A 115,343-nucleotide genomic window follows, 5' to 3' on the forward strand; every position below is an offset into this window, starting at 1 on the left:
CGAATATACGCCGGAACAAATCCTGGGAAATCAAAGGCATTATTCACACCTTCATCTTTGGCCATTTGGCGAATGTTGTTGCCGTAGTCAAACGCTGCTGAGCCACGTTTTTGCATTTGCAGCATGGCATCCACCTGCACTGCCATACTTTTCTTCGCGGCTTTGGTCACTTCGGCTGGCGCGCTTTGTTGCTTGTCACGCCACTGGGCTAATGTCCAACCTTGTGGCAGATAACCGTGTACTGGGTCATGGGCACTGGTTTGGTCGGTGACTGAATCTGGCGTGATATTGCGTTTGACTAACTCGCTATACACGTCAGCCGCATTACCCAATAAGCCCACGGAGACTGGCTTACCGCTCTCTTTGGCTTCTTCGATATAGCCCAACGCTTCATCGAGCGAAGTGGCTTTTTTATCCACATAACGGGTTCTTAAACGGAAATCGATACGGCTTTCATCGCACTCAACCGCAATCATGCTAAAGCCAGCCATGGTGGCCGCTAAAGGCTGCGCCCCTCCCATACCGCCTAAGCCGCCCGTCAGAATCCAACGTCCTGCTGGGTTGCCGTTAAAATGCTGTTTTGCCAATGAAACGAAGGTTTCATAGGTACCTTGCACAATCCCTTGTGAACCGATGTAAATCCATGAGCCAGCTGTCATTTGCCCGTACATCATCAGACCTTTGCGATCTAATTCGTTGAAATGATCCCAATTCGCCCAATGAGGAACAATGTTTGAGTTAGCAATTAAAACGCGAGGCGCATCTACGTGAGTTGGGAAAACGCCGACCGGTTTACCTGATTGCACCAGCAATGTTTGGTCGTCTTCGAGGGTTTTTAAGACCTCTAAAATTTTGTCATAGCATTCCCAGTCACGGGCTGCACGCCCAATTCCACCGTACACCACCAAGCTTTGCGGATGCTCAGCGACATCTGGGTCTAAGTTATTTTGGATCATGCGGTAGACGGCTTCAGTCAGCCAGCTTTTGCAGCTCTTTTCGCTACCGTGCGGGGCACGGATCACGCGCGTTGAATCTGTACGGTTTAACATTCTTTTATCCCCTATCCATCCAATTGGTTTAACTCAAAATTAACAATTTTGGTTATTTATCATTGTTGAGATTGTGGCTGATAGATCATTTCAATACCGTAAAAAATTTTAATTTAAGATTAAAATCAATTCGTTAAATGGAAAATAAAAACGGTTGAAAGCGATCTTTCTGCTGTGTTTGCTTAGTTGATAATTAAATATATATACATTTAGTTCACAAAGTATATACATTAAAATTTTAATTTTTGTCTCTACAGTGGAGAAGGGAGATGGAGAAAAGTTAGACAACAAGAACTAGGGTGCTGTTTCTACACAAAAACTTGTATATACATTTGATTTTCTATGTAGAAACAAGCAAATAACAGAAATGGGATAAGCCTCACATTAAGTTAACAAGCGTTGCAAGCGATACATACCCTCTATGCTTATCACTGTCTATTCATGGCGAAAAAATTTTACTTTTATATAATCACCAAATAAAACACCCCATAAATATCCGATATATTTTATGGGGTGTTTTTGCACGATGCTTGTTAACTTACAACCATATTAACTGACGGTACGGTTAAGTTATTCGCCTAGCTAAGTTATCCGCCTAAATAGGCGCTGCGTACCGCTTCGTTCGCCAGTAAGGCTTTTCCACTATCTTCCAAAACAATATGTCCATTTTCTAACACATACCCGCGATCAGCGAGCTTCAATGCTTGGTTGGCATTTTGCTCCACCAAAAAGATGGTCATCCCCTCTTCCCGTAGCTGCAAAATGGTGTCAAAAATTTGCATAATGATAATTGGCGCTAATCCCAATGAAGGTTCATCCAATAACAGTAATTCAGGTTGGCTCATCAGCGCCCGTCCAATGGCAAGCATCTGCTGCTCACCACCTGACATGGTTCCTGAACGCTGGCTACGCCGTTCATGCAACCTTGGAAATAACGAATAAACCCGTTCAATGCGTTCATGATATTGGTGGCGATCCGCAAAAAAACCGCCCATCGCCAGGTTTTCTTCAACGGTCATACGAGAGAATACCCGTCGACCTTCCGGCACTAGCGCAATGTCTTTACGCATAATTTGCGGTGTTGGTAGCTGCGTGATATCCGCTCCCCGATAAAGCACCTGGCCCGAGGATGCGCGAGGGTCACCACATAACGTACTGAGCAACGTGGTTTTTCCTGCACCATTAGCACCAATCAGCGTGACAATCTCACCTTTTTGAATATTTAAGCTGACATCATGCAGCGCCTGAATTTTCCCATAATGGGTGGAAACTTGTTTAAATTCCAGCATCAGTAAGCTTCTCCCAAGTAGGCTTTTATCACATCAGGATGCTGGCGAATTTCGTTCGGTGTCCCGTTCGCCAGAGGCGTTCCTTGGTTCACCACATAAATTCGGTCAGAAATTCCCATCACTAATTTCATATCATGTTCTATCAATAAGATAGAGACATTATGATGAGTTCTCAGCTCCGCAATTAGCTCATCCAGATCGTTAGTTTCCTTCGGGTTTAACCCTGCCGCTGGCTCATCCAGCATCAAAACTTCAGGCCGCGTGACCATGCAGCGTGCAATTTCTAGACGACGCTGTTGACCATACGCCAGATTTCCGGCTTGACGGTTAGCAAATTCAGAAAGATTAACCCGCTCTAGCCATTTCACGGCGTTATCCACTGCTTCGGCTTCTGCCCGGCGAAATGCAGGGGTTTTCAGTAAGCCAGAGAAAATACTGCTTTTAAGATGTTGATGCTGAGCCACTAATAAATTTTCAATCACCGTCATCTCTTTGAATAAGCGTACATGCTGAAACGTGCGGATTACCCCAAGGCGAGCAATGGCTTGACCCGGAAGCCCTTCAAGATGCTTGTCTCGATAGAGAATCGACCCGCTAGTTGGCTTATAAAAACCAGTTAAACAGTTAAATATAGTGGTCTTGCCTGCACCATTAGGGCCGATCAATGAAACAATTTCCCCTTGGTTCAACGTCAGTTCCACATTGTTGACGGCTAACAAACCACCAAAGCGCATGGTTAATCCACTGACTTGCAGTAAAGGTGTTGTCGTCATTGTGATCCCCCTCCCTGCGCACTTTTCAGTTTCATTTGACGACGCTGCATCGGCAATAACCCTTGTGGGCGCCAGATCATCATCAGCACCATCAATGCACCCAGTAGCAACATGCTGTATTCATTCAGATCTCGCATCATCTCCCTTGATACCACCAAGATGATCGCGGCTAAAATCACCGATATTTGCGATCCCATTCCACCAAGCACCACGATCGCCAGTACAAAGGCAGATTCGGCAAAAGTGAAGGATTCAGGGCTGATAAACCCTTGTCGTGCGGCAAATAGCGCTCCAGCAAACCCTGCGAATGTTGCACTGATCGTAAAGGCGGTTAATTTAATACGCGTCGGGCTTAAGCCTAATGATCGACACGCAATTTCATCTTCACGTAGCGCTTCCCACGCACGCCCTAATGGCATTCGTAACAAGCGGCTGATGACGATCAAGGTGATCACCACCAGCAACAGCGCCACAAAATAGAGGAATATGATCCGGTCGCCGGGGTTGTAATCTAAGCCGAAGAAGTTATGGAATGTGTCCCAACCCTCTTTAGCAGTACGGCTAAATTCTAAGCCAAAGAAGGTCGGTTTTGGCAGTTGACTGATCCCATTCGGACCACCAGTGATCTCCGTATTATTTAATAATAAAATACGCACGATCTCCCCAAAACCAAGGGTGACAATCGCCAAATAGTCGCCCCGCAGCCTCAGTACAGGAAAGCCCAATAAGAAACCCGCTAATGCTGCCGTTAAACCTGCAATGGGTAAACTTTCCCAGAAACCGAAATCATAATAGTGGTTGAGTAAGCCGAAAGTATAGGCGCCGATAGCGTAAAAACCCGCGTAGCCAAGTACCAGTAAACCTGATAACCCAACGACGACGTTTAAACCCAGCCCCAGCATCACGTAAATTAAAGTTAATGTCGCAATATCGACGCTGCCGCGAGACACCAAAAATGGCCAGATGATCGCCCCAATAATGATAGCGATCCCGATAATTTTTTGTCTGAGCGAACCACCGTCAAAATCCGGTAACGCCCAAGATTTTTTGGGCACGCCTTGCCACACTTTGCTTAATGCAGGGCGAATCAATTGATACACAAAGATAATGGCGATGCCGACGAAGATCCAATTCCAACGAACGTCTCCCCCCGATTCCACCACCAACTTAGTACCATCGAGGCCTAATTTTAGCCCCATCATAAACACGGCTAAAATAAAGAAGGTGACGGAGGCAATAATGGCACTGATCCAATTTTCTTTTCTCATACTTTTTCGACCTCCGGGCGACCCAGAATGCCAGTTGGCATGATCAACAGAACACCAATCAATAAACCAAATGAAACCACATCTTTATATTCAGTACTTAAATACGCTGAAGTCATGGCCTCTGATACGCCGAGGATCAAGCCCCCCAACATAGCGCCAGGAATGCTACCAATTCCCCCTAATACTGCTGCGGTGAAAGCCTTCATACCCGCCATAAAGCCAATATACGGGTTGATTACACCGTAAAATTGCCCTAATAATACCCCCGCAACGGCTGCCATCGTCGCGCCGATCACAAATGTCAAAGAGATCACGCGGTCAGTATTGATACCCAGTAGGCTTGCCATTTTTAAATCTTCCGCGCATGCACGACAAGCACGCCCCATACGGGAATAACGGATAAACAGCGTGAGTGCCAGCATCGCAAGGAAGGTCACAATCCAGATAGTCAGCTGCATTTTGGTGACAATAGCAGAGAAGCCATCACTTTCACCTAATACCCACTGCCCAGTAATCAGGCTTGGCAATGCCAGATCGCGGGATCCTTGAGATAAACTGACGTAGTTTTGTAAGAAGATGGACATCCCGATCGCCGAGATCAGTGCAATCAAGCGCTTAGAGTGACGAACGGGACGGTAAGCGACGCGCTCGATACTCCAACCATAGGAGCTTGATACCACAATTGCCGCCACAAACGCCGCCGCAATAAGGATCCAGCCCACATCGATACCGAGCATCATTAAGCCCGCAATGACAATGAACGAAACGTAGCTACCAATCATGTACACTTCACCGTGGGCGAAGTTGATCATCCCGATGATGCCATACACCATGGTATAGCCGATAGCGATCAGCGCGTAAGTGCTTCCTAACGTTAAGCCATTGAGGAATTGCTGAATAAAATACAGAATTTGGTCTGACATAAGATTATCCTTTCAAACTACTGTCCCTCTATGGAGAGCAGAAGCTGGAAGCCCGTTACCAAGCTCCCAGCTCATCACTGAATATCATTTCTCAATGATCAATTATCAATACAAGTGAGAATTACTCTTGTGCAGTAGAGGTTCCATCTTTGTGCCATTCAAACACACCGAATTCGAAACCTTTCAGGTCACCATTTGGCTTCCAGCTTAATTGCCCCATAACGGTATCCACTGGATTGGCTTTCAGATCTTTCGCCAGTACATCAGGTTCCGTGCTGCCTGTACGCTGCATCGCCGTGGTTAAGCCTTGGATTGCTGCGTAAGTTGTCCATACAAATGGTCCTGTTGGATCTTCTTTTTTCTTTTTAATCGCATCGACGATGGATTGGTTAGCTGGAAGTTGGTCATAACGTTTCGGTAATGTCACCAACATACCTTCAGAGGCGTCGCCTGCAATATTTGACAGTGAGGAGTTACCCACACCTTCAGGTCCCATAAAGCGAATGTTCAGGCCTGATTGTTTCGCTTGGCGTAAAATTTGCCCCATTTCTGGATAGTAGCCACCGAAATAGACAAAATCGACGTTCTCTTTTTTCAGCTTAGCAACCAGTGCAGAGAAGTCTTTATCACCCGCAGTGACCCCTTCAAACATCACTTCCTTCACACCCGCTTTGTTCAAACTTTCACGTACTGAGCGAGCCAAACCTTCGCCGTATTGCTGCTTATCATGTACCACCGCAATACGCGTAGGTTTAATTTTTTCCATGATGTATTTTGCTGCGGTTGGACCTTGGTCAGAATCCAGCCCTGTTGTACGCATGATAAACTGATAGCCACGTGTGGTTAAATCCGCATTGGTCGCCGCAGGGGTGATCATCAGAACCCCTTCATCTTCATAAATATCGGAAGCTGGCTGAGTGGAGGAGGAGCAGAGGTGACCAATAACATGTTTGATGCCATCGTTAATCACTTTGTTGGCAACCGCAACCGCTTGTTTTGGGTCACAGGCATCATCGTATTCAACGGCAACCAATGTATCACCGTTAATTCCACCCTTCGCATTAATATCCGCAATGGCTTGGCGAGCCCCCGTAAATTCCATATCACCATACTGAGCAACAGGGCCTGACATAGCCCCAACGACGGCGATTTTAATCTCTTTCGCCCACCCTGCTGGGCTTAATGCCATTGCGATACAACCCGCTAATAATGCTTTATTAATATTCTTCATTCGTGCGTCCCCGCCATCAATATTGTGTATGATTGTGAGTGTTTGTGATTGATTTATAATCAATTATTATAAGTGACAGGTTCAATGCCTGATATTTCAAAACATAGCCAATAAGGCTATATATTTCAGACCATTAAACAAGAGAATTATGCTAAATAGCAAATGAATGAGGCAGCCATTTACATCAATTGCAGAATAAAAAGCTAATGATAAAACGTGTATTTTTTGTAAATGCTAGTGTTATATTCCGGTTAAATTTGGCTTAATCCGAGGGAAACTCGGAAAATTCATCAATACCAAATTTTTCTCTTTGAAATTAAAAAATCGGTTACAGATCACTCTGCTGTTAGAATAGCGTGCAACATGCACCATGAAATGGATCAAAACAACATGAGACTTACCATCATCCCTCTGGTCAATCCTACTGAGCAACAATACATCGACTTATCGAAGATCTGGCTAGACCAGAATCGAATACAACTCGAACAAAGCATTGAGTCTGGTGTGCTTTTTTATGGGGCGTGTTTTAATGAGCGATTATTAGCTGCGGCTAAAGTAGTTATTAATCAACAACAAGGTACGGTCCGTGATTTTAATGTCCGTGAAATCACACGCCGTCGTGGCGTTGGGTTATATCTTTTACAGGACATTTGCCGTCAACAACCTGAAATTCGCCATTGGATCTTTGACTTGCAGGGCGTGGAACCGCAAAATAAAATCGCTTTGGAGAAATTTCTTATCGCTTGTGGTTTTCAACCCACGGAAGAAACCCATCATTGGCAGCTAAACATCGAGCCATTAGTATGAAACTTAATAAAATTCATCACGTTGCTATTATTTGCTCCGATTTTTCTAAGAGTAAACATTTTTACTGCCAAATCCTTGGATTACAGCTTCTCTCAGAATATTACCGTCCAGAGAATGACTCATGGAAAGCAGATTTAGCTTTTGGAGAGCATTATCAGATTGAGCTGTTTAGTTTTGCAAATCCGCCCAAAAGACTCAGTTATCCGGAAGCCACTGGATTACGTCATTTAGCGTTTGAAGTCGATAATATTGAAGGATGGATTGCCTATTTGGCACAAAATCAGGTGGTGTGTGAGGAGATAAGAATCGATCCGTACACTCAGAAGCGTTTTACCTTCTTTACAGATCCGGATGGGCTACCTTTAGAGCTCTATTCTCGCTAACGAAAATTATCAAAAATAATTAGTAAGTCAGTTATCTGCATTTATATTCCGTGCTAATAAAGCGGAAATAAATGCAGATAACGTTGATGAACAAGAGAGATTACATCTCGTCGTCTTCATCTTCCATAGCAAGACGCAGCTTTTTCATAGCGTTCTTTTCAAGCTGACGAACCCGCTCGGCAGAAACGCCGTATTTATCGGCCAGCTCTTGCAGCGTCGTTTTATTGTCATCATCCAACCAACGAGCGCGAATGATATCTTGGCTGCGCTCATCTAATGAGGCTAACGCATCGGCTAAACGGTCCGTTGCGTGACTTTCCCAGTTATCATCTTCAATGGTATTGGCAAAATCAGAAGACTTATCTTGGAGAAAAAGCACAGGTGCAACTGGACCACCGAAATCACCGCTATCATCGTCGTCAGACATATCAAATGCCATGTCTTGCGCCGCCATACGGGATTCCATTTCCAGCACATCTTTGGTGCTCACCCCTAACTCTTGTGCAACCATATCCACCTCTTCTTGGTTAAACCAACCAAGGCGTTTTTTATTCTTTCTTAAATTAAAGAATAATTTACGCTGGGATTTTGTTGTTGCGACTTTGACGATACGCCAGTTACGTAAAACGTATTCATGAATTTCTGCTTTGATCCAATGCACTGCGAAAGACACCAGACGCACACCCACTTCAGGATTAAAGCGACGCACAGCCTTCATCAGGCCGATGTTGCCTTCCTGAATTAAGTCAGCTTGTGGTAAACCATAGCCTGCATAGCTACGCGCAATGTGAATAACAAAGCGCAAATGGGATAAAATCAGTTGCTTAGCAGCTTCGAGGTCACCATCGTAATGCAGCCTTTCTGCCAGTTCCTTTTCTTCCTCTGCGGTCAGCATTGGGTAAGCATTGGCAGCTCGCATATAAGCTTCAATACTTCCTTGTGGAACAAGCGCTAATGATTGCATATCTTTGGTCATTAAGATCCTCTATGAATTGTACTGAAATGGGAGAGATTCGATACAGACAAACCGTAGTCTATCAGCTTAGCCGCGTTAAATAAATTATATACAAGAATAGTTAATCGCAGGTCAATATCTGACACATAATTAGAAAAGAAGTTCGCATAAATTCATTTTTCCATCGGTGCCAATAAGTTAGCACCGATAAGATCAATTACATTATTCTGGTCTGAAATGGCGTAAATGTTGTAATGTTGCCAGCCATGCCGCTACCCAGCCCACAATTGCAGACATAAGAATGATCAACAGAGCCTCTTCCCACAATAACCCTTCAATGTGGAATTGCGTACCAAATACGCTTGCGACTTGCGCCACTAAATCAGACAACTGCCACACAAGTAAGAATGTCATAATGAGGGCGATCACCGCACCCAGGGCGCCTAACACAACCCCACCATTTAAGAACGGACGCATGATAAAGCCATCAGTGGCCCCAATCAGTTTCATCACATTGATGGTATCGCGACGAGCAAAGATATTTAACCGCACACTATTACCAATCACTAAGAACAATGAAACAATCATCAAAATGCCAATCACCGATGCCACTTGTCCTACCAACCGTGTTAATGCGGCTAGGCGAGAGAACCAGCTATCATCCATTCGTACTTCTTCTATGCCGTTAACTTGGCTGACACGGTCGCGCAGTGTTGCTAAGGCATTCGAACCTTCAAAATCCAGTTTCGGGGTAATAATTGCCACCGCTGGTAGTGGATTCTCTTCTAGCATATCTAATGCAGTACTAAAGCCAGACCAGCTACGAAATTCAGATATCGCTTGGTCGCGAGATAAGTAATTCACATGGGCGACACCGTCAAGGGCTTCAAGTTGAGTCACCACATTTTGTCCCCCTTGCTCATCGAGAGACTTATCCAGATAAACTGTCAGCTGAGGCGTCGGGTACCATTGTTCAGCCGCTTGGGAAACGTTCTTCCAAACGATATAACACAAACTTGGCAGCGCTAATGAAATCGCTATGACCATCACAGTTAAAAAGGTTGCCAACGGTTGACGTAGCATGTCAGCCAGTGCATTTAACCAAGAGTAGCGCCACTGCTCACGCCAACCACCTTTGAGTGCTTTGCTTTTTGATTGCATGGCACGTTCTGGCTTCGCTTTGCGGACATTCTTAGCCATGTTGACCTCCAAGCATCCGACCTTCGCTTAAGGTCAATACACGCAAATTACGGCGTTCAATCAACGCAATATCGTGGGTTGCCATTAATACCGTCACACCCACACGGTTAAACTCTTCAAATAAACGCATAATGCCTTCAGATAACTCGTTATCAAGGTTACCTGTCGGCTCATCCGCGAGAAGCATCGTTGGCTTATTCACCACTGCACGTGCAATGCCTACTCGCTGCTGTTCACCACCAGACAGTTGGATTGGGAAGTTTTTCGCTTTATCCAACAAACCGACTTTATCCAATGCAGCGCTCACGCGTCGGCGAATATCTTCGCTACTTGCACCAGAAATAATCAGCGGCATCGCCACGTTATCATAGACTGTGCGATCAAATAACAGATGGTGATCTTGGAAAATCATGCCGATCTGTCTGCGCAGAAAAGGGATCTCTCTGTCTTTGAGTCGGCTGATATCGTGACCATTAAACAGAATATGACCTGCACTTGGGCGCTCAATACCACAAATCAGTTTAAGCAATGTACTTTTACCTGCGCCTGAGTGACCCGTTAAAAATGCCATTTCCCCAGGGCGTAGATGGAAATCTACCCCTTGGAGTGCTTGGCGGCCACCGCGATAAGCTTTACTCACATGTTCAAAGCGAATCATCGAAAATTATTCCTCTCGGGCAAATAGAGCCTCGATAAAGTCATCGGCTTTAAATGGGCGTAAATCTTCAATACCTTCACCAATCCCGATATAACGGATTGGAATACCGAACTGATCGGCGATTGAGAAGATTACGCCACCTTTTGCTGTACCATCGAGTTTTGTCAGTGTAATACCGGTTAAACCTACGGCGTCATTGAAAATTTTAGCCTGACTAACCGCATTTTGTCCCGTGCTCGCATCGAGGGTCAGCATAATTTCATGAGGGGCTGACTCATCAAGTTTCTTCATCACACGGACGATTTTTTTCAATTCTTCCATTAAGTGCGCTTTATTTTGTAAGCGCCCTGCGGTATCTGCTATCAAAACATCCACGCCTTTTGCTTGAGCAGATTGAATCGCATCAAAAATTACGGAAGCAGGATCCGCGCCAGTATGCTGAGCGACAACTGAAATATTGTTACGATCGCCCCACACTTGCAGTTGTTCAACCGCCGCGGCACGGAATGTATCACCCGCCGCCAACATGACGGACTTACCTTCTGATTGATACTGACGCGCTAATTTACCAATCGTTGTTGTTTTACCCACACCGTTAACACCAACCATCAGAATAACATAAGGTTTTTTACCTTCGATCTCTAATGGTTTATCTACAGTGGCTAAGATATCAGACATTTCTTCACGCAGCTTGCCGTACAACGCTTCGGCATCTTTTAGTTCTTTACGGGAAGCGTGCTGCGTTAAGTTATCAATGATTTTACGGGTAGTTTCAACACCGACATCCGCAATTAATAATTGCTCTTCTAGCTCTTCAAAAAGGTCGTCATCGATTTTTTTGCCCTTGAATAGACCAAGGAAACCAGAACCTAAATTTTGACGAGTTTTTAATAACCCTTTCTTTAAACGGCTAAAAAAACCTTCTTTTTTCGGTTTTTCCTGCTCAACTGGCTGAGCTTTAGCTGCTTCTTCCTCTGCTAAACGTGCCGCCTCGGCCTCTTCTTCTGCTATACGAGCAGCTTCTTCTTCCGCTAAGCGAGCTGCTTCTTCTTCCGCTAAGCGAGCTGCTTCCGCCTCTTGGCGTTCGCGTTCGGCTTTTTCTTCCGCTTCTTTGATAGCCGCGAGTTCAGCTTGGCGCTGGCGCTCTGCTTCTTCTTCCGCTAAGCGAGCTGCTTCCGCCTCTTGGCGTTCACGTTCGGCTTTTGCTTCCGCTTCTTTGATAGCCGCGAGTTCAGCTTGGCGCTGGCGCTCTGCTTCTTCTTCCGCTAAGCGAGCTGCTTCCGCCTCTTGGCGCTCGCGTTCGGCTTTTGCTTCCGCTTCTTTGATAGCGGCGAGTTCCGCTTGGCGTTGACGCTCTGCTTCTTCTTCCGCTAAACGAGCCGCTTCCGCCTCTTGGCGTTCGCGTTCGGCTTTTGCTTCCGCTTCTTTGATAGCAGCGAGTTCCGCTTGACGTTGGCGCTCCGCTTCTTCTTCCGCTAAACGAGCCGCTTCCGCCTCTTGACGCTCGCGTTCAGCTTGCTCTTGCGCTAAACGAGCGGCTTCCGCTGCTTGGTATTCACGTTCCGCTTTTTCTTCTGCGGCTTTGATAACGGCTAACTCAGCTTGATGCTGGCGCTCAGCTTCTTCTTCGGCAGCTTTAATCGCAGCTTGCTCAATTTGGCGTTGGCGTTCCGCGGCTTCTTCAGCTTGGCGTACAGCCTGCGCTTCTAATGCTTCTCTCGCCGCTTTTTCTTCTGCTATACGATTTTCTTCTGCCGCTTGGCGCTCTTGCTCTGCGTTTTCTGCCGCAATGCGCATCGCCTCTAATTGCGCTTTATGCTGGCGTTCAGCTTCTTCAGCGGCAGCCGTAATCGCATCTTGTTCAGCTTGATATTGGCGCTCAGCTTCATCTTCTGCCGCTTTAATTGCATCAAGCTCTGCCTGATGTTGACGCTCAGCTTCTGCTGTGGCGGCATCGCGTTGCTCAGTATCATGAACAACATCATTTTTCAGTTCGCCATCCGGTTGCTGGGTTTCTTCTTCATTCTTACGACCAAATCCCAACCATGAGAAAAAGCCTTTTTTCTTATCTTTAGCCATCAGCCACTACACTCCTCGCGGTAAAAACATGGCGTTTTAAAATTAAATCGCAATAAAATTACATGCAGTCTATCATTTCATCGCGCAGCAACACATATCTGAAAGAAAAATCCTGACAATTTATTCTTATTTTTCTGTTAAAACCGTGAAACTGAAGCGCTACAATAGTCCCCAATAATTTATACATTCCTCAATGAACTAAGCAACTATACATATTATGGCAAAAAAACCACAAACAGCCTCCTTGGGGCAAATTCGTGTCATTGGTGGTAAGTGGCGTGGGCGAAAACTGCCTGTACGCGATAGTGAGGGCTTACGTCCCACCACTGATCGCATCAAAGAAACGCTCTTTAACTGGTTAATGCCAGTGATCCGTGATGCTCGCTGTCTTGATTGCTTCGCAGGTAGTGGCGCTTTAGGTTTTGAAGCCTTATCTCGCTTTGCCGAGCACGTCACGTTTATTGAACTTGATAAACAAAACGCCAAGCTTCTTAGCGAGAACAAAATTCGCTTAGCAGCAGATAATGCAACCGTTATTAATAACAGCAGCCTCACCGTTCTTAGCCAAGTGGGAACGCCTTGTGATGTGGTGTTTATCGACCCACCTTTTCGTAAAGGGCTACTTGGAGAAACCATCACGCTGTTAGAAAAAAATCAGTGGTTAGCTGATGAAAGTTGGATTTATGTAGAGTCAGAAGCGGAGTTACCACTTACTGATATTCCCGCAAACTGGCAGCTACACCGTGAAAAGGTAGCAGGTCAAGTTGCGTATCGTCTGTTTATTCGTCAATCTGTTCATTCATCAAGTATGCAGGGAGAAAAAGATGCTGATTAATATCGGACGTCTGCTTATGATTTGTGTTTGGGGCTTTATGATCTTTAATATTGTGCATCCATTCCCTAAACCATTGAAATACTTCATGGATGTCGCAATGGTATTTATGATTTTCATGCATGCATTGCAGACTATCTTCCTAAAAGCCAGCTTACCTAAAGATCAAAAGCTAACAGGGCTCCAGCAGACAAAAATTTTCTTTTTTGGTGTATTTGAAATGCTCGCCATGCATAAAAAAACAAAAGCGGCTATTGAAGCCGCTAAAAAGAAATAACCGTTTATTCAGAAGGTTCGAAGCGAATAAATCGCGTACCTTGTAGAGTTAGCTTACCTTTAGCCCCCAACTCAACACCTTGGTACTGCTCTTCGCTGACGATCACCTTAATCGTTTCTCCTGAAGCTTGAGTCTGGAAATAAATTTCATAGCGAAAAGTTTCAGGGGATACCACATCGCGCTCCCGGGAACGCATATTTGGATAAGGGTAATCCTTTTTCTCTTTAACGAGCACTAACTGACTGACAGGCAATGAATTATCATTAATTTCATTCTGTTTCTTTTGGTCAAAAAAACGCTTTGTGGCTAACACGGCGATAATCGCGAGAACAATAATTAAGAGAATTGGCTTATTCATAATTTATATATTTAGCTTAGAATTATCATAAGTATATACCCTCTATCGCTCAAATTGCAGATAAACGCCATACTATTTCAATAAGACGCGGTATAGTTTCAATAAAACTTGGTATAGTTTATTTATCCATCTTAAATCGCTATCAGTGATTTTTCTTTTCCAGAAGCTTTTAAGGATATGTGTATGATTAGTTGGCCATTCCTCGCTGTTTTATTTTCTGGCTGGCTGTATGTTGATGCAGCCTATCGTGGTCCTGAGTGGCAACGTTGGTTATTCCTCCCTATCACTTTGCTTCTTCTATTATTCTGGGGATGGAGTTCTGACGACTTAAATGTGCAAACCTACCTAATTTTAGGCGGTTTAGTGCTTTCCTTAGTTGCCGACCTCTCTAGAATATTTTCTAGTGAGCACTTGCTTACCTCTTTAGGACTTATGTTCTTAAGTTATTTGGTTTACACCATTAGCTTTGGAATGCAATTCAACTTTGGCCTGTATCTACCTTGGCTTATCGCCCCAATCGCTATCGCAGCCATCACCTTTGTGCTAATTTGGGGAAAACTGGAAAGCCAGCAACCTGTTGTTTTCGCTTCTATTATTATGAGCATGATTATGATGTGGGTAGCTGGAGACCAATACTTTGGGCTAGGTCGAGAGTTTAACTTCTCGATTATGGTGGGCGCTTCTCTGCTATTTTTATCTCACTGTATCTGGTTAATTGCCCATTTCCGTTTCCCATTCAAAGCCTCTAAAGCCGTCGTGGCAGCATTCTACTTCCTCGGTCAGTTCTTTATTGTTCGCGCCATTTACTTGTAATTCCCCGCCAATTGATAAAACGTGCTGTTTGAGAATTTTATCAATTGGCCTCCCCTTTTTCGTTTGACTCTAGAGTCTACTCCAAAGTGTAGACTTAACCTTAATTAGAGAACATGGTTAAAAACGCATCTAGAAAAAGGGGGCGCTTATGCACTCACACTCTCATAAAGATACCCATGCACACAGCACGTCTTGCTGCTCAGGAAACACTTGCTCATCAGCATCTGTAGAGAATAGCAAAGCGGTGAGCCATGACGCATCATCCCATGAACATCATCATGGCGATGACAAAAATCATGCTCATGATGATGATGAAAAATCCCATCAACATGGTAGCTGCTGTAGCTCAACATCTGCTGCAAATGATGATGTAGAGCCTACCCAAACCGCTAAACAGCGTTTTAGCTGGATTGTACGCGGGATGGATTGCCCAAGCTGCGCGAGTAAAATCGAAAATGCGATTTCCCAAATTCACGAAGTCGCTCAAGCCAAAGTCATCTTTGCTACTGAAAAACTCGTCGTCGATGCTGACAAAGACGTCACCGCCGTCGTTCGTTCAACTGTCGAAGCCGCAGGTTACGAACTACATGATGTGGGTAGCGCGAGTGCAGCGTCAGCACCGCCACCAAGCTTACTGAGTGAAGCGAAGCCCGTCATCATTTTAGCTATCCTGATGGCTATCAGCTGGGGACTTGAGTTTGTTAACCCGCAGCTGGGCAACGTTGCGTTTATCCTAACCACGTTATTTGGGTTATACCCTATCGCGCGTAAATCGTTACGTTTGATCCGTACTGGTACACCATTTGCGATTGAAACCTTGATGACCGTTGCCGCTGTAGGGGCGATTTTCATCCAAGCAACTGAAGAAGCCGCCATGGTTATCTTGCTGTTTATGCTGGGTGAAATGCTTGAATCCTACTCTGCTGGGCGTGCTCGCCGAGGTGTTAGCGCACTCATGGCTTTGGTCCCTGAAGATGCCGTGCTTATCAAGGATGGACAAAAAACGTCGGTTCCTGTCGCACAGTTACGCCCTGGTGACATCATTGAAATTGCACCTGGCGGCCGATTACCAACCGATGCAATGCTTGTTACTGGGTTCGCGAGTTTTGATGAAAGCGCATTAACGGGTGAATCCGTCCCTGTAGAACGCAGTGCCGGAGAAAAAGTGGCTGCGGGCTGCTTATCCGTCGACAAAGCAGTACAAATGGAAGTGGTGTCAGAGCAAGGCCAAAATGCTATCGACCGTATCTTACAACTGATTGAAGAAGCGGAAGAGCGCCGCGCGCCTATTGAGCGATTTATCGACCGCTTCAGCCGTATCTATACCCCAATTATCATGCTGATTTCGGCCTTGGTGATAGTGATTCCACCAATGTTCTTCGGCGCAGCATGGGACACTTGGATTTACCGTGGTCTGACTCTGTTGTTAATTGGTTGCCCTTGTGCACTGGTTATCTCAACCCCTGCGGCAATCACCTCAGCACTGGCAACGGCTACTCGCCGTGGAGCTTTAATTAAAGGTGGCGCTGCATTAGAGCTATTGGGAACAGTCACCACCATTGCACTGGATAAAACAGGCACACTGACGGAAGGCAAACCACACGTCACCGATGTCGTCCCAGTTGAAGGTCTGAGTGAAAGCGAGTTGATTCGTGTCACGGCATCGGTTGAAGTCGGCTCTCATCACCCGCTGGCTAAAGCTATCGTCAACAAAGCTGAAGAGTTATCTATCATTGTTGAAGAAGCGTTAGAGCGTAAAGCGCTAGCGGGTAAAGGGGTTGAAGGTTCCTTTAATGGTAAGCAAGTGTTAGTCAGCGCACCATCAAGGGTAGAGCCGCCATTAAACAGTCAATGGCAAGCAAAAGTGGAAGCGTTAGAGGCACAAGGTAAAACAGTTGTCGTCACGTTAGAAGATAACCACGTTATTGGCTTAACCGCCCTGCAAGATACCTTACGTGGCGATGCTGCTGATGCGATAGCTATGTTGAAATCCCTGAATGTCAATGCAGTGATGCTAACAGGTGATAACCCGCGAGCCGCCAGCGCCATCGCAAATCAACTCGGCATGGAGTTCCGTGCAGGATTATTACCAGAAGATAAAGTCACCGCGGTGATGGAGCTTAATCGCGATCACAACACCATGATGGTAGGTGACGGTATCAACGATGCCCCAGCCATGAAAGCGTCAAGCATTGGTGTTGCCATGGGTGGCGGTACTGACGTTGCTTTAGAAACTGCGGATGCCGCTTTAACTCATAACCGTTTGACTGGATTACCTGAAATCGTCGCATTATCCAGAGCCACACGGAAGATCATCCGCGAGAACATCACTATCGCCTTGGGCTTAAAAGCCGTTTTCTTGGTGACCAGCTTGTTAGGTATCACTGGATTATGGGTTGCCGTGTTAGCGGATTCTGGTGCCACCGCATTAGTCACCGCCAACGCGGTTCGCTTACTGCGCGTTAAGCTGCCCGAAATCAAAAAATAGCCTTTCTTTAGTTTGATATCTCAACGCCGTAATGGTCATCATTACGGCGTTTTTTTATGTATGGGAAATTTAAAATCATCAATTACAGCAAAGAGTTACATGAACCATTCACCGTCTGAATTTAGGACTAACTTTTCTCCCGCACACAGAAATATTGGGTAATATCTCGCTCATCGACAACATTTGCTGAGCGTGGATATGGCGAATAATGCAAGTTCAATACCTCATGATGCCGCCTTTAAAGGCTTTATGACAAAGCAGGGTAATGCCCGAGATTTCTTTGAGCTTCATTTACCTGAGCAAATTAAACGCTTGTGCGATTTCGATACGCTTACCCTCATTAATTCAGCTTTTATTGATAGCAAACTGAGAACTCGGTTTTCCGATGTTCTCTATTCTGTACAAACAAAAATGGGAGATAGCTATATCTATTTGTTAGTCGAGCATCAGTCGACACCTGACAAGTTGATGGGTTGGCGTTTAATGCACTACGCATTTATGGCGATGAATCAACATCTACAGCAAGGGCATAAAACCTTACCGCTCGTTGTCCCCATTCTGTTTTATCACGGGGAAACATCCCCCTATCCTTATGACGGTACATGGACACAATGCTTGCCCCACTCAGAAATAGCTCATGACCTGTATAGCAGCCCATTCCCGTTGGTGGATATCACCATAGTCGAGGATACCGAAATAGTTAGTCACCGCAAAATTGCTGTGATGGAACTCGCAATGAAACACAAAAAACTACGAAATGACCACCAGAGAGTCACTGAACACTTCGTTCAAATATTAAACAGCCACTATAATGACAAAGATGATGTGATCACTATCTTGAATTACTTATTTATCATCCTGGATTCACCTTATTACACTCATATCGTTAAGACGTTAGTCGATCAAGCCGAAAACCATCGAGGAGCTATTATGAATATTGCACAGCGGTTAAAAAATGAAGGAATAGAGGAAGGAATAGAGAAAGGAGAAAAAAAGAATCAACTCAAAGTGGCATTGATGAGCTTACAACTTGGTTTAAGCATCGACGTTATCAGCAAACTCACTGGGTTATCAGCCAGTGAAATTCAAGCGCTCAATTAAACAACAAATTATGTAAGCATCGAGGATAAATAGTTATGAATATTGCCACACGTTTAAGATATGAAGGATATAAGAAAGGATTTGCACAAGGATTTGTAGAAGGATTTGAGGAAGAATTCACTGTGGGATTAGAAACAGCACTCAAAGTAGGTAAAGCCATCTGCCAACAAGAGGTAACTTTAAATGCACTACAACTTGGCTTAAACATAGAAACTATCAGTAAAATCACTGAATTATCAATCAGTGAAATTCAAGCACTTACTGACCGCCCATCAACAATAGCCTCCTGCGAAGCAAAAAGGCTATCTCTCATCAATGCCACTGGCTAGGTATTACAAGCCGCTGGATTTTTTGCGCAATAAATAACGATACGGCGCATTCTCCGCTTCAACCGCCAGCAGCTCGTGCTCCATAAAACGGCAAAAACCGGGGATATCGCGGGTGGTGGCAGGGTCATCTGCAATAATTAACAGAGTATCACCGTCCGCCATATTGCGCACAGTTTTACGCACTAGCATCACAGGTTCAGGGCAGCGTAGCCCTAGCGTATCAAGGGTTTTCGTTGGATTAGAAAATAAATCAGACATAACACCACATTCTCTTGGTCATCAATGGGCTTATTGTAAAGCCACGCGCAGTGGATGAACAGTTTTGATTTTGTTGCGCAACGAGAGTATGATGCGCTCTTCCCAATTTAGGGATGTTATTCATGGGTTCCCTCACCCCATTGCGACTAAAAAGGTACAATATGTTTACGTTTACTCCGCAGCAAAAAGCCACTGCGTTAATTTGGCTATCGTTATTTCATATTTTAATTATTACATCCAGCAACTACTTGGTGCAGTTACCCATTAATATTTTTGGGTTTCATACTACCTGGGGTGCGTTTACCTTTCCCTTTATTTTCCTTGCTACGGATTTAACCGTTCGTATCTATGGTGCACCATTAGCGCGTCGAATTATCACCGCGGTCATGCTACCAGCATTATTAATTTCGTATGTGATTTCAGCTCTGTTTTTCCAAGGAGAATGGCAAGGTTTCGCAGCTATCATGACATTTAACCTGTTTGTTGCGCGTATCGCGGCGGCAAGTTTTATGGCATATGTCCTCGGCCAAATCTTGGATGTCAGCGTATTTAACCGCCTGCGCCAAAACAAACGCTGGTTTGTGGCTCCCGCCTGCGCCATGTTTTTTGGTAACTTGATTGATACTATCGCGTTCTTCTTTATCGCGTTTTATCACAGCAGCGATCCGTTTATGGCAGCAAACTGGATGGAAATCGCTCTCGTTGATTACGTCTTCAAGTTATTAATTTGTATGCTGTTCTTCTTGCCTGCTTATGGTTTATTACTGAACTTTATTTTAAAAGCGTTCTTCGCTACCGCCAGCAAGAAGCAATTATCCCCGCAGCACTGAGATAAAAAAGGGAGATAAGCCATCACTTATCTCCCAAAGGGTTAACTTAACAAAACCTAACTATCTTTCACATAACTCAACACAACAATTAATTATTCGAGCGCGCGAGCCAGTAGTGAAATTGGGTGATCACATTTCTTACTGGTGGACATTTCAATTTGCCATTTACAGGTTTCACAGTCGGTGATCACCATATCCGCGCCGCTCTCTTCAATTTGGCGGAACAGCCCCGCACCAATACCTTGGGAAACTTCGTAGTTCTCTTTTTTGAACCCGTAAGTTCCTGCGATACCACAACATTGTGAATCTAAAACAATTAGTTCTACACCCGGTACACGCTTAATCAGCTCAAGGGTGTAGGATGTCCAACCCATTTTTTCCATATGGCACGGTGTGTGGTACGCCACTTTTAACGGTGTGTGTTTCAGTTTCAGCTCGCGCCCTTCTTCCAGAAGACGATAAATATAGCGGGTCGCTAATTCAATGTTATCGCGCATCTCAGAAGTATCGACATCCAGCACATGGGTATACTCATCACGAATGGTAAATGTACAGGTCGATGAAGTCGCCACGACGGGAATATGTTTCTCCAAAATCGTCTCTTGGAGTGATTCCAAATTCACATTCGCTTGGCGTTTCGCTTGCTTCATAAATCCGTTTGCGATCAGTGCCACACCACAACATTTTTCACGTTTTAACAGCTGAACACCGATGTTCATTCCATTGAAAACTTTGATTAAATCTTTACCGAGTTGCGGATGGTTATAATTCACATAGCAGCCATGGAAGAATGCTACCTGCTCCTCAAATTTTGCCTGCTCTGCGGCGTGTTTACCGTACCAACGACGGAAAGTACCGAATGAGTATTTCGGCAGCTCACGGCGATGGTCAATTTTCAGGGCTTTATCCAGAATTTGGCGAACGGGTTTTAAGCCAGTAATGGTATTGACTACAGGTGCAAATGGGGTCGATAAGGAGCCCATAATGTCCGTATGGCTTAAAATCGCATCACGCAGTTTCGGTTTCTGCTGGCTATAGGTATTACGAGCACGTGCGATAATGTCGCCAATCTTCACATCAGACGGACACGCCACTTCACAACGCTTACAGTTGGTACAGAATTTCAATGCATCATCGTACATCATCGGATCTTTTAAGCGTAAACGCTCACCATCAGGACCCGCTTGTTTTGGTCCCGGATACAGTGGGTTCGCCTTTGCCACTGGGCAATAGGTGGTACAAACGGTGCATTTTATACAGCTTTCAAAGCTTGCATCTTGAATACTCATTGCGCCACCTCCGCCTGCATGGCTTTATCTTTAGCAAATTCATTCACGATTTCATTCGCGGCATATAAGCCACTAACCAGCGAAACCCCGGCACCACAACCTTGAGTGAGCGGATCAAACCCGCTTAATACTGCACCCGCAACATACAGGTTTTCGATGGTTTCACCGTGTTTTTTACCGCGTAAATTCCCGTCTGTTTGTACACCGAACGCCATATACGGTTGGGAAGCAAAGAACTCTTTATTCGTCCATTTGGCGCGATCGCCGATTTCGCCTAAATCCAAATTCATCAAGGGTTCATACACTTGGTCAAATTTCGCCACCAAGCCGTTATTAAAGAAACTCCCCGTCGCCAACACAAAGTGTTTAGCTTTCAATGAAATATTGCCGTGATTACGGGTTTGCACAGATTCAATACGTGACCCCACGAAATTGACTGAAGTGACTTTATCCCCTGGCATCATGATCCCGCCCTGATGGCGGAATTGGCGTAATAGCATTTCATGAAGGCGAATACCTAATAAAGATGGTGGCAATGTTGGCAGTAAAAATAACGGCTTACCTAAGCGTTTTTGTAACTCTAACATTGGCTCTTCACTGTCTAGACCAATACACGCAGGCATAAACACTGCATCCGCATTGGCGACTAACGGTGCAATTTCTTCCACGATTTGCGCCATATTTTCAGGTCTATCTAACCAGCGCGCCACGTTAATCGCCCGGAACTCGCTTGGGTTTTCTCTTAAACGATCAAGCAGTGGTAAGTGAACATAGCACGCTTCTGCTTCTAACCCTTGACGGTCTAACTCATCCGCCACCATTTGCGGTTGAAAATCGAGAAAACCTTCAATGCCCACAACCGCAATTTTGCCTAATTCCATCGGTTGATGGAGCGCGGTTGTTGGCACCGATTCAGGGCTAAGCCATGTCATTCGCTTATGGCCTAACGGCGTAATACGGTAATGGTTTTCTTCGCACGAACCTTTCAAATGCAGCCCGGCTTGCTGTAGTGTAGTCTGTGCCAATTTAGCCAGCTCAGTGACTTTTTCTGCCCCAATCAAACTGTATGGATGACTCGGTGCTTGTTGTTTTAGTGCTTCCAGCATGGATAGCGGTTGCTCGACTTGGGTACCATCAGGAAGATGCGTTAATAAATCCAATGACCCTGACGAGAAATGCAGTGCGTTCTGCCCTGCACTCACAATGGCACAAGAGAGCCCTGACTGAGTCAGGCGAATTCCACAGATAAGGCCGGCTAAGCCTCCGCCCATCACCACTGCATCATATTTCATTCTCTGCCTCCTTCTGAGCAGGCTGGCTCAATGTACTTTCACTCATGCCACATAATCCGTGATAGACCCAACTGGTAAACTCGCTTTCACGCAAAGCATCCCCCCAAGCAATCGGTCTCACCCCTTTCCAACGCTCATTTAAGAAATGCCCCAGCTGCTGCTCGGTTTCATGTGGTGTGGTGACGTTAAAGCGATTGAGTAATCCAGCAGCACGGCAAGCACAAAGTTCACCTTGGCATGTACCCATACCCACACGGGTACGACGGCGTAAGTCGAGCAAGTTGTTGACGGTTAAAGACTCCACTGCATAGCGAACTTCACCTGCCGTCACCGCTTCACACTCACACACTAAGCTTTTATCTAAACGGTTAGCACTGAGGATAGCAGACGCTCTATCACCATGGCGATAAACCGCAGAACCGCGAATAGGTGCAGGGATAGAAACCACATTGCGCAGCGCTTCTTCTGCACTGTGTTGAGAACCCGGTAATGGCGCTTGCGCCGTCGTGCATGGGGTTGTGACACCCAATTTTTCACAGACTTTGTTAGTCGCCCATTCCGCCATTAAGCGATAAGTCATTAACTTACCGCCCGTAATGGTAATGAAACCCTCTAAGCCATCGCGTTTTGCGTGGTCGAGTAACACGATACCGCGGCTTACGTTACGACCAGAAGGGTCATCATCACTCGCCACTAATGGGCGAACACCCGCATACGCGCGTAAAATTCGCGTTGTCGCTAACGCAGGGGATAACATAGAGCCTTCGCGGATCAAAATATCCACTTCTTCTGGTGTCACATACATATTATCGATTTGGTCATATTCGATATGCGTTGACGTAGTACCAATCAGAGAAATGGTATCCCCCGGAACCAAAATATCCGCATCCGCCGGTTTTCGGCAACGGTTGATTACCATGTTGTTAAGACGGTGACCTAAAATAAGTAATGCCCCTTTCGCTGGGAACATTTTGATTTTCAGATCGGCGTATTCGGCAATTTTTTGTCCCCAAATACCGCCAGCATTCACCACGATTTGTGCATGAATATCATATTGGCGTTTAGCTTGATGGTCATAAACCGTCACGCCGCGGACTTTATCCCCTTGGCGGATCAAGCCAATCACTTCATGGTAAGTCAGCACTTTAGCGCCATGTTCGCGCGCATCAAGCATATTGGCTGCAGTTAGACGGAATGGATCAACGGTACCATCAGGCACGCGCACCGCGCCAATCAAATGCGGGTTAACTGAAGGCTCTAAGCGAATGGCTTCTGCGGGATCAATCGCTTGAGCATCAATGCCAGCAGATTGACAAGCTGTGATAAATTGCTGCTGATATTCGAGACTATCTTCAGGTAAGGTAATAAAGAGCCCATCCGTTTTTTCAATACAATGATGGGCAATACGCTTAAGAATTTTGTTTTCTTCTATGCACTCTCTTGCCGATTCACTATCTGTCACGGCATAACGAGCACCACTGTGTAGCAAGCCATGGTTACGCCCTGTTGCACCTGTCGCAATATCATGCCGTTCTAGCAAAACTGCTTTTAATCCACGGCGAGCGCAGTCACGAGCGACACCTGCACCTGTTGCGCCACCACCGATAATGATGACATCCGTTTCAGTCACAGATGAGCCATTCATGTCGCATTCCTCACGTTAATCAATATTCACTATTCGATAAGTATAGTTTCTATTTTTATAGTCTATAGTTAATATAAGCGCAAAAATACGCTCAATGTTTGATAAGGAACAAAAACGAAAGTCAAAAGTACAAATTAGGTACATTAAAGCGTAGAAGCGTGATGATACTCACAAAATAATTCACAATTTCAGTTCCATTCCATTCACAAATCGCATTAACTATGCAGCCAGATAAACAAAATCAATAATTGTGCGTTAGATTACAGATAAAATGTTTTTTAACGATTAAGATTTAGCGCAATTGGAAAATAAAAGCGCTCAAAGAAACTCGATTGTTTTCGTTTTTGTTACTTACCCCATAATAAACGCTCAACAACTTCACAACATATGTGAAATGAAGAGCATATAACTACTGACATGCCATCGGAGGCTTTATGTTACGCATGTTTAAACCCGCCGCTCATATCGAGAGGCTGCCAGCGGATAAAATAGACCCCGTCTATCGTAAATTACGTTGGCAGATTTTCCTGGGGATTTTCTTCGGTTACGCAGCATACTATTTAGTTAGAAAGAACTTCGCCCTCGCAATGCCTTACCTCGTTGAACAAGGTTTCTCTAAAGGTGACCTTGGTTTCGCATTATCTGGGATTTCAATCGCCTATGGTTTCTCCAAATTTATCATGGGCTCATTTTCTGACCGTGCTAACCCTCGGTACTTCTTACCGGCAGGTTTGATCCTCGCTTCACTTGTCATGCTATTCATGGGCTTCGTACCATGGGCAACCTCTAGCATCATGGTTATGTTCGTGCTGCTGTTCTTATGTGGTTGGTTCCAAGGTATGGGTTGGCCTCCTTGTGGACGTACCATGGTTCACTGGTGGTCACAAAAAGAACGTGGCGGTATCGTCTCTGTTTGGAACTGTGCGCATAACGTCGGTGGTGGTCTGCCTCCATTACTGTTCCTGTTAGGTATGGCATGGTTTAACGACTGGAAAGCGGCGCTGTATATGCCTGCATTGGCGGCAATTTTAGTTGCACTGATTGCCTTCGCATTAATGCGTGATACTCCGCAATCTTGTGGCCTGCCACCAATTGAAGAGTACAAAAACGACTATCCAACAGACTATAAAGCCTCTGATGAAGAAGAATTAACAGCTAAAGCTATCTTCATGAAGTATGTATTCCCTAACAAACTTCTGTGGATGATTGCTATCGCTAACGTGTTCGTATACTTACTGCGTTACGGTGTTCTGGACTGGTCACCAACTTACCTGCGTGAAGTTAAACACTTCACCATGGACAAATCTTCATGGGCTTATTTCCTGTATGAATATGCGGGTATCCCAGGAACCCTGTTGTGCGGTTGGATGTCGGATAAAGTCTTCCGTGGTAACCGTGGTGCGACAGGTGTGTTCTTCATGACCTTAGTGACTATTGCAACTATCGTCTTCTGGATGAACCCTCCGGGTAACCCAGGCGTTGATATGGCATGTATGTTGATTATCGGTTTCTTAATCTATGGCCCAGTCATGCTAATTGGTCTGCACGCTCTTGAGCTTGCACCTAAGAAAGCAGCGGGTACCGCCGCAGGCTTCACCGGTTTATTCGGTTATCTTGGTGGTTCTGTTGCTGCAAGTGCTATCGTCGGTTATACCGTTGACTACTTCGGTTGGAACGGCGGTTTTGCTGTGATGATCGGTGGTTCTGCACTGTCTGTTGTTTTACTGTTCATCGTTATGCTGAGCGAAAGTAAACATAAACGTGAACTCGCTCAAAACCAATAAGCCACCACATATGTTGAGTTGATTCGCTAGATTGATGGGTTATATCAAGAAAAGGATATAGCCCATTTTTTTACCCAAAATTTGTTATCGGCACAATTTATTATCTGTAAAAGTATTTATTTATAAATTTATTTATCTAAAAAACTGTTTAGCTATAAAGCTCTTTACCTACAAATAATGAGTACCAAGGAGATTTACTGATGAATTTTCAATTAAAAACATTAGTCGCAAGTATGGTCTTAGTGATGTCCGTCTCTGCTGCTGCCGAAACGGCAGGTAAAGTGGTGATTGCACATCGTGGTGCAAGTGGTTATTTACCGGAACATACCCTTCCAGCGAAAGCGATGGCGTATGCGCAAGGTGCAGATTTCCTCGAACAAGATTTAGTGATGACCAAAGATAATGAGCTGGTTGTTCTTCATGACCATTATCTGGATCGCGTCACTGATGTGGCAGATAAATTTCCAAATCGCGCACGTAAAGATGGTCGCTATTACGCGATTGATTTTACGCTGCCAGAAATTAAATCCCTGAAATTCACGGAAGGTTTTGACATTGTTGATGGCAAAAAAGTCCAAAGCTATCCAAACCGTTTCCCAATGGGTAAATCCGATTTCCGTGTCCACACCTTCCAAGAAGAGATTGAATTTATTCAAGGTTTGAACAAATCTACGGGTAAAAATATCGGTATCTATCCTGAAATTAAAGCCCCTTGGTTCCATCAACAAGAAGGCAAGGATATCACCAAGAAAACCTTAGAAGTCCTGAAAGAATATGGCTATACCAACAAAGATTCTAACGTTTATCTGCAATCTTTCGACCCAATTGACCTAAAACGCATCAAAACGAAACTGATGCCAGAAATGGGAATGGATTTAAAACTAATCCAATTAATCGCTTATACCGATTGGGAAGAGACGCAAGAACAGAAGCCAGATGGCACTTGGGTAAACTATAACTATGATTGGATGATGAAGCCGGGTGCGATGAAAGAGATTGCGACCTACGCAGATGGGATTGGTCCTGATTACCATATGCTCATTAGCGAAGATTCTACGCCAACCAATATCAAAGTGAACGGTATGGTGAAGGAAGCCCACGCAAACCATATGGCGGTGCACCCATTTACTATCCGTGTGGACAAATTACCTAAATATGCGAAAGATGGTCAGCAGTTATATGACATTATTTATAACCAAGCTGATGTTGATGGTGTTTTCACAGACTTCCCTGATTTAGGGGTTAAGTTCTTAGAGCAGCAAAAGCAGAAGTAAAATAGAAGGTTAGACGATATAAAAAATCCCAGCCTTGCTGGGATTTTCTCTTTTTAACATACCCTATAGGAGTACTAAGCAATCGTCACAGGGAATGCAATCACATCACTGATTCGTTCGGCATTCAGTGCCAGCATGATTAAGCGATCAACACCAACAGCCACACCGGAACATGCCGGTAAACCGTGTTCAAGCGCTGCAAGCAAGTTTTCATCAATCGGTTGAACAGGTAAACCCATAGCAGCACGTTTACGATTATCTTGCTCGAAACGTTGGCGCTGTTCGCCCACATCCGTCAGCTCATGGAAGCCATTTGCCAGCTCCATGCCTTTAAAATAGACTTCAAAACGCTCTGCTACACGGTGATCTTCCGTGCTAATCACCGCTAATGACGCTTGCGTTGCCGGGAAGTGATAAACCACCGCAGGCTTCTCTTTACCAATATGTGGCTCCACGCCCATGGTAAACAGTAGCTGCAACAAAGTGTCGCGGTCTTCTTCATTGTCCGCCACATTGCTTAAATCTAAGCGGGCAGCCACTTCGCGTAGCTCGCTTTTTTCCGCAGAGAGCGGGTCAATATCTAGATGGCGTAAAAATGCTTGCTGATAAGAGAGTAGCTCAGCACTTTCGCATTCCAGCACTTGTTGCAGAAGGTCATCCACTTCATTGATTAAGCGATACATATCAAAGTGTGGTCGGTACCACTCGAGCATCGTAAATTCAGGGTTATGGTGTCTTCCCGCTTCTTCATTACGAAAGCTTCGGCACATTTGATAGATAGGCCCACTTCCCGCCGCCAATAAGCGCTTCATATGGTATTCAGGGCTAGTCATCAAATATAAATTAATGCCCTGAGCAGCACCGGGTCCCACAAAGCGTGTCTCAAATGGAACAAGATGAATGTCAGTCACTGTCGCCTGACTCATTGCGGGTGTGTCTACCTCAAGTACACAGCGATCAGCGAAAAAACGTCTGATTTCCGCAACAATTTTTGCGCGCTGTAACAGGTTAGCGATGGGGGCTGTAGGCAGCCAATTCGCTACTTCACTCATTAAAATAACTCCAAAATAAACTTAGTCGTGCAGTGTACTCACCTCCCCCTTAACACACAATGGAATATTGTGGATATTATGCGCTATCTGAGTATCGATAGGGGATATGATTCAAGGCGAGAAAAGATGACGTGATTATCTCCTGCTTTATACGATTAGGCAAAAAAGCTTTATTATTCACTTTTAACATTGAGTTAAAAAAACAAAAACATGATTTTTTCTTATAACTTGTGATGCAAATGTTAAAACCGAACTTTACCACTCACCTTATTGATACAATTTAAATCTATTTTTTAGTATTAAAAATTAAACGACCTACTAAACAGTGAGCTCTTTCGCAATTTTATCTTCGATATGATTCTAGAGCTTCCTCGAGGAATACCAGATTATCCACTGTTAGAAAGAATAATTTGACGATTTTAGTTGGTTTTAAATGCTAGGAATTCTGTTAAATTTAATGATAATTATTTGAAATTCCTTTTTATTATTTCCGGTTTCTCTACAATCCCTTCACACCTAAAAACAATTTACAAAAAGAAGATGCAGATCACATTTTAAGGGTAATATCACCCAAAACACCTTTCTATATCAAATTTATCCCTGCCACTATTCGTTATAATTCCCAACATAATAAGTCGTTATTAGCTATTATATATTTACGATTAAAAAAAGATTCTTTGCAGATTTGCCTAAATGCAAACTGAAACTGAAATAGCTAAGCACTAAAAGTATTTAAAAGAATTTATTAATTTAACACTTTACACTTGAACAATGGAGAAGCGCAGTGCAAACCTTCAATGCCGATTTAGCGATTATCGGGGCCGGGGGCGCAGGCTTACGTGCAGCAATTGCTGCTGCTGAAGCAAATCCCAATATCAAGATTGCTCTGGTCTCAAAAGTTTACCCAATGCGTAGCCACACCGTGGCCGCAGAGGGGGGATCAGCCGCAGTTACTCAAGCCCATGATTCCTATGACTATCATTTTAATGATACCGTTTCTGGTGGTGACTGGCTGTGTGAGCAAGATGTCGTCGATTATTTCGTCGAACACTGCCCAACAGAAATGACCCAACTAGAACAATGGGGATGCCCTTGGAGCCGTAAACCAGATGGTTCAGTTAACGTTCGCCGTTTCGGTGGGATGAAAATTGAACGTACTTGGTTCGCAGCCGATAAGACTGGCTTCCACATGCTGCATACCCTGTTCCAAACTTCATTAAAATATCCTCAAATCCAACGTTTCGACGAACACTTTGTTCTCGACATCATCGTGGACGAAGGTCAGGCGCGTGGTCTGGTTGCTCTGAACATGATGGAAGGTACGAAAGTTCAAATTCGTGCCAATGCTATCGTTATGGCCACGGGTGGTGCGGGTCGTGTTTACCGCTATAACACCAACGGCGGTATCGTAACCGGTGACGGTATGGGTATGGCGCTGCGTCATGGTGTGCCATTACGTGATATGGAATTCGTTCAGTATCACCCTACTGGTCTGCCAGGTTCCGGTATCCTGATGACTGAAGGTTGTCGTGGTGAAGGCGGTATCTTAGTCAACAAAGATGGCTATCGCTATCTGCAAGACTACGGTATGGGTCCTGAAACGCCACTGGGCAAACCAGAAAACAAATATATGGAACTGGGTCCTCGTGACAAAGTTTCACAAGCATTCTGGCACGAATGGCGTGCAGGTCGCACTATCAGCACTCACCGTGGTGATGTTGTGTATCTGGATTTACGTCACTTAGGTGCTGAAAAACTGCATGAACGTCTACCATTTATCTGTGAGCTGGCAAAAGCTTACGTGGGTGTTGACCCTGTAAATGAACCAATTCCTGTTCGTCCAACAGCTCACTACACCATGGGTGGTATTGAAACTGATCAACGCACAGAAACCCGCATTAAAGGTCTGTTCGCGGTAGGTGAGTGTTCATCTGTTGGCTTACACGGTGCAAACCGTTTAGGTTCTAACTCACTGGCAGAATTAGTGGTATTTGGTCGCTTAGCGGGTGAAGAAGCGGCACGTCATGCGGCTGAAGCAACGCCTGCAAATGCAAGCGCTATCGAAGCACGTACTCGTGACATCGAAAATGACCTGCAAAAACTTCTGAACCAAAAAGGTAAAGAGAGCTGGTCGAAAATCCGTGATGAAATGGGTATTTCGATGGAAGAAGGTTGCGGTATCTACCGTACCCCTGAATTAATGCAGAAAACCGTTGATAAACTGGCAGAGCTGAAAGAGCGCTTCAAGCATGTTGAAATCACTGACCATAGCAGCGTCTTCAACACTGACTTACTGTACACCATCGAGTTAGGCTTCGGCTTAGACGTAGCGGAATGTATGGCTCACTCTGCGATTAACCGTAAAGAGTCTCGCGGTGCGCACCAACGTCTTGACGAAGGTTGCACTGAGCGTGATGACGTCAACTTCCTGAAACATACTCTGGCGTTCTATAACCCAGAAGGTGCACCACGCCTTGAGTACTCTGATGTGAAAATCACTAAATCACAACCAGCGAAACGTGTGTATGGTGCTGAAGGGGCAGCTCAAGATAAGGCGAATAAGGAGCAAGCTAATGGATGATATGAAACACTTAAAAATGGAGATCATGCGTTTCAATCCAGAAACGGACAATGAACCCCATTTAGTGACTTATGATGTCCCTTATGACGAGCAAACCTCTTTGTTAGATGCTTTGGGCTACATCAAAGATAACCTCGCGCCAGACCTGTCTTACCGTTGGTCTTGCCGTATGGCTATCTGTGGCTCTTGCGGCATGATGGTAGACAATGTTCCTAAACTGGCTTGTAAAACATTCCTGCGTGACTATCCGCAAGGAGTCAAAATTGAGCCACTGGGTAACTTCCCTATCGAGCGTGACCTTGTTGTTGATATGACAAGCTTTATCGAACGTCTAGAAGCTATCAAGCCTTACATTATTGGTAATGATCGCAAACCATCTGACGGTCCGAACAAGCAAACTCCAGCTCAGATGGAGAAATACCATCAGTTCTCTGGCTGTATTAACTGCGGTCTGTGCTATGCAGCGTGCCCACAGTTTGGTCTGAACCCTGAGTTCTTAGGCCCTGCGGCAATCACCTTAGCAGAGCGCTACAACCTCGATAACCGTGACCACGGCGCGAAAGAGCGTATGCCATTATTAAATGGTGACAACGGTGTATGGAGCTGTACGTTTGTAGGTTACTGCTCTGAAGTCTGTCCTAAGCATGTCGACCCGGCGGCGGCTATCCAACAAGGTAAAGTTGCGAGTGCGCAAGACTTTGTTATCGCCATGCTGAAGCCACGATAAGGAGAATTGAAGTCATGACAACTAAACGTAAACCCTATGTCAGGGAAATGAAAGGCGACTGGTGGCAAAAGCTGGGTTTCTACCGCTTTTACATCATGCGTGAAAGCACTTCCGTGCTTCAGGTTTGGTTCAGTATTTTAGTCCTGTACGGCGTATTTGCGCTGAAAAATGGACCTGAATCATGGGCGGGCTTTGTTGGGTTCTTAAGTAACCCAATCATTCTGATCATTAACATCGTGACACTGGCTGCAACCCTGCTGCATACCACAACGTGGTTCAAGCTAGCACCAAAAGCCGTGGCTATCATAGTTAAAGATAAGAAACTGCCAGATGAGCCAATCGTAAAAGGCTTCTGGGCACTCACTATAGTCGTGACTGCGGCTATTTTAGCAATCGCATTACTATTTTAATCGAAGGAGAATCTGATGAATCTAACGCCTAAACGTTCCGATGAGCCGATTTTCTGGGGATTATTTGGTGCAGGTGGTATGTGGAGCGCCGTTATTGGTCCTGCAATCATCCTTTTACTGGGTATTTTAATCCCATTAGGTGTCGCACCAGAAATGCTGAGCTATGAGCGCATCATGGCATTTAGCCAAAGCTTTATTGGTCGTATTTTCTTATTACTGATGATTATTCTGCCAGTATGGTGTGGTATGCACCGTATTCACCACACTCTGCACGATTTTAAAGTGCATGTTCCAGCAACAAAATGGGTGTTCTACGGCAGCTCTGCAATCATTAGCGTAATCGCGATTATCGGTGTATTCACACTGTAATTATTGATTAGCAAAATATATTAATAACAAATACCCCATCAGCGCACTGCGTGGTGGGGTATTTTTTTGTCTATTGATAACGTTACTGGCTGCGTTATTAGTCACTGACACTCACTTTAATATTCAATCAAACATTCATTATTTGGGATGGTTGGGTCTGGATAATTGGCACGCAGAACCGCATGAGCTTATCTCCACGATGATTTATCATGCAATGCATGCAGCCGTGGATAACCTCGCCACAACCAGCGAATACAACCAAAGCAATTTGGGCGAATTGCTGTATAAGCGTTTTTCAAAATTACTCTGTCTAATAGAAAATAACCCCATAGATTTTATCTACGGGGCTAATCATTAAGTGCATCCCAATTCTTGCGATTTCGGTAGCCAACGTGTCAGGAAGAATAATGCTCCGCAAAATGCGATAAAACAGCCTGCATAACCTAAGTGAAAATCGCTCAAGTAGATAATGGCTAACGGTGTTATCCCCCCAATGCACACAGAAGCCCCGTTATAGCCAGCGCCTAGCATTGCGGTATTACCATGAACAGCACTTGCCAGTACGGCCGGTAAATTTGCAATAATCATTGCAGAACACCCCGCAATCACCAACTGCGCAACGCCAACTAACATGAGGCTATCGAGCTGAAGTGTAAAATAAACAGGGACGGATAAGAGCACTAACGCAGCGACTCCCATCCGATATATTTTCGATGGCGTACTGCATTTCGTTGTGAACCAGCAAGTTAAAACAATCAGTACTAGCAGAAGCCCAGAAGATATCAGAGGATAAATATCCTTTAATACCTCATGCTTCAAGTGGTTAACAATAATTGTTCCAGAAAGGTTTTGTGAATAAAAGGCCACTGAGGCAGGCGCGGTTAACAAAAATAAATAAACGATCCCCTGCCAATTAAACGCTCGCTTTTCTGCTTTATTTTCCGGTTTTTCTGGTAACCTCGCGCGAAACCAAAAACTGATTCCTATATTGAGTAAGCCTACCAATAATGGAATACGCCAACCAATACTGTGCATCGTTTCTTTATCAAGGATTTTCTGTAAAAACGTGATTAATCCTACGGAAAGAATAACCCCTACCACTACACTTCCAGAGATCAGTGCCGCAATTCTGGCTCGCTCGTTATTTTTCGCATCAGAAAATAAGTAAGTCACTACCGATGGGTACTCACCACCAAAACTAAAAGTAAGAGCCAACTGAAGTATTAAAATAGCGATTGGGGTATAAATGCCTAATAATTGGATCGGTAATAATGCCATGCATAATGTCGCAATACCGGTAATAAAACTCGTCAAGACTAACGCCGCTTTTTTCCCTGCAATATCTGCATAGCGCCCTATAACAACCCCACCAATAGGTCGAATTAAAAAACGTAGCGCAAAAATACCCCATACCATTATGGTGGATTGTGAATAACCTAATTTTTCCAACTCTGCACTCAAATAAACTGATATTGCAGCAAATACTGCAATACCATAATATTCCAACGCATTTCCTATGGCGATACCAAAGCGATATTTCCATTTCATCGCATCATCCTTGTTGTAAAATTTTCGTCCTAAATACACACGGTCGGAAAATTACGGATAGCTCACCAATGTTTCTAAACACGCTAATGTAATGCCATGTTCTTTCAAAACTGCAAATAACCCACTTGAAGAAACATAAGGACATCCTAGTTTTTCTTTAATACGTTGAATCCGTTTATGCTCATTGGCTTCTGCACAACCTTGGATATAACTAATTTCTTTTACTTTGCAGTGGGAAAGTAATAAACGAATAGTAATCATTTCTTTGCGAGTAAAACGAATATTACCAAAGCGCATATATTGGTGAGTATCTAATATTTCCCTTTTAGGATTTCTAGACTCACTCAATGCATTAAGCTCCGCTCGAAGTGGTAAAATTATTTCTTCATTATCCTTCCATAAATTATGGGCATAATCCGAAACAACGGCCCTTAATTTATACAATTCTAGTAAATTCTTACTCTCCAATTTTTTATTTGAATTTACAGAAATAATTTCATAAACACTGCCATATTTCGTGCAAAAATCCACTTTAATTTCACTCTTATGGCTTTTAGATAATGTTTTTTTGAACAAATCAGAATAATTATTCCAATATTGAACACCGTTCACCAGCCTTTCTTCCACCTTTTTATCTAAATCATCATCCCAAAAAATTAAAATCCATTCATATTGGTTTGAGAGAGTTCTAACAACATTATTACTTAAATCTATTCGACTATAAGTAACATCCACCTCATTCCAATCAAAATAATTAAGGAATTTACGATTAAAATCAGCACACGAAGATTCAAGATATTTATTTTCCACATCCATATTTCACCCCTTAATTCTGATTAAAGAATTTTTTCTTCTTAAAAATAATGAAAGAAACAATGACAATGAGCTCAACATAACAAAAACACCCACTAGAGAAACATGAAAACTCACCAAATTACTTATAATCATAGGCGTTACCCCTCCGATAATAACTGATGCAATGTTATATCCCATACTTAATGTGGTCACATGCCCATCAGCAGGTTTTGTCATTGCGTAATTCCAATTGCATAAAACCATTGCGGATATAATGAGCATTATTATTTGTGATACAACTGTTATAACCAAACCATAATTAGATATAAAAAAATAAATCGGAATAGAAAATACAAACGCAAGCTTAACACCATATTCAAATACTTTTCCAGGAGTACTGTATTTATCTGTCAACACACCAACTAAAATTATGAAAAACAATAAAAATATAGAAGATGCAATTGAATATACGCTTTTAAACTCATCTAAATTTAATTCTTTAATTATAAAAGATGATGAGAAATTTAATGTATAGAAAATAACTGAACCAGGAATAACGATAAGAAAAATATTCAATGATTTAAACCAGTCAATTTTATCTTTCACTTTCTCTATAGGCTGATTCGGTAGTCGGTACCTAAACCAAAAACAGATGAGTATATTCGCTAATCCTAATAGCAATGGAATGCGCCAGCCAAATTTTTGCATAGATTCAGCATCTAAAATACTTTCAAGTAATAAGACAATCGCTAGTGAACCAATCACGCCGACGACAGCACTCCCTGTCAGCAAACCCGATATGCGCCCCCGTTCATGAGGCTGAGAGTCTTTATATAAATAAGTCGATAATGATGGAGCCTCACCTGCATAGCTAAAAGATAATGCCATTTGAAGTATTAAAATTACTAATGGCGCATATGCTCCAAGCAAATGAATTGGAAGTAGCCCCATCATCAGTGTTGCACTACCTGTAATAATACTCACTAAAATTAACGCAGATTTTTTACCTACTTTATCTGCATATCGTCCTATAACATATCCGCCAATTGGACGCATAAGAAAACGTAACGCAAAGATTGCCCAAACCATTTCCGTTGCTTGTTGATAACCTAGCCGAGCCAATTCTGCACTTAAATACGATGAAATAGCTGCAAAAATAGCAAGATCATAAAACTCTAAAGCATTGCCTGTCACTGCGCCAAATCTTAACTTCCATTTCATAAGTTAATTCCTTTTCCTTATAGAAATTCGATGAAATCTATTTATTACAACTCAATCCCACCCAAACTGTTCAATGTAATACAGTGTTCCTCCATAACATTGAATAATTTATTATTAACTTCACCTTTATACTTTAATTTATCCTTAATATTTTCAACCCTTAAAGTTTCAATAGCTTCTGTACAGCCTTGAATTTGGCTAATCTCTTTTATACTCCGATGAGAAAGTAATAATTTAACCGTCAAAATTTCTCTATTTGAAAAGGAGATATTGCCGAATCGAATATAATCATGAACTTCCTTTATTCCTCTAAGTGAATTTTCATTTTGTATTACATTTATTTCCTGCCTAATTGGAATTGGAACATACCCATCTTCATTCCATTTTTCATAAGCGTAACTCGCCATTACTGTTCGCCACTTACATAGTGATAGTAAATCCAAAGATGGCACCGTTTCGAAAGAATTAACTGAGAGTATTTCGAAGACATTATTATATCGATTACAAAAATCTATTTTTTTATTTTTAAAGTCCAACTTTGATAATATTTCCCTGTAAGCATTCGAATAGTTTTTCCAATATTGAATTCCCACATGCAATCTTTCATCTAAATTCAAGTCCATATCTTCATGCCAATAAATCAATTGCCATTCATAATTACTTGACAGTGCATATATTTTTTTATTATCAACATCTACTACAGTATAATGAACATCAAAACTATCCCAATCAAAATAATTAAATAAATCCTTTCTCATATTTTTACTCAAAGCTTCCATTTCAATGCTTTCTACATTCATTTTATACCTCTACCAAGAATTAAATTAAAAATACACCAATGGAAAATTAACGACATATCTTTAACATAGAAATTTTTCATGTCAAAGATTAATTTAATTGACATTTAAAAAGATAATTTATTTTTTTAATTTAATATCCCAGAAAAACCCTACGGTGAATTTAATTAAAATATATTTAATTAAATTTAATAATTAATTATTTTAGAATTATTGGAGAATAATATGAAACAAGATTGGCATCCTGCGGACATTATTGCCGCCATTCGAAAGAAAGGAACCACATTATCCGCAATATCAAGATCTGTCGGCTTAAACCCTTCAACATTGAATAATGCATTGTCACGCCGTTGGCCTAAAGGAGAAAGAATTATTGCTGAGTTTTTAGAAATGGCACCCGATGAAATATGGCCATCTCGTTATTTGCACCATCAACCTAAAAGCAAAGAAGTCAGTTCTATTGATTGAGGAAACAAAACAAATATAACGACCATGTTATTTAAATTATATTATGCTGCAATGGCCCAAACGGGTGAACCATCGCTCACCCGTTCTTATTCTCATAGGCTTAACTAGAAAGTTTTAACCCAATTAGCCCCATCACAATCAAGCCAAGGCTCAATAAGCGGAACATATTGGCGGATTCGCCAAGGAAAATAATCCCGAAAATTGCGGTACCAACAGCACCGATACCCGTCCAAATCGCGTAAGCAGTTCCTGCAGGTAAGTCACGCATCGCATAAGCGAGTAAGCCCATGCTGGCGATAATGGCGGCGATAGTGATAACACTTGGGGTTAGGCGCGTAAAACCATGGGTATACTTTAAACCCACTGCCCAAACAACTTCTAATAAACCGGCAAATAATAAGATGATCCAAGCCATGGTGGATGTACTCCGTCAACTTCTCGGGGTCGTCCCCATTACTTAAACGTGATGGTTTCAGGTCGTCCTGAACACGCGAAATGAAACCGTATTATAAACGTTCAATTTCAGAGACTCAAGTCACTTAAAATAATAATTAACGCTAAATTAACACCCATATTTATCCTATTCATGCTGAATTTGAGTCCTGACATGCAATATCGTCGCACAAATCCCAAAGCACAGGTAAAGTAGAGGTCCACCGCCAATTCTGTACCGAGAAAACACCATGCGAATCAAAGATATATTACTTGCCCTGTGTGTCGTGATTATTTGGGGCGTCAACTTCGTGATCATCAAACTTGGCGTAACCGCCTTACCCCCACTACTCCTCGGTGCCTTACGTTTTGTGTTTGTGGCTTTCCCTGCTATTTTTCTATTCAAGCGCCCCAAAATTCCGCTGAAGCTATTACTGATTTATGGGCTAACCATTAGCTTTGGGCAGTTTGCATTTCTATTTTGTGCCTTGCGTGTGGGTATGCCAGCAGGGATTGCCTCAGTGATTTTACAATCACAAGCTTTCTTCACGATCTTGCTCGGTGCCGTGATCCTTAAAGAATCCCTACAGCCAACCCATTTTCTCGGTATGTTTATCGCTATCGCTGGGCTTGGGATTTTAGCCAATGGCGCAACCTCTGGCGGCATCGATGATATCCCCCTGTTAGGCTTGATCTTTATTTTGATCGCAGGGCTCTCTTGGGCGTTTGGTAATATCACCAACCGCATCATTATGCAGCACCAAGGCGAAGAAAAATGCAGCGCACTTTCCTTGGTCAGTTGGAGTGCCCTAATTCCGATTATTCCTTTCTTATTAAGCTCTTGGATTTTCGAAGGTGAAGATGCCATTGCACAAGGCTTAGCGGGGTTTGATTGGTCTGTGCTCGGCGTGATTTTGTATCTTGCCTACCTTTCCACTTTTGTGGGTTATGGATTGTGGGGCGTTCTGCTCGGACGTTATGAGGCTTGGCGCGTCGCACCATTCTCTTTATTGGTGCCCGTTTTTGGGTTAAGTAGCAGCGCGTTATTCCTTGGTGAGCATATTAACGGCATACAAATTGCTGGGTTAGTTTTGATTATGTTCGGACTAATCACGACACTATTTGGTAAAAAAATCATTCAGATGATCAGAAAATAACCGCTAACATATTAAAATACCGGAAATTTTCTTCCGGTATTTTTTGTCTTTTATATCATTTACAGCCTCCCACCCCAAAAAAATAAATTGGAATTATAATCTAAGAAACAATAATTAATCAGAATATAAATTCAATCAATGGATTAACGCTAGACCAAAACAAGATAAAATCCAATATTAATTTCAATTTTAGTGATGCCAATTGCAATATTGAAATTTATCTACAATTTCAATTAAGTGTCTCGATTTAGCTACTTTTTCTTTTCCGTAACTCTCGCTATATCTGTTTGGGTTTTTACTTATATAAATAACTAATAAAGCTCGTTAACGAAATGGATGGGGAAAGGCTATGGGTAAACAATTGATTTGGATTGTTCTCGCTCTGCTCGGCGCGTTTTCACTCGGTTATATTGCATTAAACCGAGGCGAACAAATTAACGCCCTGTGGATCGTGGTCGCCGCGGTCTGTATTTATTTGATCGCATATCGTTACTATGGACTGTTTATTGCAAAAAAAGTCCTGCAAGTGGACTCCACTCGTATGACGCCAGCCATTCGTCACAACGATGGTCTGGATTATGTACCAACCGACAAAAAAGTGTTATTTGGTCACCACTTCGCTGCCATTGCAGGCGCGGGTCCATTAGTGGGGCCTGTACTTGCTGCACAAATGGGGTATTTACCGGGTATGCTGTGGCTGCTCGCAGGGGTGGTACTGGCAGGGGCTGTACAAGATTTTATGGTGCTATTCGTTTCAACTCGCCGCGATGGCCGCTCTTTGGGTGAACTCGTTAAAGAGGAAATGGGTAATACCGCTGGCGTCATTGCATTAATTGCCTGCTTTATGATCATGGTGATTATCCTTGCCGTGCTCGCGATGATTGTCGTGAAAGCGTTAACACACAGTCCTTGGGGAACTTATACCGTTGCCTTTACCATCCCACTGGCTATTTTTATGGGGATTTATACCCGCTATATTCGCCCGGGTCGTATTGGTGAAGTTTCTATTATTGGTCTGATTTTCTTAGTTTTTGCGATTATTTCAGGTGGCTGGGTCGCAGAGAGTGAGACATGGGCGCCTTATTTTGACTACACTGGCGTACAGCTAACGTGGATGCTAGTTGGCTATGGTTTTGTGGCTGCAGTTCTGCCTGTTTGGCTGTTATTAGCCCCTCGTGATTATCTTTCTACTTTCTTGAAAATCGGGACAATTATTGGTCTGGCGATTGGTATTTTGATTTTAAATCCAAATCTGCAAATGCCGTCGTTAACTAAGTATATTGATGGAACTGGCCCTGTATGGGCAGGGGATTTATTCCCATTCTTATTTATTACTATCGCTTGTGGTGCCGTTTCTGGCTTCCACGCCTTAATCTCTTCCGGTACCACACCGAAAATGCTCGCTAATGAAAACCAAGCTTGTTTTATCGGTTATGGCGGGATGTTGATGGAGTCATTCGTGGCTATCATGGCGTTAGTCGCGGCTTGTGTGATTGACCCGGGCGTTTATTTCGCGATGAACAGCCCAATGGCGATGTTAGCGCCTGCGGGTACCACAGATGTAGTGGCTTCAGCGGCCCAAGTGGTTAGCAGTTGGGGCTTCCAGATTACCCCTGAACAGTTGACCCAAATTGCCAATGATGTCGGTGAAACCAGTATTATTTCCCGCGCAGGGGGCGCACCAACCCTCGCAGTAGGTATGGCGTATATTCTTCATGGCGCGCTAGGCGGGTTGATGAATGTGGCATTCTGGTACCACTTCGCCATTTTGTTTGAAGCGCTGTTTATCCTGACTGCAGTGGATGCCGGAACCCGCGCAGCACGCTTTATGCTGCAAGATTTGCTGGGTGTGATTTCGCCATCCTTGAAAAGGACGGATTCTCTGCCTGCTAACCTAATAGCCACTGCATTGTGTGTGCTGGCATGGGGATATTTCTTGCATCAGGGCGTCGTTGACCCACTCGGTGGTATTAACACCTTATGGCCGCTGTTTGGTATCGCCAACCAGATGCTAGCCGGTATGGCATTGATGCTATGCGCGGTCGTTCTGTTCAAGATGAAGCGCCAAGCCTATGCATGGGTCGCTCTATTACCAACTTCGTGGCTATTGGTGTGTACAATGACCGCTGGCTGGGAAAAGACCTTCAGTGAAGATGCCCGCGTTGGTTTCTTAGCGGTCGCGAATAAATTCCAAGCGATGTTAGATAGCGGCAACTTGCCACCGCAATATACGGAATCACAGTTAACTCAGTTGGTTTTCAATAACCGTTTAGATGCTGGCTTAACGATTTTCTTTATGATTGTGGTTGTGGTTCTCGCCCTGTTCTCTATCCGTACCGCGTTAAAAGCATTGAAATCTAAGGAACCAACTGCCAACGAAGTTCCTTACGAACCAATGCCAGCCAACTACGAAGAGATCGTGGCGAATACCCGCCATCATTAATACACCGGAGATTGAGAGCTGAGCAATTTTGTTTTAAATATTTTTCAAAACTCACTCTCTTTCTCCAAAATCGCTAGCTACAGTGCAATCCTCTAAATAGTTTGTATTGTAGCTAGGCAGCAAACGAGGATATCCCTAGGAGCATACACAAGTATGTGACTAGGGTAGCCAAGTGAAGCTAACAACGCGACAAAACAAAATATGACGAGGATTTATGTTTGGAAACTTAGGGAAAGCGGCCCGTTACTTAGGCCAAGCCGCCAAAATGATGGTCGGCGTCCCCGACTACGACAACTACGTCGCTCACATGCAACGCACCCATCCTGACCAAACGCCGATGACTTATGAAGAGTTTTTCAAAGAGCGGCAGGATGCTCGCTACGGTGGTAAGGGTAAAGGCGGGTTTAAATGTTGTTAATCATTGCTCTGTCCGAGCCCCACAAATAAAAAAGCCGAATACAGTGCGAAACTGCATTCGGCTCTTCTTGATCTCACTTCACCACTCACTATAATGGCGGGCTTGATCTGTCGGCGATTATTTTACGCGTGAAACGTATTCGCCTGAACGAGTGTCAACTTTGATCACTTCGCCAATCTGAACGAACAGAGGAACTTTAACCACTGCACCAGTGCTTAACGTTGCTGGTTTACCACCAGTACCTGCTGTATCGCCTTTCAGACCTGGATCTGTTTCAACAACTTCTAACTCAACGAAGTTAGGTGGTGTAACCGCGATTGGGCGACCATCCCACAGAGTTAAAATACACTCAGCTTGGTCGATCAGCCATTTGTCGTTATCACCGATAGCTTTAGCATCTGCTGCCAGCTGTTCGAAAGTTTCGTTGTTCATGAAGTGCCAGAACTCACCGTCGTTGTACAGGTAAGTTAAGTTCATATCCATGACATCTGCACCTTCGCAAGAGTCAGTAGATTTAAAGGTTTTTTCCAACAACTTGTTAGAAAGCAGTTTACGCAGACGAACGCGTGCGAACGCTTGACCTTTACCCGGTTTAACGAATTCACTTTCAAGAATTGCACACGGCTCACCATCTAACATGATTTTAAGACCTGAGCGGAATTCATTGGTACTATAAGTAGCCATGGAGATCCTCTATTTATAAACTAAAAATGGCATAGCCAAAAAATGGTCGATATTATAACTCAAAATACCTCATCCAGAGAAGTCTGGATACAACAACTTGCCGAAGCAGTCACTAATCCGGATGAATTGCTGCAATTACTAAACTTAGAAGACCATCAGCCATCGCGAGAAGGTCATGAAGCACGTAAGTTATTCCCCTTACGCGTTCCGCGTCCTTTTATTTCTCGAATGAAAAAAGGTGATCCACTAGACCCTCTGTTATTGCAAGTATTAACCGCAAAAGCAGAGTTCGATATACATCCAGGTTTTTCTACTGATCCACTAGAAGAGCAGGATAACGCGATCCCGAGTTTACTCCACAAGTACCGTAACCGCGCATTAATGCTGGTTAAAGGGGGTTGTGCAGTGAACTGTCGATACTGCTTTCGCCGGCATTTTCCTTATGAAGATAACAAAGGAAATAAAAATAACTGGTTGATGGCTGTGGATTATATAAAAAACCACAGTGAACTCAATGAAATCATCTTCTCTGGCGGTGATCCATTAATGGCAAAAGACCACGAACTTGACTGGTTAATTAGCCAACTTGAGGAAATTCCACATATTACGCGCTTGCGAATTCATTCTCGCTTACCGGTGGTGATCCCTGAAAGAATTACAGATACCCTATGCCAGCGCTTATCCCAGTCACGTTTGCAGGTCATTATGGTGACCCACGTTAACCACGCTAACGAGATTGATGATGAGTTTACGAAAGCGATGCAGAGATTAAAACGCGCGGGCGTCACGCTACTCAACCAAAGCGTATTACTCCGCCAAGTTAATGACAATGTCACTGCGTTGGCAAACCTGAGCAATGCCCTATTTGATGCGGGAATTTTACCGTATTACTTGCATGTGCTCGATAAAGTCCAAGGCGCAGCCCACTTCTTAGTGAGTGATATTGAAGCACGACAATTAATTCGTGAATTGTTAAGTCAGGTTTCAGGGTATTTAGTGCCGAAATTAGCGAGAGAAATTGGCGGAGAGCCAAGCAAAACCTTGCTCGATTTAAACTTACGTCAAAGCTAGCATAAGTTAATAGACATAGAAGTTTATAGGTATAAAAAAACCCGCTTAACTGATTAAGCGGGTCTTATTGATGCATTATTATTGACACTTATAAACTTGGCCAACCATTTTGCTATCAACAGGAACAAAGCTAGACAAGACAGTTTCGCTTGGGCTTGATGCACCAAAAATTACGTTACCACCCATTGCAGCAGCTTTGTTACGTAAATCATTTGCTGCGCCGCGCATAGAGCTAGAATCATTATTAACGCCGCTCAACCAGTTGCTTTGAGTTCCAGTGACTTGACCAAGAAGTTGGCATTCGCTTCCAGGTTGATTTTCAACAAAACGAACTTGTGAGCCTGCCGCAGTCAGATCATTGGTTGATGTACAACCTGCTAAAGTTAGTAATGCAGCAGCACCAAGCAAGACTTTAATTCGCATGTTTTCCCTCATTTTTCATTGTGTTTTTGCAGCTGGTTGTTGAACCTTCATAGCTCCAATCACTCAAAATTCTGATTTATGACAGTAAATTAGCGTACTAGATATCCCAGTAGGTTTGATAAAAACTGTCAATCGCTCAGAGTTTATCACAAAACCATCAAGACGCTCGTGATGTTCTTTACTTATTTAAACTATTTTTTACCTTGGATTAAATATAACCCGATGAGTCACCTTAACGCAAAAATAAGTCATGGACCCCATAAATACAAAAAATAAAATCATTTATTTTATTAGTGATAGGCCCCATTTCTTAGTCTTTCTACTACCTAAAATCAATCATCTGCATACTTTACCTTAGAGTCAGCAATGAGTACCGCCAGCATCGCCTTCTCATGCACTGCAATTTCAATCTCTGTCCACTTCTGTGCCCGGTCCATTAACTTAATCATTTCATACAGTTTAAGTGTATCAATGCGTTTAGCGTCAATAGCAGCCTGAAAATGGTCGCGTTTAGCTGTTGGCTGTAAATTGCTTAACTTTGAGTTTTTACTGTGACTAATTAAGCACAAATTACCAAAACGGTGTAATTCATGTTCAGCAAGATTACGATGTCCATCTATCGGGTGTTGGGGATAAAAGTGCTCAACTGAGCTTCTGAACGTAAACTCAAACTGAGTAATCACCTCTTTTTCTTTTTTCTGTACTCCATCACACCAAAGTAAATAATCTAGATAATTAAATACTAAATTATTCTTAATCATCCCATACTTAAGTAATTTCATGATGCTGGTGTCATTTGAATCCAACTCACTGTAATTAAAATTATTATAAATTAATTTATAATAATCAGTATCCTCAGTGCTTAAAATACCACCGTATACGAACTGGCGAGCTAAACGTTCTAATTTCTGTAAATATAAGCGAGCCGTAATTTTATCCATTTCGAATAAATGGAATAACGCACCATTTAACCAATGCTTGTACACTAATGTCGGTGTTGAAACATGCAGCGCACTTAATAACATTAAAATTTGGCGGTTAATTCCATCAAAACCATCTTCACAATCCTGATCTTGGCTATCATCAAACGTATTTATGTAACTTTGACTACTAGGATTATAAAAATGCAGCTTTTTCAAGCTCCATTTATCCTTACCATCACTATATTCACGCTTAATAACGTATTGGTCGAATAAGTATTTGCATTTCAATAATGCAAATACAAAATCATGTACAGCTTGAACCTTATTATTCGCGTTATCTTTTAAATAGCTGTCAAATTGCTCTAACAAACGCTTATCGTCTAAAGCAATATTTTTTTTTGTTAAAATCCGCAGAACATGCAGTAAAAAATTGGAGAAATTAATCACGCTATTAAAGCGCTCTGACCCAACACTCGTATCATTATTAGGTAATGATTGATGTGGTTTCACAAGTATCTCATTCAGCGTCAAAGCGATATTGTTATCGTCTTCAGTGCTTTTAATACCTAAACTCGAGGCTAACTCAGTGTAATTTTTGGGTATGAACTGCCCCCAATCATCCTTGCCAAATATACAGTGTCGTTCATCTGGGCTAAAACCATACTGAACATAACGCTCCATGTTTGCCGTTGAATCCCACACTTTACTCAGTATTTTCTTACTTTGCTCGCATTCCTTTGAGTCATTAATGTCATTTAAAATCGACATCAACCTTGCTTTAACAACTTCGTGTTTTTCAAGTTGTTCACCTCGATTATTCATTACTTCAAAATAATGATTTAAATCAGTATGTTTTGGTACTGAAACACGGGCAATTTCTACCTTATTAAAAAGGTAGTCACAGAAACTTTCTAACTTACCATCAAGGCTTTCAAGCCCCTTTTTAATTAACGTATAGCCATTAATCACATCTTGGTTGTACTCATCAGTTCTTAGGTGCTCTAAAGCCACGCCTTGTATTATGCTATCAAACGTATTTGACGACTTAGGCCGACTTTCAAAATTCAAGTTGAGCGCTTTATACCAGCTCATATCAACTGCGGATTCACTTGTAGAAAATAACCGTTTGAGTGCAAAAGTGAGCAATGTCAGGGTTGTGAATCGCTGTTGACCATCAATAACTTCAAAACGGCCATCGTCACGCTCAAATACCACTAATGTGCCAATATAGTATGTCTGCTCGGGTTTATGCTCTTGATAATCTAAAACATCTTGTATCAGCTGATTTATTTCCCCCTCGCCCCACGCATAATTGCGTTGATACATAGGGATCAAATAACAGCTTTCATCACTTAAAAGTGCTTTAACTTTATAGCTCTGTATTTGATTGTTTGCTCTCCCATTACGGCTATGGGATCCCGCTGTTATAACATTACTCATAGTATTTCATTTCCTTAAACAGCTCGGTAATTTTATTCAGCTTAGTTCCTTTACAATCAGATGCTTTGAGCGTTGCTAAAGGCCAATTTAAAACATCACTTGGCTGTACCGCCAATTTTATCCGCTCGAACACATTATGCGTAAGTGCATGCTTATCCATGCGTTCTATGACCATCACTTGCATTTGCAATCGGCAGCTATATGCCCAGATAAACAATTTCTCAATAGCTTGCGATAACATATGCTCACCAAATTTATCGAAGTAAAAGATCACGGCACAATCAAATAGAGTTCGAGCATAACCGTCACCAGTACGGGTGCGAGAGGGGTAAGTGTTGAGGGTATGTAAAATTTTACAAGCGAGCGGCTCTAAACAATGCCCCCCGATGCGAATAGAAAGCTTAGACTCTTTACTTTCATTACTATACTCACAGCTGACTATCTCTGTAATTTTATGTTGGTAATGGCTCGTCATTTCAAAAAAACGTCTGCCATTGATAATCATCTGGTCAAGATGAAAAGGGAAATGCATATGTTGATGGTCAATGTGGCGCTGATAATGCCCGTTATAATTGTCAACGAAATGATGGGCAATGCGAAGTGACTCAACATAAGGATAGAGCCCAACCTTATCAAGGTTTACACCTTTGAATAATCCAACTTGCGATTTACTAAAATACTGTGCTGATTTACCTTGTGCCCAATTACGAATACGGAATAAATAGTTAGCAAATAATTGTACTAGCTGCTTACTCTCTAAACTTTCCCAGTGACTCACTGAATCGGCTTTTAAATCAGATTCACGTTGAGAAAATTCCCGTAAATGAAACGCTTTGAGTAAATCATGAGGTTCGAGATCTCGGCCTCTTGCATTTTGAGAATCAAAAAACTGAAATGCTTCAGATACATCATCAAGCACAAAAGTCACAACTTCACAGCGTTCTAATAGAAATGCAATATCTGATTCAGTGAAATCACTTCGTGCAACTGCACGTTTTGCTGCCATAAAATTCTGATGCAAATTCCGCTTTGAAATATCACTATTAAATTTCTGGCGTTGTAAAAACTGATCAATAGGCTCTTCGAGAGCGCCCAGCATCTCTTTTACATCCACCCTTTTTAGGTCAGACAAGCGTTCTTCTAGCAGCGCTTTAACGAGTAATACCAGCGTTAATGTGCGCTGCTGACCATCAACAATATCGAGTATTTCTTGAGTATTTTTAACATGCTTATCTAAATTATCTTTTGGACGTGCATGAAACACGATAGAGCCAAGGCGGTAGGCTGGCTTATCTCGATAGACTTTCAAGTCATTGAGTAAATCAGCTAAGTTTGCTTGTGACCATTTATAAGGCCGTTGGTAATCAGGAATCGAGAGATTAGGCAAAGATAAAAGTGTCTTTACCTGTATAACTTGTTTATCAATACTATTCATAGCCGTTATTCTGTATCGTGAGCAACAAAAAAGCCTGTAAACTATAAGCTTACAGGCTTTTTTAGGAAGCAGTAGCGTTTAGACTACATGATACATTATGCCGCCCATAGAAACTTAATAAATTGATTTAAATGATATTTAAAATATTAAAAATTATTATACCCTTTTAAATACCCTATACATTCAAGGAGCATATCTAAAAAGCGGTCGTGTATTCAATATAGAGATCATCGCAATAATTGATGGGCTGTCGCTTCATCGGTCACGAGTCCGGTGACCCAGCTACCATTTAATACCGCTTGGATAGCTTGGGTTTTATGGGCGCCACCTGCAAAAGCAATTACTGGCTTGCTTGGTGAGGTGAACAGAGGAACGCTTGTGTGAGTTTCATCTAACGCTGTCGATAGCCGCTCGCCATTGGCTTGAATAAAATGGCCTAATAGTTCAGCCGCAACGCCTTTTTCCAGCAACATTTCCAGTTGCTCATCAGTGACAAAACCTTCTGAATTTAATGGGCAACCTTTGCCCACCTCACCAATACCAATAAATGTAATATCTGCGTTCAGGGCTTTTTCCGTAACTTCTTTATAGACGCGGTGCTGACACCACATAGCCTTATCTTCTGGGCTATCAGCGTACAGTGGTGCAGGTAAAATATAGTGGCGACATTGCAGTTTTTCTGCAAAGCGTAGGGGAATGTCATATCGAGTTGCCGAACTGTCACGGGCGATAGCACCAATTAATGACACACATTGATGCTGCGGGGTTTCTAAATAAGGTAGGGCATCAATAATACTACGCAATGTCCGGCCAGAGCCAATACCAATAACTTGGGGTTTATCCGGCTCGATTAACTGCGCCATTAATTCGGTACCTGCCACAGAAATCATATCCAGCGTTGAGTCGGTATCCAGCTGACCCGATGGGACAACAACACAATGGCTTAACTGATATTTTTGCTGGATTTCATTGGCTAACCGTAAACACTCGGTAATTGGGTGAGTGATTTGAACATGGACCATACCTTGTTCTTTTGCCAGTGAAATCAGGCGTTGTGCGACTTGCCGCGATAGGCCCAGTTCATGAGCGATTTCTTGTTGAGTTTTACCCGCCACAAAATATAACCACGCCGCACGTGCGGCTTGTTCCATTTTTTTTAATTCTTTCTGCATGGACGCTCTCCTGCTTTTTTACTTATTGTAATTCTGGGCAATTGCTTATTAAAAGGGAAAAAGTCAATATCGTGAGCAGTATCGCAGTAATTCCGCTCAAATTGAAACTAAAATATAACAAATGGGCATATGCCCAAAAAAATAGCTAATATTTAATTTTAGGTAAGGAGTCACAATGCTAAAGCAGAAATCAGTGTGGATGCACATCGGTGCTGGGTCATTTCATCGTGCTCACCAAGCGTGGTATTTACACCGCCTGTGTCAACAAGGGGATGACAGTTGGTCAATTGCATTAGGTAACATTCGTAATGATGCCAATGCATTGCTAGATAACTTAGCTAAACAAAATGGTGAATACACACTTGAAACCGTTTCGCCAGAAGGGGAGCGCCAGTACGAAAAAATCACATCGGTGCGTAAAGTATTACATTGGGATGAAAATTTAAGCCAATTAGTTGAACAGGGTTGTGAACCAGCCACTCGTGTGATTGCTTTTACTGTCACGGAAGCGGGGTATTATTTAACGCCTCAGCACCAATTAGATGCTGAGCAGCCGGATATTAAAGCTGATTTAGCCGGTGAAATGTGCACGATTTATGGTGCTTTAACGCAAATTTTACGTGCACGTTTAGCGGCTCATGGTGAACCGGTGACCTTGTTAAATTGTGATAATTTACGTCATAACGGTGAGCGCTTTAGACACGGCTTTTTATCTTTCTTAGAGTTAAAAGGTGAAAAAGAGTTATATCAGTGGGTGAAAGAACATACCCGCTCACCGAATACCATGGTGGATAGGATCACACCTCGGCCAACACCAGATGTGGCTGAACGTGTAAAACAGCATACAGGTTGGGATGATAAAGCACCGGTCATGGGGGAAGCATTCATTCAGTGGGTGATTGAAGATGACTTCATTAATGGGCGCCCTGCATTAGAAAATGTAGGTGTTGAGATGGTGGAGTCAGTTTTACCATGGGAAGAGGCTAAAATTCGTATTCTGAATGCGAGCCACAGCTGTATTGCTTGGGCTGGCACCTTGATTGGCTTGAATTTTATTGATGACAGCACCCGCGAGTCTGCAATCAAGCAGATGGCATGGAATTATGTCACACAAGATGTGATCCCTTCGTTATCACCAAGTCCGTTAGATTTAGCACAGTACCGTGATGTGGTCTTGGATCGCTTTAGTAACCCTTACATTAAAGACACCAACCAACGAGTTGCCGCTGATGGGTTATCTAAAATCCCCGGGTTTATCACACCGACCCTGCAAGAATGTTACCAACGCAATCAAATTCCAGCGGCCACTGCGGTGTTGCCAGCTTTATTCTTCGTGTTTTTACAGCGCTGGGCACAGGGCAAATTACCCTATGAGTACCAAGATGGGGTGTTGGATGTCGAATACTATCAGTCGCTAATGAACGCGAGTGATGCGTTGGCACAATTTGTGTCGAGTGAAATGTTATTTGGTTCACTGGCAAACTCAACGCAATTTCATGAACTTATGCAAAAAACAGTGGCAGATGTTGAACGTTGGCTACAATCACCACAACAGCCTCTGTAAGGAGAAAGGCCATGTATCTTGGAATTGACCTCGGCACGTCAGAACTCAAGGCGGTTCTCATTAATGCGCAGGGTGAGATAGTTGCCTCAAGCCATATGGCCTTGACTGTGCAAAGGCCACATCCTCAATGGGCAGAGCAATCACCAGATAGCTGGTGGGAGGCGACCAATGCGGTTGCAGCAACATTGCGTCAAAAAGCCCCTGAAGCATGGGCAGCGGTGAAAGGGATTGGTTTATCAGGGCAAATGCATGGTGCAGTACTGCTTGATGAGCAAAACCAAGTGCTGCGTGACTGCATTTTATGGAATGACACCCGTAGCGCCAAAGAATGCGAATGGCTGATGGAAAAACACCCTGAGTTTTTAACCATCGGAGCCAACCTTGTGATGCCAGGTTTTACTGCCCCGAAATTATTGTGGGTAGAGCGCCATGAGCCTGAAATTTTTGCAAAAGTGGCTAAGGTATTGCTGCCAAAAGACTATTTGCGCTGGAAAATGACAGAGTTATTTATCAGTGAAATGTCTGATGCTTCGGGCACATTATGGCTAGATGTCGCTAAACGCGATTGGTCAGATGAATTATTATCCGCGACAAATTTAACTCGTGAACAGATGCCTCGTTTAGTGGAAGGCGCAGAAAAAAGCGGGGTATTACGTGCCGATCTTGCATCCCAATGGGGGTTAAGTGCCGACGTAATTATTGCCGGTGGTGGGGGTGATAATGCGGCTTCTGCTGTCGGTGTTGGGGCGGTTAATGAAGGTGATGCCCTGATTTCCCTAGGAACATCCGGTGTTATTTTTGTGGTTAATAACCAACTACAAGCAGCACCTCACCAAGGTGTTCACGCCTTTGCTCATGCGTTGCCTAACCGTTGGCATCAAATGAGTGTGATGCTAAGTGCTGCGAACTGTCTGCGTTGGCTCTGCCAGTTACTGTCTACCACCGAAAACCAACTGATGGACGAAGTTGGCCAATTGACTGAACAGCAAAAAAAACAAGCACCTGTATTTCTACCCTATCTTTCGGGGGAACGGACACCACATAACGACCCTTATGCCATGGGATCATTTTTTGCATTAAAAAATGAAACAACCCGAGCACAGTTAGGTTATGCCGTCATTGAAGGTGTGACTTTTGCGCTGGCGGATGGCATGCATGTACTTAAACAAACGGGAACGCAGGTGAGTTGTTGTAGTTTAACAGGAGGCGGTGCGCGTAGTCCTGTTTGGGCACAACTTATCGCGGATGTGATTGATATACCGATAGTGACTCACCCAGCCAGTTCTTCTGGCGCACTCGGCGCAGCGCGTTTAGCGTGGCTGGCAAATGGTGGGGACATAGAAACGGTGTGCCAAAAACCAGATGTATTAGACACCTATTCACCACAAAAACAGCACCAAAATTGGTTGAATCAACGGCTTGATGTATTCCGTTTATTATATCAACAGCAAAAACAAGCAAGAGAATTACTGCCACAGTAAGTCAGTATGGCGGTGTTTCCCTACTCGCCGCCATCACTGTTATCTCGCGTAATTGATTAAAATAACAAAATAACAATGAGGAAACTGCAATGGAACAGAAGCAGTATTGGCTTGGTTTACCTAAGCATTTGTTCTGGGGGTTCATCGCCATCGCTATTTTTATGAGTGGCGACGGATTTGAAATGGCTTTTTTATCAAAACATATTACTGATTTAGGCTTTACACCTGCCCAATCCGCGATGGTATTTACGGTATACGGTTTAATGGCGGCTTTGGCGGCGTGGGCATCTGGCGTGGTGGCGGAAATTATTACACCATTAAAAGCCATGATGATTGGTTTTATCTTATGGATTATCATGCATGCCTTATTTATGGCGTTTGGTCTCGGCATGAAAAGCTACAGTATGATGCTGTTATTCTATGGTATCCGTGGGCTGGCTTATCCATTGTTTATTTATTCCTTCATGATGATGCTGGTACAGGTGATTCCTCGAGCTCATTTGGCCGCGGCAACAGGCTGGTTCTGGGCAATGTACTCGGTAGGTATTGGTGTCATCGGCAGCTATCTACCAAGCTTTTCTATCCCAATGATGGGAGAGACGGGCACATTATGGATGGCAATTGGTTGGGTTGCACTTGGCGGAGCCATTGCTTATTTTAGCCTACGTAACATCCCTGTTGATCGCTCTAAAGTCAATTTACCGATGAAAGATAAAATGGCCGAATTATCACGGGCTGCCACCATTTTATTTACTAACAAAGACATCTTTATGGCGAGTTTAATTCGCATTATCAACACTATTTCGTTGTTTGGTTTTGCGATTATCATGCCATTATTGTTTGTTGATCGATTAGGCTTTACGATTTCAGAATGGCTACAAATTTGGGCGGTGTTCTTCTTTGTGACTATCTTTACCAATATTTTTTGGGGCATTGTTGGCGAGCACATTGGCTGGGTTCGCCAAGTTCGCTGGTTTGGTTGCCTTGGTATGGCGATATCTAGCCTGATGTTCTATTACTTACCGGTTTACTTTGGCCATAACTTTGCGGTTGCCTTGATACCCGCGATTTTACTGGGGATCTTTGTGGCGGCTTTCGTACCGATGACCGCGGTTTTCCCAAGTATTGAACCTCACCATAAAGGTGCAGCGGTTTCAATTTATAATCTGTCTGCGGGATTAAGTAATTTCGCGGCTCCTGCTATCGCAAGTCTAGTTTTACCCTTCTTTGATATTGTGGGAGTTGTGTGGGCATACACGGGGTTATATATTTTTGCAGGTGTCCTGACCTTCTTTATTAAGGTGCCACAACCAGGTTTTGAAAATAATCGCAAAATCAAAACCGAGAAGGCAATAACGAAACCGCAAATTAGCAATTAAGTCATTTTACTTGTGCTGGTGATTTATCTGAACCCCGTCGATATTATTCTATCTACGGGGTTTTCTCATATTAAGTGTAAATAACTGCGTTGAGGTATTACCCAAACAAAAACACGTAACTAGTAAGTTTTATACACAACGAATAGAAAGAGAGAATTTAAACTTAAGAAATCGCTTAAAGCGTCTTAACCGTAAGACGTTAGGTTATTCGAAGTCACCTGAAATGCATGACAAAATCATCGGCACATTCATAGAGCATGAACACTACCTATTGTGATGATCTCTATATTGAATACACGACCCTAAAAACAAGTTACACTTAAAAAGATGCCCCTACCTATAACCTCTAAAATATAAGAAATTATGGAACAGTATTAGACATCACAGGACTATAAGTAAACAAAAAGCCTGTAAACTATAAGCTTACAGGCTTTTTTAGGAAGCAGTAGCGTTTAGACTACATGATTACATCATGCCGCCCATTCCGCCCATGCCACCCATACCAGCTGCGCCTAAATCAGGAGCATCCTGTTTTGGCATGTCAGTAATCATCGCTTCAGTCGTGATCATCAGACCCGCGATTGATGCTGCAAATTGCAGAGCAGAACGCGTTACTTTAGTTGGGTCCAGAATACCCATTTCGATCATATCGCCATAAGTATCTGTCGCTGCGTTGTAACCGTCGTTGCCAGTTGCTGCTTTAACGTTGTTAACAACAACAGAGGCTTCTTCACCTGCGTTAGTGACGATTTGACGCATTGGCGCTTCCATCGCACGCAGAGCAACACGGATACCTACGTTTTGTTCTTCGTTATCGCCTTTCAGTGTTTCCAGTTTAGCCGCAACGCGAACTAACGCAGTACCACCACCAGCAACAACACCTTCTTCAACCGCTGCACGAGTTGCGTGCAGAGCATCATCAACGCGAGCACGTTTTTCTTTCATTTCAACTTCAGTTGCTGCGCCCACTTTAATTACCGCAACACCGCCAGCTAATTTCGCTACGCGCTCTTGCAGTTTTTCACGGTCATAATCAGAAGAAGACTCTTCGATTTGCTGACGGATTTGAGTCACACGACCCGCGATTGCAGCTTCGTCACCGATACCATCGATGATGATAGTGGTGTCTTTGTTGATAACGATACGTTTAGCTTGACCTAAATCTTCTAACGTTGCTTTTTCCAGCTCCATACCGATCTCTTCAGAGATAACAGTACCATTAGTCAGGATAGCGATATCTTGCAGCATTGCTTTACGACGGTCACCGAAACCAGGTGCTTTAACCGCAGCCACTTTCACGATACCACGCATGGTGTTCACAACTAATGTTGCTAGTGCTTCGCCTTCAACATCTTCAGCGATGATAAGCAGAGGTTTGTTTGCTTTAGCAACGCCTTCTAATACTGGAAGTAATTCACGAATGTTAGACACTTTTTTGTCGACTAACAGGATGAATGGGTTTTCCAGTTCAACAACGCCAGTTTCTGGTTTGTTGATGAAGTAAGGAGATAAATAACCGCGGTCAAACTGCATACCTTCAACCACGTCTAATTCGTCTTCCAGACCAGTACCTTCTTCAACGGTGATAACGCCTTCTTTACCGACTTTCTCCATTGCTTCTGCAATTAATTTACCAACAGTTTCGTCGGAGTTTGCAGAAATAGTACCAACCTGTGCGATTGATTTAGTATCTGAACATGGAACGGACAGCGTTTTCAGTTCTTCAACTGCAGCAACGACTGCTTTATCGATACCACGTTTCAGATCCATTGGGTTCATGCCAGCAGCAACTGCTTTCAGACCTTCAGTGATAATTGCTTGAGCTAAAACGGTAGCGGTTGTTGTACCGTCACCCGCTGCATCGTTAGCTTTAGAAGCAACTTCTTTCACCATTTGTGCACCCATGTTTTCGAATTTGTCTTCTAATTCGATTTCACGAGCAACAGAAACACCATCTTTAGTGATAACTGGTGATCCAAAAGATTTGTCTAAAACAACGTTACGACCTTTAGGGCCTAAAGTTACTTTAACTGCATCAGCAAGAACATTGACACCACGAAGCATTTTTGTACGAGCGTCATTACCAAATCTAACGTCTTTAGCTGCCATTATCTCTTTCCTTTAAATTCTTTTCGTTTGATGAAAGTTTTAAGTGAAAATTCTTATTCAACGATTGCTAAGATGTCGCTCTCGGACATGATTAACACTTCTTCGTTGTCGATTTTTTCAGCTTTTACGCCATAACCGTCGTTAAAAATTACGATATCGCCAACTTTCACATCCAGCGCTTTAATGTCGCCATTTTCAAGGATGCGGCCTTGGCCCACAGCGATAACTTCACCACGAGTTGATTTGCCCGCAGCACTGCCAGTTAACACGATACCACCAGCAGATTTAGATTCGATTTCTTTACGTTTAACGATAACACGGTCATGCAATGGACGAATTTTCATTAATAGTTCTCCTACAAATAAAGTCCATACGGGTAAAAGGTCGATACCAAGGTGATCTTCACCAGTACCATGATTCAGGAGATTGGGATGAATAACTAAGACTTCAAGGGGTGGGAGATAAATTTTTTTATTATTTATCTCCCTACAGAACAAAGGAATTAAGGTTTAGGCGGGTTATCTTGGTTGGAATCTGAAGATTTATCGTCAGGAACACGATGGCTTTCACCATCAATAGTTCTTTCACGATCAATAGTATAAGAAGGGTCATCTTGCTTGCGTTGGTACTCACCTTCAAAGGTATTGCCATTTTGATAGCCACCACCTTGAAAACCACTTCCAGGTTGGTAAAACTTGATATGCGGGATTAAGCGCATCACAAATAATTTTTGTACTGGTGGTAGTAATAAAAGAAGTCCAATAAAATCAGTGAAGAATCCGGGAACAATAAGTAAAAATCCTGCTAACACTAACGCCACACTTTTAATCATTTCAGCGGCAGGACTTTCACCACTCATTAATTTTTGTTGTATTTGCATGACATTTTTCATCCCTTGGTTCTTCACAAGTGAAACCCCTAAACAGGATGTGAGCACCACTAAAATCAATGTCATCAATACACCAATTTCAGCCGCAACTCGGACAAAAATGACCGACTCTATATATACCAAAACACATATCAGAATTAGTGGTAACCAGCGCACAAGTACTCCTTTATATCAATAAGCTACTGCATTTTTCGGGGTTAAATGAAAACCTTTGTGAACTATCTCTAAGAGACTACTATTCATATTCGCTTTTTTCATTAGTATAGCCATAATAATTGGGTCTCTGATCGTGATTTTCAACTCATGGACTAAGATCATTAGCATGGCTTATCTGTGATTTAAATCACACAATATAAATTCTATTGCACTAATCAATCCATAAAATGATCTAGGTTCAAGGTATGGGGTGATAAAGGGCATATGATCACCCCATAAATCAGTAGAACATAGTACTGATAAAGGAGTAATAGGTGGTAATCACCTAGAAGTTTAGTTTTAGGATATATTTTTAAAAGCGCATAAACGGACAGTAACTGTAATCTAATTAAGAAGGTTCTCATGTCAAACAATACTCGTATCGAAGAAGACCTGTTAGGTAAAAAAGAAGTTCCAGCTGATGCCTATTATGGTGTTCATACCCTGCGTGCGATTGAAAACTTTTATATCAGCGACCGCACCATTAACGATGTCCCAGAATTTATTCGCGGCATGGTAATGGTAAAAAAAGCAGCCGCTCTAGCTAACAAAGAACTGCACACTATTCCTCGTAATATCGCAGATACCATCATCAAAGCGTGTGACGTTGTTTTGAATGAAGGCAAATGCATGGATCAGTTCCCAGTTGACGTATTCCAAGGTGGTGCGGGCACATCACTGAACATGAATACCAACGAAGTTCTGGCAAACATCGGTCTTGAACTGATGGGTCATAAAAAAGGTGAATATGAATTCTTAAACCCAAATGACCATCTGAACAAAAGCCAATCTACCAACGATGCATACCCTACCGGTTTCCGTATCGCGGTTTATAACTCTGTTCTGAAATTAATCGATTCTGTTACTTACCTGAAAAAAGGTTTTGAAAGCAAAGCAGAAGAGTACAAAGACATCCTGAAAATGGGTCGTACTCAATTACAAGACGCAGTACCAATGACTGTTGGTCAGGAATTCCATGCTTTCGCAACTCTTCTTAAAGAAGAAGAGAAAAATCTGAAACGTAGCATCGATTTACTGCTCGAAGTTAACCTAGGCGCAACTGCTATCGGTACTGGCCTGAACACAGCCCCTGGTTACCAAGAACTGGCGGTTAAAAAATTAGCTGAAGTCACAGGTTTAGCATGTGTACCATCAGAAGACTTAATCGAAGCAACGTCTGACTGTGGTGCTTACATCACTGTTCACGCTAGCCTGAAACGTTTAGCCGTTAAACTGTCTAAAATCTGTAACGACTTACGTTTACTTTCCTCTGGTCCTCGTGCGGCACTGAAAGAAATTAACCTGCCAGAATTACAAGCAGGTTCTTCTATCATGCCAGCAAAAGTTAACCCAGTAATCCCTGAAGTTGTTAACCAAGCATGCTTCAAAGTTATGGGTAACGACATCTGCGTAACGATGGCTGCTGAAGCAGGTCAATTACAATTAAACGTAATGGAACCAGCAATTGGTCAAGCGATGTTCGAATCCATTTCTCTGATGAGCAATGCATGCCGCAACTTAGTAGAAAAATGCGTTAACGGCATTACTGTTAACAAAGAAATCTGCGAAGCGTTTGTATTCAACTCTATCGGTATCGTAACTTACCTGAACCCATTCATCGGTCACCACAACGGTGATATCGTGGGTAAAATCTGTGCTGAAACAGGTAAGAGCGTACGTGAAGTTGTCCTAGAACGTGGACTACTGACCGAAGCGCAACTGGATGATATCTTCTCTGTTGAGAACCTAAAACATCCAGAATATAAAGCAAAAAGATTTGACGACTAATTATTTATGTTTAGCATAAATAATTCTTAAGAATAAGGGCACGACTTTCCACCGGATAGCGTGCCTTTTTTCATGAATACACACACAAATAATTAACATAACAGTTTCATAATTTTCATTTTTGTCGAGGAGTAAACATTATGTTAGCCGTAGAATTTATCATTGTTCTGCTGGCCATTTTTTTAGGGGCCCGTCTTGGAGGGATAGGTATCGGTTTTGCCGGTGGCCTTGGTGTTCTGGTACTCGCTGCAATTGGCGTGAAACCGGGAACCATTCCTTTTGACGTAATCTCTATTATCATGGCTGTTATTGCCGCCATCTCTGCAATGCAAATTGCCGGTGGTCTGGATTACTTGGTTGCTCAAACAGAAAAATTACTGCGTCGCAATCCCAAATACATCACTATCCTTGCCCCTATCGTGACCTATTTCCTGACTCTGTTCGCAGGTACAGGTAATATCTCATTAGCAACTCTGCCAGTTATCGCAGAAGTGGCGAAAGAACAAGGCGTGAAACCATGTCGCCCACTGTCTACGGCGGTTGTTGCAGCTCAGATTGGTATTACAGCATCGCCAATTTCTGCGGCGGTTGTTTACATGGCATCTGTCATGGAAAACCCAGCAATGGTTGGCGCAGGTAACACCGTTAGCTATATCACGCTGTTAGGTATTTTATTACCAGCAACTTTCTTAGCTATCATCCTGATGTCTTTCATTGTCTCTTGGACATTTAACTCTAAGCTGTCTGATGACCCAATCTACCAAAAACGTTTAGCTGAAGGCTTAGTTGAACTGCGCGGTAGCCAAGTTAAAGAGATCAAACCAGGTGCTAAAGCGTCTGTTCTGCTGTTCTTATTCGGCGTTGTTGGGGTAGTTTGCTACGCAATTATCAACAGCCCAAGTTTAGGCATTGTGGCAACCCCACTGATGAACACCACTAACGCTATCCTGATTATCATGCTGACTGTGGCAACGTTAATCACTGTACTGTGCCGTGTAAACACTGATGCAATCCTGAACTCAAGTACCTTCAAAGCAGGTATGAGCGCATGTATTTGTATCTTAGGTGTTGCATGGTTAGGTGATACTTTCGTACAGCACAACATTGATTGGATCAAAGAAACTGCGGGTGACTTAATCCACGAACACTCATGGATGTTAGCAGTTATCTTCTTCTTCTGTTCTGCGCTTCTGTACTCTCAAGCAGCAACAGCGAAAGCGTTGATGCCTATGGCACTGGCACTGAACGTTAGCCCATTAACCGCTATCGCTTCATTCTCAGCAGTATCTGGTCTGTTCATTCTGCCTACTTACCCAACTCTGGTTGCGGCGGTACAAATGGATGACACTGGTACAACTCGCATCGGTAAATTCGTCTTTAACCACCCATTCTTTATTCCGGGTACCATCGCTGTGGCATTGGCCGTTACCTTCGGCTTCCTATTCGGCGGTATGATCCTGTAGTCATCAATGCAATGACTTAGGAACAAAAGAACCGTGGCTTTCGAGTCACGGTTTTTTTATGTCTGTGCTCGCAATATCTATACTGACCAAATTACCTAACCCCTTCCCCTGTGCCCATTCGCTTTAAAAACCGCTGCTGATAACGCCACAAAGTTTTGGCATCAACACAGTGATAATCCATGCCAAATTGCGCGGCGGTTTGCTGAATAAGACGAGCAAGCGCCGGGTAATGCCGATGATGCCAATTGGGAAATAAATGATGGGTAAGATGCAGATTCAGCCCACCGAGCCAGTAAGTCAGGCACTTCGGCGTGGTTTGCCAATCATAGGTGGTTGAGAACGTATGAGTATAAAACCCTTGTTCCATACGCCCTGAATCCGGTGCGGTATAAAAGGTGGCTTTCGCCCAATGGGTACCCAAAATCAGCACCACAAAAATAAATGACGCGAACATTTGGCTAAGCAGATAAACACCCAGCAACGTGCCAATACCAATGCCATACGGGGATAGCACCCAATACGGTAATAATAATGCCAATGCAAGATGCAGCATTTTACTCAGCAAAAATACCCCAATACCTTTCGCACCTTGATGGCGCATTTTTGGGGCAACGCGCGTAAAATGAAAACGGTCAAACCAATCGTAACCCCAAATCAGCGCGGGAAATGTCATTGCTGCTATCAGCGGCCAATACAAATGCTGCCACCGCATAAACGGATACCAGCGTTGGTATGGGGTTTGGCGCAGTAAAAAATTCTCTTCAATATCCAGATCATAATGGCGAACATTGGTATGGGAATGGTGAAAAACAATGTGCCGTACGCGCCAACAATCGGGGTCTAACCCTAAAGGAATTGTCACCCAAAAGTTCACAATCCGGTTAAGTGCTCCTCGCTGAAAAACCGCGTTGTGCGAGGCATCGTGCACCATGTTAATCGCCAGCAATAAGGCAAAGAAAATAAACAGCGGATAACCCACAAAAAACAGGATTCCGCCTTGAGAGCTCAGCATCAGCCCGTAGCTGCCTAAGCACACCAAAATCAGCGTCAAACTTTTGAGATAGACCCAGCTATCAGCAAAGCGGTGATCGCCTTTTTCTTGCAGATACCCCTTCGCCGCTTGCTGCAATGCACGGTGAAAAGCCAGATCATCCCGCTGGCGAAAAGTGAGGGGCGGTAATGGCTTAGGCTTGTACATCACGGCTATCCACAGACGTTGTTCCTACGCCCATTAGCACAGCAAAGCTGTGCAACCATAATAGCGCACCCACCACCAGCCAGAATGGCGTCAACCAGCCTGCAATGATGATCAATAACAGTGTCAGGCTGGCAACGGCAAACCAACTCCATTTTCCCCAACCATAACCGCTTGATAAGCCAGATAATGCGACAGTCCCTGCCGCCAACAGCAGAAATAACCCAACTTGCTCAAGAGTCGTCCCATTAAAACCGTACCCATAGCGATACACGTAGCCAATCACCAACGTGAACAGCAGCAATGTCCCACCCACTAGCCCCATTTTTCCGATGTGATAACGAGGGGAATGGGTCGGTTTATTCGCTTTTTTCACACCTAAAATACGCAAAAATGGGCGATTACTGTCAATCAGCGGGTTTTCCGTCGCCGCCTCACCGCCGATACCGTATTGATGAGGCGTTTCTGGGGATTCAGAAAACGTTCCAAATAGCTTATCCCAAATAATAAAACTGCCACCAAAGTTACGATTGGCATATCCGCCCGTTTTAATATGGTGAACCCGATGATGATGCGGCGTCACCATCCACGCCTCCAACCATTTAAAACGGGGAATTAACCCACTGTGGTTAAAAAACTGAATAGTGTAATGAAGCACCGATACCGTCATAAAGACGGTGAGCGGCACGCCCATCAACGCCAATAACAGAAAGAAAGGAATAGAAGTGAGTGAGGAATACCACGAATTACGTACCCCTAACGAGAGATTAAAATGCTCCCCTTGATGGTGCACCACATGCACTGCCCACAAAAGACGGTACCGATGGTGTAAGCGATGAAGCCAATAAAACCCTAAATCCCAAGCGATTAACGTAAACAACCACACCAGCCACGTTGGCCAGCTATCGGTAATACCGAAAGAAAAATGCGTGACCACAAAACCGTAGCAAAATAGTTCTAACCCACGAAATAGCCACAGCATGATATGCCCAGAATTGAGGTTAAACACCACATCTTGCCAACTGAATGAAACGCGCTTTTGGCGGGCAATGATCAGCGCTTCCACCATCACAATCAACACCATAAAGATAATGGGAAATGTCAGTTCATTCATCGCACTCTCCGTGACGGATCAGACGTCAATAAGCGAAACGTCAGTAAACGAACAACTGTTATCGCTATCCACGCACAAGCCGCACCGCCAACCACATCAATAAACAGGTGCCGCTTTAGCATTAAGACAGAAAAAATAATCATCAACGCCCACAATAACCACAAGAGGTTTCTCAAAAATTGACCTTTTCGACACAAAGCCCACCATGCAATTAACGTCAACGACACGTGGAGCGAAGGCAGCATATTTTGTGAGGTATCCGCCTGTAATAACCCGGCAAGTGCCAGCTGAGTCAACCCACTCCCTATATATTGAGGAAACTCAGCCGTGGTTGGATAAATCAGATATACCATGCCAGATAGCACCGCACAGAGGATCATCTGCCACATTAACGGCTTTACTTTTTCTGCATAACTCAGCAGATAACCGCAGGGAATAAAAAGAAAAAAAGAGAGATAGAGCCATACCGCATTTGGCGAATAACCGACTGCATCATCAATTATCGAGGGGGAAATAACGTGCGCAGAAGAATAAATATGCCCCGTCAATGAGTAGAAAACCCCAACACATCCCCAGCCTAATAGTAAATACCCCACGCGCCGCCACACTGACATCGACTTTATCATGACGCCTCCCGCGTGATCCGCCGACGCTTGATAGCCATCACTGTGGCAGGCAAGACAGTGTTGAGTTGCCATTGAAGATGCTCAGTCACTGCGCCTTGCAGTTCAAAATAGTCAGTTAGTGCTTGCTTACATGCCAATAGTACCGCTTCCTCACAATCCGCAGATAAGGTGAATAACTGCCCCTGTTGATGAAGTCGGTAATCTGTCTCAGTCGGTAAAGTATTGCACATCACTCGGTTACAGGCGTCCGCAAACAGGGTTATTGGTTCACCTTGTTGATTGGTTAATACCAGTTGATCATCGCTGCGTCCTTCAATGCATTCAATGGCTATTTGTACATCGCCGCAAGGGCATGGAGCCTCTCTAACAACCAAGATATCATCGAGTTGATAACGCACAATGGGCTGAGTTTGCCGTGTAAAATCGGTGATAATCGGTGAAAAACGGCGTTCATCAATCCACTGTTTTTCAATATGCAAAAAAGCTTCATTCAGATGCAATGTGCCATGAGGGCAGGTGCAACCAAGAAAACCTTCTGTCGCTTGATACACTTCGCCCACATCTGAAAAAACCGTTTTTAGCTGGGCTTTATCATCGGCATTGAGTACTTCCGCCACTGATATCACCCTTTTTGGGGTTAGTGAGCACTCATTTCGCTGCTGGCGCTTTGCCATTTCCACCAGCACCTGTGCAGGGGCAACAATAATGGTAGGCTGCCATTGATTAAGTGCAGCAAGATGCTCATCAAAATCCCCCAGCAGGTCGTAAAACTGAAATGAGAGCCAGCGGTTATTGACACTTTCATATAAGTTATTGTTTGCACGTAGAAACAGCGCAACGCGCTCTCCAGCAAATAGTCCATCCGGTAGCATCTTAGCCAGCATGGTTCCCGACCAGCGAGCTTGCTCGTCAGGGCTGACCACAAACACCCCTCGCTTTCCTGATGTCCCAGACGATAACCCCACACTGAATTTCCCCACGGTTGGGGAGAAATCTCGGGAAGATTCGCTCTGCTTTGCGCAGGCAAGCAGCTCATTCACTTTCAGCCCTTGGGTGTTCATACGGTCAAAATGCTGCATCATCAAGGCTTTATTCATCACAGGCCACTGAGTAAGTGCTTGCTCACAATATGCCGAAAAATAGGGACTGCGCCGTAAAAAGCGCTGGGTAAATGCCGATAATTTTCGCTGTTGGTATCGCTCTAGCGCTATGGGATCCGTAAAGCGCAGTCGTCGAGCCTGCCAGTAATACCACAGAATTTTCAGCAGTTTCACAACTCGCCCTCATGACACAGTTGGATCGGTATCTGGCGTTTATCAATCTGATGCAATTTATTGAGCGTCTCGTAATAGGCTTGGCGGTCATCCATAATTAAATTCGCCACCGCCATTGGCCCGCGCAATTCTCGGTAATTCGTTGGTGACCACGCCGCATCCCCCGCCAGCAAGATCCAGCCATCATCTGTCGCCACGCATAATCCAGTATGCCCCGCGGCATGACCCGGTAATGGCACGGCAATTAAGGTTTTTTCTGGATTTATCGCATAACCAAATCCTAATTCGGCTAAGGCTTCAGGAAGCTCAACACGCTCAAAACCTTCATAAAATCGAGCTCTTTCTTCGAAATCTTCAGGGATCAACCCGCGCACAAAGGCTTTACGTAATGCGGAAAATCCGGTTAGGTTGCGCGTTTTTTGCCACCCTTCCCCCGAACAGATCAGCGGTACAGACGGAAAATCCCGTAGCCCCGCAATATGGTCACCATGGAAATGGGAAATAATCACTCCAGTAATATCAGCAGGCGTGATGCCATCCGCCTTGAGCTGAGAAACGAGAGCATCTTTGGTATCAAAATAGACCGGAGTAACCGCTCGATACAGCCGAATAATCCCCTCACGGGTATGGTCATAAAAGTGGTCGGCATACCCCGTGTCAAATAGCCAGCGCTGATCATGCCCCTCAATCAGCCATGCCCGCGCAGGGAATTTACACGCTTTCATACTGGCACCTTTGAGGGCAACACAACCGGGATGGGTGCAATATCCCACTTCAAATACCCGAATGTTCATCATAGTTTGCCCTCTTGATTTTCGTTAAGCCATTTTGCGGTGCGTGCGATGCCCTCCGCCATGGAATAGCGTGGGATGTAACCGAGTTCCTGCTGAGCGCGTTGATTGTTTAAAATCATCGTGAAATAAGCGGCGCCAAGGCTATAACGGGTTAATAATGGCTCTTTTCGCTGCATAATCGCCAATTTTTCTAAGCAGAACGCCACACCATATAATAGTGAGTAAGGTGCAGATTTAATCTGGCATTCGGTGCCTGTTTGTGCAAATAGCGCACGTAATGTTGTCGCAAGTGGCTGAGGATCTTGGTTGGTAATATTAAATATCGAGCCACTTTTTAATGGCTTTTGGGTTGCCAATATCATGGCATCCACCACATTTTCAACGTAGGTCAAATCGAAGGCGTTTTTTCCTCCTGCCGGCAGCACCAATTTGCCATGGCGAGCGCGGACTTGCGCCATCAAACGCGGCAATAAAACCCTATCATGCGCGCCAAATAATCCTCGAGGGCGCAAAATCACAAACGTAGTTGAGGGATAATTCGACACTATCTTGGCAATTTCTTGCTCGGCAAGGAACTTCGTTCGCGCATAATCATTGGCAAATTGCGTGTTATTCGTTGATTCGAAAATATTGTGCTGGTGAGTAAAATTAAAATAGATTGCAGGGGTGGAGATATGCACAAACCGCTCGATACCTTGCTCTGCCGCAGTCTGCGCCAAGGTTTTGGTAGCTTGCCAATTAATAGCCTCAAATGTTTCACGCGCCCCCCATGGCGCCGACAGTGCTGCACAGTGCCAAATTGCCTGACACCCTGCCATCAACTCGCGCGCGGTTTCCGGTGTTAAGGTTGCCAGTTCTACGGGAATAAATGTAGCCCCCGCATCCATTAACTCCTGACCAATGGCTAAATCACGCCCGCAAGCCACCACCCGATGCCCTTCACGTAGCAAAATTTCAGTAGCATTACGTCCTAGCCCACTGGTCGCGCCTGTGACTAAGATTTTCATGGGACCAAAATCATTCATGGGACTAAAACCAGGGCAGATAAAGCTAAACCGGCTGCGGTTCCTACCAGCATTACATGGGATTTGCCATAAAAACGGTCGGTGATAATGGCTTCATGCAGTGCGGAAGGAATTGATGCCGCGACTTGGTTACCGTGTGTGGCATAGATATCGACTAACTGCTCGGTGGTAACTCCAAGGCGTTTACGCATATGTTCCAAGGATAAGTGACTTGCTTGATGAGGAACCACGGTATCAATCTGCGCTAAATTCACACCCGCTTGAGACAGTATTCTCTCCATAAAATCCTCAACCATGGCGGAGGCCATCTTGAATAGCGGTTTGCCTTTCATGTGGAATAAAAAATCACTCGGCTCCATTCCTGAGCGTGGATTACGGCGAGTACCGCCCGCTCTGATCTCACAAAGATCCAGCCCCTCAGGATAGGTTTCCAGACGAAATGCCAAAATACCACTGCCCCCATCACCGCGCTCAACGAGGGTACAAGCCGCACCATCCCCAAAAATAAGTGAGGATTCTTCATGCTCCCAGTCAATACCCCGAGAGGCGATATCCGCAGAGACAATCGCAATTCGGCGATACTGATGGGTGGCGAGTAGCCCACCCGCGATTTGCAACGCCGATAAATAACTCACACAGCTCGCATTCACATCAAAACAGGCAATACCCGAATCAAGTGCTGAACTTGCGAGAATATGGGCTGCGCTACAAGGGAGGGCTTGAACGGGAATTGCTGATGCGCAAATCAAGGCATCCACAGAGGCAGGGTCAATATGGTGGCGAGTTAATGCATCGTGGATTGCAGCAGCGGCTAATTCAGCTTGGCTATCGGTATTGGATGCATGGTAGCGCCAGCGGATCCCTGAGCGTTTTTCGACGTAACCGTTCGGCTTATTTAGCTGCTTATCCAAATCTATCGACAATATTTTATGTGTGGGTAGTGCGATGCCAGAAGCAATAATTTTCAGTGGCACAAACGTGTTGGGGTTAAGCATTTTTTACCTATTCTTGTGGTTTATTGCTTTATTACCCCTTCATTTACCAAATAACCCGCCATCATGGTATCGGAAAAAGTGCATATAAAATAAATATTGGATAAGTCAGCTTATTTTTCATCAAATAAATAGGTTTCGCTTTTATTTTAAAGGTGGCGCCCCATATTTAATACTCGGGCCACATTGCATGCGGTATTTTCTAAATTTTCAGCACCCTGCTTGAGTGCCTCACTAAGCGGAGATAATCTGGGCAGAATGCTAAATACCGCTGTTACACCCTCTTGGTGTAATTCTTCCACGCCATCCCCTAACACACCGCTTAATGCAATAACCGGAACCTGATGTTTTGCGGCGAGTCTTGCAATGCCTATGGGCGCTTTTCCGCCAGCGGTCTGCCCATCCATACTACCTTCCCCGATGATCACCAAGTCAGCATCTTGTAAGTGTTGCTCAAACGCTAAAGCGTCCATCACAATCTCAATACCGGATTTAAGCTCACCGCCAAGTAGCGCAGCGGCTGCAACGGCGATCCCCCCCGCCGCGCCGCCACCAGCAAGATAACGATAGTCAGTCCCCGTTAACTGTTGAAGAAGCACCGCAAACTGGTTTAATCCGTAGTCCAACTCAGCCACCATTTCTGGCGTTGCCCCTTTTTGTGGACCAAAAACTGCCGCAGAGCCGTATTCCCCCAACCAATGGGTTACTCACATCACAAGCAATGTCGATTTTGCACTGAGATAAACGCGGGTTAAGTTGCTGAATATCAATATGCGCTATCTGTGAAAGGATATTCCCCGAGCACCCCAGTAATTGATGATTTTCATCATAAAACCGGACACCCAGCGCCTGTAACATGCCGACGCCACCATCCACTGTAGCACTACCGCCAATCCCTAAAATAATTCGCTCAACCCCTTGAGCAAGCGCATTGGCTATCAGTTCTCCCGTACCATAGCTGTTCGTCAGCATCGGGTTTCGCTTGGCAATAGGCACTCGCATCAACCCGCTGGCTTGCGCCATTTCAATCACCGCCGCCTTACTTTCAGCTAATAGCCCATAGTAAGCCATTACAGGGAAACCCAAAGGATCTGCCACAGTAACCGATATTTTTTCCCCGTGCTGCGCCGCGATCAGCGCATCCACTGTACCCTCACCACCGTCAGCCACTGGCAGCGAAATATATTCCGCGTCAGGAAACACGCGTTGAAAGCCTTTTATCACTGATTGCGCCGCAAGCTCGGCGGTCATACTCTCTTTAAAAGAATCAGGTGCAATGATAATTTTCATTAATCAGCATTCCTTATCTGCACTGTGTATATTTATTCTCAATTCTATAAAATATTTAAAATAATGCCGATAATCAATAAACAAATCTGTATATTTATGACGAAGTAAATATAAATCTTTCTCTCGAAACACATTTATGAATAATATATATATAAGTGTAACAGTCCATTACGTAATTAATACTTTATTATTATTTTTTGCGCTATTTTTATAAAAAAAATGCCAGCAATTATTGAGATAAAAAACCAATAGAAACAAAAAATAAGATGATTAAACTAGTTAAACTAAAACATTAGAATATAAAACCCATAACTCTTTATTATTGTACTCTCTAACTGAGTGATTAAAATAGCTATTAACTATCGAAAATAGCCTATCAATCCGTCATAAATATTGGTAATTAATTTAACGTAGCGGTTAAATACTCCTAAATTGATTTAGTCAATTTTTGATTATTATCGCCAATTAAAGATAATAATATTTAATTATCTTTAAATACTATTATCTCAATAACACTCGCATGGAGGGATCATGCTAGCTAATCAACAATTCGATAACCATGAAGTATCCACTTACATTGGCTCATTTCTTAAGCGACGACGTAAAGTTGTTGGACTGACTGGTGCTGAACTGGCCTCTCGTTTAAGCATCAGCCAACAACAGATTTCTCGCTATGAGCGAGGTGTCAATGCGATTACTATTCAAAATCTTTTGGGAATTTTACATGCTTTAGAATTAAAAAAGCACGACATTGATGAGTTCCTACAAAATATTTTCAATTTTTATCATATCGATATTGATATGGAGAAAAAGTTGTTTAACTAGAAATTAATTTTTACTAAACAACTCGTTAGGTATAGAGAGGGTAACGCCTCTCTACCTCTTCTCTCTCTGAAATCCCCATAATTCCCCTCAATCACTCTCATACCTGTGACAAAATCAACGCCTATAAATCAACTTTGAACATTGCTATGATGGAAAAATTAGCAAATCTTGTGATGGAGATAACGATGAGTATCCAGCGCGACACTATTTTGAGCCATGCGTTAAACCAGTTAGAGAAACAAGGGTTATCTGCCTCGACAGAAAGTTTACTCACTGAAATTGAATCCGATTTTACGGCCTTACGCCAATTTTGGCCTGATGATGAAGCCCTCGTTTATGATTCTCTACGCTATCACGGGCAGCAAATTGAAGTGTGGCAGCGCCAAACCTTATTAGACGAGCAACTCAGCCCACAATTAAAACTCATGGCTCGCTATCAACAGCTGGCAGAGAAAGTCCGTGAGGGGCGTTTTCCTGGCTGCCTGTTTATTTCCGCCTGTAACTACTACCCAGACCCAGAGCATCCTATCCACCAATTAAGCCGCCTGCAAAAATCCAATTCATTCAGCTTTACCAAGCAGCTGCTTGATGAGCTCGATATTGAAGATGCAGAACTCGTCGCCAATCAGATGGAGTTGGTCTTAGAAGGCTGTTTAAATCGCTTGTTGGTCAATCGCAATATCCGTGATGTGGAAATTGCTCAACAGCTTTCTGAGGATATTTTGACTATTGCCCTATGCCGTAAAAGAGGTGCATTAAGTTAAAATTCGTACACTCGCGCGTTAAACAGGCGTTTTTTGTCGAAAAAGAAAACACTCAGTCAGAAAATGGTTTTTTTTATAAAAAATGCATTGACGGGAACAACCTAATACGGTTTAATGCGCCCCGTTGCCCGGATAGCTCAGTCGGTAGAGCAGGGGATTGAAAATCCCCGTGTCCTTGGTTCGATTCCGAGTCCGGGCACCACTATTTAAAGAACCCGCCCTCGTGGCGGGTTTTTGCTTTCTAGCGGATTACTTCAGTCTTCACGTCTCAAAAACCACTTTCTTCGTTCACCACTACCCCCTAAAAAATAGCGCAGAATCGTGACTACAGGCTTTTGAGTAAATCTTGACGATATGGCAATGCGGTCATTGCACCCTTCGCCGTGGTGGCTAATGCACCACAAATTTGTGCTTGTCCTATAATAACGCTCAAAGTGTCTTCATCACTCGGTAAACCATAAACCGCCAGCCCCGCTAATAAACCTGCGACAAAAGCATCTCCCGCACCGGTCGTATCAACCACCACCACCGGTCTAGCAGAATAATGCAGGATATCGCCCTGCCAACACACCATCACCCCATTTTTACCTAGAGTCACCAGCAGTAAATCAAAAGAATACTGTGCTGAAAGTTGTGCAATACCTTGCTGAATATCAGTTTTGCCGCTTAAGAAAAATAACTCTTCTTCGGATAACTTCACCACCGAAGCGAAAGTTAGCGCTTTATGTAAACATTCACGCAATAGATTTTCATCCTGCCACAGATCCGTTCGAATATTAGGATCAAAACTAACGCGCCCACCTGCACGACGGATTTTTTCCATAGCATAAAATGTGGTACTGCGGCTCGGCTCCGCACTCAGCGCGATAGAGCAAGCGTGTAGCCATTCATTTTTCTGAAATACGGGTAAGTCTTCGACTTCTAAAAAAAGATCCGCAGCGGGGCGAACCATAAACGTAAAGGTTCGCTCTCCTTCTTCATCCAGTTCAACCACCACCGTTGATGTACGATGTTGCGGATCCAACTTCATATAGTCGGTGTCCACCCTCTCTTGCTCTAACGTGCGGAGCATAAAGCGGCCAAAAGGATCATCTCCGACACGACCAATAAACCCACTTTGTCCATCAAGGCGAGCAACCCCAGCCGCAACATTCGCAGGCGCGCCCCCCGGAAGCTGAAGTAAGCAGCCTTCTCTTTCGGGGATCAAATCAACAACAGCATCACCGAGAACCCACACTTTATCGGTCATAAATAACTCCAAAGACAATATTGAAAATAGTCAGTATGATTAAATTGAATCCCTTGGTAACCAAGGCGATGAAATATAGACAGTTTCTCGATGCGTCTCCCCATTAATGATATGTAGCGCGCTGCGCTTACCAATCTCATAATGGGGAAGTTGCACCGTCGAAAGCGGTGGAATAAATAATTCGCCGATCCCAACCATATTGTCGTAACCCACAACAGCGACATCTTTTGGGATCTTCAATCCACTCTCTAGCAAGATCTGATACACAATGAATGCGATCCGATCGTTTCCACAAATAATGGAATCAAAACTCGCTTTTCCATGGTGGATCTGTTTACGGACAATCTCAGGAATATCTGCATAATTTTCTGTACTTAAAAAATGATGAGATAGCGCATCCGCATTAATGCCATGTTCTTCACAGGCGCGCTTAACCCCAAGAACTCGACGGAGAGTAGCCGGGTGGTTGTCTGGGAGATATAAACACAGCGGCTGGCGGTACCCCGCATTTAATAGCGCTTTCACCGCGTTATATTGACCATCTTCATCATCGGGTACATAGCTGGCCGTTGGTACATTTAAACTTTCACAGTTAGCGAGTACTAGTGGCACTTTCATCATGTGCTTGGTAATTTCAACCTGCCGAAGTCCCATTGCCGTGTAAATAATGCCATCTGGGCGATGAGAAAAAAGTAAACTCGCGATGGCTTCCGGGTCATCACCTTCTAGCATATTCACCACATAGCTATTCCAACCGTGTGAACGCGCCGTTTCTTCAATAGACAGCGTGATATCGACAGAAAAAGGAGACGTCGCCGTATCTAGCGCCAGCACCCCAATCGTTCGAGGCTTTTGTCCTGACCGTGTACCGCGGATCATCCGAGCTGAAAGATCAGGCGTATAACCGGTTTCATTAATCGCTTTTTGAATGCGTGCTAATGTCTCTTTTTTCAGCTTTTCAGGATTATTGATAGCTCTTGAGACCGTCATCATTGAAACACCAGCCAGCTTTGCGACATCTTTTAAGAGTACCATTTTGCCCTCTTTACTCTATTTTCAACGTCTTTGGATCCAACGTCTTTTCGTCGGAGTATATCAACCAATAAATCGCCACATGATTGCGAGAATAAGAAACCTGTGACATCCCTCACATACCGCCAATGTTAATGTTAACATTGGTGATTAACATCATATTTATGCACTATACCGTCTTTTATAAAGCGAATGTTAACATTAACAATATAGACATTCTGACAGTAGGAGAATATCTATGGGCAAAAAAACACGCGCTAACATGCATGCCTATCTCACATTAAGTGGTTTGTTATTTACTTTTTTTTGGACATGGTCATCCGTGTTTTCCTTGGTATCTCTGTGGCTCAGCCAAAAAATTGGCCTAAAGGGCACCGATACGGGCATTATTTTTTCTGTTATCAGCCTAACCGCATTTTGTGCTCAGCCTCTTTATGGGTTTATTCAAGACAGGCTTGGCTTACGCAAAAATCTATTATGGTTTCTGGGTGGATTGCTATTAATCAGCGGGCCTTGGTTTATTTTTGTCTGTACCCCGTTATTAAAATGGAACATTTTTGCAGGGGCTGCCGCGTTGGGCATTTATGTTGGCGCAACTTTCTTTGCCGGTATTGGTGCACTTGAATCCTATACTGAGCGCGTCAGTCGCATCGCGAGTTTTGAATATGGTCGTGCCCGTATGTGGGGTTCACTGGGCTGGGCAGGCGCCACCTTTTTTGCTGGGTTATTATTTAATATCGATCCCAACTTGAATTTTGCCATGGGTTCCGCCAGCGCACTCCTGTTCATCGTTCTGTTATGGCGTTTACGCAACGTTCGCCCTCATACCATGAATGAGCTTGAGTTCGGCAAAACTCAGTCACTGACTATCGCTGACGCGCTGGGATTATTACGCATGCGCTCATTTTGGTCTTTGGTGATATTTGTCTGCGGGGTAAGTGTTTATAACGTCTACGACCAACAGTTTCCGGTCTATTTTGCCTCGTTGTTTGCCAACCAAAACGAAGGCAATGAGATGTTTGGCTACTTAAACTCACTTCAGGTCTTTTTAGAGGCTGGAGGTATGTTCTTAGCGCCTTTCCTCGTCAATCGTATTGGCGCAAAGCGTGGTCTGCTTTTGAGCGGCGTCATCATGGCGCTGCGTATTTTAGGTTCGGGGCTTGCCGACGATGCAATCACGATTTCATTTATGAAACTGCTACATGCCGTTGAACTCCCTATCCTATTAATTTCATTATTTAAATACATTACGTCTGTATTTGATAAACGTTTATCTGCAACCATCTACTTAGTGGGTTTCCAGTTTATAGCGTCGCTCTGCGCCTCATTTTTATCCCCACTCGCAGGCTACAGCTATGACACATTAGGCTTTGCAGATACCTATATGATCCTCGCCGCTATCGTCATTTCCATGACGATAATTTCAAGTGTCCTTCTGCAATCAGAGGACGCATCAACCGTCAATCATATGACAACATCGAAAAAAACGGTGGAACTATGAAGCAGAAACTTCAGCAAGCACAATTTGCTCTTGAGCAACTTAAAGCTCAACGTGGAAACACCTATTACCCTGACTTCCATCTTGCTCCGCCCGCTGGCTGGATGAATGATCCCAATGGCTTGATTTACTTTGATGGGGTATATCATGCATTCTATCAACATCATCCAATGAGTGCTGATTGGGGACCGATGCATTGGGGTCACGCCACCAGCCACGACATGATCCATTGGCAACATGAACCTATCGCTCTAGCACCCGGTGATGATTATGACCGTGATGGATGTTTTTCGGGTTGTGCCGTAAATGATAATGGAACCCTTTCACTCATTTACACAGGGCATGTGTGGCTAAAAGAAGCCGGTGACGATAGCGCTATCCGTGAAGTGCAATGTTTAGCAACCAGCACTGACGGTATTCACTTTGAAAAACAAGGTATTGTGCTAACCCCTCCTGAGGGCATTATGCATTTCCGTGACCCCAAAATTTGGCAAGAAAATGGAACTTGGTGGATGGTGCTAGGTGCACGAGACGCGGCAAATTGTGGACAAACGTTGCTCTATAAGGGTAACTCACTACGCGAATGGCAACTTGATAGAATCCTCGCCCACGCTGACGTTGATGGTGGCTATATGTGGGAATGCCCAGATTTCTTCCCGTGTGGCAACCACCACTATTTGATGTTTTCACCACAAGGCATCCAACAAAACACAGGTTACCAATATCGTAATCGCTTCCAATCTGGCGTGATCCAAGGTCACTGGCAACAAGGAAGCGCCTTTATACAAAGCCAAAAATTTACTGAACTGGATAATGGGCACGATTTCTACGCGCCACAATCATTCACTACCGCGGATGGGCGACGTGTCATTATGGCTTGGATGGATATGTGGGAATCAGCCATGCCGTCCAAACAAGAAGGCTGGGCGGGCTGCTTAACCCTACCACGCGAGTTATTTGTACGAGATGGACATTTATGCCAACGCCCGGTGATTGAAGCCAAATCATTACGCCAACAGAGCCACCCCATTGAGCCTCACTCGGTCAGTAAAACAGAAGTTTTACTCGACCATTCCAGCGCCATCGAATTAGAGCTTGTTTGGGATATAGACCAAAGCAATGCAGAACGATATGGTATAGCGCTAGGCAATAAGGTCGGCGATGGATTAGCGCTGTATATTGATAGCCAATCCCAGCGCTTAGTGCTCTGGCGGCACTACCCAGAATATGAGCTGGATGGTTATCGCAGCATTCCATTACCTGCGAGCGATAAACTTTCATTGCGTATTTTTATCGATCGCTCCTCCGTTGAAGTCTTTGTCAACGAAGGTGACGCTGCAATGTCTAGCCGTATTTATCCCCAACCTAATGCACGCAAGTTAATGTTATTTGCTTCTCATGGCAGCGCGGTTATTTCTGAAGGAACACTTTGGCAGCTAAAATAATTATTAAGCTGGAATTAAGAGAAATAAAATAACCTTGTGAGAAAGCACATCATAAAGTGCCCCCATAAAATTAAACGTATTGAGTTAAACGACTTGCAAGGCCTTATTTCGACATAACCTAAATAAGGCCTTTTAATTTGACGAAAAAGTATCAAATATTTTGCTGAATGAAAGAAAAATGATTCTTATGACAAATTTTGACTCGCAATCATAATTTTTATCACGCAATTTATTTTCATGAACTTCATGTTTTGAACATAATTAAGACTAAGCACCTAGGATGTGATAATTATATTCTTTATTATCCTGTTAATTTTCTGATGCGATGACTTTTTAGCAAGGTTGCTTAGCCATGAATAGAGTATTGCGTTTAACCAGCGACACCCAAAAAGCAGACTATAGTTTAAATAATCAACAAGAACTGTCGGCATTATTAACTCAGTATTTTCCCGCAAAATACCAATATTTATTTGCCCATGGCGAACAACAACCCGATGGTGCAATTATCTGGAGTACCTCAGTCTCCGGTCACCCCATTCCATTATCATCTTTAGATAAAGTTGAATTTTCAAACCATCACCGACTTCTTTGCGAAAGATTAAATGATATTCAGACGCGAGCGAATAAATTACTTGAAGAAAAACAGATCACCCAAGAACAGTATCTATTATTAGAGAAAGCTGCCGTCCTTCCTGATACTGAAAGTGTTTATATTATAAATAACCAGCCCGTTATAACATGGTGGCCAAGAACAACCCCTCTTCCGGCTCCCGTCCCAGCCCCTGCAGCCATTCAATCCGCAGCCCCCATTGCCGCTGCTGCCGCTGCGCCAAGTAGAAATCGTTGGTTAGCCTTATTTGGCTTTTTAATTCTGTTATTACTTTTTGCATTACTATTTTCATGGTTAAGAGGCTGTTTTGACCCAAAAACACTCCCGACTGTTGTCGAAAATACGCATGTCGAACCTGCACCTAAACCTATTCCTGAGCCCATTCCAGAACCCGTTCCCGAGCCCGTTCCTGAGCCTGAGACCGTTCCTGAGCCTGAGACCGTTCCTGAGCCTGAGACCGTTCCAGAACCTGCACCTGTTCCCGTTAATCCATTAACCCCGATGGAAAAATGCCTACAAACAGAGATGCAAAAACGCGGAATGACGGATGCGAAGGCCAACAGCGTCTGTAATGCAAAACTCAATCCTCCGGCCCGAAAAGTGTGCCCAGTGAACCGGAAACCTCAAGATGCACCTCAAGTTGTGATTATTTTCGATGCCTCTTACTCCATGAATATGAGCATGACACTGTCAAAGCAACAAATTGATTATATTGAAGAAACCTGGGAACCGTTCGTAGGTTGGGATGTGGAGCCAAGACGCATTAACGTGGCTAAAAAAGCGTTAGGAGAAATTGTTAAAAACATTCCTAATGACACAAACATTATGACTATCGTTGCAGCCGACTGCGAAAAAATTCAGTCAACGGGCAATATCACGCCGAATAATCGCTCTAGCCTATTGAGTTTTATCAAGAGAATAGAGCCGGACGGCGGAACTCCATTGGCCGACTCCATCACTCAAGCAAATCGATCCATTAAGGACAACAACCGAGACACCATCATCATCTTGATCTCTGATGGTGTTGAATCTTGCAAAAAAGACCCGTGTGCCGCAGCGAGAGCGTTAAAACGAGCTCACCCTAAAGCCGTCATCAATGTCATTGATATTATGGGTAGCGGGGCTGGAAACTGTGTGGCACAAGCTACGGGCGGAAAGGTCTTTACGGCAAAAAATGCCAAGGATGTTGCCGTGATGATGGAGAAAGCCCTCAGTGATTACATTCCCGAAGGATGTAATTAATTTTACATTATAATCTCATTTTATGGTGCAATATTAATTTATTGCACCATAAAAAATTAAATTATTAATTTTAAATCTTTCATCACATTAATTTATTGGCATTTGTAATATAGATTCGCCATTATTTCCTTTTAATACTCTCTGTTATATGCAATTTGCTCTTATTTCATGACTAACATCAATTTGAAAATTTAACATAATAGACAACACGTTTTTTGTTGATTAAAATAACAAATTAGGTCATGCCATCCAGAAATATTAATAACCAGAAAATTCTTATATTATTTTAATTTAAAAAATTAGGAAGATTAATGTGAATAAAGCTTTCCTGCGTAGTGGAAAATTAGAAAATTATCTTCCATTGGGAGAAAACGGGCAGGCAGTTTATGTGTCTGCATTACAACTTCGAGAAACACTACGCTTACAAAAAAAAAATAATATTGCAGATTGTCTTGCCATCCCCCAACCCAATGAAACTGGCGAGCGAATTGACTGGTATTCTCCTGTTGATGGCGAAATTATTTCTTGGACGACCGCATCTGAAGAAGAAAAAAATAATGCTTATACACGACTAAAAAATAACCAAGATGAATTGAAAAATTTCAGTGAAAATAAGCAACAATCAGAGAACAAAGAGCAGCAATTATTTGGTGCGCTACTGAGCAAAACAATCCAATTTCCGGATCAAGACCACGTTTATATTGTCGGTGGTCAGCCTGTCATTACATTTTGGGGATTCGTGAACGTGAACAAACAGTCACGCACCGATCCTGTCGCCTGTTTAAAACCTTTAGCGCCTCCTGCGCCAATCGCACCAGCCGCCGCGCCAGTTGTAGAAACTGCGTCAGTGATTGTGCCCCAAAAACCATGGTGGCGATTTTTACTGTGGTTATTACCTTTATTGCTGCTTCTGCTGCTTGCCGCTTTTTTTTTAAGAGGCTGCTTTAGTGCACCTATTGTCCCAACCGCCCATATTAATACGCCGCAGGTAACCCTACCAAATATCAATGTTCCCGCCGTTGACGTTCCTAAGCCGAACCTGAATGTGGAACCAACATTAGTAGCTCCGGGGCAGGCTCAGGTGGTCAATACGCATGGTGTCAATGTTCATGGTCTCAATGGCACGGTGGCTGTTCCTGATCAAACCACAAATGGCCAAGTTGCAAGCGCGGTAGATACTAATTTGCCAAACACCCCAGTGGTTGACCCCGCGGTTGTGCCATTACCAGAAGATACCAATGGCAATACGCCCGCAGTATCAACAAACCCAAATTCACCGAATACCCCCGTGGTCGACCCGACTCAATCCGTTGCTGGCAATACACCTACCAGTAACGACCCGTTCGCAAATAACGGCGCAGCGGCAAATATGCCAGCACCACTGAATATTCCACAAGAAGCGATTCAAAGTGGATCTGTTCAGTTTTTAAATGGACAGTGGCATGTAGGGGCTGGGGTTCAGGACCAAAAAACCGGTAAGCCATTAAGCCTGCAATACAATGTGAATAATGGCAAAGGTGACGTCATTATGACCCGCAGTGATGGCGTGACTTGTCAAGGCCCTATCTCGGCATCCATGAATTCTGGTGGGCTGAGTATTAATAACCAAGCCCAAGCAAACTGCAGCGATGGCTCATCCTATCGCATGCCCAATATTACCTGCCACCCTGGCTCAAAAAACATCGCTGACTGCCAAGGTGAATACGATAAAAATCAAATATTCCCTATCTCAATGAAACGGGAGAGTAACTAATTCTATGTTAGCGCAATTAACTGATCATAAAGATAAAATCACGCTTATTCGTGATAGTAACATCCAATTTTTGGATTTTGGTTTTACGCTACTCCAACGTAAAGAATATGGCGAGTTCACACGCAAAGGCGAAAATGGTCCATTACTGCGTTTAATTTATGATGAACGCAGCGATAAATTTATCTTCCCTACCCCTAAAAATAGTACGCCGATAACTTCAGAGCCTGAATTTAGTTTTTCCATCGAAGAGTCATTAAAGTTACTGAATGATATTTGGATCCCGCTGCCATTTTTCCGATTTAATCCACCGAGATCATTTTCTAACGGCCCATATAACTGGGTCAGAGCTATGTTTCACCAATTGGCTGAACCCGATGAAGATGGAAACACACACCGCATTGTCATCGCGTTTGATACCCGAATTGTGCCTAATCGCGAAAATACCGCTTATCTCGCACCGAATGAAGATGATGTGCGCTCAGGAATTGGGTTTGCTCTCGCCTATTTAGGGCATGAAGTTGAAGATTTCTTAGAGCTCTCTTGGGTCGATAGTTGGTTACGTGAAATTTTCAGTGAACAAGCCACATCAGCACTCAGAATGTATCACGATGAATTGGAAGAGGCGCTTTCACAGTTCCAACATCAGGCCCACTACCTTAATCTACTGCACATTCTGGGTGAGAATATTAAGTTACCCGAAGTGAAGCTGAATGAAACCAAGTCCCAAGAGCCACCAATTGAAGTAGATTTGATCTTGGACGTTGGCAACTCGCGTACCTGCGGGATCTTAATTGAAGATCATAAAAACGATGATAAAGGCCTGACCCAGCTTTATGAGCTAACTCTCCGCGATTTAAGCCAGCCTTATTATGTTTACAATGAGCCATTCCAAAGTCGCGTTGAATTCGCCCAAGCTGAATTTGGTAAACAAGATTTTTCCGTCAGTAGCGGGCGCAATGATGCCTTTATGTGGCCTACAATCGGTCGTGTAGGTCCTGAAGCCAACCGAATGGCATCACAACGACTCGGTACCGAAGGGTCTACTGGGGTTTCTAGTCCAAAACGCTATTTATGGGACGATACCCCTTATTCTCCGGGATGGCGTTTTAGCCGCGCTTTTGGCCAAACCGAAAAAGAGCCATTGGCCACTGCAATCCCAATGACCTATTTATTGAATGACCACGGTGACCCACTTTTTCGTTTAGACGAAAATGATCGTATGCCTGTTTTTACGCCAAACTATACCCGCAGTTCACTGATGACCATCATGCTGACCGAAGTTCTCACTCAAGCATTGACCCAGATGAACAGCTCAGCTCAGCGTTTAAAAATGAATCATGCCAGCGCTCCACGCCAACTGCGCAATATTATCTTAACCATTCCCCCTGCTATGCCTAAACCAGAAAGAGTCATTTTCGAAAACTGCATGGAAAATGCCCTTGGGTTAATTTGGAAAGCGATGGGCTGGAACCCGATTGATAACCCGTTAACATTTAAAGGCAATGATGTTGATTGCCGCCCGCCACTGCCATCTATTCATGTGAAATGGGATGAAGCTACCTGCGGGCAATTGGTTTATCTCTATAACGAAACACAGATCCACTTTGGTGAGCGCACTGAAGCCTTCTTTAAAAGCCAAGTTCGTGATGATAACCGAGCACTCACGGGGGATTCTGTATTAAAAATCGCCTCAATTGATATTGGCGGCGGCACCACCGATCTGGTGATCACCCGTTATAAATTAGATGCGGGTAATGGCAGCAACGTCAAAATTGTTCCTACTCAGCTATTTCGTGAAGGATTCAAAATCGCGGGTGATGATATTCTTTTAGATATCATTAGATTATGCGTATTACCTGCACTGCGTGCCTCATTACTGGATTCCGGTGTCTCTGATCCTGATGCACTGATGTCATCCCTTTTTGGTAGTGAAGGGTTGGATGCGGGGCAGCAAGTGTTGCGCCAGCAGCTTACATTACAAATTTTCAGTCCTATTGGGTTAAAGATCTTAAATCAGTACGAAAATTATAACCCACTGAAAATTTGCGAAAATATTAACACGACGTTTGGTGAGTTTTTATCCCAGCAACCAACTCCAAAAGTGTTCCATTACATCAACGATGCCGTCAATAAAGAACTGGGTGCCAGCGATGCGTTTTCGATTCTCAATGTGCCTTTGCAAGTCAATTTTGCTCAGCTTCATGGGGAGTTTATTTCAGGGCAACGGATCAATATCACCTCCAGCCTGAAGGCCTTGTGTGAAGTGTTACACTACTATTCCTGCGACATTTTGCTGCTAACTGGCCGCCCGTCCCGATTACCGGGTATTCAGGCGCTCTTTAAATTACTGCAACCTGTTCCGCCATCCCGCATTTTACCTTTGCATGGATATAAAACGGGTGGATGGTATCCATTTAATAAAAAAGGCCGAATTGACGATCCGAAATCCACCGCGGCTGTGGGGGCAATGCTCTGCTTGCTCGCTGAAAATTCTCGGTTATTGAATTTTTATTTTTCTATCGGGAATTTCCGTCCTTATTCCACCGTTCGCTATTTAGGCATGTTGGATAGCCATAATACGTTAAGCGATGATGTGGTTTATTACCGAGACATTGACCTCGATCGTCCTGATTACCAACTCAATGAGCAAACTTCGTTTGAAGCTCGAGGTGCCGTCCGTTTAGGCTTTAGACAATTAAATAATGCCCGCTGGCCCGCTTCGCCACTCTACACATTGCGGATTAAGAACCCTAAATTGGCTCAAAAACTCAGTGTCGAAAACGGCGTTATCCGCATGAAATTGCAAGTCGAGCAGCAGCGTCAATCCCGTGACGACAACCCGGTAAGCCTAGAGCGCTTTGTAATTTCCGAGGTTGAAATGCTGGATGCATCGAATGTCAAACCACGAGATTTAAATTTCAAGCTTAACACATTAGCAGACAGTGGTATTGGTGAAACCAACTACTGGATGGACAGCGGGAGTGTATTAGTTAAATGAGTATGAATAATGAACAACAGTTGATTGATGGCTGGAATGCTATTTACCAAAATGCCGATAAAGCAATTAACTGGATCAATACGGTCAGAGAGCATGCTCCTCGTCTAAACACGGAGGCAGATAGCCTTATTTATCGCTTAAGACGCAGTAAAAACACCGCCAAAAATTTGGTGACGGCCACCCAAAGCCCGATGTCGGTTGGTTTTTTTGGTCTGTCTCAAGCAGGAAAATCTTATCTTATCTCGGCATTGGCGGCAGGCAATAACGGACGCTTAAAAACAAAAATGTCCGGTAAAGAACTAGATTTCATTGACCACATTAACCCTCCCGGCGGCGGAAAAGAGGCGACTGGGTTAGTCACTCGATTTACGCGCTCAGCGACCAAAGGCACTGATAGCCACCCTGTTGAATTGCATTTATTCAATGAAGTGGAAATTATTAAAATCCTCGCGAACGCTTATCTGTATGACTTTAACCAAGAAAAAATTGATTATGTTTTAGATGAGCAAAAGTTATCTCAGCAACTCACACAGTTTGAGCAGCAGCGTTCCTCTACACCTGTAGCGGGCATATCCCATGATGACATGGTTTCTTTATGGGATTATTTAAAGCGCCACGCGGAAAACAGTCACAAAAAGCTCGCATTAAGTTATTGGCCGAAAGCCGTTGAATTGGCTCCGTACCTATCGATTTCACAACGGGCAAAACTTTTCGCTATTTTATGGGGTGAAATCCCAGAATTAACAGAAGCTTACGAAATATTTAGCCGCACCTTGGCTAAATTAAATTACGCAGAAATTGTTCTCGCCCCGCTCGAATCTTTAGTCAAAGAGCGCAATGGCATCCTCGTTCAAGAAGACAGCATTATGAACGTCGATATGCTTGAACGACTCAATAAAAGCATTGATAGCGATATTCAAGTCTGCCCAATCCAAGGGGAACATGTCGGTTCGCCAGTATCACTCTCGATTGCGGAATTAACGGCGCTGACCGTCGAAGTTGTGATCCCTCTGCTTGATACCCCAAGCAAGCCTCTCTTCGAGCAAGTTGAATTGTTAGACTTCCCAGGTTACCGAGGCAGACTAGGTGTTGAATCCATGAGCGGCATTCGCAATGCCGTAGACAGCGACGATGCCAATCCACTCGCCCAATTAATTTTACGTGGAAAAGTTTCTTATTTATTCGAACGTTACACGGATAACCAAGAGATGAACGTACTGGTTGTCTGCACCGCATCAACCAAACAATCTGATGTAAAAGAAGTGGGCGGCGTGCTCACAGAATGGATACATAACACCCAAGGTAAAGATGCGCAAACACGTGCCAAACGCCCTTGTGGGTTAATCTGGGCGATGACTATGTTTGACTTACGTATCTCTCAGTCACTCTCGCTCAATGAAGCCCTTTTACGCCAATCTTGGGGTAAAGGTGGCATGATCAAAATGGCGATGCTAGAGCGTTTTGGTCAATACCCTTGGATGTCTGATTGGGTTGATAATCAGGCGTTTGATAACACCTTTTTAGTGCGTAAACCTCGAGTTCCAACCTCATTTATCCGCATGCAAAATGAGGAAGAAATCGCCTTTGATGAGGGCTGTTCAGAACATCTTCAATTAATGAAAAGAACCTATGTGGAAGATGAATTTGTTCAGCGACATATTCGCGATACCAGTGAATCTTGGGACAGCATGTTGCAGCTCAATGATGGCGGTATGTCCCGCCTTGCTAATTACCTTGAAACGGTTGCATTAAAGAAACTGAAATTAGATCGCATTACTGAGCAACTTGATGAATTAAGAAAAGAATTGATCGGTAATCACCTTGAAAAATGGTATCAATCTGGCGGTGAAGAAGAGTTATTAGTCAAAGCAAAAAATTCTGAAGCCATACTGCGCTTTATGCAGAAAGTCCCTTATTTGCAAGGGGCATTTATTGATTACATCATGCCGAGCCGCAAAGACTTGTATGAGCTTTATATGCAAGAAGAAAGCGCACTTAGCAAAATTAAAAACCCGAAACAGTCTGATGGCGAGCCGCAAAACGTCTCGATTTTCTCACTTGGCGCCAACGAATTTGGTGGCGGTATCGACCTGTTTAGTGATGAGCCTGCCATTATTTCAGCACCTGAAACCGATAAGCCGCAAAGCTATGGGTATGAAGTCATTTACCCACAAAAAGTCATTGCGCTTTGGATAAATCATTTACGCAGCTTACCGGATAACAATGCGTTATTGGCTTACCTTAATATCGAACAAGAGATCATGGTGACGTTTGTCGATGAACTGATCACTGCCATTTCCCGTTTGCAGCTAGAGCAAAAGCTGATAAACGCGTTGGCAGGAACAGAAACGGTCGGCGTTCTGCGAGATAAATTAGCGGAATCTCAAGTTTCTCGCGTTCATAACATTTTAGGTGATTTCATCACTTGGTTTAATTTCAAAGAGGAAGGTGTTCTACGTCCAAACAGCAAAGTGAATGTTGGACAAAAAATCTTTGAACGTCCAGACCGCAACAGCGTGGAGTGGGCCGATGACGAGCGCCTTGTGCGCCTCCCAACAACACCACTGAATTACACATTCTTATTTGTTTATGACTGGTTAATCGCTCTAGATACTGTCATTAAAGAAAACGCAGGTCACTCTGCGGGACGAGAAATTAGTGCTGAGCAGAATGCTCAACTTGGCCAAATTATTAAATCGATGAAATCATCATTGGAGTGAAACTGTGTTTAATCCAGAATTAAAACCATTACAACCTGCTCGCCCTGGTAACGCGTTATTGACCATCCGTAATTGGGATGGTGGGCATGAAAATGTCAGCTTAACCATCCAACGAAACCAAGATGGTAACTACCTCAATGACAAAGGTGAATGGGTCGGTAATGCATTTGAAATTCAGCTTCCGTTTGAACTAAATGGCGATGATTTACACATTGTTCTTGATAAAACCTTTGTTGACCCACTGATTAGCAATCTGCAAATGGCTTATCGCTTCACCCTCAAAGATGATGAAGGAAATGAAGATAAAGGGACGCTTAAAATTCACAATGGTGTTTTAAGCTCACTCGCCCAAGGGCAGCAAGATGTCATTCCATCAGGGGGAAGTGTCCAGCCAACCTTGAATACTGTCGATAACATCAAACCTGAAATTATCATTGAAGATGAACCTGAGCCTGTTGGGTCCGTAGCAAAGATCCCGCCAGAACCTGAACCAATTATTGAAAGAATTGCCTCCACAAAAAGCAAAAAATCCCCAGTCATGGGCATTATCATCGCCCTTATATTGCTGCTAATTATCGCCGCACTGGTCTGGTTTTTTATGTTCAAAAACAAAAATGAAGAGCCAGAGCCCATGCCGGCTGTACCAACCCAAACATCCGAACCAGCCAATGGTATTGAAGGAGTGTGTAGCGTTGACAGCATGAAATCCGGTGAACCTCTCGCTTTCGTACAAAACTGCTTAAAAAGCCACCCAAGTGATGTCGAGATTGTCACGACCATCGATGCTGCAATAGCCAATGGCCAATGTGATATCGCCCAACGTTTGTATGCGTACAAAGCGCAAGCTGGGGATGCCAAAATCGCATTTAAATACGCGCAAGAGTATGACCCTAATAATACGCCATCCGGAAAATGTTTCTCGCCAGATAAAGAAACCGCCATCTATTGGTACGAAGTCACGGTGAATAATGACTCGCAAAATAGTGACGCGAAAGCACGTTTAGAAGCCTTAAAAAAATAGAGGTCAAAAATGAAACAGTTTCTAGGATTAGGCTTTTTATTCGCAAGCGCCGTATTGAGCAATACCGCCTATGCGGATGAACAAAAACCGTTACTACAAGCCGGTAAGAAAACACTTTATCAACGGGTTTTAACTTACCCTGGCTGCGAGCTTTCCGACAAAATTGCGACAAAAGGCAAAGAGCAGCCGGCATTCAGCCGCTTTTATGTTTATCAGCGCCAAACCCAAGGCGCAACAGAGTGGCTGCATGTGGGGCCTGACCAATTCGGGAAAACCAGTGGCTGGATGAAAGCTGATTGTACTTCCGAGTGGAAAATGCAATTAACACTCGCGATGACTAACCCCGCTGGGCGTAACCCAACCTTATTTTTAAAGGATAAAGCGACCCTTGAGGGTATTTTAAATTCGGATAAGCCGGATACAAAATACAACCCTTTACTGTCCGATGTGACGAACAAAAAAGCCAATCCGGCAGTACTTTCCCGTGAACCTGAGAACTTTGTCGATCAGAAAAAGAATTTCTATCTTCTGCCAGTCTTAGAATCTGATGAGGCATTCACAGAAGCGGGCTATAAAGTGAGAATGCTGGAAGTGGCATCAGTGTCAACGTCATCATCTCCAGCAGCATCGGCTCAAACATCGCCAACAAATACGGCATCCAGTGCGGCTGACCAAGAGCAGATGATGCAAGGTTTCTCCGCCGCGGTTGTGTTTGTTATCGACTCAACCATTTCAATGGATCCTTATATCGACCGCACCAAAGAAGCCATTGAAAAAGTGTACGCGCAAGTCGAAAAAGACCATCTTTTAGATAACGTTAAATTTGGTTTAGTGGCATTTCGTTCAAATATTAAAGCCGTTCCTGGTTTGGAATATGATGCGAAAATGTATGTGAACCCAAATGATGTGAAAGATGGTCCTGATTTCCTTGCAAAAGTAAAAGAGTTGAAACAAGCCAAAGTATCCAGTAGTCGATTTGATGAAGATTCCTACGCCGGTGTGATGATGGCACTGGATAAAATTGATTGGACACGTTTTGGGGCGCGCTATGTCATCCTCATTACAGATGCAGGGGCATTACCTGCGGATGACCCACTATCGTCCACAAAATTAGATGCGGAACAAATTCGTCAAGAAGCGGCCTACCGCGGTGTAGCACTGTACACATTGCATTTAAAAACACCGTCAGGGAGCAAAAATCATGCTTCGGCACAAGCGCAATATGAAGCGCTAACATTGAACCCGTATATCCATAAATCCCTTTATTATCCGATTAACTCCGGTGATATTAAGAGTTTTGGGAAGATGGTCGACAGCCTTTCGTCCGCAATAACCTCTCAAATTCAGATAGCTTATCGTGGTGAAAAAGGCATTGGTAGCGCATTAAATGCCGACCCTAATTACGGCAACGACAAAGACACCAAACCGATGCTGTCTGACGCCCATGATCTTGGATACGCCATGCGCCTTGCTTATTTAGGTGAGAAACAGGGCACCAAAGCGCCGAGTGTTTTCAAAGCGTGGATCAGCGACCGTGATGTGCTGAAGCAGAACGTGCCAACCACTGAAGTCCAAGTGTTACTGACAAAAAGTGAACTGAGCGACCTCAGCGAAGTCATGAAGAAAATTGTGAATGCGGCTAATGAAGGCATGATTTCGCCAGATAGCATGTTTGAAAACCTACGTTCTATTGCTGCAACAATGGGTAATGATCCTAAACAGATCAAACAAGCCTCTGGGACTAAACTCAGTGAAATGGGCTTACTGGGCGAGTATGTCGAAAACCTACCGTATCTCAGTGAAGTTCTTGGTTTAGATGAGGAAACATGGAAAAGTTGGGATGGACTAGAGCAGGAAAAATTCATTCGTCGACTCAACACAAAACTTCAATATTATCAGCGTTATAATGAAGATGTTGATCGTTGGATCCCGCTAGCACCGAATAGCGATCCCCGTGACTATGTTTACCCTGTGCCTTTGGAAAATCTCCCTTAATGTTGCACATTGAGCAATTGTCACTGACACGAAGCGACGGGGGACGTGATTTTCATGTCACCCTTCCTTCTCTCGTACTAGAGCCCGGTCATGTGTGTGCATTAACGGGGTTAAGCGGCTGTGGAAAAAGTACATTATTAGAAATGATTGGGTTGATCCTTCAGCCCGATCAACTCGCCCATTACCAACTGACCTCAAAGCTAGATATTACCGAAGCAGTTCTGCATGATGATACCAAACTTTTAGCGCAGTTACGGGCAAAACATTTCGGCTTTGTGTTGCAAAATGGCGGGCTTCTTCCTTATTTAACCGTAAAACAAAACATTGTTTTACCTAGAAAAATACTATCTTTACCCACAAAATCAGATTTCTTAGATTTTGCGATCGACCACCTTCAATTACGCCGTTTGCTCAATAATTACCCCCATCAGCTTTCCATCGGTGAGCGTCAACGAGTGGCATTTGTGAGAGCCATCGCCCATCAACCCACCCTGTTACTTGCTGATGAACCCACAGCGGCACTTGACCCGCTCAATGCCCAGTCTCTGTATTCATTAATTATTGAAATGGTGAAAAATTTAAACCTAAGTGCGCTTATTGTTAGCCATGACTGGACGCTGGTAGAGCAGTTTGGTTTTACACAATATCATGCCGAATTAGAAGGGAATGGCAGTGTCTTTAGAAAAAAATAGTGCCATAAAAACAAAGTGTTCATTACTTACCCGATTGGCATGGCAGGATTTACTCCATGATAGAAAAGTCGCCCTGTGCATTATTTTTTCATTAACGTCAGTCATTGCACCGCTGTTACTGCTGTTTGGCTTAAAAAACGGTATTATCACGCAGCTCCATAACCAATTACTTAACGATCCTAGAAACTTAGAAGTGCGTATGATTGGGAATGGAAATTATCCGCCATCGTGGTTTGATGAACTCTCAAAACACCCTGATATTCAGTTTGTGATCCCACAAACGCGCAGTCTAAATACTCAAGCTGACCTCGTTGCTGATAGCCAGCATTTTGTCTCTAATGCTGAAATTATCCCCACCGCCAAAGGCGATCCGCTGCTCAGTGATGTAATTGTCCCTGTTGAAGAAAACACTCTGGTACTCTCCACTAGCGCCGCTGAAAAATTAAGTGCAAACAAGGGTGATACGGTGAATTTGGTCATTACTCGCAAGCGAGGTAATACCAGCGAGCGAGTGAAACAGTCCTTTCGTGTGATTGATATTATTAGCGACGCCAAGTTTTCTCGCCCTGCTGCATTTGTGCCGTTATCCGTCCTCATTGCTATGGAAGATTACCGAGATGGCTACCAAGTTCCTCAGTTCAATATCACGGAAGGCGAAAATCCCAAAGTCAGAGAAAGCTTTGCAAAGGCACGTGTCTACGCCAATAGTTTAGATGGGATAGCCCCTATCAATGACTGGTTTAACCAGCAACATATTGAAGTGATAACACAAAAAAGCCAGATTGATTCCGTCAAAGCCATCACCTACGTACTCAATATTATCTTTTCTGTGATCATGTGGATTTCGCTATTTGGCTGCATCGCGTCTCTCATTGGTGCATTTTTGGCAAATATTGATAGAAAACGTAAAGATATGGCCGTATTGCGGTTACTGGGTTTTCACCAATTGGCCGTGACTTTTTACATCATCATTCAAGCCTTGCTCTTGACCAGCATTGCCTTCTTTATTGGCTTCTTGCTGTACCTTATCGGCAGCTATTTGTTCACTGGCTTATTAGGTGAACAGTTACCTAAAAATGCTTTTGTGTGCCGACTTGAGCCAATCAATATACTTATTGCTTTATTTACTGCGTTATTTATCGCGCTCTGCGTTGCAGGCATTGGGGCGTTACGTGCAGTGAAAATACAACCTGCGGAGAGCTTACGTGAAATCTAAAATAGCGTTAATCACATTGTCATTCGTTTTACTGCACAGCGGAATCTCTTATGCCGCGCCGTGGGAAGAAAAATTCTTTAACCCGAAGGCATTACCGGATGATGTTGTCTTGCCATTCCCCTGTGAAGGCAGCATGGTTTTTCGTAAAGTCGCCATCCCAGTGAATCAACCTTTGCAAGATTACAATATTACTTTAGGCCAAGAAGGGGATGATTGGGGCTATCTAGAACAAACTCGAACCGAGCACATCGCGGGAAGTTTTACTGAGAAAAATAAAGGCCGTTATTTCCTGATGGCGAAATACCCCGTCACTGATCTTCAATACACCGCGTTAGAAAATACGCTGCAAGGGAAAGAGTGTCCAAACCCATCCAATAAATTGCGCTTACCGAAAGTCAATGTGAGTTGGTATGACGCAATGCAGTTTTCAGATAAATACAACGTCTGGTTACGTGAAAAACACTTACGTGCCCTGCCTGTTGAAGATGGTGCGAAAGGTTTCGCTCGTCTCCCGACGGAAACAGAATGGGAGTTCGCGGCAAGGGGAGGATTGTCTGTTTCCGCATCCGATTTTCGTGATACTCGATTCCCTATGCCTGAAGGCATTCGAAACTATGTCTGGTCAGCGGGTGCACAATCTGCCAATGGCGATTTACAGCTTACAGGCTTGCTGCAACCTAACCCATTAGGGCTGCACGATATGCTGGGTAACGTCTCCGAGATGATGTTCGAACCGTTTAGACTCAATAAATTAGACCGCCAACATGGGCAAGCCGGTGGATTTATCGTTCGAGGCGGAAGCTATTTAACTCCAGAAAGCGATATCCGCAGCGCTTGGCGACAAGAAGAAGCCTATTATACCGATAAAGGACCAACCAAGAATAAGTATACGGGTTTCCGCCTTGCCATCGTGGCTCCGACATTAACCTCAAGAGATCGCATTAAAGAGATTGAAAAAGAGTGGCTCAAATTAGGTTCGGAATCATCATCAGCGAACGGTCAACCTCAGGCTCAAAGTAGCTCTATTAATAATCTAAGCGCCATCTCAGCAAAAGTGCAGGATGAAGCCATCAAGCAGCAATTAACGCAGTTAAAAGATGAATTAAAAGCGAATACCCAATTGCGAGATGAGCAGCGCGACCAAGCTATCAGAACCTCATTACAGTTAGGCGCATTTTTGTGTACCAAACTCAAAGATGATGGCGAATTTTATGACCGCTTAGCGGGCTTATATGAAAAAAATTGTGCAGCCAATGCCGCCGAAGGCACTTGCGAAAAACGGAAATCACAACTTGAGGATCACAAAAAAGCCTTGGATTTTGTGGTGAATTACTACGCAGATACCTTAGTCGACATGGCCACAACCTACGATGCATCCTTAGTTAAGTCCCAAGTTAACGTTGTTAAACAAGTGATGGAGGCCAGAGGAAAATCAAATTTACAGACCTACCTCTCGGCTTATGTTTCTAATTTAGATGGTTATTGGAAAAATGGAAAAGTTTCGAGAAATGAATGGCTTGAAACATGCAAAAAACAAAAATAGGAATTACGCTAAATGAATAAAAAACTGATAGGTACATTTTGTTTGATAGTCACAATGGTATTAACCGGATGTCAAACAACACGTTCAAACCCAGATGTTGACCCTCGTTTATCACAAAATGAGGACATTGAGTTTTTCAGTAAATCAGGGATCACCGCCTGTATGGGTGGCGCGGCAGTTGGTGCGCTTGCGTGTTTAGCGGTAGATAGCAAAAACAGAACCGGTTGTATGATTGCCGCGGCGGTTGTTGGTTGTGGTATTGGTGTCGGTTCGAACGCTTACCTTGATAACCAACGCAAAAAATACTCGAACAAAGAACAGCAATTAAATGCCATGATTTCGGATATTCAGCAAGAAAATCAACGCTTAAAAAGCGCATCCAGTACTGCAAAATCCGTTATTGCTGATGACAAACGCGAACTGGCTAAAATCAACCAAGATATTGCCCAAAAACGTTTAGACCAAAAAGCAGCTGAGAAAAAACTGAAAGGCATAGATGCCAACATTGCATCATTACAAAAAAGCCTGACAGATATGAAAAAACGTCAAAACGAGTGGAAAGAAATTTCTGAGAAAAGTGCTGCACAGGGCATGAAAACAGCGCAGCTAGATACCCAAATTGCAGAGATGAAAACGCAAGTTTCATCTTTAGAAAAAGAGTTAGATAGCCTGTATTCTCAGCGTACAGCTATTAAAATCAGCTAATTGAGGGCATATTTTGAAGCTATTACCGTTAATCACATTAGGTTCAGTATTGGTTCTTTCTGGTTGTGCGACCAACGTAGAAGATTGCGACCCCACAACTGGTGACGTCAATATTATTACCAAATTTAACTGCAAATACTCCGGTACTTACGATAAGAGGATTGAGTTAAAACAGGAAAAACTTGAACACGAGAAAGTGTTAAATAATGAGTTTAAAGCTGTTTTTGCGGCGATTGAAAATGAGAAACGTCAAGTCAATGCTGACTTAAAAAGCCAACAGAAAAGTCAGCAAGCGTTAAATCAATCAATCAATAACTTGTTAAATCAAGCAAGATCCAAATCTAAAAACAGTAAGAGTATTCAAAATCAAATCAATTCTATTGACCAAAAAATAAAGGAAAACCAGAACGCTCCCGATCGTTCTGTAATGCAAAAACAACTCGAATTAGAGAGTTTAAAAAACCAAGTTTTAGATTTACAAAAAGATTTAGATTTGAACTAATTTAGATTTGAAGTCAGTGATAACACGTTAGACATTAGGGCGAGTGGTTAATATGATCACCAGCCCTAATTACTCTTAAAAATGAGTATCGACCGTGACATCGAATTCTGGACGCCCTCACATTTTATTTATTGAGTAATTTATATGCATCGCATGCTTCTTGGACTCCTTCGTCACAAGCTTTGCGATAAAGGCGTTGCCGAGTGCTTTATTTTTCCTCCCGCCTTTCCATACATAACACCAAACTTATATTGTGAGATAGATTCTGATTTTTCAGAATCTCATTTGACCACCCATGACGGTAAAAAAGCGAATAATAAAAAAGAAAGTGAATACCTTTTCATACTTATCTCATCCATTAAATAATAAAAGAATTTAAACACTAAAGTTTATTACTACACCATGATGCACACTCAATCTTTCCGAACGTATTCTTCCATCAAGCCAAATCCTGATAAACAAACAACCCTAATCAAATGAAAAATAGGCACTTTAACCCAAACCATTACCTGCTGAATGCACCTCAAATACTCGTTTATAACACGATGTCCTTAAATTAAAAATATTCACTATTTATAGATTCGGTTGTTTTAATTAAATTCTTCTAGCACCATTTTGATGAGTTAATTTCCGTGGTATTTTTTGTCTATGTGGGAATGAAAATCTTCAGCTCATAAAAACCCTTGGGAAAACCTGCATAAAATACGGCTTTAACGTATAATCAACTCTATTGAGCTTTGGTTCACTTCACACAGTGTCGATATCATCATAAATAACACACGAACCCAGACTAAAATGGGCTTTTGAGACTCTATTGATCAGGTGGGATATGCTGGATTTTCTAAAGAATTATGACAACTTAACCGTCAGTGAAAAAAAAGTATTAAAATACCTTACCGATAATATTGCCGATATTCCCTACTTAAATATTAATGAATTAGTCGCCAAAACGTTTGTATCCAAGACAGTCATTATTAATTTGTCCCAGAAATTAGGTTTTAGTGGGTTTAAAGAACTCAAATTTCAAATTAATAACCATATACTTTCGCAAAATAAAGCGGAAAAAAATAACCCTGCATCGTATAAAAAGCAGCTTGAAAATAATATCCATAAAACCTTCACCTTGATTAATGAAGAGCAAATTCGCGACTGTGCGAAAACATTACGCGGCTCTCGTAATATTTTTTTAGTCGCGCGTGGCACCAGTAAAGCCGTCGGTTATTATCTTGAACACTTGCTCTTCTCCCTTGGATTACACTGCTTTTTTATCAACGATTACAATCTCTCCGACTCTTTTACTCGTCTGGTTAACCAAAATGATACGGTGATTTTTATCTCGCTGTCTGGTGGAACCAAAAAAATCATCGAAACCGCTAAAATAGTACAATTGAAAGAGGCCAACATCATCAGTATGACCGCCTTTCACACCAACGAGCTCACCGCCTACGCCAATAACACCCTTTTCTGCTTTGCAGATAGCTATGACACTAAACGGGATGATTCCAAATCCAGAACCGGATTTTTTATTCTGGTAGATTTGCTAATTAATGAATTGGAAAACCTGCTGTAAATACACGTCCTCTCACCTTATTTATTTAACTTAAGGATAACTGAGTGTTTTCCATTCAATTATCCTTGTTATTCTTCAAATAATTTTTTATTTAAAAAACGATCAACACATTGATGACAAAATCATTATTGATATGATTTTTAAAGAATTATTTAATTTTAATGACCTAGGTCTTAATCTATGACCTGAGATAATATTTAAAACCGTAACATCATTTCATTTAAAAAACCCAGTGCTAGTATTCCAGTTAATTTCAATAATTCTTCGTCATTAGGAAAAAATATGGCTAAAAGAAAATTCGGTGAGTCAATCCAGCGCTTTGGTCGGACACTGCTCCTGCCAATCGGGGTTCTGGCTCCAATTGGTATGATACTGGGGATCAGTGGGGCATTAGTGCAAACCTACATGATTGCTCGATTCCCTTTCCTCGGCAATGAAACCGTTAACGCATTACTTGTCAGCATCCGTTCTATTGCGGGCGTTATCTTCGACAACATCCCATTACTGTTCGCCATGGGGGTTGCCTACGGCATGAGCCAGCGCGATAAAGGGATCGCGGTCTTCGCCTCCGTTGTCGGTTACCTTTCGTTGATTATCACCATGAATATTTGGTTGGTACTCACGGGTAAATTGGCGGATCCGGCGATTATGGGTCAAGTGGGACAGATTAAGGTTTTAGGTATTCAAACCTTAAACATCAGTGCCGCAGGGGGGATTATTACAGGGTTAATTGGTGCATGGGCCACCGATAAATTCTATAACCTCGAGCTGCCAACCGCCTTCGCCTTCTTCTCGGGTAAAAAATCGGTTGCGATCATCATGGTCGGCTTAATGATCATGGTCGGTGGTACATTACCGTTTATCTGGGAAGTATTAGTTCAAGGCTTGATGAAGCTTTCCGCCGTCTTCCTCAGTCCTGTCGGTCCATTCTTTACCGCAGGGGGTGAACGTCTGTTTATTCCATTCGGGTTACACCACGTTTGGAACGTTCTATTTAGATTTACCGAAGCGGGTGGTACCTATGTTATTGATGGACAGACCTTTGTCGGTGTTGTTCCAGCCTTAACAGAAGTGTTATTTAAGCAAGGTCCAAGTAGTGAATACTGGGCAATGATGCCAAGCCTGACGCGCTTTATGGCGCAGCAACAAATGCTAGTCACGCTGTTCCTGTTCCCTGCCATTGCATTAGCTATCTATAAAACATCGAAAAAAGAGAACCGTGCTGAAGTTAAATCGATGTTGGTGACCATGGTATTAACTGCGATGCTCGGTAACGTGACCGAACCACTCGAATTTACCTTCGTGTTTATCGCACCGCTGTTGTACTTAATCTATGCCATCATCGTCGGTATTGGTGCAGTGTTGTTGTCATTCGCTGGCGTTGCTATCGGGTATATCCGTGGAACTGTGTTTGACTTCACTATCTTTGGTTTGTTGTACGAGCACACTAACTGGATATTCTTAGTCTTGATTGGTGGCGGTTTAGCCGTAGTGACTTACTTCATCTTCTACTGGGCGATTATCAAATTTGATATCAAAACCCCAGGTCGTGAAGAGTCGAGCAACCTGAAAAACACCTTAATTAAAGAAAAACGTTATGGCGAAATCGCTGAGATCCTGGTTGAAGCCTTAGGCGGTAAAGAAAATATTCGTAACGTAGACAACTGTATTACCCGTATGCGTATTGATGTCGCAGAAGTGAATAAAATTGATAAAGATTTAATGTTGGAATCAGGATGTACCGCATTCTTCTTTCCATCGGCAAACCACGTCCACGTAGTGTATGGACCTAAAGTTGAATTTGTTCGCAACGCTGTTGATGAGTTCATGAAGAAATAAAAGGATATATGATGAGAGCCTTATATGATTCTAAGAGTAAAACCATCGATGACCGCGGTATAAAAGCCCTGTTATCGGATGAGGCCAAATACAATACTTGGCTGATGTTTGAATCCATGTTAGCTCAAGCGCAAGCTGAAGCGGGGTTCATTCCCCAATCAGCGGCCGATGAAATTAAAGAAAAAGCGGTTATTGAGAACATTGATTTCGAAGAAATGAGCCGCATTTACCAAAAAATTGGGCACGGCTTCGTTCCCTTCTTAAAAGTCTTGGTGAATGCGTGTTCTGAAGAGAGTGGTAAATATATCCATTACGGAATTACCACCCAAAATATTCAGCAAAGCTCGCAGCTGTACATGATGAAAACGGTACATAATAAATTTATGTTGCTGTTAGGTGAGATCATCGAAAACCTGTCGGGTCTTGCTGAAAAAACCAAGCATATGGTGATGCCGGGCAGAACCCATGGACGCCACGCTATCCCAATTACTTACGGTTACAAAGTGTCCGTATGGATCAGCGATTTCATCGACTGCTACCAGCGTATGAAAGAGTGTGAAAAGCGCGTATTTACCATCATGATGGGTGGCGCAGTAGGTGCGTTTAACTCCATGCCGGGAATTGGCTTAGAAGTGCAAAAACGCGTTGCTGAACTGACGGGTATGCATGCAATGGAAGTTCCATCGCGTAACCTAAGCACCCATAAATTAGAGTACATGGCGAACTTAGCGCTGATGGCGAATATCTGCCATAAAATCGGGGAAGAAGTTTACAGCACGACGCTGGAAGAAATAGCGGAAGTGTCTGAAGGCTTCACCAAAGGCACTGTGGGCAGCAGCACCATGCCACACAAAATCAACCCGAAACTGGCGAAAGGGATTATTGCTAACTCTCAAAAACTGTATTCATTACCGAGTGTTGGGATGTATTCTGCCGTCAGACCGTATGAGGGTGATAGCAGCTCTTACATGTTATTCGATGGGCTTATCGAAGAAGCGTTAGAACTGACCACTGAAATTTTATTAAGAACTGAAGAGCTTTCGAGAACTCTGGTACCTCATGAAGAGAGAATGCTGCATAACGTTCTGAGAAATAAAGGGTTAGATAATACTGAATACGTGATGATGAAAATGGCTGAGAAACTAGGTAAAGATAAAGCACACTCATTACTGTATGAAGAAGCTATCAAAACCGCAGCGGATGGCGAGGATTTCTACACTAACCTCACCAAAAATGAAACCATTACAGCAGCATTTAGCAATGACGAAATCAAAGCGATGCTCGACCCTCGTTCCTATATTGGTTTGTCCGTTGAGATTGCAGAAAAAGAAGCGAAACGTGGTTTAGCTGCAGCCCAAGAAATTAAACAACTTTATCAGTAATTATTCGTTTAATAATTTAACTTAAAGCTGTTATTTGAAGCCGCCATTTAAAAAATGGCGGCTTTTTTTTGGTTATAAAAATATAAATGTTGCTAAATAATAGAAAAATAATTCATTACTTTTAATTAGTCATTAATACTTAAAAAATAATTAAAAAGAATGACTGTTAATGAATAATGTGAATTTGTTATCACTTCTAGTTTATTCTCAATAAATTTATCTAAATTTTAATTCCTATATTTAAAAGCAAAAATTAATTTAATTCCCAACATAAAATTATCATTTGATTTGTTCTTTTCGCGTTCTATTAATCTGCAAATGATGTGACTAGCCAGTCAATAAATCTACTTTTCCGATAAATAAAAAGATTTTGCGATGATGCTCAAGTATTTATTTTTATAAAACACAGATTATCTCTGCGATTCTGTTTTTGATTCTTAATGATGGTTTTTGATTGATAACAAAGGTATCAGAATGAACAAAGCACATAAATTTGCGTCATCTTCTCGTTATAAAAATAAAGCTGCAATAAATAAAAATATTTTTCAGCTTTCTATTATTACTTCTGCGCTGTTATTTTCCGGCTATACGCTGGCTTACTCTGAAACAGGGCAACTCGGTGATAAAAATAGCTGGGAAAGCCAAGAATATAAAAATGACTGGGGTTTAGCCGCCATGAATGCCTCCAGTGCTTATGCGCTGGGATATCATGGGCAAGGCGCTAAAATCGGTGTTATGGATTCCGGTGCGTTATTATCCCACCAAGAGCTGAGTGGCGCCCGCTTCCACGCGGTCAAAGCCAAAGGGGAGTACGGCTCCACAGGGATGCGTTATCCTCAAGAATTAGGTGGTCATTATGAAAAAGGGCAAGCCTTCGATGTGACTGGCGATTGGATCAAAGGCGTGAATGACACTCACGGTACCCACGTGACAGGCACCGTCGGTGCTAACCGTGATGGCGAAGGCATGCACGGCGTTGCATGGGGCTCTGATGTATATATGGGTAACACAGGCGCTACCGACAGCAATAACTACGGTCCTTATCAAGATTATCAATATTTCTATACTGGCTGGAAAGCCATGGTGGATGCCGGCGCCCAAGTGATCAATAACAGTTGGGGCACTAACCCAAGAATTATTGATGCTGGGAAAACTGTCGGTCCTGATGGCGGTAACACCACCGTACATTTACCCGTTGATACCACCCAACAAACTGAGTACGAATATTTCTACTTCAAAAAAATCTACGGGGATAATCCATCCTTTGTGGATGCTGCCTATGATGCCGTGAAAGGCACCAATGTTGTTCAAGTCTTCACCACGGGTAACCGCGATTTTAAAAACCCGTACTACCGCCCTCTTTACCCTTATTTCAATCCACAAGCTGAGAAACATTGGATTGCCGTTGCTGGATTAAAACAGACAGCAGACAAAACAGGCTATGAAATTGAAGGCATGTTTAACGAAGCAGGAAATGCCAAATGGTGGACAGTCGTTGCCCCTAGCCGCTATATCTATTCCAGCGTTGTGGATGCTGAAGGCAATCCGGGTTGGGATACCTTTAGTGGTACTTCAATGGCAGCACCACACGTCACCGGTGCCATGGGCGTTTTAATGTCTCGCTATCAATCCATGAACGCCCTGCAAGTTCGTGATGTGATGTTCACGACTGCCAACCGTTACAACCCAGATGGTAGCCTCTATAAAGGCTGGACATCGGCGGATGGGGTACCGGATGAGCGCTATGGCTGGGGTACACCTGATCTCGAAAAAGGCATGTATGGTCCTGGTCAATTCTTAGGTAAATTCGAATACCAACTGGATGCTGTACCACTTGATGTCTGGACAAACGACATCAGCCAAGCGGCGTTAGATCAGCGTGAAACCGAAGATTTGGCGTGGTTAGCCGATTATAAAGCCCACGGTATTGATGCTGGTGGTGATTACAATCTTGGTACCGATTTCGTGGTAAACGATGGCAACCCAGACCCAACTTCCCACATTGTTGATAAAGAAGATGCTAAAAAATGGCGTCAGGAATATTACCAAAAACGCGCTGAGGCGATTCAAGCCAAAATCGATGCTGGCTTGTATGATGGCGCTTTAGTCAAAGCGGGTGAAGGCACATTGGTGATGACGGGGGATAACACCTACCGTGGCGGTACAACCGTCGAACAAGGCTCTCTGTATGGTTTTACTGAATCCTTTGGTACTGCGGACGTGAACGTTAACGGCGGCTCGGTGAGTGTCCTTAATCGCTATAATGACCAATTTACTCAAAAAGGTCAGTTAGTCTCCAATGAAAGCCATAAAGCCAATATCAACATCAACGATAAAGGGACCTATTTAGTCACTGTAGGTCATGATGTAAATATCGGTAATATGACATTAAATCAAGGCGCTAAGCTGGATGTTGCTGCCGATAACATTGGGCAACTGAAAGACGTTTATCTGAATGATAATGCCATCAAAGGCACCGTGAATGCAGATAACTTAGCGGATAACCGCGCTAAAACCAAAATGCTTGCCGCAAATGCCAATAATGCTGCCACAGATGATTATGCGCTATTCCAAAAAGACGTTTCCGTAAAAGATAACACTATTACGGGCTCCCTGAGTAAAAAAGCGGATACCTCATTTGCTTCATTTGCCAATAATGAAAATGGTCGTTCGATTGCTAATGCACTAGAAAGTAACGCGAAAGGTCAGCTATTTGATGCCACGCTACCGATGAGCGAACGTGACCTTCGAGACACTTATCAATCACTCGGTAGTGATATGTACCTGAATGCGAATAATGCCAGTGTGGTGAACGTATTGGGCTTAACTCGTACCGTGAAAGATCAGGCTATCGGTGTCGGCCATGGTCGCTATGCTAATCTTGAAAATAGCAATGCGCGCATCTGGATGACAGGCGTCGGTCAATGGGGCAACCTTGACTATGGTTACAGCAATATGGATACCGATTTCTACGCAGCGTTAGTCGGCGCAGAAATTGATGTCGCGGAGCACACCAAAGCAGGTCTGTTCTTTGGGGCGGGCTCATCTAAATACAAAGCCCATGAGTACGGTAAAATTGACAGCAATGACCTGCATGTTGGTGCCTACGGTGTATCTAATATCCAGAATGTAGCTGCGGTTAATTATGGTATCACTCATACAAACCAAGACAGAGATGCGAAACGTACTCTGTGGGTGGGTCAAGAGTCAGGTTATAACTCCACCAGCTATGATGCGAAAATCACGCAATTCTTCATAGAAGGTGCCTATACCCAACTGAATAATGACCGATATTCTGTTGAGCCTTATGCTGGATTTAACTGGCTGCATGTCACCAGCGACAATCTGCATGAGCAAGTGGGCAATATGCAATTTACCACCAAAACAGATAACCAAGATATCCAAGTTGGTACCGTTGGTTTGCGTGGTGGTTATCCATTCAGCGCGGGTAATGTGAATCTCACACTGAAAGGTGACGTATCTGCGAGCCATTTATTTGGCGATACTCGCCCAGAAGCGATGTTGTTCCTGTCAGATACTGGCGAAGCCAAAATTCGTGGTGGCAAGTTAGATAACTTATTCGGTGTAGGCTTAGGGGTTGATGCTCAGCTGAATAAATCCACGACTTTCGGTGTTTCTTACCAAGGTCAATATAACAGTGATGTCAGTTCTAGCGGTGTGAACGCGACATTAAAAATTAACTTCTAATTCAGTTAATTAAAAAAGGGCGAAGTCAATTTTATGTTGATTCCGCCCTTCGTTTTTTCGATAAATACCGCTTTATATTGATCAACGCATTGCTTGGATTTCAGAGTGAGATAAGCCTGTAATTTGGCTAATGATATCAATATCTAAGCCTAGTCTTAAACTGGTCAAAACTTGGGTATAAATGCGTTGTTTCGTGTTCGCTTGTTCTTCTCGTTTAGCTTCTTGTCGAGCTTCTTCCCAAGCTTCTGCTCTTCCTTTGATTACCCCTTCATTTCTTAAACGATCTGCAATGCTCATAACGGTCTCCTGATATCCTTCGGTTTTTTCTATTAATGTTTTGACTATCTTCTTGTATGTCGGCGTATCCATCACACTAAACAGATAGTTGATGATTAAAATAACGTCGTCGCGATGGTTTTCGTTCTCCTTGATCACCTGCGCTAAGCGCTTTGACAGCACCATAAGGTCATCTTTCAGGGATGAGTGTTTGAGAACTAACTCCAACGCGGCAACTTTTCGGTGATTCACAAGTTCATCGTCACTTGCCACTGTTACATCCACTAACGGCAGGGGATTACAATACAAATCATGCGCTAAATCAGACCACTCAAAGCAATCCGTCCATGATTGGGAATAAGGATAAGGGGATTGATTCCCATGATAAAACAGGATGGGAACCACCAACGGCAAGGTTTGGTACCCCTGCTGCAAATGCTGATTCATCGCGCAGAATGCGTAATGCATCAGCCGCCAGCCCATCAGCTTATCGGGGGAAGATTGGTGCTCCACCAAGAAGTAAAAATACCCCTTACCCTTGAGTGTTTGAACGGAATAGAGCATGTCCGAGAAACGAGAGCGCAATGTTTTATCTACAAATGAAGCACTGGCCAACTTCAAGGTATCAAAATTGCAGAGGTGCTTAATGCGATTAGGAAGATGGACTTCAAAAAAATCCCGCGCATTATCCACTTTGCTCATAAAGCCTTTAAAGGTTGAATCATGAGGAGCTACAATTGATTGGGTCGCCATCTCGGCCTCGTCTTAGTTCATAAGATGACGAGATACTAACCAATATTTTCGGGAGAGTGAGAAAAAGTTAGTCCTAATTAACGAGAATTACTTGACAGTCTAACTCATTGCTTTTAATGAAATTATTTACTTATTCCAGCCATAAAAAAACACCCCAATCGGCGTATTGCACATTGAGGTGTGATTCAAAATAAACGAATTTTTTAATTTATTCTGCGGGGAAATTTGGACCGATTAAATCAATACGATCAGTACAAATGGCATCAACGCCCCACGCTAATAATAATTTAGCGCGTTCGGGGTCATTCACCGTATACACCAGAATATATAAGCCCGCTTGCTTCAATAGCTCAACCCGAGCTTTATCCAATAAAAGATGGTCTAAATGGATAGAAACGCATCCCAAACGCGTTGTCAGTTCACGCCAATCCTCTCGCCACTCTTCCAGTAATAAACCGCGTGGCAATTCAGGTGCTGCGGCTTGGGCCGCTTCAAGGGACTCAATGGAAAATGAAGAGAGTAACGGTGCAGTTTGTCCTTCCCATAATTGTCGAGCCGCTAATGCCACCACGGTTCCTGTCTCACTTTCCAAACCGGTGGTTGGCTTAATTTCAATATTCGCCATCATACGATGTTGTTGGCAACGCTCAGCCACTTGCGATAATAGCGGCAAATGCTCGTTGGCAAATTCTTGGCTATACCAGCTACCCGCATCAATATTGACTAACTGGCTCCAATCAAAATCCCCTGCAACCCCATGCCCATTACTCGTGCGCTCAAGGGTATCATCATGCAGAAGGAAAATTTGACCATCACGGGATAATTTGGCATCAAACTCAATCATGGTATGACCATATTTCGCCCCAACATCGATAGCTGCAAGCGTATTTTCAGGCGCTAATTTACCGCCACCACGATGGGCGACAATTTTAGGGTAAGGCCAAAGATTCATAAACGGTGTCCATATTGAGTATCAAAAAAATGCTGATGAGCTTCAGGAAGATGAAGCCATAACGTGGAGCCAATCTGAGGGCGATGCTCGTGCCCAAGGCGCACAATTACTTTTTGCCCTGCCCACTGACCATGCACTAAATTATCAGCACCTAATATTTCAAGGGTCTCAACGACCAGCGGGATCCCCCCGGATGACTCAGAACCTAATTGTAAATGTTCCGGTCGAATACCTAACGTTAGCGCATGCCCTACCCACTGTAAATACGTTCTACCTAACGGTAATTGCATTTCGCCACCGAGTTCAAAACGAGAGCCATCCGAACTCAATTTTCCTTCCAGCAAATTCATGGCAGGAGAGCCAATAAAACTCGCCACAAAACGGCTGGCAGGACGCTCATACACATCTACAGGTGAACCGATTTGTTCTGCAACGCCTTTATTCATCACCATCACTCGCTGCGCCAAGGTCATCGCTTCCACCTGATCGTGAGTCACATACAAGCTGGTGGTTTTTAAACGACGATGAAGCTGTTGCAGTTCAAGGCGCATCTGCACCCGCAACTTTGCATCAAGGTTGGAAAGCGGTTCATCAAATAAAAATACGGCGGGATCACGAACAATAGCTCTTCCCATTGCGACCCGCTGACGTTGACCACCAGAGAGTTCTCTTGGCAGGCGCTTTAATAAGCCCTCAAGCTCTAAAATTCGTGCCGCATCCGCCACTTTTTGGCGAATAATCTCTTTTCCTAGCCCTCGAATTTTTAGCCCCCACCCCATATTTTCTTCGACGCTCATATGAGGATAAAGGGCGTAATTTTGGAATACCATCGCAATGCCACGCTCTTTGGGTTCTAAATGCGTGACCCGCGTTCGGTCAATCCAAATATCCCCGCTCGTCACTTGCTCTAGCCCTGCCACCATACGTAATAGCGTGGATTTACCACACCCAGAGGGCCCTACCATCACAATAAATTCACCATCTGACACATCCACTGTCAGCGGTTTAATCACTTGATTTTTTCCGTCCCAACTTTTGGTGACGGCTTGAAGTTTTAATTCTGCCATGCTTATTTCTCACTATCGACCAAGCCACGCACAAACGCCCTCTGCATAGCTAATACCACAAGAACTGGTGGAATCAGCGTGAGCAGCATTGCCGCCATCACTTGATTCCATTGAGTCGTCCCTTCACCCGATGCGATCATGCCTTTGATCCCCGCAACTGCTGTTCCTAAGCTGGGATCTGCAACGATCAAAATCGGCCACAAATATTGGTTCCAACCATAAATAAACGTGATCACAAACAACGCGGCTAAGTTTGTTTTGGACAACGGCAGCACAATGTCGATGAAAAACCGCATTGGTGAAGCACCATCAATACGTGCTGCCTCAATCAGTTCATCCGGCAGCGTCATAAAAAATTGGCGAAATAAAAAGGTCGCCGTGGCGGATGCCATCAACGGCAAAGTTAGCCCAGCGTAACTATCCACCATGTTTAAGTTAGAAATCACCTCTACCGTGGGGAAAATTCGCACTTCGACAGGCAACATTAACGTGATGAAAATCATCCAAAAAAATAGGCTACGGCACGGAAAACGGAACCAAACGATGGCAAATGCCGATAACATCGAAATCGTCATTTTTCCAATCGCTATCACCAACGCCATAATGGTGCTGTTCACTAACATCAACCAAAATGGGGCGCTGTTCGCTGCCACGCCGTTATTCCAAATATGCAGAATGTTCTCCCATAAATGAGAGCCAGGTATTAAGGTAATGGGGGTATCGAAGACCGCTTTATCGTCGAGTGTCGCGGCAACAAAGGCCACATACAGTGGGAATAAAATCACTAAAATCCCCATCACCAGCATGGAATGACTGAATATGCTCAGTCCACGATTTTTCTCAATCATTGGTAACGTACCTTACGCTCGATAAAACGGAATTGAATCACCGTTAGGATGATCACCAAGCCCATTAAAATCACGGACTGTGCAGCGGATGAAGAGAGATCGAGCCCTGAAAAGCCTTCACGATAAATCTTATAAATCAGTGTCGTCGTCGCTTGAACTGGCCCCCCGCCCGTTGCCGCATCAATCACAGGGAAAGTATCAAAGAAGGCATACACCAAATTCACCACCAGTAGAAAGAAACTCACCGGGGTAATTAATGGTAAGGATATTTTAAAGAAACGGCGGATAGGCCCCGCACCATCAATAGCCGCCGCTTCCATCAAAGAGCGTGGAATAGATTGCAAGGCAGCGAAGAAAAATAAAAAGTTATAACTGATTTGTTTCCAAACTGAGGCTAAAACGACTAAAAACATCGCCTGACCGCTATTTTGTGCATGGTTCCAGTCATAGCCTATGGATTCCAAACCATAGGTAATCAACCCTCTGCCGGGACTAAACAAAAACATCCATAAAACCGCTGCAACAGCAGGAGCTACCGCATAAGGTAGCAATATAAGCGTTTGATAAAAACGGCTTCCTCGAATCACATAGTCAACCAAAGCCGCGAAAAACAGCGAGACTACAAGCCCACTTCCTGCGACCCAAGCACTAAAAATCATCGTGGTATAGAAAGAATCTACATAGTAGCTATCACTGAAGAGTTGAGTGAAGTTTTCTAACCCGACAAATTCACTGGATAATCCAAAGGGATCAATACGTTGTAATGAATACCAAAGCGCTTGCCCAGCAGGCAAAATAAAGAAAATCACCGTAATGATGAGCTGCGGTAGTACTAACGCGTAAGGTAACCACCGGGAACGAAAGACGGGACGAGATGATGACATAAGCAACCCAATAAATCAGATGTGATGCAGCGCCCCTCTTAATTCCATCAAGAGGGGCGAAAGAACTCATTACTGAGTGGATTTTTCAAAACGGCGCAGTAATTGGTTACCACGCTCAACAGAGGCATCAAGGGCTTGTTGTGGGGTCTTTTTACCTGACCACACGGACTCCAGCTCTTCGTCTACGATGGTACGAATTTGTGGCATGTTACCTAAGCGTAATCCTTTGGTATAAGGCAATGGTGCTTTGTTCAACATTTGGCGAGTGGCAATATCCGCCCCCGGGTTTTTGTCATAAAATCCAGATTGTTGGGTTAACTCATACGCTGCCGTTGTAATGGGTAAATATCCTGTATTTTGATGCCATTTCGCGGCATTTTCAGGTTCAGCTAAGAATTTCATAAATTCCGCAACACCTTTATACGTCTCGGGATCTTTACCGCCCATCACCCACAAGCTCGCACCACCAATGATGGCATTTTGTGGTGCCGTTGGAATTTGTGCATCGTAGGGCATCATACCAACACCAAAATCAAACTTAGCGTGCTTGCGAATGTTCGCCAAAGAACCGGAGGAGCCTGTAATAATGGCACAATCCCCGTTATAGAATTTTTCGGTTGGCTCATCTTTACGTCCTAAGTAAGTGAACGTACCTTTCTTATTCATATCTTGTAGCTGCTCAATGTGCCTGACGTGGTCTGGTGTATTAAACTCCAGCACGGCATCTGTGCCGTCAAAGCCATTATTCTTCGATGCGACAGGCAACCCGTTCCATGCACTGAAGTTTTCAATTTGTATCCAGCCCTGCCAACCACTGGCGTAACCACACTTCATCCCTGATTCACGCAGTTTTTCAGTATATTGAGCAAGATCCTGCCATGTTTTTGGTGGGGTATCTGGATTTAAACCCGCTTTTTTGAAGGCTTCTTTATTGTAATAAAGCACCGGAGTAGAGCTATTGAAAGGCTGGGATAACAAATGCCCTGTTTTCGCATCACTGTAGTAACCCGAAACGGTAGGCACAAACTGAGATTCATCAAAATCAATTCCAGCATCTTGGAAAACTTCGTAGACGGGTTTGATGGCTTTGGATGACATCATCGTCGCAGTACCAACTTCATAAACTTGCAATATTGCAGGCGCATTGCCAGAACGAAATGCCGCAATTCCCGCCGCGAGGCTTTGCTCGTAATTCCCTTTATAAGTGGGAACTACATTGTAATCTGGGTGAGTTTCATTAAAGCGAGTGACAAGGTCATTCACTTCTTCACCAAGCTGACCTTCCATTGAATGCCAGAATGGGATTGTGGTGACTGCCATTCCTTGACTGCTAAACGCTATGCCTAACATCATTGCTAAAGCAGACTGTTTGATCGATGCCATGCCAATTCTCTCTTTTATTATGACTGAAGTTTATCCGCCGAGATTTACACTAAAATGTGCGAATTCACGCAGTTTATGTTCGAGAGAGAATTTATCACCGAGAAATGACAGAAATATCGCCAGCTCATGACAGATTGATGACGACCATATCTCTAGCAAATGACACTTACATGACAATCTACGTGTTTTATTTTCACAATATATCGAAAATAAACACTTAATTTAAATAATAAATTCTTGATTATTGAAAAATGATTAAATAACAAAAAATAGGAAACATGAATAAAAGAGTAAAAATAGAGGCCAGAAATAATTTTGCAGAAACTGTCATTCTATACATATTATCCACCTTATTTTTATTAAAAATAACCAATAAAAAAAATTAAAAACAAGTCTATTATTGACATAGCCATAAAAACAAACTGTCTTTCTAAATTAATTTTAGGATAATACTAATGAAACAACAAATATTTAATTCCATAAAATTAACAATCTAATCAAAGCTCATAAAAAACCTCTTATGATTATCAATTTATAGCTAATTTAAAATACATATCTAAAAACATTAAAGGGTAAATAAAAATCTATTTACCCTTATAAAATCATTATTAAATTAACTTCCAGGAGTAAAATAAATTGGTGATCCTGGTCCTACCGGTAATCCCAAAATAAACACCCAGATAATAAAGAATAGAGACCAACCAATAAAGAAAATAATCGAGTATGGCAACATCATTGAAACCAAGGTACCAATCCCTGCATCTTTCTTATATTTGACGACTATTGCCATAATTAAGCCAAAATAGCTCATCATTGGTGTAATAATATTGGTCACTGAATCACCAATACGATAAGCCGCTTGGATAGTTTCTGGGGAATAGCCTGCTAACATTAACATTGGAACAAATATCGGAGCCGTCACAGCCCATTGAGCGGAAGCCGAGCCGATCATCAGGTTAATAAAGGCACAAATCAGAATAAAGCCAACAAATAATATTCCACCGTGTAGGTCAATACTATTTAAGAAATTAGCGCCTTTAACTGCAATAACTTGACCAATATTGGTCCAGCCAAAAAATGCAACAAACTGCGCTGCAAAGAAAATGATGACTAAATAGAGACCCAAGGTACTCATTGCGCTGGCCATCGCATCAACCACATCTTTGTCGCTACGCATGGTTTTTGCAATATAGCCGTAAACAATCCCTGGAACTGCAAAGAAAATAAAGATAAACACCACGATTGCTTTTAAGAAAGGTGAATTACTCACTAACCCAGTTTCTTGGTTACGTAAAATTCCACTTTCAGGCACCACCATTAAGGCTAATGCTGCCGCTAATCCCCAGAAAGTCACCGATGCCCAGAATAGCGCTTTTTTCTCAAGCGGCGTCACTTCAGCTGAGGCTCGGAGTTTATCTTCATCTTCATCGATACCACCGCCTTGATAAGGACCTAACTGCGGCTCAACAATTTTCTCTGTGATGAAATAACCCAAGATAGTGATTAAGAAGGTACTGGCAAACATAAAGTACCAGTTGGCTTCCGCCCCGACGATATAGGTAGGGTCAATAATTCGAGCGGCTTGCTGAGTGATCCCTGACAGTAACGGATCCACTGTACCTAATAGCAAGTTCGCTGAATATCCACCGGATACCCCTGCAAATGCAGCAGCAAGCCCAGCTAATGGATGGCGACCTAATGAATGGAAAATAATCGCAGCCAGCGGAATCAATACCACATACCCCAGTTCTGCCGCGGTATTAGACATTATTCCTGCAAAAACAATCGCAACGGTGGTTAATTTACGAGGCGCTTTGATAACAATCAGACGCATTGCCGCAGATAATAAACCGGCACGTTCTGCTATCCCTACCCCTAAAAGAGCAACTAATACCGTGCCTAGAGGCGCGAACCCCGTAAAGTTGGTGACCACATTAGACAAAATTTTACGGATGCCTTCAGCATCTAACAGGCTAACAATATGAATGATTCCGTCTTCAGCACGACCTTTTGCACCCTCAGGGCGAGGGTCCGGTACACTAATACCAAAATACTGACCAACGGCGGAGGAGACTAATAAAATCCCAATTAAGATAATGAATAGAATAACAGGGTGTGGCAGAGCATTCCCCAGCCATTCAACCGTTCGTAAAAAACGGCTACCCTCTTGTTTTTTTTGTTCCATATATTCTCCTTATAAACAAGAGAAATGAACATTACACAATGTTTTTTCCTTCACCTAATCACAAGTATATAATTTCAAAACAACAAATTTGATACAAATCGAACACATAAACTAACAATCAACGTTAAGCCCGTAAAAATACAACATTTATTTTGATAAATTTTATTTATGTTAATAACTAAAACCAAAAAAAATAAATATCATGAAATATAAGAAATGTGGTCAAGTTAACAATTTAATCATATTAATGATCCATTTTTTATTATTTTTAACTATATAAATATCAAATTTTATCAGTTTTATTTCATTTAATTCGCTTAATGCTCATTTTTACAATTACAATAAATTTGAGTTAAAGGTGGTGAAATAAAATACCAATTAGCCTGGTTAATGTACGTTTTTAATCTAGATTAATCAGCGCTATAATCGACGCCTATTCACTACAGAGCGAGCCATAATGTCTGTCATTGATCTTTGGGCAGAGCGTCATATTCAAGACGCTTTAAATAAAGGAGAGTTATCCAATCTCAACGGTGAAGGGAAGCCTTTGCAGCTTGATGATGACAGCCTAGTGCCTGAAGAATTAAGGGCGAGCTATCGTATTCTTAAAAATTCTGGGTATCTGCCGCCTGAACTGCAACAGAAAAAAGAAGCACTGAATTTATGTCATATGCTACAGCAACTCTCTGCCGATGACCCCAATTATGTAGCCATCAGTAAGCAATTAGCCTTACTTGAATTAAAACTCAAACAAGCCAATATCAATACCGACTTTTTATATGGGGAATACGCAGTGACAATTTCAGAACATTTAGAGTCTAAATAGCGAAGAATTAACGTTTGGATAGGGATTGCAGACGATATTCCTGAGGGGTTTTACCGTAAAACTTACGAAATGCTTGGCTAAAAGCAGAGTGAGAATCATACCCTACCAAGGTGGCAATATGCTCAATGGTTTGGTGAGTTAATAATAAACTTCCTGCGGTCTCCATCCGTTTTTGCAATAAAAATTGCATGACCGTGAGCCCCGTTTCCGCTTTCACTTTACGCTGTAAGGTACTGACTGACATATAAAATGCACAGGCGATATCCTCGCAGCTTATCGGTAAATGCAGACGTAACTCCACCCAATGAACCAGCTCATCCACCCAGCGGTTTTCCGGTTTTAATTGAGCCAATAATAGGCGAGCAATCGCAAAATTTTGTTCTGCCGCTTGAGGAAAACGTTGCAACCAATTTAATAACCCCACCGCCGCTGGCGTCAGCGTGAAATGGGTCATTCCCTCATTTAATGACCATTGTGCCGTTGCAGGCATTTCCAGCACATAATTTTGATTGCCTTCTTGCCCACTGAAAGCGTGACTAACACTCGGGGGGATCACCACGCCCTGACCTGCATTTAGCAGCCAGTGTTGACGATGCATATTGATCTCCATCGCCCCTGATAACGCAAAGACTACCTGCCATTGCCCATCATGTTGATGAGAAATCACCTCTTGGGAATATTGGCGATAGTGCAATTCAGGTAATAACAAGGCAAGCTCCTACTGGGTGGCATACGGTAGGAGTATACGGTTTTAATCAAAAAAATGCAGCCTGACGGCTTAGGTGGATGACAAAGAGGGATAAAAGTGTGATTTTTCCCTCTTTGTGTTATCAGGCGAAAATCAATAAATTGATTTTCCTCGTTAATTTTACAACCCAAACGAGCCATTTCCAAACCTGATGGGTTTGTCTATGGTCTGCGCCTTACGGCTTAAGCTAGGCGAGAACCATTCGGCACAGGTAGATTAAATTCAGCTAATACAATGGCACCCGTTTCATCGGGAGCACCTGTAATTAATACTTCAGATTTTATGCCAGCAATACGTTTAACTTCAAAATTACACACACATAAAACCTGTTTGCCAATTAAACTTTCAGGGGTGTAATGCACGGTGATTTGTGCGCTTGAGCACTTAATTCCCAATTCCCCTAAATCCACATCCATCACATAAGCGGGCTTTTTGGCTTTACTGTTCACTTCTGCACGAATAATCGTACCAATACGCATTTCCACTTTCGTAAAGTCGTCCCACTCAATAATTTGCATATCTTTATTCCTAAATTAAACGATGTTAATGGCTTAAATTAGCATAGGATAGATAGAGGCCCTTAGCGTCAAACATTCATTTTATGTTGTGAAACAGTCATTGATTATCACCTGATAATGGCAGGCAATAATCAATGGGTACAAGAGAGATAAAACGTGAGGTTACATATTTGAGAAAGTATTCATAATAATGCCGCCAGAGATAATTAATCCCATCGCGAAAACTGCGGGCACATCCGGTTTTTGTTTGTATAAAATCATCGAAACTAACGTCACACCGACAATACCAAACCCACACCATAAAGAATACGCAACCCCAACAGGGATATACCCCATTGCACGTGTTAACGCGAAATAGCACAGACAATAAGCCACAATCACTAAAATTGATGGGCCTAATTTACTAAAGCTATTGGTTTTTTTGATCATCGATGTGCCCGTGATTTCTGAACCAATTGATAATGCTAACCATAAAAATCCAGTAAACATAATATTTCTCTCTTCTTATTAATGAGCAACTTTGTTGGTTGAAGACAGTGACGCATCCGAATTTTCAGCCGGTTCCGCCTCATCCGAACCCATTTTAGAAAACAGGTTCATAATCACGATCCCAGAGGCAATAACCCCCATCCCAATAATTGCCGCCATATCGGGGTGCTGCCCATAAAACAGCATTCCTAAAGTTGAAACCATTAAAATACCGGTACCTGACCAAGTCGCATACGCAAGCCCAACTGGAATATATTTTACTGCACGAGAAAGAGAGTAATAACAAATGACATAAAGAACGACGATTAAACCTAATAATAATGATTTAGTTGTTCCTTCACTATTATCGAACATTTTCAATGTGGATGTTGCTGAGGTTTCAGAAATAATAACCGCTAGCATCCAAAGCCATGATTTTGCTTTAGAGGACATAGATAAGACTCCTACATAGATAGACGTTTAAAATATTAAATTGAAATAAAATTTATTTTTTTAGAGACTTTAAATAATCCATTGCTGAATCTGTTAATTTATTTTTATTTAAAGAATATTCCTTTGGGTCATTCATTACTTCTCTCAAAGTAATATAGCGATTCTGGTTTATTTTATTTTCACTCGATATTTCATTATTTGTAATGAGCATTTTATTTTCAATATTATTAAATGTATCGAATTGAATCCCTAATGAGATAGCCTTATTCATATTCTCTTTAATAAGGCGGTTATAATGTTCATTTTGATTTAAACCTAATATTTGATTTAAATCACTGTCAGGGCAGCAATGATATTTCAATGCCATAATAGGAATATTTCGTGAGAGTGTTTGGATAATAATTTCGCTCTCTTCGCTGATTGCCAAGCCATTTACGACTTCATTCAGTACCTTCGTTCCCATGAAAGGGAGAAAAACCCCGTGAAATTTTGCGAGTTTTTCCATATTAAAGGTATGAACATCAAAACATTGTCCAATTTCTTTCCATTGATTTATCGTCGATTGCGTTAGCATTTCCTTGGTGGCATAGAAAGAAAAAGACATTGAAGGTAATTGCAATAAACGCTGATAAACCGCCTGTTGATAATCTTGGCTTGGGGACAATAACACCAATACTCGCCGTTTCAGCTGTTGCAGTACCTGTAACACTATCTGCTCAATCATTTTTTCGCTCATATTGTCACCGCTCATTTAGCACTTAGCTGACAACAAACACGCTGTCACTGTTGCGTAACCCTGCCGCATTAGCTTCATCTGTATCAATATGAAATTCCAGAGAAAACCTTGCATCCACTCGAACAACGACCTCATCAAATACGAGGCTACGTTCCCCTTCAGTGCGCACACATACTCGCTGTCCATTGGAGACATTTAGCGACCTAGCATCCATTAAATTCATGTGAATATGACGCTGAGCACAAATGACTTGTTCACAAAGATTAACGTGCCCAGCAGGACCGATTAACAACGCACTCCCCGATTGATTTAAATCTCCAGATTCACGCACTGGCGCTTTAATACCTAATGCAAAACAATCTGCTTTCGAGACTTCCAACTGAGTGGTTGGTCGTGTTGGTCCTAACACTCGCACTTTACTGATAGACCCCTTAGGTCCAACCACCATCACACACTCTTTTGCCGCAAATTGACCTGGTTGCTTCAAATCTTTAAATGGCGTCAGTTGATAACCTTCCCCAAAAAGTGCGGTAACATCGTCTTGTGAAAGATGGACATGACGATTCGAAACGCCCACAGGAATAGCAATGGGGCTATCAATCATTGAGGCTGGGTTTGACATAGCTAAGCGAGACAGAATTTTTCCCATCAGCTGCTGGTTTATCATGATTTTTTCCCTTTACGCACGTCAGCTTTTGGCTCCACAGCGGCAATCTCGACAGCCATCGCCACAGGCGCCTCAACGACCGGTTGTTCAACACCGTTTTCTTCTTCGCTCGCTTTATGCTTAGTGGATAGCAGCTGGGTGATCACTCGCTCTTCTGGGCGAGCAATGACTAATGTGCCTTTTAATAGGTCTTGATGGCTGATAACCGATGCACCATGGTCAACGGCGGTTCTTACTGCACTAATTTCCCCTTGAAAACAGACAGAAACTAATCCAGAACCAATTTTGCGGTAGCCAACAATCTCGACACTCGCCGCTTTGCATGCAGCATCCGCAGCTTGTATTGCTGATGTCAGCCCGTAAGTCTCAATGACACCTAAACTTTTCATTTTTCTCTCCTACTTAGTGACGAACCAGTCGAATGTCGAAATCGAATTTTTTAAAGAAAGCCTCTAATTGGTCTAACTCTTCCGCGCTGTAGGTTGGGTCTTTCTTGATGGGATAAATCATGTCGAGCTTGTCGTATTTTCCGCGGCCAAGCTGGTGATAAGGTAAAATATCGATTCGACTTAAATTGCCGCGTTTCGACAATTCCATGGCGTATTCAATTGCGCCTGTTATTGCATCAAAAGAATCGTTATATCCGCGAACTAAAGGCATGCGCATCACCACATTTGCCCCGAGTTCCATTAATCTTTCGAGGTTACGACGCACATTTTCATTACCAATACCAAACAGATTTTTGTGCTCAACGGTATCGATATGCTTAACATCAAATAGGAATAGGTCGACAACTTCGGCTAATTTTTCATAATTCGCTAATGACGTTGTACCTTGCGTTTCCACCGCCGTATTGATCATCATTTTTTTGCATTCACGCAAAAGCTCAACGGCAAAATCTGTCTGTAAACTCATTTCACCGCCACCAATCGTGACACCACCGCCCGAGGAAATATAAAAATCGTAGTCCTGCATGATGATTTCCATCATTTCAGAAACCGTGACATCTTTTCCCATAATGTCTAGCGCATCAGAAATGCACACTTCCTCACATTTACGGCAACCGATACAGTCAATACTACGATTTACGCGATGGACGGCTTCCCCTTGCTCATTGGTGGTCATGTAATGGATCCCCGCAGGGCAGACATCCACACACTTCCCACATCCAACGCATTTGTCGTGGGAAAACATCACTTGGAATTGGCTACTTAACCCTTCAGGGTTAGCGCACCAAGGACAACGAATATTACATCCTTTAAGAAAAATCAGAGTTCGAATGCCATCACCGTCATAAATTGAGTATTTCTGGATATTAAATATCCGCCCTCTGATTTCTGCCGCTGTGTTCATCATTGCATCTCCAAAACAGTTTCAAACTTATTGTTTTTATTATGTATGGTGGGAATAGCAGCCTATCCCCACCCAGATTGGGTTTAGAATTTCTCAATCACGGTACGGCTGATGATTTCGTCCTGAACCTCTTTACATAACTCAACGAAGTAAGCACTGTAGCCAGCAACACGAACGATTAAATCACGATATTTCTCCGGTTCTTGCTGGGCTTTTTTCAGCATTTCGTTATCAACGTAGCTGAACTGCATTTGACCGTTACCCAAAATGGATGCCGTTCTTAACAACGTGATTAACCCATTGCGACCTTCCGGTGTATCCAATAAGCCTTTTAAGAACTTAAAGTTATGCACCATACCGATGTTCATCGTTTCCACGTTCATCTTACTGATGGACTTAATAATCGCCGTTGGGCCTTGTTTATCCGCCCCCTGAGTTGGGCTGATCCCATCCGACAGCGGCATCCACGCTAAACGACCATTCGCAGTCGCGGCGGTTAGCTCGCCAATCGGTGTGTTATTCGAAATGGATAATGTCCCGTGGCTCAATGTGGAATACAGCATGTCGTACTTGCGGCACTCGCGTTCAGTCCACTCGGTAATATCCAATGCATATTGGTCGACGTAGTTATCATCGTTACCGAATTTAGGTGCATTTAGGCAATCACGACGTAATTCTTCATAACCTTCAAAGTTGGCAAGCAGGCCATCACGCACTTGCTCTAAGGTGTAGCGACCTTCTTCATAAACCACTTTGCGAATAGCCGCCATTGAGTCAACATAGGTTGCTAGGCCAGAGAAAATCAGCCCCGGACCGTGGTTAATCATTGCACCACCCGCTGCAACATCTTTCCCTTTTTCCATACAGCCTTCCACCAGCAAAGACATCAACGGTTTTGGCGCGATATCACGGTGAACACGCTGGCTAATGACCGTACCAATCGCCGACAGGCGAACAATATGGGCAATTTGCGCTTTCACGGCATTAT

General features: G+C 43.2%; 100 protein-coding genes, 1 tRNA gene and 2 pseudogenes (2 of these 103 running past the window's edge). 48 read left to right on the forward strand and 55 right to left on the reverse strand.

Annotated features, from left to right (window positions below; genetic code table 11):
• The 6 genes from hutU to LDO51_RS03370 form a co-directional block, all read right to left on the reverse strand.
• Nucleotides 1-1,049, reverse strand: the 5' portion of a protein-coding gene (hutU, locus tag LDO51_RS03345) for a urocanate hydratase (RefSeq protein WP_225576344.1). 619 nt of this gene lie to the left of the window's left edge; 1,049 of the gene's 1,668 nt are visible here — the first part of the coding sequence; the start codon lies at nucleotides 1,047-1,049; its stop codon lies off the left edge, out of view.
• 587 nt (nucleotides 1,050-1,636) lie between these two features.
• On the reverse strand, nucleotides 1,637-2,338 hold the full coding sequence (gene livF / locus LDO51_RS03350) for a high-affinity branched-chain amino acid ABC transporter ATP-binding protein LivF (RefSeq protein WP_154627776.1): 702 nt from the start codon (nucleotides 2,336-2,338) through the stop codon (nucleotides 1,637-1,639).
• The gene (gene livG, locus LDO51_RS03355) at nucleotides 2,338-3,111 is read right to left on the reverse strand and encodes a high-affinity branched-chain amino acid ABC transporter ATP-binding protein LivG (RefSeq protein WP_225576345.1); all 774 of its coding nucleotides are present in this window, start codon (nucleotides 3,109-3,111) and stop codon (nucleotides 2,338-2,340) included. Before livG ends, livF begins: the two co-directional genes overlap by 1 nt.
• Entirely contained in the window at nucleotides 3,108-4,379 is a 1,272-nt protein-coding gene (locus LDO51_RS03360) for a high-affinity branched-chain amino acid ABC transporter permease LivM (protein ID WP_225576346.1), read from the reverse strand. Before LDO51_RS03360 ends, livG begins: the two co-directional genes overlap by 4 nt.
• Nucleotides 4,376-5,302 carry a high-affinity branched-chain amino acid ABC transporter permease LivH gene (gene livH / locus LDO51_RS03365; protein ID WP_225576347.1) on the reverse strand — a complete coding sequence of 309 codons (927 nt, stop codon included), beginning with the start codon at nucleotides 5,300-5,302 and terminating at the stop codon, nucleotides 4,376-4,378. The genes LDO51_RS03360 and livH overlap by 4 nt, the downstream gene beginning before the upstream one ends.
• Nucleotides 5,303-5,423: 121 nt before the next feature.
• Entirely contained in the window at nucleotides 5,424-6,533 is a 1,110-nt protein-coding gene (locus LDO51_RS03370) for a branched-chain amino acid ABC transporter substrate-binding protein (protein ID WP_225576348.1), read from the reverse strand.
• Between the two features lie 390 nt (nucleotides 6,534-6,923).
• On the opposite strand from LDO51_RS03370, the gene panM reads away from it, so the two are divergent.
• Both panM and LDO51_RS03380 read left to right on the forward strand, forming a co-directional pair.
• Nucleotides 6,924-7,340, forward strand: a complete 417-nt coding sequence (gene panM, locus LDO51_RS03375; protein ID WP_225576349.1) for an aspartate 1-decarboxylase autocleavage activator PanM — start codon at nucleotides 6,924-6,926, stop codon at nucleotides 7,338-7,340.
• Nucleotides 7,337-7,723, forward strand: a complete 387-nt coding sequence (locus tag LDO51_RS03380) for a VOC family protein (RefSeq protein WP_225576350.1) — start codon at nucleotides 7,337-7,339, stop codon at nucleotides 7,721-7,723. The genes panM and LDO51_RS03380 overlap by 4 nt, the downstream gene beginning before the upstream one ends.
• 100 nt (nucleotides 7,724-7,823) lie before the next feature.
• Here the strand turns inward: LDO51_RS03380 and rpoH are convergent, their stop codons facing one another.
• From rpoH to ftsY, 4 genes are all read right to left on the reverse strand, one after another.
• On the reverse strand, nucleotides 7,824-8,699 hold the full coding sequence (gene rpoH / locus LDO51_RS03385; protein WP_108478418.1) for an RNA polymerase sigma factor RpoH: 876 nt from the start codon (nucleotides 8,697-8,699) through the stop codon (nucleotides 7,824-7,826).
• 201 nt (nucleotides 8,700-8,900) lie between these two features.
• The gene (gene ftsX, locus LDO51_RS03390) at nucleotides 8,901-9,878 is read right to left on the reverse strand and encodes a permease-like cell division protein FtsX (RefSeq protein WP_132496629.1); all 978 of its coding nucleotides are present in this window, start codon (nucleotides 9,876-9,878) and stop codon (nucleotides 8,901-8,903) included.
• Nucleotides 9,871-10,536, reverse strand: a complete 666-nt coding sequence (gene ftsE / locus LDO51_RS03395; protein ID WP_154627782.1) for a cell division ATP-binding protein FtsE — start codon at nucleotides 10,534-10,536, stop codon at nucleotides 9,871-9,873. The genes ftsX and ftsE overlap by 8 nt, the downstream gene beginning before the upstream one ends.
• Nucleotides 10,537-10,542: 6 nt before the next feature.
• A complete protein-coding gene (gene ftsY, locus LDO51_RS03400) occupies nucleotides 10,543-12,615 on the reverse strand; it encodes a signal recognition particle-docking protein FtsY (RefSeq protein WP_225576351.1) in 2,073 nt (690 codons plus the stop codon).
• A gap of 217 nt (nucleotides 12,616-12,832) precedes the next feature.
• On the opposite strand from ftsY, the gene rsmD reads away from it, so the two are divergent.
• A complete protein-coding gene (gene rsmD / locus LDO51_RS03405) occupies nucleotides 12,833-13,450 on the forward strand; it encodes a 16S rRNA (guanine(966)-N(2))-methyltransferase (RefSeq protein WP_225576352.1) in 618 nt (205 codons plus the stop codon).
• The gene (locus LDO51_RS03410) at nucleotides 13,440-13,724 is read left to right on the forward strand and encodes a DUF1145 family protein (protein WP_036956002.1); all 285 of its coding nucleotides are present in this window, start codon (nucleotides 13,440-13,442) and stop codon (nucleotides 13,722-13,724) included. The genes rsmD and LDO51_RS03410 overlap by 11 nt, the downstream gene beginning before the upstream one ends.
• A gap of 4 nt (nucleotides 13,725-13,728) precedes the next feature.
• On the opposite strand, the gene LDO51_RS03415 is transcribed toward LDO51_RS03410, so the two are convergent.
• Nucleotides 13,729-14,082 carry a DUF2500 family protein gene (locus LDO51_RS03415; protein ID WP_225576353.1) on the reverse strand — a complete coding sequence of 118 codons (354 nt, stop codon included), beginning with the start codon at nucleotides 14,080-14,082 and terminating at the stop codon, nucleotides 13,729-13,731.
• Between the two features lie 183 nt (nucleotides 14,083-14,265).
• Here LDO51_RS03415 and LDO51_RS03420 point away from each other — a divergent pair, with 183 nt between their 5' ends.
• The 4 genes from LDO51_RS03420 (at nucleotide 14,266) to LDO51_RS03435 (ending at nucleotide 18,813) form a co-directional block, all read left to right on the forward strand.
• Nucleotides 14,266-14,895 carry a lysoplasmalogenase gene (locus tag LDO51_RS03420; protein ID WP_225576354.1) on the forward strand — a complete coding sequence of 210 codons (630 nt, stop codon included), beginning with the start codon at nucleotides 14,266-14,268 and terminating at the stop codon, nucleotides 14,893-14,895.
• A 148-nt stretch (nucleotides 14,896-15,043) separates the two neighbouring features.
• On the forward strand, nucleotides 15,044-17,383 hold the full coding sequence (locus tag LDO51_RS03425; RefSeq protein WP_225576355.1) for a zinc/cadmium/mercury/lead-transporting ATPase: 2,340 nt from the start codon (nucleotides 15,044-15,046) through the stop codon (nucleotides 17,381-17,383).
• 198 nt (nucleotides 17,384-17,581) lie between these two features.
• Complete coding sequence (locus tag LDO51_RS03430; RefSeq protein WP_225576356.1) at nucleotides 17,582-18,484, forward strand: Rpn family recombination-promoting nuclease/putative transposase; 903 nt, start codon at nucleotides 17,582-17,584, stop codon at nucleotides 18,482-18,484.
• A gap of 35 nt (nucleotides 18,485-18,519) precedes the next feature.
• On the forward strand, nucleotides 18,520-18,813 hold the full coding sequence (locus tag LDO51_RS03435; protein ID WP_225576357.1) for a hypothetical protein: 294 nt from the start codon (nucleotides 18,520-18,522) through the stop codon (nucleotides 18,811-18,813).
• A 3-nt stretch (nucleotides 18,814-18,816) separates the two neighbouring features.
• Here LDO51_RS03435 and tusA read toward each other — a convergent pair whose 3' ends face one another.
• Nucleotides 18,817-19,071, reverse strand: coding sequence for a sulfurtransferase TusA (gene tusA / locus LDO51_RS03440; RefSeq protein ID WP_132496635.1), 255 nt, complete (start codon nucleotides 19,069-19,071; stop codon nucleotides 18,817-18,819).
• Nucleotides 19,072-19,232: 161 nt separating this feature from the next.
• On the opposite strand from tusA, the gene LDO51_RS03445 reads away from it, so the two are divergent.
• Nucleotides 19,233-19,901: a 7-cyano-7-deazaguanine/7-aminomethyl-7-deazaguanine transporter gene (locus tag LDO51_RS03445; RefSeq protein ID WP_225576358.1), complete on the forward strand. Its 669-nt coding sequence runs from the start codon at nucleotides 19,233-19,235 to the stop codon at nucleotides 19,899-19,901.
• 92 nt (nucleotides 19,902-19,993) lie between these two features.
• On the opposite strand, the gene glpC is transcribed toward LDO51_RS03445, so the two are convergent.
• The 3 genes from glpC to glpA are packed head-to-tail and all read right to left on the reverse strand — an operon-like array spanning nucleotide 19,994 to nucleotide 24,127.
• A complete protein-coding gene (gene glpC, locus LDO51_RS03450; RefSeq protein WP_225576359.1) occupies nucleotides 19,994-21,190 on the reverse strand; it encodes an anaerobic glycerol-3-phosphate dehydrogenase subunit GlpC in 1,197 nt (398 codons plus the stop codon).
• Entirely contained in the window at nucleotides 21,187-22,482 is a 1,296-nt protein-coding gene (gene glpB, locus LDO51_RS03455) for a glycerol-3-phosphate dehydrogenase subunit GlpB (protein WP_225576360.1), read from the reverse strand. The genes glpC and glpB overlap by 4 nt, the downstream gene beginning before the upstream one ends.
• The gene (gene glpA / locus LDO51_RS03460) at nucleotides 22,472-24,127 is read right to left on the reverse strand and encodes an anaerobic glycerol-3-phosphate dehydrogenase subunit A (RefSeq protein ID WP_225576361.1); all 1,656 of its coding nucleotides are present in this window, start codon (nucleotides 24,125-24,127) and stop codon (nucleotides 22,472-22,474) included. The genes glpB and glpA overlap by 11 nt, the downstream gene beginning before the upstream one ends.
• A gap of 434 nt (nucleotides 24,128-24,561) precedes the next feature.
• Here glpA and glpT point away from each other — a divergent pair, with 434 nt between their 5' ends.
• Together glpT and glpQ are read left to right on the forward strand one after the other, a co-directional pair.
• Nucleotides 24,562-25,911: a glycerol-3-phosphate transporter gene (glpT, locus tag LDO51_RS03465; RefSeq protein WP_225576362.1), complete on the forward strand. Its 1,350-nt coding sequence runs from the start codon at nucleotides 24,562-24,564 to the stop codon at nucleotides 25,909-25,911.
• A gap of 200 nt (nucleotides 25,912-26,111) precedes the next feature.
• Complete coding sequence (gene glpQ / locus LDO51_RS03470; protein WP_225576363.1) at nucleotides 26,112-27,185, forward strand: glycerophosphodiester phosphodiesterase; 1,074 nt, start codon at nucleotides 26,112-26,114, stop codon at nucleotides 27,183-27,185.
• A 74-nt stretch (nucleotides 27,186-27,259) separates the two neighbouring features.
• On the opposite strand, the gene epmA is transcribed toward glpQ, so the two are convergent.
• A complete protein-coding gene (epmA, locus tag LDO51_RS03475; RefSeq protein WP_036955971.1) occupies nucleotides 27,260-28,237 on the reverse strand; it encodes an elongation factor P--(R)-beta-lysine ligase in 978 nt (325 codons plus the stop codon).
• A 784-nt stretch (nucleotides 28,238-29,021) separates the two neighbouring features.
• On the opposite strand from epmA, the gene frdA reads away from it, so the two are divergent.
• From frdA to LDO51_RS03500, 5 genes are all read left to right on the forward strand, one after another.
• A complete protein-coding gene (gene frdA, locus LDO51_RS03480) occupies nucleotides 29,022-30,818 on the forward strand; it encodes a fumarate reductase (quinol) flavoprotein subunit (RefSeq protein WP_036955970.1) in 1,797 nt (598 codons plus the stop codon).
• Complete coding sequence (locus LDO51_RS03485; RefSeq protein ID WP_224059149.1) at nucleotides 30,811-31,545, forward strand: succinate dehydrogenase/fumarate reductase iron-sulfur subunit; 735 nt, start codon at nucleotides 30,811-30,813, stop codon at nucleotides 31,543-31,545. The genes frdA and LDO51_RS03485 overlap by 8 nt, the downstream gene beginning before the upstream one ends.
• Before the next feature lie 14 nt (nucleotides 31,546-31,559).
• Nucleotides 31,560-31,955, forward strand: a complete 396-nt coding sequence (gene frdC / locus LDO51_RS03490; RefSeq protein WP_006659010.1) for a fumarate reductase subunit FrdC — start codon at nucleotides 31,560-31,562, stop codon at nucleotides 31,953-31,955.
• Nucleotides 31,956-31,970: 15 nt separating this feature from the next.
• Nucleotides 31,971-32,324: a fumarate reductase subunit FrdD gene (gene frdD / locus LDO51_RS03495; RefSeq protein WP_006659009.1), complete on the forward strand. Its 354-nt coding sequence runs from the start codon at nucleotides 31,971-31,973 to the stop codon at nucleotides 32,322-32,324.
• Nucleotides 32,325-32,397: 73 nt separating this feature from the next.
• Complete coding sequence (locus LDO51_RS03500) at nucleotides 32,398-32,682, forward strand: hypothetical protein (protein ID WP_225576364.1); 285 nt, start codon at nucleotides 32,398-32,400, stop codon at nucleotides 32,680-32,682.
• On the opposite strand, the gene LDO51_RS03505 is transcribed toward LDO51_RS03500, so the two are convergent.
• From LDO51_RS03505 to LDO51_RS03520, 4 genes are read right to left on the reverse strand one after another with little or no spacing between them, the layout of a single operon-like run.
• Nucleotides 32,679-33,872: an MFS transporter gene (locus LDO51_RS03505; protein ID WP_225576365.1), complete on the reverse strand. Its 1,194-nt coding sequence runs from the start codon at nucleotides 33,870-33,872 to the stop codon at nucleotides 32,679-32,681. The two genes, LDO51_RS03500 and LDO51_RS03505, sit on opposite strands and share 4 nt — an antisense overlap.
• 51 nt (nucleotides 33,873-33,923) lie before the next feature.
• The gene (locus LDO51_RS03510) at nucleotides 33,924-34,688 is read right to left on the reverse strand and encodes a hypothetical protein (protein ID WP_225576366.1); all 765 of its coding nucleotides are present in this window, start codon (nucleotides 34,686-34,688) and stop codon (nucleotides 33,924-33,926) included.
• Between the two features lie 3 nt (nucleotides 34,689-34,691).
• Nucleotides 34,692-35,888, reverse strand: coding sequence for an MFS transporter (locus LDO51_RS03515; protein ID WP_225576367.1), 1,197 nt, complete (start codon nucleotides 35,886-35,888; stop codon nucleotides 34,692-34,694).
• 44 nt (nucleotides 35,889-35,932) lie between these two features.
• Nucleotides 35,933-36,688 carry a hypothetical protein gene (locus LDO51_RS03520; protein ID WP_225576368.1) on the reverse strand — a complete coding sequence of 252 codons (756 nt, stop codon included), beginning with the start codon at nucleotides 36,686-36,688 and terminating at the stop codon, nucleotides 35,933-35,935.
• 222 nt (nucleotides 36,689-36,910) lie between these two features.
• Between LDO51_RS03520 and LDO51_RS03525 the strand changes: the two genes are divergently transcribed.
• Nucleotides 36,911-37,153 carry a helix-turn-helix domain-containing protein gene (locus LDO51_RS03525; protein ID WP_225576369.1) on the forward strand — a complete coding sequence of 81 codons (243 nt, stop codon included), beginning with the start codon at nucleotides 36,911-36,913 and terminating at the stop codon, nucleotides 37,151-37,153.
• Nucleotides 37,154-37,253: 100 nt separating this feature from the next.
• Here LDO51_RS03525 and sugE read toward each other — a convergent pair whose 3' ends face one another.
• On the reverse strand, nucleotides 37,254-37,568 hold the full coding sequence (sugE, locus tag LDO51_RS03530) for a quaternary ammonium compound efflux SMR transporter SugE (protein WP_225576370.1): 315 nt from the start codon (nucleotides 37,566-37,568) through the stop codon (nucleotides 37,254-37,256).
• A gap of 268 nt (nucleotides 37,569-37,836) precedes the next feature.
• On the opposite strand from sugE, the gene LDO51_RS03535 reads away from it, so the two are divergent.
• The 3 genes from LDO51_RS03535 (at nucleotide 37,837) to LDO51_RS03545 (ending at nucleotide 41,603) form a co-directional block, all read left to right on the forward strand.
• Nucleotides 37,837-38,742 carry an EamA family transporter gene (locus LDO51_RS03535; RefSeq protein WP_225576371.1) on the forward strand — a complete coding sequence of 302 codons (906 nt, stop codon included), beginning with the start codon at nucleotides 37,837-37,839 and terminating at the stop codon, nucleotides 38,740-38,742.
• 349 nt (nucleotides 38,743-39,091) lie between these two features.
• Entirely contained in the window at nucleotides 39,092-41,185 is a 2,094-nt protein-coding gene (gene cstA, locus LDO51_RS03540) for a pyruvate/proton symporter CstA (RefSeq protein ID WP_225576372.1), read from the forward strand.
• Nucleotides 41,186-41,399: 214 nt separating this feature from the next.
• Nucleotides 41,400-41,603 carry a YbdD/YjiX family protein gene (locus LDO51_RS03545; RefSeq protein ID WP_006658997.1) on the forward strand — a complete coding sequence of 68 codons (204 nt, stop codon included), beginning with the start codon at nucleotides 41,400-41,402 and terminating at the stop codon, nucleotides 41,601-41,603.
• A gap of 117 nt (nucleotides 41,604-41,720) precedes the next feature.
• On the opposite strand, the gene efp is transcribed toward LDO51_RS03545, so the two are convergent.
• On the reverse strand, nucleotides 41,721-42,287 hold the full coding sequence (efp, locus tag LDO51_RS03550; RefSeq protein WP_154603511.1) for an elongation factor P: 567 nt from the start codon (nucleotides 42,285-42,287) through the stop codon (nucleotides 41,721-41,723).
• A gap of 42 nt (nucleotides 42,288-42,329) precedes the next feature.
• Between efp and epmB the strand changes: the two genes are divergently transcribed.
• Entirely contained in the window at nucleotides 42,330-43,358 is a 1,029-nt protein-coding gene (gene epmB, locus LDO51_RS03555) for an EF-P beta-lysylation protein EpmB (RefSeq protein ID WP_154639356.1), read from the forward strand.
• A gap of 78 nt (nucleotides 43,359-43,436) precedes the next feature.
• On the opposite strand, the gene LDO51_RS03560 is transcribed toward epmB, so the two are convergent.
• The 4 genes from LDO51_RS03560 to LDO51_RS03575 all read right to left on the reverse strand — a co-directional run bounded on the left by LDO51_RS03560 (nucleotide 43,437) and on the right by LDO51_RS03575 (nucleotide 48,751).
• Nucleotides 43,437-43,781: a DUF4156 domain-containing protein gene (locus LDO51_RS03560; protein ID WP_282560289.1), complete on the reverse strand. Its 345-nt coding sequence runs from the start codon at nucleotides 43,779-43,781 to the stop codon at nucleotides 43,437-43,439.
• Between the two features lie 332 nt (nucleotides 43,782-44,113).
• Nucleotides 44,114-46,144 carry a GmrSD restriction endonuclease domain-containing protein gene (locus tag LDO51_RS03565; RefSeq protein WP_225576374.1) on the reverse strand — a complete coding sequence of 677 codons (2,031 nt, stop codon included), beginning with the start codon at nucleotides 46,142-46,144 and terminating at the stop codon, nucleotides 44,114-44,116.
• Nucleotides 46,137-47,579, reverse strand: coding sequence for a DUF262 domain-containing protein (locus tag LDO51_RS03570; RefSeq protein ID WP_225576375.1), 1,443 nt, complete (start codon nucleotides 47,577-47,579; stop codon nucleotides 46,137-46,139). The genes LDO51_RS03565 and LDO51_RS03570 overlap by 8 nt, the downstream gene beginning before the upstream one ends.
• A gap of 227 nt (nucleotides 47,580-47,806) precedes the next feature.
• Complete coding sequence (locus tag LDO51_RS03575; RefSeq protein WP_225576376.1) at nucleotides 47,807-48,751, reverse strand: sugar-binding transcriptional regulator; 945 nt, start codon at nucleotides 48,749-48,751, stop codon at nucleotides 47,807-47,809.
• 175 nt (nucleotides 48,752-48,926) lie between these two features.
• Between LDO51_RS03575 and dalD the strand changes: the two genes are divergently transcribed.
• The 4 genes and pseudogenes from dalD to LDO51_RS03595 all read left to right on the forward strand — a co-directional run.
• Entirely contained in the window at nucleotides 48,927-50,315 is a 1,389-nt protein-coding gene (dalD, locus tag LDO51_RS03580; protein ID WP_225576377.1) for a D-arabinitol 4-dehydrogenase, read from the forward strand.
• Between the two features lie 11 nt (nucleotides 50,316-50,326).
• Entirely contained in the window at nucleotides 50,327-51,796 is a 1,470-nt protein-coding gene (gene xylB / locus LDO51_RS03585) for a xylulokinase (RefSeq protein WP_225576378.1), read from the forward strand.
• An 89-nt stretch (nucleotides 51,797-51,885) separates the two neighbouring features.
• A complete protein-coding gene (locus tag LDO51_RS03590) occupies nucleotides 51,886-53,175 on the forward strand; it encodes an MFS transporter (protein ID WP_225576379.1) in 1,290 nt (429 codons plus the stop codon).
• Nucleotides 53,176-53,272: 97 nt separating this feature from the next.
• Nucleotides 53,273-53,452, forward strand: a pseudogene (locus LDO51_RS03595) (IS1 family transposase); the annotation flags it as partial.
• Nucleotides 53,453-53,640: 188 nt separating this feature from the next.
• Here the strand turns inward: LDO51_RS03595 and groL are convergent.
• From groL to LDO51_RS03610, 3 genes are all read right to left on the reverse strand, one after another.
• Nucleotides 53,641-55,284, reverse strand: a complete 1,644-nt coding sequence (gene groL / locus LDO51_RS03600) for a chaperonin GroEL (RefSeq protein ID WP_225576380.1) — start codon at nucleotides 55,282-55,284, stop codon at nucleotides 53,641-53,643.
• A 53-nt stretch (nucleotides 55,285-55,337) separates the two neighbouring features.
• A complete protein-coding gene (locus tag LDO51_RS03605) occupies nucleotides 55,338-55,628 on the reverse strand; it encodes a co-chaperone GroES (RefSeq protein ID WP_225576381.1) in 291 nt (96 codons plus the stop codon).
• A 158-nt stretch (nucleotides 55,629-55,786) separates the two neighbouring features.
• Entirely contained in the window at nucleotides 55,787-56,329 is a 543-nt protein-coding gene (locus LDO51_RS03610; protein ID WP_225576382.1) for an FxsA family protein, read from the reverse strand.
• Nucleotides 56,330-56,731: 402 nt separating this feature from the next.
• On the opposite strand from LDO51_RS03610, the gene aspA reads away from it, so the two are divergent.
• Together aspA and LDO51_RS03620 are read left to right on the forward strand one after the other, a co-directional pair.
• Nucleotides 56,732-58,156 (forward strand): aspartate ammonia-lyase, encoded by a 1,425-nt coding sequence (gene aspA, locus LDO51_RS03615; RefSeq protein ID WP_225576383.1) that lies wholly within the window; start codon nucleotides 56,732-56,734, stop codon nucleotides 58,154-58,156.
• A 140-nt stretch (nucleotides 58,157-58,296) separates the two neighbouring features.
• A complete protein-coding gene (locus LDO51_RS03620; protein WP_225576384.1) occupies nucleotides 58,297-59,619 on the forward strand; it encodes an anaerobic C4-dicarboxylate transporter in 1,323 nt (440 codons plus the stop codon).
• 91 nt (nucleotides 59,620-59,710) lie between these two features.
• Here LDO51_RS03620 and LDO51_RS03625 read toward each other — a convergent pair whose 3' ends face one another.
• From LDO51_RS03625 to LDO51_RS03660, 8 genes and pseudogenes are all read right to left on the reverse strand, one after another.
• The gene (locus LDO51_RS03625) at nucleotides 59,711-60,817 is read right to left on the reverse strand and encodes an acyl-CoA desaturase (protein WP_225576385.1); all 1,107 of its coding nucleotides are present in this window, start codon (nucleotides 60,815-60,817) and stop codon (nucleotides 59,711-59,713) included.
• Nucleotides 60,804-61,928: a sterol desaturase family protein gene (locus LDO51_RS03630; RefSeq protein ID WP_225576386.1), complete on the reverse strand. Its 1,125-nt coding sequence runs from the start codon at nucleotides 61,926-61,928 to the stop codon at nucleotides 60,804-60,806. The genes LDO51_RS03625 and LDO51_RS03630 overlap by 14 nt, the downstream gene beginning before the upstream one ends.
• Nucleotides 61,925-62,554 carry a phosphatase PAP2 family protein gene (locus tag LDO51_RS03635; RefSeq protein WP_225576387.1) on the reverse strand — a complete coding sequence of 210 codons (630 nt, stop codon included), beginning with the start codon at nucleotides 62,552-62,554 and terminating at the stop codon, nucleotides 61,925-61,927. Before LDO51_RS03635 ends, LDO51_RS03630 begins: the two co-directional genes overlap by 4 nt.
• Nucleotides 62,551-63,828: a F390 synthetase-related protein gene (locus LDO51_RS03640; RefSeq protein ID WP_225576388.1), complete on the reverse strand. Its 1,278-nt coding sequence runs from the start codon at nucleotides 63,826-63,828 to the stop codon at nucleotides 62,551-62,553. Before LDO51_RS03640 ends, LDO51_RS03635 begins: the two co-directional genes overlap by 4 nt.
• Nucleotides 63,825-64,625, reverse strand: coding sequence for an MBL fold metallo-hydrolase (locus LDO51_RS03645; protein ID WP_225576389.1), 801 nt, complete (start codon nucleotides 64,623-64,625; stop codon nucleotides 63,825-63,827). Before LDO51_RS03645 ends, LDO51_RS03640 begins: the two co-directional genes overlap by 4 nt.
• Nucleotides 64,622-65,629: an NAD-dependent epimerase/dehydratase family protein gene (locus tag LDO51_RS03650; RefSeq protein ID WP_225576390.1), complete on the reverse strand. Its 1,008-nt coding sequence runs from the start codon at nucleotides 65,627-65,629 to the stop codon at nucleotides 64,622-64,624. The genes LDO51_RS03645 and LDO51_RS03650 overlap by 4 nt, the downstream gene beginning before the upstream one ends.
• 14 nt (nucleotides 65,630-65,643) lie before the next feature.
• Complete coding sequence (locus tag LDO51_RS03655; protein ID WP_225576391.1) at nucleotides 65,644-66,642, reverse strand: 3-oxoacyl-[acyl-carrier-protein] synthase III C-terminal domain-containing protein; 999 nt, start codon at nucleotides 66,640-66,642, stop codon at nucleotides 65,644-65,646.
• Nucleotides 66,643-66,788: 146 nt separating this feature from the next.
• A pseudogene (locus LDO51_RS03660) lies at nucleotides 66,789-67,929 on the reverse strand (glycerate kinase).
• Between the two features lie 531 nt (nucleotides 67,930-68,460).
• Between LDO51_RS03660 and LDO51_RS03665 the strand changes: the two are divergent.
• The 3 genes from LDO51_RS03665 (at nucleotide 68,461) to LDO51_RS03675 (ending at nucleotide 69,720) form a co-directional block, all read left to right on the forward strand.
• Nucleotides 68,461-68,754, forward strand: a complete 294-nt coding sequence (locus tag LDO51_RS03665; RefSeq protein WP_225576392.1) for a helix-turn-helix domain-containing protein — start codon at nucleotides 68,461-68,463, stop codon at nucleotides 68,752-68,754.
• Between the two features lie 191 nt (nucleotides 68,755-68,945).
• Nucleotides 68,946-69,518: a division control transcriptional repressor DicD gene (gene dicD, locus LDO51_RS03670; RefSeq protein ID WP_423810973.1), complete on the forward strand. Its 573-nt coding sequence runs from the start codon at nucleotides 68,946-68,948 to the stop codon at nucleotides 69,516-69,518.
• Nucleotides 69,519-69,644: 126 nt separating this feature from the next.
• A tRNA-Phe gene (locus LDO51_RS03675) sits at nucleotides 69,645-69,720 on the forward strand.
• Between the two features lie 123 nt (nucleotides 69,721-69,843).
• On the opposite strand, the gene LDO51_RS03680 is transcribed toward LDO51_RS03675, so the two are convergent.
• Together LDO51_RS03680 and LDO51_RS03685 are read right to left on the reverse strand one after the other, a co-directional pair.
• Entirely contained in the window at nucleotides 69,844-70,767 is a 924-nt protein-coding gene (locus tag LDO51_RS03680) for an aminoimidazole riboside kinase (protein WP_225576394.1), read from the reverse strand.
• A gap of 39 nt (nucleotides 70,768-70,806) precedes the next feature.
• Nucleotides 70,807-71,802: a LacI family DNA-binding transcriptional regulator gene (locus tag LDO51_RS03685; protein WP_225576395.1), complete on the reverse strand. Its 996-nt coding sequence runs from the start codon at nucleotides 71,800-71,802 to the stop codon at nucleotides 70,807-70,809.
• A 235-nt stretch (nucleotides 71,803-72,037) separates the two neighbouring features.
• On the opposite strand from LDO51_RS03685, the gene LDO51_RS03690 reads away from it, so the two are divergent.
• From LDO51_RS03690 to pta, 17 genes are all read left to right on the forward strand, one after another.
• Complete coding sequence (locus LDO51_RS03690; RefSeq protein WP_225576396.1) at nucleotides 72,038-73,300, forward strand: MFS transporter; 1,263 nt, start codon at nucleotides 72,038-72,040, stop codon at nucleotides 73,298-73,300.
• Nucleotides 73,297-74,742: a glycoside hydrolase family 32 protein gene (locus LDO51_RS03695; protein WP_225576397.1), complete on the forward strand. Its 1,446-nt coding sequence runs from the start codon at nucleotides 73,297-73,299 to the stop codon at nucleotides 74,740-74,742. The genes LDO51_RS03690 and LDO51_RS03695 overlap by 4 nt, the downstream gene beginning before the upstream one ends.
• A 352-nt stretch (nucleotides 74,743-75,094) precedes the next feature.
• A complete protein-coding gene (locus tag LDO51_RS03700) occupies nucleotides 75,095-76,594 on the forward strand; it encodes a vWA domain-containing protein (protein WP_225576398.1) in 1,500 nt (499 codons plus the stop codon).
• Between the two features lie 313 nt (nucleotides 76,595-76,907).
• Nucleotides 76,908-78,347, forward strand: a complete 1,440-nt coding sequence (locus tag LDO51_RS03705) for an SrfA family protein (RefSeq protein WP_225576399.1) — start codon at nucleotides 76,908-76,910, stop codon at nucleotides 78,345-78,347.
• A gap of 4 nt (nucleotides 78,348-78,351) precedes the next feature.
• The gene (locus tag LDO51_RS03710) at nucleotides 78,352-81,345 is read left to right on the forward strand and encodes a virulence factor SrfB (protein WP_225576400.1); all 2,994 of its coding nucleotides are present in this window, start codon (nucleotides 78,352-78,354) and stop codon (nucleotides 81,343-81,345) included.
• Nucleotides 81,342-84,065 carry a putative virulence factor gene (locus tag LDO51_RS03715; RefSeq protein ID WP_225576401.1) on the forward strand — a complete coding sequence of 908 codons (2,724 nt, stop codon included), beginning with the start codon at nucleotides 81,342-81,344 and terminating at the stop codon, nucleotides 84,063-84,065. The genes LDO51_RS03710 and LDO51_RS03715 overlap by 4 nt, the downstream gene beginning before the upstream one ends.
• A gap of 4 nt (nucleotides 84,066-84,069) precedes the next feature.
• The gene (locus tag LDO51_RS03720) at nucleotides 84,070-85,086 is read left to right on the forward strand and encodes a hypothetical protein (RefSeq protein ID WP_225576402.1); all 1,017 of its coding nucleotides are present in this window, start codon (nucleotides 84,070-84,072) and stop codon (nucleotides 85,084-85,086) included.
• Nucleotides 85,087-85,095: 9 nt separating this feature from the next.
• A complete protein-coding gene (locus LDO51_RS03725) occupies nucleotides 85,096-87,081 on the forward strand; it encodes a vWA domain-containing protein (RefSeq protein ID WP_225576403.1) in 1,986 nt (661 codons plus the stop codon).
• Entirely contained in the window at nucleotides 87,081-87,773 is a 693-nt protein-coding gene (locus LDO51_RS03730; RefSeq protein WP_225576404.1) for an ABC transporter ATP-binding protein, read from the forward strand. The genes LDO51_RS03725 and LDO51_RS03730 overlap by 1 nt, the downstream gene beginning before the upstream one ends.
• Nucleotides 87,748-88,989, forward strand: a complete 1,242-nt coding sequence (locus LDO51_RS03735; protein ID WP_225576405.1) for an ABC transporter permease — start codon at nucleotides 87,748-87,750, stop codon at nucleotides 88,987-88,989. The genes LDO51_RS03730 and LDO51_RS03735 overlap by 26 nt, the downstream gene beginning before the upstream one ends.
• Nucleotides 88,979-90,532, forward strand: coding sequence for an SUMF1/EgtB/PvdO family nonheme iron enzyme (locus tag LDO51_RS03740; RefSeq protein ID WP_225576406.1), 1,554 nt, complete (start codon nucleotides 88,979-88,981; stop codon nucleotides 90,530-90,532). Before LDO51_RS03735 ends, LDO51_RS03740 begins: the two co-directional genes overlap by 11 nt.
• A 12-nt stretch (nucleotides 90,533-90,544) precedes the next feature.
• Nucleotides 90,545-91,237 carry a hypothetical protein gene (locus tag LDO51_RS03745; RefSeq protein WP_225576407.1) on the forward strand — a complete coding sequence of 231 codons (693 nt, stop codon included), beginning with the start codon at nucleotides 90,545-90,547 and terminating at the stop codon, nucleotides 91,235-91,237.
• Between the two features lie 13 nt (nucleotides 91,238-91,250).
• Entirely contained in the window at nucleotides 91,251-91,739 is a 489-nt protein-coding gene (locus LDO51_RS03750; RefSeq protein WP_225576408.1) for a hypothetical protein, read from the forward strand.
• 829 nt (nucleotides 91,740-92,568) lie between these two features.
• Nucleotides 92,569-93,309, forward strand: a complete 741-nt coding sequence (locus LDO51_RS03755) for a MurR/RpiR family transcriptional regulator (protein ID WP_036949583.1) — start codon at nucleotides 92,569-92,571, stop codon at nucleotides 93,307-93,309.
• 282 nt (nucleotides 93,310-93,591) lie between these two features.
• Nucleotides 93,592-95,148: a PTS transporter subunit EIIC gene (locus tag LDO51_RS03760; RefSeq protein ID WP_006658525.1), complete on the forward strand. Its 1,557-nt coding sequence runs from the start codon at nucleotides 93,592-93,594 to the stop codon at nucleotides 95,146-95,148.
• A gap of 11 nt (nucleotides 95,149-95,159) precedes the next feature.
• Nucleotides 95,160-96,530 carry a class-II fumarase/aspartase family protein gene (locus tag LDO51_RS03765; protein ID WP_225576409.1) on the forward strand — a complete coding sequence of 457 codons (1,371 nt, stop codon included), beginning with the start codon at nucleotides 95,160-95,162 and terminating at the stop codon, nucleotides 96,528-96,530.
• A 474-nt stretch (nucleotides 96,531-97,004) separates the two neighbouring features.
• Nucleotides 97,005-100,238: an autotransporter Pta gene (pta, locus tag LDO51_RS03770; protein ID WP_225576410.1), complete on the forward strand. Its 3,234-nt coding sequence runs from the start codon at nucleotides 97,005-97,007 to the stop codon at nucleotides 100,236-100,238.
• An 81-nt stretch (nucleotides 100,239-100,319) separates the two neighbouring features.
• On the opposite strand, the gene LDO51_RS03775 is transcribed toward pta, so the two are convergent.
• From LDO51_RS03775 to LDO51_RS03805, 7 genes are all read right to left on the reverse strand, one after another.
• Entirely contained in the window at nucleotides 100,320-101,267 is a 948-nt protein-coding gene (locus LDO51_RS03775) for an Rpn family recombination-promoting nuclease/putative transposase (RefSeq protein ID WP_225576411.1), read from the reverse strand.
• Nucleotides 101,268-101,475: 208 nt separating this feature from the next.
• The gene (gene ugpQ / locus LDO51_RS03780; RefSeq protein ID WP_225576412.1) at nucleotides 101,476-102,219 is read right to left on the reverse strand and encodes a glycerophosphodiester phosphodiesterase; all 744 of its coding nucleotides are present in this window, start codon (nucleotides 102,217-102,219) and stop codon (nucleotides 101,476-101,478) included.
• Complete coding sequence (locus tag LDO51_RS03785) at nucleotides 102,216-103,286, reverse strand: sn-glycerol-3-phosphate import ATP-binding protein UgpC (RefSeq protein ID WP_225576413.1); 1,071 nt, start codon at nucleotides 103,284-103,286, stop codon at nucleotides 102,216-102,218. Before LDO51_RS03785 ends, ugpQ begins: the two co-directional genes overlap by 4 nt.
• A 2-nt stretch (nucleotides 103,287-103,288) precedes the next feature.
• Nucleotides 103,289-104,134, reverse strand: coding sequence for a sn-glycerol-3-phosphate ABC transporter permease UgpE (gene ugpE, locus LDO51_RS03790; protein WP_225576414.1), 846 nt, complete (start codon nucleotides 104,132-104,134; stop codon nucleotides 103,289-103,291).
• Entirely contained in the window at nucleotides 104,131-105,018 is an 888-nt protein-coding gene (gene ugpA / locus LDO51_RS03795; protein WP_225576415.1) for a sn-glycerol-3-phosphate ABC transporter permease UgpA, read from the reverse strand. The genes ugpE and ugpA overlap by 4 nt, the downstream gene beginning before the upstream one ends.
• A 69-nt stretch (nucleotides 105,019-105,087) precedes the next feature.
• On the reverse strand, nucleotides 105,088-106,401 hold the full coding sequence (gene ugpB, locus LDO51_RS03800; protein WP_225576416.1) for a sn-glycerol-3-phosphate ABC transporter substrate-binding protein UgpB: 1,314 nt from the start codon (nucleotides 106,399-106,401) through the stop codon (nucleotides 105,088-105,090).
• Nucleotides 106,402-107,014: 613 nt separating this feature from the next.
• Nucleotides 107,015-108,586 (reverse strand): AbgT family transporter, encoded by a 1,572-nt coding sequence (locus tag LDO51_RS03805; RefSeq protein WP_225576417.1) that lies wholly within the window; start codon nucleotides 108,584-108,586, stop codon nucleotides 107,015-107,017.
• Nucleotides 108,587-109,043: 457 nt separating this feature from the next.
• On the opposite strand from LDO51_RS03805, the gene LDO51_RS03810 reads away from it, so the two are divergent.
• Nucleotides 109,044-109,412, forward strand: a complete 369-nt coding sequence (locus LDO51_RS03810) for a DUF1992 domain-containing protein (protein ID WP_154639373.1) — start codon at nucleotides 109,044-109,046, stop codon at nucleotides 109,410-109,412.
• A gap of 7 nt (nucleotides 109,413-109,419) precedes the next feature.
• Here LDO51_RS03810 and LDO51_RS03815 read toward each other — a convergent pair whose 3' ends face one another.
• The 9 genes from LDO51_RS03815 to cutC all read right to left on the reverse strand — a co-directional run.
• Nucleotides 109,420-110,121: a helix-turn-helix transcriptional regulator gene (locus LDO51_RS03815; RefSeq protein ID WP_225576418.1), complete on the reverse strand. Its 702-nt coding sequence runs from the start codon at nucleotides 110,119-110,121 to the stop codon at nucleotides 109,420-109,422.
• 221 nt (nucleotides 110,122-110,342) lie between these two features.
• On the reverse strand, nucleotides 110,343-110,678 hold the full coding sequence (locus LDO51_RS03820) for a tRNA-binding protein (RefSeq protein ID WP_225576419.1): 336 nt from the start codon (nucleotides 110,676-110,678) through the stop codon (nucleotides 110,343-110,345).
• 162 nt (nucleotides 110,679-110,840) lie between these two features.
• Complete coding sequence (locus tag LDO51_RS03825) at nucleotides 110,841-111,167, reverse strand: DMT family transporter (protein ID WP_036949254.1); 327 nt, start codon at nucleotides 111,165-111,167, stop codon at nucleotides 110,841-110,843.
• 18 nt (nucleotides 111,168-111,185) lie between these two features.
• Nucleotides 111,186-111,599 carry a DMT family transporter gene (locus tag LDO51_RS03830; protein WP_225576420.1) on the reverse strand — a complete coding sequence of 138 codons (414 nt, stop codon included), beginning with the start codon at nucleotides 111,597-111,599 and terminating at the stop codon, nucleotides 111,186-111,188.
• Nucleotides 111,600-111,651: 52 nt separating this feature from the next.
• The gene (locus tag LDO51_RS03835; RefSeq protein ID WP_225576421.1) at nucleotides 111,652-112,335 is read right to left on the reverse strand and encodes a hypothetical protein; all 684 of its coding nucleotides are present in this window, start codon (nucleotides 112,333-112,335) and stop codon (nucleotides 111,652-111,654) included.
• A gap of 22 nt (nucleotides 112,336-112,357) precedes the next feature.
• Nucleotides 112,358-113,002, reverse strand: a complete 645-nt coding sequence (pduL, locus tag LDO51_RS03840) for a phosphate propanoyltransferase (RefSeq protein WP_225576422.1) — start codon at nucleotides 113,000-113,002, stop codon at nucleotides 112,358-112,360.
• Nucleotides 112,999-113,391 (reverse strand): BMC domain-containing protein, encoded by a 393-nt coding sequence (locus LDO51_RS03845; RefSeq protein WP_225576423.1) that lies wholly within the window; start codon nucleotides 113,389-113,391, stop codon nucleotides 112,999-113,001. The genes pduL and LDO51_RS03845 overlap by 4 nt, the downstream gene beginning before the upstream one ends.
• 13 nt (nucleotides 113,392-113,404) lie before the next feature.
• Entirely contained in the window at nucleotides 113,405-114,355 is a 951-nt protein-coding gene (cutD, locus tag LDO51_RS03850; protein WP_154603192.1) for a choline TMA-lyase-activating enzyme, read from the reverse strand.
• A gap of 83 nt (nucleotides 114,356-114,438) precedes the next feature.
• On the reverse strand, nucleotides 114,439-115,343 hold the 3' portion of the coding sequence (cutC, locus tag LDO51_RS03855; RefSeq protein ID WP_225576424.1) for a choline trimethylamine-lyase. The gene runs 2,527 nt beyond the window's last position; the window shows 905 of its 3,432 coding nt (coding positions 2,528-3,432); its start codon lies off the right edge, out of view; its stop codon occupies nucleotides 114,439-114,441.

It is taken from the genome of Providencia alcalifaciens, assembly GCF_020271745.1.
Lineage (GTDB): Bacteria > Pseudomonadota > Gammaproteobacteria > Enterobacterales > Enterobacteriaceae > Providencia > Providencia alcalifaciens_B.

Bases quoted from the DNA above. Each gene is read 5' to 3' on its own strand.
- LDO51_RS03535 (WP_225576371.1), top strand. From the start codon at position 37,837: ATGCGAATCAAAGATATATTACTTGCCCTGTGTGTCGTGATTATTTGG.
- LDO51_RS03710 (WP_225576400.1), top strand. From the start codon at position 78,352: ATGTTAGCGCAATTAACTGATCATAAAGATAAAATCACGCTTATTCGT.
- LDO51_RS03745 (WP_225576407.1), top strand. From the start codon at position 90,545: ATGAATAAAAAACTGATAGGTACATTTTGTTTGATAGTCACAATGGTA.
- LDO51_RS03820 (WP_225576419.1), bottom strand. From the start codon at position 110,678: ATGCAAATTATTGAGTGGGACGACTTTACGAAAGTGGAAATGCGTATT.
- ugpA (WP_225576415.1), bottom strand. From the start codon at position 105,018: ATGTCATCATCTCGTCCCGTCTTTCGTTCCCGGTGGTTACCTTACGCG.
- livG (WP_225576345.1), bottom strand. From the start codon at position 3,111: ATGACGACAACACCTTTACTGCAAGTCAGTGGATTAACCATGCGCTTT.
- LDO51_RS03625 (WP_225576385.1), bottom strand. From the start codon at position 60,817: ATGTACAAGCCTAAGCCATTACCGCCCCTCACTTTTCGCCAGCGGGAT.
- LDO51_RS03515 (WP_225576367.1), bottom strand. From the start codon at position 35,888: ATGAAATGGAAGTTAAGATTTGGCGCAGTGACAGGCAATGCTTTAGAG.
- LDO51_RS03565 (WP_225576374.1), bottom strand. From the start codon at position 46,144: ATGAGTAATGTTATAACAGCGGGATCCCATAGCCGTAATGGGAGAGCA.
- LDO51_RS03560 (WP_282560289.1), bottom strand. From the start codon at position 43,781: ATGCGAATTAAAGTCTTGCTTGGTGCTGCTGCATTACTAACTTTAGCA.
- LDO51_RS03520 (WP_225576368.1), bottom strand. From the start codon at position 36,688: ATGAATGTAGAAAGCATTGAAATGGAAGCTTTGAGTAAAAATATGAGA.
- pduL (WP_225576422.1), bottom strand. From the start codon at position 113,002: ATGATAAACCAGCAGCTGATGGGAAAAATTCTGTCTCGCTTAGCTATG.
- aspA (WP_225576383.1), top strand. From the start codon at position 56,732: ATGTCAAACAATACTCGTATCGAAGAAGACCTGTTAGGTAAAAAAGAA.
- ugpE (WP_225576414.1), bottom strand. From the start codon at position 104,134: ATGATTGAGAAAAATCGTGGACTGAGCATATTCAGTCATTCCATGCTG.
- epmA (WP_036955971.1), bottom strand. From the start codon at position 28,237: ATGAGTGAAGTAGCGAATTGGCTGCCTACAGCCCCCATCGCTAACCTG.
- dalD (WP_225576377.1), top strand. From the start codon at position 48,927: ATGCTAAAGCAGAAATCAGTGTGGATGCACATCGGTGCTGGGTCATTT.
- LDO51_RS03785 (WP_225576413.1), bottom strand. From the start codon at position 103,286: ATGGCAGAATTAAAACTTCAAGCCGTCACCAAAAGTTGGGACGGAAAA.
- LDO51_RS03435 (WP_225576357.1), top strand. From the start codon at position 18,520: ATGAATATTGCCACACGTTTAAGATATGAAGGATATAAGAAAGGATTT.
- glpT (WP_225576362.1), top strand. From the start codon at position 24,562: ATGTTACGCATGTTTAAACCCGCCGCTCATATCGAGAGGCTGCCAGCG.
- ugpB (WP_225576416.1), bottom strand. From the start codon at position 106,401: ATGGCATCGATCAAACAGTCTGCTTTAGCAATGATGTTAGGCATAGCG.
- LDO51_RS03810 (WP_154639373.1), top strand. From the start codon at position 109,044: ATGTCTGTCATTGATCTTTGGGCAGAGCGTCATATTCAAGACGCTTTA.
- LDO51_RS03700 (WP_225576398.1), top strand. From the start codon at position 75,095: ATGAATAGAGTATTGCGTTTAACCAGCGACACCCAAAAAGCAGACTAT.
- LDO51_RS03360 (WP_225576346.1), bottom strand. From the start codon at position 4,379: ATGAGAAAAGAAAATTGGATCAGTGCCATTATTGCCTCCGTCACCTTC.
- LDO51_RS03680 (WP_225576394.1), bottom strand. From the start codon at position 70,767: ATGACCGATAAAGTGTGGGTTCTCGGTGATGCTGTTGTTGATTTGATC.
- ftsX (WP_132496629.1), bottom strand. From the start codon at position 9,878: ATGGCTAAGAATGTCCGCAAAGCGAAGCCAGAACGTGCCATGCAATCA.
- LDO51_RS03825 (WP_036949254.1), bottom strand. From the start codon at position 111,167: ATGTTTACTGGATTTTTATGGTTAGCATTATCAATTGGTTCAGAAATC.
- LDO51_RS03410 (WP_036956002.1), top strand. From the start codon at position 13,440: ATGCTGATTAATATCGGACGTCTGCTTATGATTTGTGTTTGGGGCTTT.
- LDO51_RS03645 (WP_225576389.1), bottom strand. From the start codon at position 64,625: ATGATGAACATTCGGGTATTTGAAGTGGGATATTGCACCCATCCCGGT.
- LDO51_RS03665 (WP_225576392.1), top strand. From the start codon at position 68,461: ATGCTAGCTAATCAACAATTCGATAACCATGAAGTATCCACTTACATT.
- sugE (WP_225576370.1), bottom strand. From the start codon at position 37,568: ATGGCTTGGATCATCTTATTATTTGCCGGTTTATTAGAAGTTGTTTGG.
- LDO51_RS03545 (WP_006658997.1), top strand. From the start codon at position 41,400: ATGTTTGGAAACTTAGGGAAAGCGGCCCGTTACTTAGGCCAAGCCGCC.
- glpC (WP_225576359.1), bottom strand. From the start codon at position 21,190: ATGAGTATTCAAGATGCAAGCTTTGAAAGCTGTATAAAATGCACCGTT.
- cutD (WP_154603192.1), bottom strand. From the start codon at position 114,355: ATGAACACAGCGGCAGAAATCAGAGGGCGGATATTTAATATCCAGAAA.
- LDO51_RS03725 (WP_225576403.1), top strand. From the start codon at position 85,096: ATGAAACAGTTTCTAGGATTAGGCTTTTTATTCGCAAGCGCCGTATTG.
- livF (WP_154627776.1), bottom strand. From the start codon at position 2,338: ATGCTGGAATTTAAACAAGTTTCCACCCATTATGGGAAAATTCAGGCG.
- LDO51_RS03570 (WP_225576375.1), bottom strand. From the start codon at position 47,579: ATGAATAGTATTGATAAACAAGTTATACAGGTAAAGACACTTTTATCT.
- LDO51_RS03760 (WP_006658525.1), top strand. From the start codon at position 93,592: ATGGCTAAAAGAAAATTCGGTGAGTCAATCCAGCGCTTTGGTCGGACA.
- rsmD (WP_225576352.1), top strand. From the start codon at position 12,833: ATGGCAAAAAAACCACAAACAGCCTCCTTGGGGCAAATTCGTGTCATT.
- LDO51_RS03425 (WP_225576355.1), top strand. From the start codon at position 15,044: ATGCACTCACACTCTCATAAAGATACCCATGCACACAGCACGTCTTGC.
- LDO51_RS03415 (WP_225576353.1), bottom strand. From the start codon at position 14,082: ATGAATAAGCCAATTCTCTTAATTATTGTTCTCGCGATTATCGCCGTG.
- LDO51_RS03575 (WP_225576376.1), bottom strand. From the start codon at position 48,751: ATGCAGAAAGAATTAAAAAAAATGGAACAAGCCGCACGTGCGGCGTGG.
- panM (WP_225576349.1), top strand. From the start codon at position 6,924: ATGAGACTTACCATCATCCCTCTGGTCAATCCTACTGAGCAACAATAC.
- LDO51_RS03635 (WP_225576387.1), bottom strand. From the start codon at position 62,554: ATGATAAAGTCGATGTCAGTGTGGCGGCGCGTGGGGTATTTACTATTA.
- ugpQ (WP_225576412.1), bottom strand. From the start codon at position 102,219: ATGAATCTTTGGCCTTACCCTAAAATTGTCGCCCATCGTGGTGGCGGT.
- xylB (WP_225576378.1), top strand. From the start codon at position 50,327: ATGTATCTTGGAATTGACCTCGGCACGTCAGAACTCAAGGCGGTTCTC.
- LDO51_RS03650 (WP_225576390.1), bottom strand. From the start codon at position 65,629: ATGAAAATCTTAGTCACAGGCGCGACCAGTGGGCTAGGACGTAATGCT.
- LDO51_RS03505 (WP_225576365.1), bottom strand. From the start codon at position 33,872: ATGAAATGGAAATATCGCTTTGGTATCGCCATAGGAAATGCGTTGGAA.
- tusA (WP_132496635.1), bottom strand. From the start codon at position 19,071: ATGTCTGATTTATTTTCTAATCCAACGAAAACCCTTGATACGCTAGGG.
- LDO51_RS03690 (WP_225576396.1), top strand. From the start codon at position 72,038: ATGGGCAAAAAAACACGCGCTAACATGCATGCCTATCTCACATTAAGT.
- LDO51_RS03735 (WP_225576405.1), top strand. From the start codon at position 87,748: ATGGCAGTGTCTTTAGAAAAAAATAGTGCCATAAAAACAAAGTGTTCA.
- LDO51_RS03830 (WP_225576420.1), bottom strand. From the start codon at position 111,599: ATGTCCTCTAAAGCAAAATCATGGCTTTGGATGCTAGCGGTTATTATT.
- LDO51_RS03620 (WP_225576384.1), top strand. From the start codon at position 58,297: ATGTTAGCCGTAGAATTTATCATTGTTCTGCTGGCCATTTTTTTAGGG.
- LDO51_RS03590 (WP_225576379.1), top strand. From the start codon at position 51,886: ATGGAACAGAAGCAGTATTGGCTTGGTTTACCTAAGCATTTGTTCTGG.
- groL (WP_225576380.1), bottom strand. From the start codon at position 55,284: ATGGCAGCTAAAGACGTTAGATTTGGTAATGACGCTCGTACAAAAATG.
- LDO51_RS03525 (WP_225576369.1), top strand. From the start codon at position 36,911: ATGAAACAAGATTGGCATCCTGCGGACATTATTGCCGCCATTCGAAAG.
- ftsE (WP_154627782.1), bottom strand. From the start codon at position 10,536: ATGATTCGCTTTGAACATGTGAGTAAAGCTTATCGCGGTGGCCGCCAA.
- LDO51_RS03655 (WP_225576391.1), bottom strand. From the start codon at position 66,642: ATGCTTAACCCCAACACGTTTGTGCCACTGAAAATTATTGCTTCTGGC.
- LDO51_RS03730 (WP_225576404.1), top strand. From the start codon at position 87,081: ATGTTGCACATTGAGCAATTGTCACTGACACGAAGCGACGGGGGACGT.
- LDO51_RS03765 (WP_225576409.1), top strand. From the start codon at position 95,160: ATGAGAGCCTTATATGATTCTAAGAGTAAAACCATCGATGACCGCGGT.
- ftsY (WP_225576351.1), bottom strand. From the start codon at position 12,615: ATGGCTAAAGATAAGAAAAAAGGCTTTTTCTCATGGTTGGGATTTGGT.
- LDO51_RS03420 (WP_225576354.1), top strand. From the start codon at position 14,266: ATGATTAGTTGGCCATTCCTCGCTGTTTTATTTTCTGGCTGGCTGTAT.
- LDO51_RS03805 (WP_225576417.1), bottom strand. From the start codon at position 108,586: ATGGAACAAAAAAAACAAGAGGGTAGCCGTTTTTTACGAACGGTTGAA.
- LDO51_RS03510 (WP_225576366.1), bottom strand. From the start codon at position 34,688: ATGGATGTGGAAAATAAATATCTTGAATCTTCGTGTGCTGATTTTAAT.
- LDO51_RS03715 (WP_225576401.1), top strand. From the start codon at position 81,342: ATGAGTATGAATAATGAACAACAGTTGATTGATGGCTGGAATGCTATT.
- frdC (WP_006659010.1), top strand. From the start codon at position 31,560: ATGACAACTAAACGTAAACCCTATGTCAGGGAAATGAAAGGCGACTGG.
- glpQ (WP_225576363.1), top strand. From the start codon at position 26,112: ATGAATTTTCAATTAAAAACATTAGTCGCAAGTATGGTCTTAGTGATG.
- LDO51_RS03380 (WP_225576350.1), top strand. From the start codon at position 7,337: ATGAAACTTAATAAAATTCATCACGTTGCTATTATTTGCTCCGATTTT.
- LDO51_RS03605 (WP_225576381.1), bottom strand. From the start codon at position 55,628: ATGAAAATTCGTCCATTGCATGACCGTGTTATCGTTAAACGTAAAGAA.
- cstA (WP_225576372.1), top strand. From the start codon at position 39,092: ATGGGTAAACAATTGATTTGGATTGTTCTCGCTCTGCTCGGCGCGTTT.
- LDO51_RS03485 (WP_224059149.1), top strand. From the start codon at position 30,811: ATGGATGATATGAAACACTTAAAAATGGAGATCATGCGTTTCAATCCA.
- efp (WP_154603511.1), bottom strand. From the start codon at position 42,287: ATGGCTACTTATAGTACCAATGAATTCCGCTCAGGTCTTAAAATCATG.
- LDO51_RS03430 (WP_225576356.1), top strand. From the start codon at position 17,582: ATGGCGAATAATGCAAGTTCAATACCTCATGATGCCGCCTTTAAAGGC.
- frdD (WP_006659009.1), top strand. From the start codon at position 31,971: ATGAATCTAACGCCTAAACGTTCCGATGAGCCGATTTTCTGGGGATTA.
- rpoH (WP_108478418.1), bottom strand. From the start codon at position 8,699: ATGACCAAAGATATGCAATCATTAGCGCTTGTTCCACAAGGAAGTATT.
- LDO51_RS03630 (WP_225576386.1), bottom strand. From the start codon at position 61,928: ATGAATGAACTGACATTTCCCATTATCTTTATGGTGTTGATTGTGATG.
- LDO51_RS03775 (WP_225576411.1), bottom strand. From the start codon at position 101,267: ATGGCGACCCAATCAATTGTAGCTCCTCATGATTCAACCTTTAAAGGC.
- livH (WP_225576347.1), bottom strand. From the start codon at position 5,302: ATGTCAGACCAAATTCTGTATTTTATTCAGCAATTCCTCAATGGCTTA.
- LDO51_RS03695 (WP_225576397.1), top strand. From the start codon at position 73,297: ATGAAGCAGAAACTTCAGCAAGCACAATTTGCTCTTGAGCAACTTAAA.
- glpB (WP_225576360.1), bottom strand. From the start codon at position 22,482: ATGAAATATGATGCAGTGGTGATGGGCGGAGGCTTAGCCGGCCTTATC.
- LDO51_RS03835 (WP_225576421.1), bottom strand. From the start codon at position 112,335: ATGAGCGAAAAAATGATTGAGCAGATAGTGTTACAGGTACTGCAACAG.
- LDO51_RS03445 (WP_225576358.1), top strand. From the start codon at position 19,233: ATGTTTACGTTTACTCCGCAGCAAAAAGCCACTGCGTTAATTTGGCTA.
- LDO51_RS03845 (WP_225576423.1), bottom strand. From the start codon at position 113,391: ATGAAAAGTTTAGGTGTCATTGAGACTTACGGGCTGACATCAGCAATA.
- glpA (WP_225576361.1), bottom strand. From the start codon at position 24,127: ATGAATGGCTCATCTGTGACTGAAACGGATGTCATCATTATCGGTGGT.
- pta (WP_225576410.1), top strand. From the start codon at position 97,005: ATGAACAAAGCACATAAATTTGCGTCATCTTCTCGTTATAAAAATAAA.
- LDO51_RS03755 (WP_036949583.1), top strand. From the start codon at position 92,569: ATGCTGGATTTTCTAAAGAATTATGACAACTTAACCGTCAGTGAAAAA.
- LDO51_RS03685 (WP_225576395.1), bottom strand. From the start codon at position 71,802: ATGGTACTCTTAAAAGATGTCGCAAAGCTGGCTGGTGTTTCAATGATG.
- epmB (WP_154639356.1), top strand. From the start codon at position 42,330: ATGGTCGATATTATAACTCAAAATACCTCATCCAGAGAAGTCTGGATA.
- LDO51_RS03370 (WP_225576348.1), bottom strand. From the start codon at position 6,533: ATGAAGAATATTAATAAAGCATTATTAGCGGGTTGTATCGCAATGGCA.